At 64.5% G+C, this 106,459-nt stretch carries 100 protein-coding genes; 47 read left to right on the top strand and 53 right to left on the bottom strand.

The features are described from left to right. Positions 1–132: 132 nt before the first annotated feature. The 5 genes from Q0L30_RS09105 to phnC all read right to left on the bottom strand — a co-directional run bounded on the left by Q0L30_RS09105 (position 133) and on the right by phnC (position 3,979). Positions 133–900, bottom strand: a complete 768-nt coding sequence (locus Q0L30_RS09105) for a DUF3304 domain-containing protein (RefSeq protein WP_296654144.1) — start codon at positions 898–900, stop codon at positions 133–135. 41 nt (positions 901–941) lie between these two features. Continuing rightward, positions 942–1,154, bottom strand: coding sequence for a hypothetical protein (locus Q0L30_RS09100; protein WP_296654132.1), 213 nt, complete (start codon positions 1,152–1,154; stop codon positions 942–944). Positions 1,155–1,256: 102 nt separating this feature from the next. Further along, positions 1,257–2,108 (bottom strand): phosphonate ABC transporter, permease protein PhnE, encoded by an 852-nt coding sequence (gene phnE / locus Q0L30_RS09095; RefSeq protein WP_296654129.1) that lies wholly within the window; start codon positions 2,106–2,108, stop codon positions 1,257–1,259. Beyond that, positions 2,105–3,079: a phosphonate ABC transporter substrate-binding protein gene (gene phnD, locus Q0L30_RS09090; RefSeq protein WP_296654128.1), complete on the bottom strand. Its 975-nt coding sequence runs from the start codon at positions 3,077–3,079 to the stop codon at positions 2,105–2,107. Before phnD ends, phnE begins: the two co-directional genes overlap by 4 nt. A gap of 30 nt (positions 3,080–3,109) precedes the next feature. Continuing rightward, positions 3,110–3,979 carry a phosphonate ABC transporter ATP-binding protein gene (gene phnC / locus Q0L30_RS09085; RefSeq protein ID WP_296654127.1) on the bottom strand — a complete coding sequence of 290 codons (870 nt, stop codon included), beginning with the start codon at positions 3,977–3,979 and terminating at the stop codon, positions 3,110–3,112. A gap of 347 nt (positions 3,980–4,326) precedes the next feature. Here phnC and Q0L30_RS09080 point away from each other — a divergent pair, with 347 nt between their 5' ends. The 7 genes from Q0L30_RS09080 (at position 4,327) to Q0L30_RS09050 (ending at position 11,466) form a co-directional block, all read left to right on the top strand. After that, a complete protein-coding gene (locus Q0L30_RS09080) occupies positions 4,327–5,373 on the top strand; it encodes a M14 family zinc carboxypeptidase (RefSeq protein ID WP_296654126.1) in 1,047 nt (348 codons plus the stop codon). Then, a complete protein-coding gene (locus tag Q0L30_RS09075) occupies positions 5,370–6,146 on the top strand; it encodes an alpha/beta hydrolase (protein WP_296654125.1) in 777 nt (258 codons plus the stop codon). Before Q0L30_RS09080 ends, Q0L30_RS09075 begins: the two co-directional genes overlap by 4 nt. 669 nt (positions 6,147–6,815) lie before the next feature. Continuing rightward, the gene (locus Q0L30_RS09070) at positions 6,816–8,045 is read left to right on the top strand and encodes a hypothetical protein (protein WP_296654124.1); all 1,230 of its coding nucleotides are present in this window, start codon (positions 6,816–6,818) and stop codon (positions 8,043–8,045) included. Between the two features lie 15 nt (positions 8,046–8,060). Next, on the top strand, positions 8,061–9,296 hold the full coding sequence (locus tag Q0L30_RS09065; RefSeq protein ID WP_296654123.1) for a hypothetical protein: 1,236 nt from the start codon (positions 8,061–8,063) through the stop codon (positions 9,294–9,296). 187 nt (positions 9,297–9,483) lie between these two features. Then, positions 9,484–10,023, top strand: coding sequence for a hypothetical protein (locus tag Q0L30_RS09060; RefSeq protein ID WP_296654122.1), 540 nt, complete (start codon positions 9,484–9,486; stop codon positions 10,021–10,023). Between the two features lie 4 nt (positions 10,024–10,027). Beyond that, positions 10,028–10,726 carry a C39 family peptidase gene (locus Q0L30_RS09055; RefSeq protein ID WP_296654121.1) on the top strand — a complete coding sequence of 233 codons (699 nt, stop codon included), beginning with the start codon at positions 10,028–10,030 and terminating at the stop codon, positions 10,724–10,726. Positions 10,727–10,734: 8 nt separating this feature from the next. Then, complete coding sequence (locus tag Q0L30_RS09050; RefSeq protein WP_296654120.1) at positions 10,735–11,466, top strand: hypothetical protein; 732 nt, start codon at positions 10,735–10,737, stop codon at positions 11,464–11,466. Between the two features lie 57 nt (positions 11,467–11,523). Here the strand turns inward: Q0L30_RS09050 and Q0L30_RS09045 are convergent, their stop codons facing one another. Beyond that, on the bottom strand, positions 11,524–13,029 hold the full coding sequence (locus tag Q0L30_RS09045) for an acetate kinase (RefSeq protein WP_296654117.1): 1,506 nt from the start codon (positions 13,027–13,029) through the stop codon (positions 11,524–11,526). Positions 13,030–13,772: 743 nt separating this feature from the next. Between Q0L30_RS09045 and selD the strand changes: the two genes are divergently transcribed. Together selD and Q0L30_RS09035 are read left to right on the top strand one after the other, a co-directional pair. Next, positions 13,773–14,840, top strand: a complete 1,068-nt coding sequence (gene selD, locus Q0L30_RS09040; protein WP_293046401.1) for a selenide, water dikinase SelD — start codon at positions 13,773–13,775, stop codon at positions 14,838–14,840. Further along, positions 14,837–15,742, top strand: coding sequence for a cation diffusion facilitator family transporter (locus Q0L30_RS09035; protein ID WP_296654109.1), 906 nt, complete (start codon positions 14,837–14,839; stop codon positions 15,740–15,742). Before selD ends, Q0L30_RS09035 begins: the two co-directional genes overlap by 4 nt. A gap of 376 nt (positions 15,743–16,118) precedes the next feature. Here the strand turns inward: Q0L30_RS09035 and Q0L30_RS09030 are convergent, their stop codons facing one another. Further along, positions 16,119–17,123, bottom strand: a complete 1,005-nt coding sequence (locus tag Q0L30_RS09030; RefSeq protein ID WP_296654106.1) for a LysR family transcriptional regulator — start codon at positions 17,121–17,123, stop codon at positions 16,119–16,121. Between the two features lie 163 nt (positions 17,124–17,286). On the opposite strand from Q0L30_RS09030, the gene Q0L30_RS09025 reads away from it, so the two are divergent. The 4 genes from Q0L30_RS09025 to Q0L30_RS09010 all read left to right on the top strand — a co-directional run bounded on the left by Q0L30_RS09025 (position 17,287) and on the right by Q0L30_RS09010 (position 24,466). Next, positions 17,287–18,222 (top strand): alpha/beta hydrolase, encoded by a 936-nt coding sequence (locus Q0L30_RS09025; protein ID WP_296654102.1) that lies wholly within the window; start codon positions 17,287–17,289, stop codon positions 18,220–18,222. Between the two features lie 32 nt (positions 18,223–18,254). Then, a complete protein-coding gene (locus tag Q0L30_RS09020; RefSeq protein WP_296654099.1) occupies positions 18,255–19,625 on the top strand; it encodes an efflux RND transporter periplasmic adaptor subunit in 1,371 nt (456 codons plus the stop codon). Positions 19,626–19,701: 76 nt separating this feature from the next. Next, complete coding sequence (locus Q0L30_RS09015) at positions 19,702–22,887, top strand: efflux RND transporter permease subunit (protein WP_296654096.1); 3,186 nt, start codon at positions 19,702–19,704, stop codon at positions 22,885–22,887. Between the two features lie 13 nt (positions 22,888–22,900). Next, positions 22,901–24,466 carry an efflux transporter outer membrane subunit gene (locus Q0L30_RS09010; RefSeq protein WP_296654094.1) on the top strand — a complete coding sequence of 522 codons (1,566 nt, stop codon included), beginning with the start codon at positions 22,901–22,903 and terminating at the stop codon, positions 24,464–24,466. A gap of 143 nt (positions 24,467–24,609) precedes the next feature. Here the strand turns inward: Q0L30_RS09010 and flhC are convergent, their stop codons facing one another. Continuing rightward, complete coding sequence (gene flhC, locus Q0L30_RS09005) at positions 24,610–25,203, bottom strand: flagellar transcriptional regulator FlhC (protein WP_296654091.1); 594 nt, start codon at positions 25,201–25,203, stop codon at positions 24,610–24,612. Between the two features lie 11 nt (positions 25,204–25,214). Beyond that, positions 25,215–25,535, bottom strand: a complete 321-nt coding sequence (flhD, locus tag Q0L30_RS09000; RefSeq protein WP_293034844.1) for a flagellar transcriptional regulator FlhD — start codon at positions 25,533–25,535, stop codon at positions 25,215–25,217. A 786-nt stretch (positions 25,536–26,321) separates the two neighbouring features. Between flhD and Q0L30_RS08995 the strand changes: the two genes are divergently transcribed. The 3 genes from Q0L30_RS08995 to Q0L30_RS08985 all read left to right on the top strand — a co-directional run bounded on the left by Q0L30_RS08995 (position 26,322) and on the right by Q0L30_RS08985 (position 27,496). Continuing rightward, a complete protein-coding gene (locus tag Q0L30_RS08995; protein WP_296654083.1) occupies positions 26,322–26,483 on the top strand; it encodes a hypothetical protein in 162 nt (53 codons plus the stop codon). A gap of 277 nt (positions 26,484–26,760) precedes the next feature. Further along, entirely contained in the window at positions 26,761–27,192 is a 432-nt protein-coding gene (locus Q0L30_RS08990) for a DoxX family protein (RefSeq protein WP_296654080.1), read from the top strand. 34 nt (positions 27,193–27,226) lie between these two features. Next, on the top strand, positions 27,227–27,496 hold the full coding sequence (locus Q0L30_RS08985; protein WP_296654077.1) for a hypothetical protein: 270 nt from the start codon (positions 27,227–27,229) through the stop codon (positions 27,494–27,496). A 49-nt stretch (positions 27,497–27,545) separates the two neighbouring features. On the opposite strand, the gene Q0L30_RS08980 is transcribed toward Q0L30_RS08985, so the two are convergent. Then, on the bottom strand, positions 27,546–29,015 hold the full coding sequence (locus Q0L30_RS08980) for an MFS transporter (protein ID WP_296654074.1): 1,470 nt from the start codon (positions 29,013–29,015) through the stop codon (positions 27,546–27,548). Between the two features lie 257 nt (positions 29,016–29,272). Here Q0L30_RS08980 and Q0L30_RS08975 point away from each other — a divergent pair, with 257 nt between their 5' ends. Then, complete coding sequence (locus Q0L30_RS08975) at positions 29,273–30,004, top strand: response regulator transcription factor (protein WP_296654071.1); 732 nt, start codon at positions 29,273–29,275, stop codon at positions 30,002–30,004. A 104-nt stretch (positions 30,005–30,108) separates the two neighbouring features. Here the strand turns inward: Q0L30_RS08975 and Q0L30_RS08970 are convergent, their stop codons facing one another. Both Q0L30_RS08970 and Q0L30_RS08965 read right to left on the bottom strand, forming a co-directional pair. Further along, on the bottom strand, positions 30,109–30,375 hold the full coding sequence (locus tag Q0L30_RS08970; protein ID WP_296654143.1) for a hypothetical protein: 267 nt from the start codon (positions 30,373–30,375) through the stop codon (positions 30,109–30,111). Positions 30,376–30,554: 179 nt separating this feature from the next. Further along, complete coding sequence (locus Q0L30_RS08965; RefSeq protein WP_296654068.1) at positions 30,555–30,887, bottom strand: hypothetical protein; 333 nt, start codon at positions 30,885–30,887, stop codon at positions 30,555–30,557. Between the two features lie 259 nt (positions 30,888–31,146). On the opposite strand from Q0L30_RS08965, the gene Q0L30_RS08960 reads away from it, so the two are divergent. Continuing rightward, positions 31,147–34,314: a transglycosylase domain-containing protein gene (locus Q0L30_RS08960; RefSeq protein WP_296654066.1), complete on the top strand. Its 3,168-nt coding sequence runs from the start codon at positions 31,147–31,149 to the stop codon at positions 34,312–34,314. Positions 34,315–34,508: 194 nt separating this feature from the next. Here the strand turns inward: Q0L30_RS08960 and Q0L30_RS08955 are convergent, their stop codons facing one another. From Q0L30_RS08955 to Q0L30_RS08940, 4 genes are all read right to left on the bottom strand, one after another. Then, complete coding sequence (locus Q0L30_RS08955) at positions 34,509–35,018, bottom strand: YMGG-like glycine zipper-containing protein (RefSeq protein WP_296654063.1); 510 nt, start codon at positions 35,016–35,018, stop codon at positions 34,509–34,511. A 26-nt stretch (positions 35,019–35,044) separates the two neighbouring features. Next, a complete protein-coding gene (locus Q0L30_RS08950; RefSeq protein ID WP_296654061.1) occupies positions 35,045–35,434 on the bottom strand; it encodes a hypothetical protein in 390 nt (129 codons plus the stop codon). 294 nt (positions 35,435–35,728) lie between these two features. Further along, entirely contained in the window at positions 35,729–36,739 is a 1,011-nt protein-coding gene (locus tag Q0L30_RS08945; protein ID WP_296654059.1) for a DUF2891 domain-containing protein, read from the bottom strand. A 48-nt stretch (positions 36,740–36,787) separates the two neighbouring features. Beyond that, positions 36,788–37,537, bottom strand: coding sequence for a TetR/AcrR family transcriptional regulator (locus tag Q0L30_RS08940; RefSeq protein ID WP_296654056.1), 750 nt, complete (start codon positions 37,535–37,537; stop codon positions 36,788–36,790). Between the two features lie 193 nt (positions 37,538–37,730). On the opposite strand from Q0L30_RS08940, the gene Q0L30_RS08935 reads away from it, so the two are divergent. Genes Q0L30_RS08935 through Q0L30_RS08920 form a run of 4 tightly spaced genes read left to right on the top strand, consistent with a single transcriptional unit; the run spans position 37,731 to position 43,422 of the window. Next, positions 37,731–38,912, top strand: coding sequence for an isovaleryl-CoA dehydrogenase (locus tag Q0L30_RS08935; RefSeq protein ID WP_296654053.1), 1,182 nt, complete (start codon positions 37,731–37,733; stop codon positions 38,910–38,912). A 31-nt stretch (positions 38,913–38,943) separates the two neighbouring features. After that, complete coding sequence (locus tag Q0L30_RS08930) at positions 38,944–40,551, top strand: carboxyl transferase domain-containing protein (protein ID WP_296654052.1); 1,608 nt, start codon at positions 38,944–38,946, stop codon at positions 40,549–40,551. 27 nt (positions 40,552–40,578) lie between these two features. Then, positions 40,579–41,376, top strand: coding sequence for an enoyl-CoA hydratase/isomerase family protein (locus Q0L30_RS08925; protein ID WP_296654050.1), 798 nt, complete (start codon positions 40,579–40,581; stop codon positions 41,374–41,376). Between the two features lie 36 nt (positions 41,377–41,412). Continuing rightward, positions 41,413–43,422, top strand: a complete 2,010-nt coding sequence (locus Q0L30_RS08920) for an acetyl/propionyl/methylcrotonyl-CoA carboxylase subunit alpha (protein ID WP_296654049.1) — start codon at positions 41,413–41,415, stop codon at positions 43,420–43,422. A 105-nt stretch (positions 43,423–43,527) separates the two neighbouring features. Here the strand turns inward: Q0L30_RS08920 and Q0L30_RS08915 are convergent, their stop codons facing one another. Next, the gene (locus Q0L30_RS08915) at positions 43,528–44,454 is read right to left on the bottom strand and encodes a LysR family transcriptional regulator (protein ID WP_296654141.1); all 927 of its coding nucleotides are present in this window, start codon (positions 44,452–44,454) and stop codon (positions 43,528–43,530) included. 106 nt (positions 44,455–44,560) lie between these two features. Here Q0L30_RS08915 and Q0L30_RS08910 point away from each other — a divergent pair, with 106 nt between their 5' ends. From Q0L30_RS08910 to Q0L30_RS08900, 3 genes are all read left to right on the top strand, one after another. Further along, positions 44,561–45,058, top strand: a complete 498-nt coding sequence (locus tag Q0L30_RS08910; RefSeq protein ID WP_296654047.1) for a GNAT family N-acetyltransferase — start codon at positions 44,561–44,563, stop codon at positions 45,056–45,058. A 68-nt stretch (positions 45,059–45,126) separates the two neighbouring features. Next, entirely contained in the window at positions 45,127–46,347 is a 1,221-nt protein-coding gene (locus Q0L30_RS08905) for a MalY/PatB family protein (RefSeq protein ID WP_296654139.1), read from the top strand. Between the two features lie 152 nt (positions 46,348–46,499). After that, positions 46,500–47,567, top strand: a complete 1,068-nt coding sequence (locus tag Q0L30_RS08900) for an alpha/beta hydrolase (RefSeq protein WP_296654045.1) — start codon at positions 46,500–46,502, stop codon at positions 47,565–47,567. Positions 47,568–47,705: 138 nt separating this feature from the next. On the opposite strand, the gene Q0L30_RS08895 is transcribed toward Q0L30_RS08900, so the two are convergent. After that, on the bottom strand, positions 47,706–48,194 hold the full coding sequence (locus Q0L30_RS08895; protein WP_296654041.1) for a cache domain-containing protein: 489 nt from the start codon (positions 48,192–48,194) through the stop codon (positions 47,706–47,708). A gap of 316 nt (positions 48,195–48,510) precedes the next feature. Between Q0L30_RS08895 and Q0L30_RS08890 the strand changes: the two genes are divergently transcribed. The 5 genes from Q0L30_RS08890 (at position 48,511) to Q0L30_RS08870 (ending at position 53,393) form a co-directional block, all read left to right on the top strand. Further along, a complete protein-coding gene (locus Q0L30_RS08890) occupies positions 48,511–48,912 on the top strand; it encodes a hypothetical protein (protein ID WP_296654038.1) in 402 nt (133 codons plus the stop codon). Between the two features lie 587 nt (positions 48,913–49,499). Beyond that, entirely contained in the window at positions 49,500–51,482 is a 1,983-nt protein-coding gene (locus Q0L30_RS08885) for a multicopper oxidase domain-containing protein (protein ID WP_296654036.1), read from the top strand. 65 nt (positions 51,483–51,547) lie between these two features. After that, entirely contained in the window at positions 51,548–51,934 is a 387-nt protein-coding gene (locus Q0L30_RS08880) for an SgcJ/EcaC family oxidoreductase (protein ID WP_296654033.1), read from the top strand. A 116-nt stretch (positions 51,935–52,050) separates the two neighbouring features. Further along, entirely contained in the window at positions 52,051–52,773 is a 723-nt protein-coding gene (locus tag Q0L30_RS08875) for a haloacid dehalogenase type II (protein WP_296654030.1), read from the top strand. Between the two features lie 230 nt (positions 52,774–53,003). Further along, on the top strand, positions 53,004–53,393 hold the full coding sequence (locus Q0L30_RS08870) for a hypothetical protein (RefSeq protein ID WP_296654027.1): 390 nt from the start codon (positions 53,004–53,006) through the stop codon (positions 53,391–53,393). A 74-nt stretch (positions 53,394–53,467) separates the two neighbouring features. On the opposite strand, the gene Q0L30_RS08865 is transcribed toward Q0L30_RS08870, so the two are convergent. Further along, entirely contained in the window at positions 53,468–53,935 is a 468-nt protein-coding gene (locus Q0L30_RS08865) for a CBS domain-containing protein (protein ID WP_296654026.1), read from the bottom strand. 224 nt (positions 53,936–54,159) lie between these two features. On the opposite strand from Q0L30_RS08865, the gene Q0L30_RS08860 reads away from it, so the two are divergent. After that, positions 54,160–55,179: an alcohol dehydrogenase gene (locus tag Q0L30_RS08860; protein ID WP_296654138.1), complete on the top strand. Its 1,020-nt coding sequence runs from the start codon at positions 54,160–54,162 to the stop codon at positions 55,177–55,179. 180 nt (positions 55,180–55,359) lie between these two features. Here Q0L30_RS08860 and Q0L30_RS08855 read toward each other — a convergent pair whose 3' ends face one another. From Q0L30_RS08855 to Q0L30_RS08820, 8 genes are all read right to left on the bottom strand, one after another. After that, complete coding sequence (locus Q0L30_RS08855) at positions 55,360–56,124, bottom strand: CDP-diacylglycerol diphosphatase (RefSeq protein WP_296654024.1); 765 nt, start codon at positions 56,122–56,124, stop codon at positions 55,360–55,362. A 194-nt stretch (positions 56,125–56,318) separates the two neighbouring features. After that, complete coding sequence (locus tag Q0L30_RS08850; RefSeq protein ID WP_296654022.1) at positions 56,319–56,621, bottom strand: DUF6587 family protein; 303 nt, start codon at positions 56,619–56,621, stop codon at positions 56,319–56,321. Beyond that, positions 56,618–58,459, bottom strand: a complete 1,842-nt coding sequence (locus Q0L30_RS08845; protein WP_296654020.1) for a ferrous iron transporter B — start codon at positions 58,457–58,459, stop codon at positions 56,618–56,620. Before Q0L30_RS08845 ends, Q0L30_RS08850 begins: the two co-directional genes overlap by 4 nt. Continuing rightward, entirely contained in the window at positions 58,456–58,701 is a 246-nt protein-coding gene (locus tag Q0L30_RS08840) for a FeoA family protein (protein WP_296654017.1), read from the bottom strand. The genes Q0L30_RS08845 and Q0L30_RS08840 overlap by 4 nt, the downstream gene beginning before the upstream one ends. 264 nt (positions 58,702–58,965) lie before the next feature. After that, the gene (gene iaaH / locus Q0L30_RS08835; RefSeq protein WP_296654015.1) at positions 58,966–60,420 is read right to left on the bottom strand and encodes an indoleacetamide hydrolase; all 1,455 of its coding nucleotides are present in this window, start codon (positions 60,418–60,420) and stop codon (positions 58,966–58,968) included. A gap of 199 nt (positions 60,421–60,619) precedes the next feature. Next, complete coding sequence (locus tag Q0L30_RS08830) at positions 60,620–60,835, bottom strand: transcriptional regulator (RefSeq protein WP_296654012.1); 216 nt, start codon at positions 60,833–60,835, stop codon at positions 60,620–60,622. 320 nt (positions 60,836–61,155) lie between these two features. Further along, complete coding sequence (locus tag Q0L30_RS08825; protein ID WP_296654010.1) at positions 61,156–61,527, bottom strand: hypothetical protein; 372 nt, start codon at positions 61,525–61,527, stop codon at positions 61,156–61,158. A gap of 351 nt (positions 61,528–61,878) precedes the next feature. Beyond that, positions 61,879–63,120: an FAD-binding oxidoreductase gene (locus tag Q0L30_RS08820; protein WP_296654006.1), complete on the bottom strand. Its 1,242-nt coding sequence runs from the start codon at positions 63,118–63,120 to the stop codon at positions 61,879–61,881. 317 nt (positions 63,121–63,437) lie between these two features. On the opposite strand from Q0L30_RS08820, the gene Q0L30_RS08815 reads away from it, so the two are divergent. The 3 genes from Q0L30_RS08815 to Q0L30_RS08805 all read left to right on the top strand — a co-directional run bounded on the left by Q0L30_RS08815 (position 63,438) and on the right by Q0L30_RS08805 (position 64,208). After that, a complete protein-coding gene (locus tag Q0L30_RS08815) occupies positions 63,438–63,632 on the top strand; it encodes a DUF1653 domain-containing protein (protein WP_293041070.1) in 195 nt (64 codons plus the stop codon). Between the two features lie 34 nt (positions 63,633–63,666). Beyond that, entirely contained in the window at positions 63,667–63,864 is a 198-nt protein-coding gene (locus Q0L30_RS08810) for a YqaE/Pmp3 family membrane protein (RefSeq protein WP_293041067.1), read from the top strand. A gap of 101 nt (positions 63,865–63,965) precedes the next feature. After that, positions 63,966–64,208 carry a hypothetical protein gene (locus Q0L30_RS08805; protein WP_296654002.1) on the top strand — a complete coding sequence of 81 codons (243 nt, stop codon included), beginning with the start codon at positions 63,966–63,968 and terminating at the stop codon, positions 64,206–64,208. Positions 64,209–64,355: 147 nt separating this feature from the next. On the opposite strand, the gene Q0L30_RS08800 is transcribed toward Q0L30_RS08805, so the two are convergent. The 3 genes from Q0L30_RS08800 to Q0L30_RS08790 form a co-directional block, all read right to left on the bottom strand. Then, the gene (locus Q0L30_RS08800) at positions 64,356–64,613 is read right to left on the bottom strand and encodes a DUF4148 domain-containing protein (protein WP_296653996.1); all 258 of its coding nucleotides are present in this window, start codon (positions 64,611–64,613) and stop codon (positions 64,356–64,358) included. Between the two features lie 317 nt (positions 64,614–64,930). Then, entirely contained in the window at positions 64,931–65,236 is a 306-nt protein-coding gene (locus Q0L30_RS08795) for a 2Fe-2S iron-sulfur cluster-binding protein (RefSeq protein WP_296653994.1), read from the bottom strand. Next, a complete protein-coding gene (locus tag Q0L30_RS08790) occupies positions 65,233–66,363 on the bottom strand; it encodes a VIT1/CCC1 transporter family protein (RefSeq protein WP_296653991.1) in 1,131 nt (376 codons plus the stop codon). The genes Q0L30_RS08795 and Q0L30_RS08790 overlap by 4 nt, the downstream gene beginning before the upstream one ends. A gap of 348 nt (positions 66,364–66,711) precedes the next feature. Here Q0L30_RS08790 and Q0L30_RS08785 point away from each other — a divergent pair, with 348 nt between their 5' ends. Further along, positions 66,712–66,945 carry a DUF2964 family protein gene (locus Q0L30_RS08785; RefSeq protein WP_296653988.1) on the top strand — a complete coding sequence of 78 codons (234 nt, stop codon included), beginning with the start codon at positions 66,712–66,714 and terminating at the stop codon, positions 66,943–66,945. Positions 66,946–67,279: 334 nt separating this feature from the next. Further along, entirely contained in the window at positions 67,280–67,573 is a 294-nt protein-coding gene (locus Q0L30_RS08780) for a DUF1488 domain-containing protein (protein WP_293041078.1), read from the top strand. Positions 67,574–67,661: 88 nt separating this feature from the next. On the opposite strand, the gene Q0L30_RS08775 is transcribed toward Q0L30_RS08780, so the two are convergent. The 4 genes from Q0L30_RS08775 to Q0L30_RS08760 form a co-directional block, all read right to left on the bottom strand. Next, positions 67,662–67,787: a hypothetical protein gene (locus Q0L30_RS08775; protein WP_296653981.1), complete on the bottom strand. Its 126-nt coding sequence runs from the start codon at positions 67,785–67,787 to the stop codon at positions 67,662–67,664. 94 nt (positions 67,788–67,881) lie between these two features. Next, on the bottom strand, positions 67,882–69,180 hold the full coding sequence (locus Q0L30_RS08770; RefSeq protein ID WP_296653978.1) for an NCS2 family permease: 1,299 nt from the start codon (positions 69,178–69,180) through the stop codon (positions 67,882–67,884). Positions 69,181–69,483: 303 nt separating this feature from the next. Beyond that, positions 69,484–69,753: a DUF4148 domain-containing protein gene (locus Q0L30_RS08765; protein ID WP_296653976.1), complete on the bottom strand. Its 270-nt coding sequence runs from the start codon at positions 69,751–69,753 to the stop codon at positions 69,484–69,486. A 102-nt stretch (positions 69,754–69,855) separates the two neighbouring features. Then, a complete protein-coding gene (locus Q0L30_RS08760; RefSeq protein ID WP_296654136.1) occupies positions 69,856–70,869 on the bottom strand; it encodes an AraC family transcriptional regulator in 1,014 nt (337 codons plus the stop codon). A 282-nt stretch (positions 70,870–71,151) separates the two neighbouring features. On the opposite strand from Q0L30_RS08760, the gene Q0L30_RS08755 reads away from it, so the two are divergent. From Q0L30_RS08755 to Q0L30_RS08740, 4 genes are all read left to right on the top strand, one after another. Then, entirely contained in the window at positions 71,152–72,285 is a 1,134-nt protein-coding gene (locus tag Q0L30_RS08755; protein ID WP_296653974.1) for an acyl-CoA dehydrogenase, read from the top strand. Positions 72,286–72,385: 100 nt separating this feature from the next. Continuing rightward, on the top strand, positions 72,386–74,089 hold the full coding sequence (locus Q0L30_RS08750; protein ID WP_296653969.1) for an AMP-binding protein: 1,704 nt from the start codon (positions 72,386–72,388) through the stop codon (positions 74,087–74,089). Positions 74,090–74,109: 20 nt separating this feature from the next. Further along, positions 74,110–74,895 (top strand): enoyl-CoA hydratase, encoded by a 786-nt coding sequence (locus Q0L30_RS08745; protein ID WP_296653966.1) that lies wholly within the window; start codon positions 74,110–74,112, stop codon positions 74,893–74,895. A 3-nt stretch (positions 74,896–74,898) separates the two neighbouring features. Then, positions 74,899–76,053, top strand: a complete 1,155-nt coding sequence (locus Q0L30_RS08740) for an enoyl-CoA hydratase/isomerase family protein (RefSeq protein ID WP_296653964.1) — start codon at positions 74,899–74,901, stop codon at positions 76,051–76,053. A gap of 128 nt (positions 76,054–76,181) precedes the next feature. On the opposite strand, the gene Q0L30_RS08735 is transcribed toward Q0L30_RS08740, so the two are convergent. The 3 genes from Q0L30_RS08735 to Q0L30_RS08725 all read right to left on the bottom strand — a co-directional run bounded on the left by Q0L30_RS08735 (position 76,182) and on the right by Q0L30_RS08725 (position 78,568). Then, positions 76,182–76,502 carry a pyrimidine/purine nucleoside phosphorylase gene (locus Q0L30_RS08735; protein ID WP_296653961.1) on the bottom strand — a complete coding sequence of 107 codons (321 nt, stop codon included), beginning with the start codon at positions 76,500–76,502 and terminating at the stop codon, positions 76,182–76,184. Between the two features lie 199 nt (positions 76,503–76,701). After that, on the bottom strand, positions 76,702–77,502 hold the full coding sequence (locus Q0L30_RS08730) for a family 1 encapsulin nanocompartment shell protein (protein ID WP_296653959.1): 801 nt from the start codon (positions 77,500–77,502) through the stop codon (positions 76,702–76,704). Beyond that, on the bottom strand, positions 77,495–78,568 hold the full coding sequence (locus Q0L30_RS08725) for a Dyp-type peroxidase (RefSeq protein WP_296653956.1): 1,074 nt from the start codon (positions 78,566–78,568) through the stop codon (positions 77,495–77,497). Before Q0L30_RS08725 ends, Q0L30_RS08730 begins: the two co-directional genes overlap by 8 nt. Before the next feature lie 139 nt (positions 78,569–78,707). Here Q0L30_RS08725 and Q0L30_RS08720 point away from each other — a divergent pair, with 139 nt between their 5' ends. Beyond that, a complete protein-coding gene (locus Q0L30_RS08720) occupies positions 78,708–78,980 on the top strand; it encodes a hypothetical protein (RefSeq protein ID WP_296653952.1) in 273 nt (90 codons plus the stop codon). Between the two features lie 110 nt (positions 78,981–79,090). Here Q0L30_RS08720 and Q0L30_RS08715 read toward each other — a convergent pair whose 3' ends face one another. The 5 genes from Q0L30_RS08715 to Q0L30_RS08695 form a co-directional block, all read right to left on the bottom strand. Next, on the bottom strand, positions 79,091–81,139 hold the full coding sequence (locus tag Q0L30_RS08715) for a VTT domain-containing protein (RefSeq protein WP_296653949.1): 2,049 nt from the start codon (positions 81,137–81,139) through the stop codon (positions 79,091–79,093). Positions 81,140–81,320: 181 nt separating this feature from the next. Then, positions 81,321–82,535 (bottom strand): CaiB/BaiF CoA-transferase family protein, encoded by a 1,215-nt coding sequence (locus tag Q0L30_RS08710; protein ID WP_296653947.1) that lies wholly within the window; start codon positions 82,533–82,535, stop codon positions 81,321–81,323. Between the two features lie 64 nt (positions 82,536–82,599). Continuing rightward, entirely contained in the window at positions 82,600–83,763 is a 1,164-nt protein-coding gene (locus tag Q0L30_RS08705; protein WP_296653943.1) for an acyl-CoA dehydrogenase, read from the bottom strand. A gap of 11 nt (positions 83,764–83,774) precedes the next feature. After that, on the bottom strand, positions 83,775–84,971 hold the full coding sequence (locus tag Q0L30_RS08700) for an acyl-CoA dehydrogenase family protein (RefSeq protein ID WP_296653940.1): 1,197 nt from the start codon (positions 84,969–84,971) through the stop codon (positions 83,775–83,777). A 37-nt stretch (positions 84,972–85,008) separates the two neighbouring features. Beyond that, the gene (locus Q0L30_RS08695) at positions 85,009–87,132 is read right to left on the bottom strand and encodes a 3-hydroxyacyl-CoA dehydrogenase NAD-binding domain-containing protein (RefSeq protein ID WP_296653938.1); all 2,124 of its coding nucleotides are present in this window, start codon (positions 87,130–87,132) and stop codon (positions 85,009–85,011) included. A gap of 154 nt (positions 87,133–87,286) precedes the next feature. Between Q0L30_RS08695 and Q0L30_RS08690 the strand changes: the two genes are divergently transcribed. Further along, entirely contained in the window at positions 87,287–88,195 is a 909-nt protein-coding gene (locus tag Q0L30_RS08690; protein WP_296653935.1) for a LysR family transcriptional regulator, read from the top strand. Between the two features lie 127 nt (positions 88,196–88,322). Here Q0L30_RS08690 and ycaO read toward each other — a convergent pair whose 3' ends face one another. Then, positions 88,323–90,035, bottom strand: coding sequence for a 30S ribosomal protein S12 methylthiotransferase accessory factor YcaO (ycaO, locus tag Q0L30_RS08685; protein WP_296653934.1), 1,713 nt, complete (start codon positions 90,033–90,035; stop codon positions 88,323–88,325). Between the two features lie 487 nt (positions 90,036–90,522). Here ycaO and Q0L30_RS08680 point away from each other — a divergent pair, with 487 nt between their 5' ends. The 3 genes from Q0L30_RS08680 (at position 90,523) to rpsU (ending at position 91,953) form a co-directional block, all read left to right on the top strand. Then, positions 90,523–90,726: a cold-shock protein gene (locus tag Q0L30_RS08680; RefSeq protein WP_028225987.1), complete on the top strand. Its 204-nt coding sequence runs from the start codon at positions 90,523–90,525 to the stop codon at positions 90,724–90,726. Positions 90,727–91,004: 278 nt separating this feature from the next. Further along, positions 91,005–91,229 (top strand): hypothetical protein, encoded by a 225-nt coding sequence (locus tag Q0L30_RS08675; RefSeq protein WP_296654134.1) that lies wholly within the window; start codon positions 91,005–91,007, stop codon positions 91,227–91,229. A 511-nt stretch (positions 91,230–91,740) separates the two neighbouring features. After that, complete coding sequence (gene rpsU / locus Q0L30_RS08670; protein WP_296653912.1) at positions 91,741–91,953, top strand: 30S ribosomal protein S21; 213 nt, start codon at positions 91,741–91,743, stop codon at positions 91,951–91,953. A 324-nt stretch (positions 91,954–92,277) separates the two neighbouring features. Here the strand turns inward: rpsU and Q0L30_RS08665 are convergent, their stop codons facing one another. The 10 genes from Q0L30_RS08665 to Q0L30_RS08620 form a co-directional block, all read right to left on the bottom strand. Further along, entirely contained in the window at positions 92,278–92,688 is a 411-nt protein-coding gene (locus Q0L30_RS08665; protein WP_296653910.1) for a Na+/H+ antiporter subunit G, read from the bottom strand. Positions 92,689–92,711: 23 nt separating this feature from the next. After that, positions 92,712–92,987 carry a K+/H+ antiporter subunit F gene (locus Q0L30_RS08660; RefSeq protein ID WP_296653907.1) on the bottom strand — a complete coding sequence of 92 codons (276 nt, stop codon included), beginning with the start codon at positions 92,985–92,987 and terminating at the stop codon, positions 92,712–92,714. Then, a complete protein-coding gene (locus Q0L30_RS08655) occupies positions 92,981–93,475 on the bottom strand; it encodes a Na+/H+ antiporter subunit E (protein WP_296653904.1) in 495 nt (164 codons plus the stop codon). Before Q0L30_RS08655 ends, Q0L30_RS08660 begins: the two co-directional genes overlap by 7 nt. Positions 93,476–93,477: 2 nt before the next feature. After that, on the bottom strand, positions 93,478–95,175 hold the full coding sequence (locus Q0L30_RS08650) for a monovalent cation/H+ antiporter subunit D (protein ID WP_296653900.1): 1,698 nt from the start codon (positions 95,173–95,175) through the stop codon (positions 93,478–93,480). Beyond that, entirely contained in the window at positions 95,172–95,504 is a 333-nt protein-coding gene (locus tag Q0L30_RS08645; protein WP_296653898.1) for a Na+/H+ antiporter subunit C, read from the bottom strand. The genes Q0L30_RS08650 and Q0L30_RS08645 overlap by 4 nt, the downstream gene beginning before the upstream one ends. After that, positions 95,504–98,305 (bottom strand): monovalent cation/H+ antiporter subunit A, encoded by a 2,802-nt coding sequence (locus tag Q0L30_RS08640; protein WP_296653895.1) that lies wholly within the window; start codon positions 98,303–98,305, stop codon positions 95,504–95,506. The genes Q0L30_RS08645 and Q0L30_RS08640 overlap by 1 nt, the downstream gene beginning before the upstream one ends. A gap of 165 nt (positions 98,306–98,470) precedes the next feature. Then, the gene (locus Q0L30_RS08635; protein ID WP_296653892.1) at positions 98,471–99,598 is read right to left on the bottom strand and encodes an ABC transporter permease; all 1,128 of its coding nucleotides are present in this window, start codon (positions 99,596–99,598) and stop codon (positions 98,471–98,473) included. Position 99,599: 1 nt separating this feature from the next. Further along, positions 99,600–102,338 carry a ribosome-associated ATPase/putative transporter RbbA gene (gene rbbA / locus Q0L30_RS08630; RefSeq protein ID WP_296653890.1) on the bottom strand — a complete coding sequence of 913 codons (2,739 nt, stop codon included), beginning with the start codon at positions 102,336–102,338 and terminating at the stop codon, positions 99,600–99,602. Beyond that, a complete protein-coding gene (locus Q0L30_RS08625) occupies positions 102,338–103,405 on the bottom strand; it encodes an HlyD family efflux transporter periplasmic adaptor subunit (protein ID WP_296653887.1) in 1,068 nt (355 codons plus the stop codon). Before Q0L30_RS08625 ends, rbbA begins: the two co-directional genes overlap by 1 nt. A gap of 11 nt (positions 103,406–103,416) precedes the next feature. Continuing rightward, positions 103,417–104,910 carry an efflux transporter outer membrane subunit gene (locus tag Q0L30_RS08620; RefSeq protein WP_296653884.1) on the bottom strand — a complete coding sequence of 498 codons (1,494 nt, stop codon included), beginning with the start codon at positions 104,908–104,910 and terminating at the stop codon, positions 103,417–103,419. 353 nt (positions 104,911–105,263) lie between these two features. On the opposite strand from Q0L30_RS08620, the gene Q0L30_RS08615 reads away from it, so the two are divergent. Then, positions 105,264–105,524, top strand: a complete 261-nt coding sequence (locus Q0L30_RS08615) for a type II toxin-antitoxin system Phd/YefM family antitoxin (RefSeq protein ID WP_293043220.1) — start codon at positions 105,264–105,266, stop codon at positions 105,522–105,524. Further along, positions 105,521–105,787: a Txe/YoeB family addiction module toxin gene (locus tag Q0L30_RS08610; protein WP_296653877.1), complete on the top strand. Its 267-nt coding sequence runs from the start codon at positions 105,521–105,523 to the stop codon at positions 105,785–105,787. Before Q0L30_RS08615 ends, Q0L30_RS08610 begins: the two co-directional genes overlap by 4 nt. Positions 105,788–106,459 lie beyond the last annotated feature (672 nt).

The raw sequence follows: 106,459 nt of genomic DNA, 5'->3' as shown, positions 1-106,459 counted from the left end.
TCGAAAAAGAATCCCATGTGAACTACGGCGCCACAGGGAATACAGGCGTCGTTGGGAAGCGCGCTGCGGTTCTCGCCCATTGCAACGATTACCTCAAGCGGCGTCCGGTCGGCGGGGTCCAGCTGTGCGGCATCAGCCATGCTCTGCTCCTGTAGTCACATGCTCGAAACGGTTGCTTCTGATTTCCTGAACCACGGAATCGGGCAGCGCTTCCATGGCGGCGCCAAACGCACCCAGCTTCCCCTTCGTTTCCTCAACAATGCGCTGCACTGCGGGGTGTTTGTCGAAACCCGGACTGACGACCAGCGTGTAGTACACGTACTGCTGAAGATCGGTGGTGTCGGTCAGGCGATACTTCAGCCACCCCTGCGACGCGACGCGTGCAGTACGCCTGAATGCCCTGGCCTCAAACCACTCGGCCTCATCCGGATCTTTAATATTTGCCAGTTCCCCAGATTTCGTCTGAAACCAGTGATCCACTGCTGCGTAGTCGATCCGCGATCCACCCATGTCATTGCGAAACTCAAACTCGACGTGATCGTCGGGATAGAAATGCACGCCCAGTATCACCGCGCCGATGCCGCCCGATATCTTCGTCTTTGGAAAATGCACCTGCGTTGTCTTGTGAATCTTCCTGATCTTCTGATGTGCATCGATCGCCTTGATCGCTTCGTCGGCGTCATACACTTCCCAGTCAACCGTAAACTCCGTTCCCTTCAACTTGTAGCAACAGTTCACCGAGCCTGCACCACTGCCTGGCATCAGGTCTCCACCGCCGCCCGCCCTGTTCCCATACTTGTCCCGGATGATGAATCGGCTCAGATTGAAGGGCGTGTAATTCATCCCAGACACACTCATCCCGCCGTAAGTGGGCTCCGACGATAAAACGTCGCAGCCCATCAAAGCGACGGTCACGAAACACAGCACTATCAGTTGTTTGATCACGGTCCGGCTCCTGCTATCACCCGCCCGAAACGGTTGCTTTTGATTTCCTGAACCACGGAATCGGGCAGCGCCTCCATGGCCGCGCCGAACGCAGCGGGTCTTCCCTGCGTTTCCCCGACAATGCGCTGCCCTTCAGGGCGCTGATCGAAATCCGGGTTGACGAGCAGCGTGTAGTAGACGTACTGCTCACAATCGGTAGCGTCGGTCATGCTCCAAGCCGCCCGTTGTGAGCAGGAAAGAAACGCAAACGCGGGCATCGGAAAATGCCCGCGTGCGGCCGGAGAGGCTGACCTGACTGGCCGCGGCCGCGTTCAGATCACGCGTTCGCGCAGCCAGGCGGAGAAGAGGTCGATTACCGTGACGACGGCGATCACCATGATGAGCACCGTGCAGGTCTGTGCATAGTCGAACGAACGGATTTTCTCGTACAGCACGACGCCGATGCCGCCCGCGCCGACCATGCCCACCACCATCGCCGAGCGCACGTTCGATTCGAAGCGGTAGAGCGCGTACGAGATCCACAGCGGCGTCACCTGCGGCAGCACGCCGTAGATGATTTCGTCGAGCGGATTCGCGCCCGTCGCGCGCACGCCTTCGACCGGACGCGGGTCGCTGGCTTCGACGGCTTCCGCGAAGAGCTTGGCCAGCACGCCGGTCGTGTGGACCCACAGCGCCAGCACACCCGCGAACGGGCCGAGCCCCACCGCGACGATAAACAGCATCGCGAACACCATCTCATTGATCGCGCGGCTGGCGTCCATCACGCGGCGCACCGGATGGCGGATCCATGCGGGCGCAAGATTTCGCGCCGACATGAGCCCGAACGGCACCGCGCAGACGACTGCGAGCACCGTGCCCCACAGCGCGATCGCGAGCGTCACGCCCATCTCGTGGACATAGAAACGCCACTCGGAGAAGTTCGGCGGGAAGAAGTCGCGTGCGAACTCGCCCATGCTCGCGGTGTCGCTGAACAGGTCGAGCGGGCGCATGTCCGCGCCGCGCCAGGTCGCGCCGAGCAGCACGAACACGAGCGCCCAGCCGACGAGCGAGCGCCAGCTGCGCTTTTCGGACTGGGCGGCCAGGGCGTAGCGCGCACGCACGGCGGCGGGCACGGCGCCCGCCGTGGCCGCCGCGCTTGCACCGTCGGGGTGAGTCACGCTCATTGCTTCGATTCAGCGGCGAGCGCGCTGATCTTCGCGTCGATGGCGGCGATCTGGCTCTTGCGGTCGTCGTCGGCCAGGGTCGCGTTGGCCTCGATCTTCCGTTTCTCCTGGAACAGCGAGATCTGGCGGACCGGGATCAGCTGCGCGTCCGTCGACGGTGCGAAGCCCGCGAAGCCCGTGATGTCGGCCATGATCTTTTTCTCGTTCGGATCGGTCTTCGCATAGCCGTAGAAGAAGTCGCGCAGTTTCTGCTTCGTCGCTTCAGGCAGATCCTTGCGGTACACGAGCGGGTCGGACGGGATAACCGGCGAGGTCCACAGCACGCGCACCTTCTTGAAGCGATCCGGGTGCGTGTGCTCCAGCGTGTCCAGCGTGATCGTATTGTTGGTGGCGATATCGATCTTGTTGTTGACCACGGCGAGCATGTTCGACTCGTGGTTCGCCGGCAGCACGGCCTTGAAGGTCTTCGCGTTGACCGCCACGTTGCGCTGCGCGAACAGGTAGTAACCCGGGACCAGCGTGCCCGAGGTCGAGTTCGGATCGCCGTAGCCGAGCGTCACGTCCTTCGTATTCTTGAAGACATCGTCGAGCGTCTTGAACCGGCTGTTGACGTTGGTGATCAGCACCGACTTGTAGCCTGCTTCGCCGTTGGCGGAGCGCAACTTCGCGAAGATTTCGCCGTTCGAGCGGTCGACGGCCTGCATCGCCGATGCGTTGCCGAAGTAGCCGAGCTGGACTTTGTTGAAGCGCATCGCTTCGATGATGCCCGCGTAGTCGGTGGCGAAGAACGGCTTGACCTGCAGGCCGGTCTTGCGGTTGAGGTCGTCGACGAACGGTTGCCAGACCTTTTTGAGCACCGCCGACGAATCCGTCGAAATGATGCCGAAGTTCAGGTCTTCGGCGTGCGCTGCGGTGCCGGCAAAGGCGAGACACGCGGCGCTCGCCGCGAGCAGGGAGCGGAACAGTTTCATGGGTTGAAGTCCACGTTGAGGAAGATGGGTTCAGGCTGCTTCGGATTGTCTGGATCGTTCGGATTGTTCGGGCGGTTCGCCGAAGCGGTGCGCGCCCACGGGGGCTGCGGACGCGGCAGGATCGGCAGGGTCCAGCAGCTCGCGCGCGGCGCTGCCGTAAAGCTGTTGCAGCAGCGCGGGCGTGAGCGCCGCGCTCGGGCCGTCGTAGACGATGCGGCCGTCGCGCAGCGCGACCGTGCGCGTGCAGTACTGCATGGCGATATCGACCTGATGCAGCGAGACGACCACGGTCAGCCGGTGCTGGCGGTTGAGCATCGTGAGCAGGTCCATGACGCGGCGCGACGATTCGGGGTCGAGCGAGGCGATCGGTTCGTCGGCGAGGATGAGGCGCGCATGCTGCACGAGCACGCGCGCGATTGCTGCGCGCTGCTGCTGGCCGCCGGAGAGATCCGCGGCGCGTTCGCGCGCCTTGTCGCTGATGCCGACTTCCTCGAGCGCGGCGAACGCCAGTTCGCGCTCGCTGCGCGGAAAGCATCCGGTCAGGCGGCACCACAGCGGCAGCCGCGCGAGTGCGCCGACCAGCACGTTCGTTTCCACCGTGAGCCGGTGCACGAGATTGAACTGCTGGAACACGAAGCCGACGTCGCGGCGGATGTTGCGCACCTCGCGCACGATGCGGCCGTTTTTCTGAATGGGGCGGCCGAATATTTCGATATGCGAAGGTTGCTGATCGGAGGCGATGAAGCCGGAGACATGCCGCAGGAGCGTGGATTTGCCCGATCCCGAAGCGCCGATCAGGGCCACCATTTCGCCGGTGCCGATACGCAGGTCGATATCGTCGAGCGCTTTGCGGCCGTTCGCAAAGGTCTTTGAGAGTCGTTCGATTCGTATGGCGTCCATATTAATCAGGAGAGTCTGGCGTGAGTTGCTGAGTCGCTGGGTCATTGAGTCGGGCCATTCTAGAAAACGACTATGACGGCTGGGTGAAAGAAATGTAATGTCTAGACGACTTCATGAACCTGACAGAGGCTGCGCGCGCAGTGATCGCGCGTGTGCGTCATGCGCTTTCGGCGACCCTCGACCGGTCGCCGAAAACGCATGGCCGGCGACTCCGGACGCATGGTCGAATCCCGGTGCACCAGCCGGCATTTCCGATGCACGACAGTCATATGGAGGGGCTATATTGGCGGGAAGCGTGGCCCACTGTCACCGCAAACGCGGCCCTTCCTTTGACCGAGCAACGTTCCATGCAGGCTCTTGGTTTTCTGCCCGATAGCTTCGAGGAATACGAGGACCTGAAGACGCTACTTGACGAGGGGGCGAGGTGGTTCGACACGCGCAGCCTGGCTACGGTCGAGGTGCGCGGGCGCAGGTTCGAGATCCTCGTTGCATCGGTCGGCTCGACCGATCCGCAGGCCCCCGCGGTTGCGTTATTCGGCGGCATTCACGGACTGGAGCGTATCGGCTCGCAGCTTGTGCTCGACTACATGCGGGCGCTCATCGAGCGGCTCGCGTGGGACGAGGTTCTCGCCTACACCCTTGAATCAATCCGGATTTACTGCTGCCCGATCGTCAACCCCGGCGGCATGTGGCTTGCCACGCGGGCGAATCCGAACGGCATCGACCTGATGCGCAACGCGCCGCAGAACGCCGACGGACACGTGCCGTTTCTCGCGGGCGGTCAGCGCGTCGGCCCGTGGCTGCCGTGGTATCGCGGGCGGCGCGGCGCGCCGCTGGAGATCGAGGCGGCGGCGCTGCTGAAGATCGTCGAAGAGGAACTGGCGTGCCGCCCGCTCAGCTTCGCACTCGACTGCCATTCGGGCTACGGGTGGCGGGACAGCATCTGGTTCCCCTATGCGCGCACGCGCCAGCTCATGCGTAATTTGCCGGAGATGTATGTCCTCAAGCGGATGTTCGAGCACGCGCATCCGCACCACGGCTACACCTTCGAGCCGCAGAGCCATCAATATCTGCTGCACGGCGATCTGTGGGACTTCGCTTACGATCACGCGCCCGAGCAAAACGTGTTCTTGCCGCTCACGCTCGAACTCGGCTCGTGGCTGTGGATCAAGAAGAATCCGAGGCAGATTTTCTCGCGTCAGGGCATGTTCAATCCCGTGAAGGCGCACCGCACTGCGCGCGTGCTGCGGCGTCATGCAAACCTGATGGAGTTCCTCACGCGCGCCGCGTATTCGGCGCAGCGCTGGCTACCGCAGGGGCACGACCGTCAGCAGCTGCTGCACCGCGCAATCGAGCACTGGTATCACCGGGACAGGGGCCAGGCCCGCGTATGAGCACATGGATCCTGCTGCGCGGGCTGACGCGGGAAAGCCGGCACTGGGGGCGCTTGCCGGATTTGCTCGGCGACGCGGCGCCCGCCGGGCGGATACTGACGCTCGACCTGCCGGGCAACGGTGCTTATGCAACGTTGCCCGCGCCGCTTTCGGTGGAGGAGATGGTGGCGTTCGTGCGGACCGCGGCCCTGGAGCAGGGGGCGCCGCCGCCGTACCGCATCCTGGCCATGTCGCTCGGCGGCATGGTGGCGACGGCCTGGGCGCAGGCATATCCGCATGAGGTCGCGCAACTTGTGTTGATCAATACAAGCATGCGGCCTTTCAGTCACGCGTGGGAGCGGCTGCGCCCGCAGCGCTGGCCCGATCTGATCCGGCTGGCCGTGTGCTGGCGCGACGCGCCCGCCGCGGAAACCGTGATTCACCGCATCACCTGCAACCGCCGCGCGTCGCTCGATGCCGATCTCGCCGCCTGGACGGCAATCCGCGAAAGTGCGCCGGTCAGCCGTGGCAATGCGCTTCGCCAACTCGTTGCGGCGACACGATTTTGCGCCGCGCCGCGCGCGCCTGCGTGCCCGTTGCTGTTGCTGTCGTCGCAACAGGACCGGCTCGTGAACCCCGCATGCTCGGCGAGCCTGGCCGCCGCGTGGCAGGTGCGCCACCACCGGCATCCGTCGGCCGGACACGATCTGCCGCATGACGATCCGCACTGGACCAGCACCATGGTCGGCAACTGGCAGGCCGAACTGGCAGGCGAGCGCCAGCGCTACGTTTGATAACCGGTTTTCTCCGATAATAATATTAATCGCACAACTGGTTATTAAACATTCTTTCGTAATTATATTTGCAATTATTGTGTGAGGGCGCACGTAAGGAATTGATGTTAGCTGTCACATTTGTGTTAAATTTAATGGCATGAAGAATGAGCTGGAATTGAGGTTTGGTTACGTGCTATCTTCAGTTGAATTTTGAATTAAGGATGAATGGGTGAAATCGCAAAAGATACGTTTTGCGTTTACCCGGATGATCATCTGAATGGTCCTGTTTATGCGGTTCTTGGGCTGTGTTGCCTGTTGCAGAGGGGGTGCGCGGTTATATAACAATTATAATCAGACAAGACTGATAGTGGATTGCCTAATCGAATGATAAAAAAGCGAAACGTTTTTTATGAGGCCGTTTTCACTTCATATGAAAAAGATAATTAATTGAATTTAAAGAAATTTGTTAATGCATACCCACTGCGTGCCAGTGCGGCATTGATATATTTGTTTCAGTCCTGAAACATAAAGGCCTGTAAGGCATCCCACGCGCTTTCCGGAACCCGCCGGAAACGCCGCTTTCCTTTGTAAATTCAAGTACGTAAGTGCATGGCATGTCCTGTGCGTGAAGCGAGCCGGATTGGCGCAATCTGGCCAAGCCGCCCGTTCATCAACAAGGAGGATCCCATGCGAATGACAATACTGGCGACCGCTGCAGCCCTGGCCCTGGGGTTCAGTGGGTACGCAATGGCAAATCCATGCAGTGACAACTCCAAGGCTTGTGATCAGTCGTCTACGTCGGGGGCGAACTCCCTGACTAGCTCGGCAACCTCCACCCAAACGGCAGGCGGCAGCAACGCCAATGAAATCGCATCGGGTGCGAGCGTCTGGCAAGACTCCAACAACAGTACGAAGGTCGTGGCGTTGAGCAAGCTCGACGGCTACGTCGCCAACGTCGGTGTTTCCGGTATCGGCAATTACGCGACCAACTACGGTAGCGCGAGAGGCGGTAAGGGTGGCGCTGGCGGTGCGGGCTATGGCGGCGTCGGCATCGGCGGTAACGGCGGTAACGGCGGCGCAGGTGGTGCGGGCGGTTCGGGCGGCAACGCGACGAACGGCAGCGCGACGGCTGGCAACTCCACCAATGGCAGCGCGACGGCCGGTTCGGGCTACGCGGCCAACGGCGGACGCGGCGGCAACGCGCACGCAGGCGGCACGCAGGGCGGCACCGGCATCGGTCACGGCGGATGGGGCGCGGGTGTTGGCGTAGCGCTGGGCGGCCTCGCCGGTGCGGGTGGCGGCAACAACGGCGGCAACGGCGGCAGCGGCGGCGCAGGTGGAGCCGGTGGCGCAGGCGGCGGCGCGAGTGCCGGCAACAGCTCGATTGCAACGTCGACTTCGGCTGGCGGTGCGGGCGGCTCAGGCAATGCCGGCGCGGCCGGTGGCGGCGCCGGTGGCGCGGCCAGCGGTACGGGCGGCGCGGCAACGACCGGTTCGACTTCCGGCACGGGCGGCACGGGCACGGGCGGCGGCGGTGCAGGCGGCGCGGCGACGGCCCTGGCTGGCGCAGGCGGTGCTGGCGGCACGGGCACGGGCGGCAGCGCGACCAACGGCGGCGCTTCGAGCATGGCCTCGAACGGCAGCGCGACGGCAGGTGTCGGTGCTGGCGGTGCAGTGGGCGGTGCAGGCGGCGCGGGCGGCGTGGGCAACGGTGGCGTGGGCAACGGCGCGGTCGGTGGCGCTGGCGGCGCTGGCGGTACCAACTCGGTCAACGCGGGCACGTTCGACATGGCCAACGCCATGACGGGCGCTGCGCAGTCGGCAGCGGGCATCGTCGTCATGAGCCAGAACAGCGGCGCGGCTTCGCTCGTGCAACAGGCCGTTACGGTGCAGGCGAACCTGACTGTGGGTCACTAGTCATCAGGAGGTCTTATGCAACGAACTCTAATGGCGGCCGCCGCGGCGCTGGCATTAGGCTTCAGCAGCTTTGCGATGGCTAACCCCTGCAGCGACAACAAGGGTTCCTGCGACCAGAGTTCGACGAGCGGCGCCAATGCACTCACGGCCAGCGCGTCGAATACCCAGACCGCTTCCGGATCTGGCAGCAATGCCAACGAAGTGGCCTCCTGGGCGACTCTGCAACAGGACTCCTTCAATCACAGCAAGGCTGTCGCATTGAGCACGCTGAGCGGTTCGGTCAGTCATCTTGGCGTGACGAACATCGGCAACGTCGCTACGAACTTCGGTAGTGCTTCAGGCGGTTCGGCTGGCGCGGCTGGTGCGGGCTTCGGTGGCGCGGGTGTCGGTGGCAACGGCGGCAACGCGGGTGCCAGCGGCAACGGCGGCAACGCCGGTACGGCCTCGAACGGCAGCGCCACGGCTGGTAACGTCAAGAACGGCAGCGCCACGGCCGGCAACGGCTTTGGTGGTGCCGGTGCCAATGGCGGCACCGCATCTGCAGGCGGTACGCAGGGCGGTGACGGTCATGGCTCTGGCGGGCTGGCGGTGGCGGGCAACGGGGCGGCAGGCGGCCTCGCGATCGGCGTCGGCGGCAGCAACAGCGGCAACGGCGGCGTCGGCGGCAACGGCGGGCACGGCGGTAACGGTGGCAGCGCACTGGCCGGCAAAACGTCCACTGCGTCCGCAACCTCTGCTGGCGGCGCGGGCGGTGGCGGCGGAGCGGGCGGCTCGGGTGCCGGGGCAGGCGGTGCAGCCACGGCAGCGGGCGGCGCGGCGACGACCGGCACGACTACGGCCGCTGGCGGTAACGGCAGCGGCACGGGCGGTGCAGGCGGCGCAGCCGTGGCCTCGGGCGGCGCCGGCGGTGCTGGCGGAATGGGCATCGGCGGCAGCGGCAGCAACGGCAGCGCAACGACGACTGCGAGCAACGGAAGCGCAACCGGAGGTACGGGTGGCGCCGGGGCAGCAGGCGTAGCGGGCGCGGCAGGTGCAACCGGCAATGGCGGCATGGGCACGGGCGGAGTCGGTGGCGCTGGCGGAGCAGGCGGCACCAACACGGTGAACGCTGGCACGTTCGATATGAGCAACACGATGACGGCTGCGGCGCAGTCGGCAGCGGGCATCTCGATCATGAGCCAGAACAGCGGTGCAGCTTCGCTTGCGCAACAGGCCGTCACCGTTCAGGCCAACCTGACCGTAGGCCACTGAGTCGGATTTGTCATGCATGAATGCCGGGGGATCCACCGCGGGGCGTACGCCAGTGCGCCTCGCGGCTACCGCACCGAGGTCCGGCGGACAGTGACGTTTCAGCCATCCACTTCCGCGAGACCGAGGTCCTGAACGTGCCTTCTTGCGCCCCGACGACCCGTGGCGCACTCAGGCAAAGGAGAGGCCCATGCAAGCGCGAAGGAGAATTTCGCTGCTCCTGGTTTCAACCGCGTTGGCACTGCCCGGTGTCAGCGCGCATGCGGACGATGCGGTGCAGGCGCCGTCCGCGCAGGTTGGTGCGCAGGTTGGTGTGAAGGCTGCCGCACCCCTGTTTACGCTCCCGTCGGCCGTGCCTGCGAGTGTGCCTGCGAGTGTGCCTGCGAGTGTGCCTGCGGGTATGCCTGCTGGTATGCCGGAAACGAGCGCCGCGGCAACGCCACCCGCGAGCGGGACAACAGCCGCAGCGCCGCCGAAGCAAGACGCGTTCGGCGTGGCGATGACGACGGATCAACTCGACGAGCACCGCGGCGGCGACGTATTGGTCGGCCAGAATTATCTGACCGGCGCAGTCGCGAACAACTCCGCGACGCGAGTCGAGACCGGTTCCAACACGATCTCCGAAGGCTCGTTCGCGAGTTCGAGCGGCCTGCCGACCGTGATCCAGAATACCGGCGCCAATGTGCTGATCCAGAACGCGACTGTGCTCAACGTGCGCTTCGGGAACTGAAGCCATGAAGCGATTCGCCGTGGCTGCTTCACTCGCATGCGCACTTGCGTGCACGCTCGCCGCTTCGGCGGCGCGGGCCGATCCCATCGACGTGACCGATCCGGCCGGCGGGTACTACTCCCTGCACGTGACGAGCCTGAAAGAAGCCCGCTTCAAGTGGACCGTCAAACAGCAGTACGACTTCAGCTGCGGCTCGGCGGCGGTGGCGACGCTGCTCACTTATCAGTACGACTATCCAGTCACCGAGCAGCAGGCGTTCGTCACGATGTTCCAGAACGGCGATCAGGAAAAGATCCGCCGCGAAGGGTTTTCGCTGCTCGATATCCGCAACTTTCTTGCGTCGCGCGGCTTTCAGGCGGATGGCTACGAAGTGCCGCTCGACAAGCTGGAGCAGACCCATACTCCGGCGATCGTCCTGATCGTCGAGCATGGCTATCACCACTTCGTGGTCGTGAAGGGCGTGCGCGCCGGACGCGTGCTGATCGGCGACCCGGCGACGGGAACCCGGGCCATGTCGCGCGCGGACTTCGAGCAGAAGTGGCTGGACCGTGTGGTATTCGTCATTCATAACAAGCCCGCACAGGCCAGATTCAACGATGCGCGCGACTGGCACGTCGCGCCCGATGCGCCGCTTTACACCGGGATACCGCGCGAGGGGCTGTTTAGCGTCGTGGTGCCGAAGCTGGGACCCGGAGAATTCTGAGGATGACGATGAAACCTCAACCTCTAAGACTTGCCGGTATCGCTGCCGTGCTGTTCGGCCAGATGACGTCGTTCGGCGTGGGGGCGATCGAGCAGGATACGCCCACCGTGACCGAGGGGCGCGTGATGACGGCAGGCGACGCGCTGGCCGAAACCGACACGCCGGTTACAGCGGTTATGCCGGATTCCAGCGATGCCGCGCATCGGCTGGCCGCCGCGGATGAGCCACCTGGCCTCGCGCAGAACGCACCTGCCTCACGGCTGCAAGGCGATCCGATTACTGCGCCGCAAACGGATGCCGCGTATAGCGATCCCAACTGGGCGCCGCTCGCGGCGTCCGCGTTGACGCCCCGGCAACTCGACGACATGCGTGGCGGCTTCGATCTGCCCTCGGGGTTGCAGGTGTCGTTCGGCATCCAGCGTGTCGCGTTCGTCAACGGCAACATGGTGTCGACGACCAACTTCAACATCCCCGATATCGCCACCATGACGGCGCAGCAGGCGCAGGCGCTCGCGTCGGCCAGCACGAGCGGACTCGTGCAGGTCGGCAGCGGCAACGCGGTGCAACCGGGCGCATTGCCGGGATTGACGGGCGGCGTGATCCAGAACACGCTCAGCAACCAGCTGATCCAGGCGCTCACGACGATCAATACGTCGGTGAACTCGCTGGGTCCGTTCAAGGCGCAGAACGTGGGCGCGACGATCAACAGTGCCCTGATCAACGCGGTGCGCCCGCGCTAGAGCGGTGCGCCCGCGCCAGGTTCAAGACACGGGCGCGGGCGTGAGGTGCGCAGCCGCTCAGAACGAGATCGGCACGCGCAGTGTGACCGTGAGGTCCGGCGTATCGCGCGTGAGGCCCGCGCCGAGCGAGAAGTTGAGCGTCGTCGAGGGCGACAGCCGGTACGAATAGCCGATCAGCAGCGTGCCGAGTATCGCGCGCACGGATCCAGGCACCCTCTGTCCGTCCTGCGAAGTCGGCAAGACGATGCTCTGGTCATAGCCGATGCTGACCGAGGCCTTCTCATTCAGTGCAAGACCCATACCGATGTTGAAGCCCCAGATGTCGCCCGGCTGAACTTTGCCGAGGTTCTCGGTCGCGCCGTTGAGCAGCGTCAGGCTTTCATTCTTGCCGAAGCTGTGCAGATAGCTGAAGTTGCCGAAGAACACGACGGGGTCGGTCGGGAACAGCCAGGTGAGGCCCGGCTGGATCGCGTAAAAGCCGGATCCGGTCGGTTGCTGCAACGGCAGGCCGGTGCCGGTCGTGTTCGAGATGCAGGTCGTCACGCAATCGGTGACGACGTCGAACGGGCTCTTGCCCGTTGCGCTTTTGAAGCGCAGCCAGCCGACGTAGTAGAACTTTTCCGGCCCGCCCTGATTGAACTGATAGCGCAACGTCATTTCGACGTCGCCGATGCCATGGCCGTTGCTGCTGATCACGCTGTTGGCCGCCGCGCCGGTGAAGATCTGCCGCTCCACCGTATCGTTGGTCTGATAGACGTACGGCACGCGCACTTCGAGTTCCATCCGGTTCGTGATCCCGTAGCGCACTGCGACGCCGCCTGTGAGCGTGGTGGTTTTCACCTCGCTCACGTTGATGAGGCCGATCAGGAGCGCCGGGATGATCGTGTAGCCGACGAGCGAGAGCTGGTTCTCGGACGAGTAGGCGAACTGGAAATACGGTTCGATGACGAACTTGTGTCTTGGCGTGAGCACGCCGGGCTGCTCGAAGATCGGCGCGACTGCGGGAGGTCGCGTGTCGACGACGGGCGCCTGGCCCACCGGCGCATTCTGACCGTTTGCCGCTTGCCCGTTTTCCACCGGCGCCGACGTGACGCCGCCGGGCGACGTGCCTTGCACGGGCACGTTCTGATCGGTTGGCGCGGCCTGTGCGGTGGCGGCCGGAGCGTTCGTGGTGGATGCCGCGGCAGGCGTCGTGGCCTGCGCGCTGGCTGCCTGGTCGGTTGTCGCGGCCTGCGCCGCCGCAGCGGCGTCGCCGGTCGCGGCTGCGCCCGCCGTTGTTCCGACCGGCAAGCCGTTCATATCCGTGCCGCCCGTGCCGCGCTGCAGCTCGAGCTGCTTGCTGTCGAGCGCGTGGCTCAGCCGGCCGATATTCGTCTCCTCTTCGGCGAGCTTGTGCTTGAGTGCTTCGAGTTCCTTGATCCGGGTGTTGAGCTCCTGCCGCAGGGTGGTGATGTTGTCCTGGGCCGCCTGGTTCTCCAGCGACTGAGCCTCGGCGGCGGTGCTAAAGAGCAGGAGTGTCGCGTAACTGATCGCTTGAATCCGACGAAGTGGCACGCGCTTCACGGTGTCTCTCCATGATTGGGCTTGCTGGTTCTACCCCGAGAGGTGCTACGGCAACAAGCCAACGCGCACGGCAAAATTCGAAAGCCGGGCGACGCCGGTCTCCGACGATTTCCACCCCGCGCCGTCCTGCGGCGCGATGAAGGGTGGACGCGTCGGCTTAGGCGCAGACATCAGCGAGACGACGCATCAGCGAGACAAGACTGAGCGTTGATCGAAACTGCCGTGCTGCACTTTGGGAAGCTTTTTATCGAGCGTTCCGTTGTTTGCGAGACCAACAGCGGACTCCAGAAAGACTAGTGCATGTGCCGTTGCCTGCCAAGCTGATGAACCCTGGCTTGTGATCGTTACATAACAGAAAAGCACTGTTTTTCAGGCACATTTCACAGGCTTACGACAACGCGTCGTGCTTGCGCCGCTGCTTGTTTCGATACATGCCGGGATCGCGTTTTTCTTCCGGATGACGTATATCAAGACTAATCGATGGATGCGGCGTCAATCGTTGTGGAAGAAATCATGTAAGTGAAGAATGAAGACGCGGTTGTGCATTGACTGGACACGTCGGTCGAATCCGCGCAATGGAATTCGCATCGACTGAGCCGCGATGGTGCGGTCATGGCGCCGACATGGTGTCTACATACCCGCGTCATGTTGAATGGGTAGACGGCATGCGCGCGCGGCACGCGTGCAGGGGCTGCCGGAACTGGCCATAATATCGGCTCGAACTATTTCGCCTCGCGCCCATCATGACCGATCCAATCGTTGCTCCTTCTGCCGCTCCGCGTCTCACCAGCCTTTCGCACGGCGGCGGGTGCGGCTGCAAGATCGCCCCCGGCGTGCTCTCCGCGCTGCTCGCGCGCAGCACGCCGATTACTGCAGCCTTTCCGAATCTGCTGGTCGGCACCGAAACCGCCGACGATGCCGCCGTCTACAAGCTCAACGACGAACAGGCGATTGTCGCGACCACCGACTTCTTCATGCCGATCGTCGACGATCCTTACGACTTCGGCCGCATCGCCGCCACGAACGCGCTTTCGGACATCTACGCGATGGGCGGCAAGCCGCTCCTCGCGCTCGCGCTCGTCGGCATGCCGATCAACGTGCTGCCGCACGACGTGATCGCCGCGGTGCTGCGCGGCGGCGAGGATGTCTGCGCGGCGGCGGGCATTCCGGTCGCGGGCGGCCATTCGATCGACTCGGTCGAGCCGATTTACGGGCTCGCCGCCATCGGCGTCGTGCATCCGGACCGCGTGAAGCGCAACGCATCGGCGCGCGCGGGCGACGTGCTCGTGCTCGGCAAGCCGCTCGGCGTGGGCGTGCTCTCGGCTGCGCTCAAGAAGGAGCGCCTCGACGCCGCCGGATACCAGGCGATGATCGCCGCCGCCACGAAGCTCAACACGCCGGGCGCGAAGCTCGCCGCCTTCGACGGCGTGCACGCGATGACCGACGTGACCGGCTTCGGCCTGCTCGGCCACACGCTCGAAATCGCGCGCGGCGCGGGGTTGACCGCGCGCGTGCGCTATGCCGACCTGCCGTTCCTGCCCGGCGTCGAGGCGCTGGCTGCGGACGGCGTGTTGACGGGCGCATCGGGCCGCAACTGGGCCTCGTACGGCGACGGTGTGAAGCTTGGCGCCGACCTGCCGGTCGTCGCGCAGGCGCTGCTCACCGACCCGCAAACGTCGGGCGGCTTGTTGATCGCCTGCGCGCCCGACTGTGTCGCCGACGTGCTCGCGATCATGCATGCGGACGGCTTTGCCGATGCCCGCATCATCGGCGAACTGGACGCGGGCCCGGCGCGCGTCGAGGTCGCATGAGCGCGGAGTCGTCGAAAGCCATTGTTTACGCACTCGCGGCGAACGCCGGCATCGCGATCATCAAGTTCGCGGCGTCGGCGCTCACCGGCTCCGGCGCGATGTTTGCCGAGGCGATCCATTCGAGCGCCGACTGCGGCAATCAACTGTTGCTGCTGTTGGGCCTGCGCCAGTCGCGCAAGCCGCCTTCGCCGCTGCACCCGATGGGTTCGGGCCGTGCGATCAATTTCTATTCGCTGCTCGTGGCGCTGCTGCTGTTTTTCGTGGGCGGCGCATTTTCGGTGTACGAGGGCATTCACCGGCTGATCGCGCGCGAACCGCTGCAGCATGTCTACGTGGCGATCGCGGTGCTCGGCATTTCGGTGGTGCTGGAGACGCTCTCGCTCATCGGCGCGCTGCGGGCGATCCGTGCGGGCGCGCCGACGAAGTCGCTGTGGCGGTGGTTCCGCGAGACGCGCGAATCGGATCTGCTCGTCGTGGCCGGAGAGGACATCGCGGCGCTGGCCGGTCTTGCCATGGCGTTCGCAGCCGTGCTGCTGACCGTCGTTACCGGCAATCCGGTATGGGACGCGTTAGGCTCGATCGGCGTCGGGCTGCTGCTGATGACGATCGCGGGGCTGATTGCCCGCGAGGTGAAGTCGATGATCGTCGGCGAATCGGCGAGCCCCGAGATGCGCGGCGAAATAGAGGCGTTCTTGCGTGCGCGCAGCGAGATCCGCAGCATCATCAATCTGATCACGCTGCAATGGGGCAAGGAGATCGTCGTGGCCGTGCAGGCCGAGATGATCGATTACGCCGAAAGCCGCGCGATGGTTGCCGCGATCAACGTGATCGAAGCGGACCTTCAGGCGAAATTCCCGCAAGTGCGCTGGGTGTTTTTCGAGCCGGATTTCGTGGTTCGCTGAGGATGGCCGAGCGACAGTTTAAAGCCCGGTAATCGCATGATTGCCGGGCTTTTTGCGTCTTGCGATCAATGCCGGAACGGCGTCCAGACCGGAGTCGTCCTGTCCCATTGATCGAGTTCGGAAGGTTCTGCGAAATTCATTTTGAATCCTCGATGATTCGTTATCCGGAATAACTGCCGTGGCGGCACGTCATTGCCATGAATCGGCGGGACGCGAACGCCGCGTAACGACACGAGGACTATAGGCGCACGCGCGCCGGGGATCAACGCGCTGGCCGTGAATTGAATTGTTGAAATTCCGGAATAATCCGCTTTGTAATTGCGCTGTGCAGTTGCGCGCGCCGCGTATCAGCCCCGTTCGGCGCGCGTGCCGTGCATTATGCGACCCACTCCGTAACGACCGGCGTTTCGAAGGTCGTGCCCGATTCGCGCTCTTCGAGCGTGCGCTTCGTGCAGGTTTTGTCGAGCGACGCGCGTCCGCTCAAGAGCGGGCAGCGGTCGAATACCTCGGCGATCCAGTCGACGAACACGCGCACTTTAGGCGACAGATGCCGGCTGTGCGGATAGACCGCCGAAATCGGCATCGGCAGCGGCTTGAAGTCGGGCAGCACTTCGACGAGTTCGCCCGATTTCAGATACGGCAGCACCTGGTAGCGGGCGGGCTGGATCAGGCCGAAGCCTTCGACGCCGCAGGTGACATAGGCATCGGCGTCGTTCACCGAAACGATGCTGCTGAGCTTGATTTCCACTTCCTTGCCGCCGACGAGGAAAGCCCAGTCGATCACGCGCCCGGTGCGGTTCGAAAAGTAGTTCACGGCGCGGTGGTTTTCGAGGTCTTCGAGCGTCTGCGGCGTGCCGTGCCGCTCGAGATAGGCCGGCGACGCGCACGAGACGCCTTCGAATAGGCCGATGCGGCGCGCCACGAGTGACGAGTCCTGCAACGCGCCGACGCGCACGACGCAATCGACGCCTTCCTGCAAGAGATCCACCGGCCGGTCGGTGAGTCCGAGCTGCAAATCGATATCCGGGTAGCGCGAGTGAAATTCGCTCAGCGACGGGATCACGATAGCCCGGCCGATCGAGCCCGGCATGTCGATGCGCAGCTTGCCGTGCGGCTTGCGGTTACGGTCCTGGAACGTCATCTCGGTTTCTTCGACGTCCGCGAGGATGCGCACGCAGCGCTCGTAATACGCGGCGCCGTCGGGCGTGAGCGACAGGCGGCGCGTCGTGCGATGCATGAGGCGCACGCCGAGAAACGCTTCGAGATTCTGGATGATCGTCGTGACCGAAGCGCGCGGCATGTCGAGCGTTTCGGCTGCGCGCGTAAAGCTGTTGGTGTCGACGACACGCGTGAACACTTGCATGGCTTGCAGGCGGTCCATTGCCATTCTCCGTAAGAATTCGGCTGCCCTGCGCGTAAAAGGAGCGACAGATTGTTCGGGTGCGCCGAATTGTGTTGCCCGATTATAGGTATTTATTTGCAGGTCTGCCGAATTCACAATGCGCTCCATTCGAATCTAATCTCGCGCACTGCGCCGTTTCGACATGGATGCATTCAAGCCTTCGACTTCGCCGGCCTGCGCCGAGGACACGCTTCAGAAAGACCCGGTGTCCGGCGTGCCTCGCCCGGCTGCGCCCGCAGTTGCCGGTGCAGCCTCGGCGGGTGTGGCGGGTGCGGCAACGGCCGCGGCGGACGACCTGCTGGTGACGGACGTCGAGATCGACGGCTACGCACAAAAAATCGGCTTGCGCCTTTACCGGCCTGCCGGTGCGAGCGGGCTGCCGATCCTGCTTTATTTTCACGGCGGCGGTTTCGTGCGCGGCACGATCGACGACGGCAGCGAAGCGTCGCGCTATTTCGCGAAGCACCTGCCCGCGCTCGTCGTTTCGGTGGACTATTCGCTCGCGCCTCGGTTTCCGTTTCCGGCCGCGCCCGAAGACGCGCATCGCGCCGCGCAGTGGATCATCACGCGCGCCCGCGCGTTCGGCGGCAACCCGAAGCGCGTGATGGCAGCCGGTCACGACGCGGGCGGACAGATTGCGAATGTGCTCGCATTCATGGGACGCGATCGCGGCGACGTGCGGCTCGTCGCACAGGCGCTCTTTGCGCCGATGCTCGATCCGAGCCTCACGCGCCTCGGCGACGAACGGCGGCTCGGCTCGGACATTACCGCAGGCGAATGCGCCGCGTGCTATCGCGCCTATCTGCCCGAGGCGGCGCAGCGCATGCATCCGTACGCGGCGCCGCTCGAATCGTCGCGGCTGGCGGGTTTGCCGCCGACGCTGATCGTCACCGCACAAAACGACGTACTGCATATCGAGGCCGAAAAATACGCGAGCCGCCTGATCGAGGCGGGCGTGCGCACCCAGGTGGTGCGCTATCCGAGCATCTCGCACGCGCAGCTTGTCGCGTACGAAGCCGCGCTCAGTGAGGCCGTGGGCTTCTTCAAGTGCTGCTTCGAGGCCTGCGCAAAACGATAAAGAACATTCAATCAACACTCGTGGAGCCGGACATGTCACTCAAATCGTTTTCCCGTACGCGTATCGCAATGGCGGCGCTGGCCGTCGTTGCGGTTACCGGGTTCGGCGCGCTCGTTGCCATGCGCCTCGAAACCCATCCGGCCGCCGCCGCCGAAGCGCCGAGCGCACCCGAAGTGGACGTTGCCGCCGTGATCCAGCGCACGGTCACCGACTGGCAGAGCTACTCGGGGCGCCTCGAGGCCGTCGAGAAAGTCGATATCCGGCCGCAGGTTTCGGGCACGATCGTTTCCGTGAATTTCCGCGACGGCGCGCTCGTCAAGAAGGGCGATACGCTGTTCGTGATCGACCCGCGTCCGTATCAGGCCGCCGTCGATCAGGCCGCTGCGCAGCTCGCCGCCGCACAGGCGCGCACGGGCTACGCACAGAGCGACTGGGAACGCGCGCAGCGTCTGATCGCCGACAACGCCATCGCGAAGCGCGACTACGACGAGAAGCAGAACGCCGCCCGCGAAGCGAGCGCGAACCTGAAGGCCGCGCAGGCCGCGCTCGAAGCGGCGCAGATCAACCTGGGCTACACGCGCATCGTCGCGCCGGTGTCGGGGCGCGTGTCGCGCGCGGAGATTACCGTGGGCAACGTGGTGTCGGCGGGGGCGGGCGCGGCGCCCCTCACCACGCTGGTTTCGGTTTCGCCGATTTACGCCGGATTCGACGCCGACGAGCAGACCTACCTCGACTACATCAGCCGCATGAAGGACGGTTCGGCTATGCCGGTGGAGCTTGGGCTCGCGAATGAATCGGGCTATTCGCGCAAGGGCACGATCGAATCGGTGGACAACCGGCTCAACACGTCGTCGGGCACGATTCGCGTGCGCGCGCGCTTCGACAACGCAGACGGCACGCTCGTGCCGGGCCTCTACGCGCGCATCAAGGTGAGCGGCAGCGCCCCGCATCCGGCGCTGCTCGTGGACGACACCGCTATCGGCACCGACCAGGACAAGAAGTTCGTCTACGTGCTCGACAAGGGCGACCACGTCACGTATCGCCCCGTGCAGATCGGCGGACAACAGGGTAATTTGCGCGTGATCGCGGGCGGGCTGCAGCAGGGCGAGCGCGTCGTGGTGAACGGCGCGCAGCGTGTGCGCCCCGGTGAGGCCGTGCGTGCGCGCACGGTGCCGATGAATGGCGATCCCGAAGGCGACGCCGCCTCGTCGCTCGCCAGGACGCACGACGCCGATCCGCTCGCCGCCGCTTTGCAGGTTACTCCGCAGGTGGATTCGCAGGTTGTTCCGCAGGGCGCTTCCGCCGCGAAGCCCGCACAGCCTGTTGCCACCGCGGCGAAAGAAACACCCGCGCAGACACCCGCGCAAACACCGACCCGGACGAAGGACAGCAAGACCTCCTGAGGCATGCGTCCTGGCATCGAGTGTGCTTTCCTCCGCACCGATTAGTGGAACTAAGCGTTAACTTAACGAGCAACCCATGAACATATCGAAATTCTTCATCGACCGGCCGATCTTCGCGGGCGTGCTGTCCGTGGTGATCCTGCTGGCCGGTGTGATCGCACTGTTCCAGTTGCCGATCTCCGAATACCCCGAGGTCGTGCCGCCGTCGGTGGTCGTGCATGCGCAGTATCCGGGCGCGAACCCGAAGGTGATTGCCGAAACCGTGGCCGCGCCGCTCGAAGAGCAGATCAACGGCGTCGAGAACATGTTGTACATGCAATCGCAGGCGAACAGCGACGGCAATCTCACGCTCACCGTCACGTTCCGTCTGGGAACCGACCCGGACAAGGCCACGCAGCTCGTGCAGAACCGCGTCAACCAGGCGCTGCCGCGTTTGCCGGAGGACGTGCAGCGCCTCGGCATCACGACGATCAAAAGCTCGCCGACGCTCACGATGGTCGTGCACCTGATCTCGCCGAACAACGCGTACGACATGACCTATCTGCGCAACTATGCGCTGCTCAACGTGAAGGACCGCCTCGCGCGCATCCAGGGCGTGGGCGAAGTGCAGTTGTGGGGTTCGGGCGACTATGCCATGCGTATCTGGCTCGACCCGCAGAAGGTCGCGCAGCGCAATCTCACGGCCAGCGATGTCGTCAACGCCATCCGCGAGCAGAACGTGCAGGTGGCCGCGGGTGTGATCGGCGCGTCGCCGAGCGTGCCGGGCACGCCGCTGCAACTGAACGTGAATGCGCGCGGTCGCCTCCGTACCGAAGGCGAATTCGGCAACATCATCGTCAAGACGAATCCCGATGGCGGCGTGACGTATCTGCGCGATATCGCGCGCATCGAACTCGCGGCATCGGAATACGGCCTGCGGTCCTTGCTCGACAACAAGCCCGCCGTCGCGCTTGCAATCAACCAGGCGCCGGGCGCGAACTCGCTCGCGATTTCCGACCAGGTGCGCGCCACGATGAAGGAGCTCAAGCACGACTTTCCTGCCGGGGTGGACTACCGCATCGTCTATGACCCGACGCAGTTCGTGCGCTCGAGCATCGAAGCGGTCGTGCATACGCTGCTCGAAGCGATCGTGCTGGTCGTGATCGTGGTGATCGTGTTCCTGCAGACGTGGCGCGCGTCGATCATTCCGTTGATTGCCGTGCCGGTGTCGATTGTGGGGACGTTCTCGCTGCTGCTCGCCTTCGGCTTCTCGATCAACGCGCTATCGCTCTTCGGCATGGTGCTCGCGATCGGGATCGTCGTGGACGATGCGATCGTCGTGGTGGAGAACGTCGAGCGCAACATCGCGAGCGGCCTTTCCGCGCGCGACGCGACCTACAAGGCCATGCAGGAAGTGAGCGGGCCGATCATCGCCATCGCGCTCACGCTCGTCGCCGTGTTCGTGCCGCTTGCGTTCATGAGCGGTCTCACGGGTCAGTTCTACAAGCAGTTCGCCATGACCATCGCCATCTCGACGGTGATCTCGGCCTTCAATTCACTGACGCTATCGCCCGCGCTTTCCGCGCTGCTGCTGCGCGGTCACGACGCAAAGGAAGACTGGCTCACGCGTGCGATGAATCGCGTGCTCGGTGGGTTTTTCCGCTGGTTCAACAAGGTGTTTCATCGCGGCTCGGAGTCGTATGGGCGCGGCGTGCACGGCGTGCTGCACCACAAGGGCGCCATGCTGATGATCTACGTCGTGTTGATCGGCGCAACGGTTCTGATGGCGCGCGTCGTGCCTGGCGGTTTCGTGCCTGCGCAGGACAAGGAGTATCTGATCGCATTCGCGCAACTGCCTAACGGCGCGTCGCTCGACCGCACCGAAAACGTGATTCGCGACATGAGCGCAATCGCGTTGAAACAGCCTGGCGTCGAAAGCGCGGTGGCATTCCCGGGTCTTTCGGTCAACGGCTTCACGAACAGTTCGAGCGCGGGCGTGTTATTCGTCACGCTCAAGCCGTTTAAGGAGCGCGGCGGCAAGGCGCTTTCGGCGGGGGCGATTGCGGGTGCGCTGAACCAGCAGTACGCGCAGATCAAGGATTCGTTCGTCGCTGTCTTTCCGCCGCCGCCGGTGCTCGGTCTCGGCACGCTCGGCGGCTTCAAGATGCAGCTGGAAGACCACGGCGCCGTGGGTTACGCGGCGCTCGATCGCGCGACCCAGGACTTCATGAAGCGCGCGGCGACGACGCCCGAACTCGGGCCGACGTTTTCGAGCTACCAGATCAACGTGCCGCAATTGAACGTCGATCTCGACCGCACGAAGGCGAAGCAGCTTGGCGTACCCGTGACGGACGTATTCAACACGATGCAGATTTATCTGGGCTCGCTCTACGTGAACGACTTCAACCGCTTTGGCCGCGTGTATCAGGTGCGCGTGCAGGCGGATGCGCCGTTTCGCCAGCAGGCCGACGACATCCTGCAGCTGAAGACGCGCAACGCCGCGGGCGAAATGGTGCCGCTATCGTCGCTCGTGACGGTGACGCCCACCTACGGTCCTGAGATGGTGGTGCGCTACAACGGCTACACCGCCGCCGACATCAACGGCGGTCCTGCGCCGGGTTATTCGTCGGGCGAGGCGCAGGCAGCGGCGGAACGCATCGCGGCCGAGGTCTTGCCGCGCGGCGTGAAGTTCGAATGGACCGATCTCACCTACCAGCAGATTCTCGCGGGGAACGCGGGCATCTGGGTATTTCCGATCAGCGTGCTGCTCGTGTTTCTCGTGCTGGCCGCGCTCTACGAAAGCCTGACGCTGCCGCTCGCGGTGATCCTGATCGTGCCGATGAGCGTGCTGTGCGCGCTAACCGGCGTGTGGCTCACGCGGGGCGACAACAACATCTTCACGCAGATCGGCCTGATGGTGCTGGTGGGACTGGCTTCGAAGAACGCCATCCTGATTGTCGAATTCGCGCGTGAGCTCGAACACGACGGCCACACGCCGTTCTCCGCGGCCATCGAGGCGAGCCGGTTGCGTCTGCGGCCGATTCTGATGACGTCGATCGCATTCATCATGGGCGTCGTGCCGCTCGTGCTGTCGACAGGCGCCGGTTCGGAGATGCGTCATGCGATGGGTATTGCAGTGTTCTTCGGCATGCTCGGCGTGACCGCGTTTGGTCTGTTGCTGACGCCGGTGTTTTATGTCGTGTTGCGCACGATTGCGGGCGGCAAGATCCACGTTGCGCAGAAGGACAGTGCGCGCACGACGCGACCGACGGTCGATGCCTGAGGAGAAGAAAAACATGACTCACTATTCCGTTGAAGACCGCTTGCCGGGAAATAGCGTTGCGTGGGGGCGCATCACGCGGATCGCAGCGTCCGTCGCGCTCTTTGCGTGGCTCGCGGCATGCTCGGTCGAGCCGACGTATCGCGTGCCCGATGCAGCCGTTCCAGCCGCATTCAAGGAAGCCCAGCGGACGCCCGCGGGTCCGCACGATGTCGGCACCTGGACGCCCGCGCAACCTGCCGATGCCGCGCATCGCGGCCAGTGGTGGACGATCTTCGGCGATCCGACGCTGGACGCGCTCGAACAGCAGGCGCAGGCCGCGAACCAGGATCTGAAGGCGGCCGCCGCGCGCGTGCAGCAGGCGCGCGCGGTGACGCAGGCGGCGCGCGCGTCGTGGTTCCCTTCGTTCGACGCGGGATTCGGACCGACTTACGAGCGTCTTTCACCCGCTTCGCAGTCTCTGCCGCAGAACACCAACGTGCCGACGCAAACGCTCTGGCGCGCGCAAGGAACGGCGTCGTACGAGGCGGATCTGTTTGGCCGCGTGAGTTCGAACGTGAACGCTGCGCGTGCCGATGCGCAGCAGAGCGAGGCGCTGTTCCGCTCGGTGCAACTGACCTTGCAGGCCGACGTCGCGCAGAACTATTTCCAGTTGCGCCAGTTCGACTCGAATGTCGATCTGTACCGCCGCACCGTGGCGCTGCGTGAAGATGCGCTCAAGCTCGTCGAACGCCGGTTCAAGGAAGGCGATATCAGCGAACTCGACGTCGCTCAGGCGCGCAACGAACTCGCGAGCGCGCGTGCCGATGCAGTGGGCGTTGCGCGTCAGCGCGCGGCGTCGGAACACGGTCTTGCGATCCTGCTCGGCAAGGCGCCGGCGGACTTCACGTTCCCCGAGACGCCGCTTGCACCCGTTGCCGCGCAGGTGCCGCCGGGCCTGCCTTCGACGCTGCTCGAACGCCGTCCCGATATCGCGGCGGCGGAGCGTGCGATGGCTGCCGCGAACGCGCGCGTGGGCCTCGCGAAGTCGGCGTTCTTCCCGAAACTCGATATCACGGGCGCGTTCGGCTTCGAGTCGGCGTCGCTCGGCGATCTCTTCATGTGGTCGAGCCGTGCGTTCCTGCTCGGGCCGTTCGCGGGCACGGCGCTCACGATGCCGCTCTTCGACGGCGGCCGTCGTCGGGCGAATCTTGCGCAGTCGCGCGCGAAATACGACGAGGACGTCGCGCAGTATCGCCAGCAGGTGCTCGTGGCGTTCCGCGAAGTCGAGGACAACCTCTCCGATCTGCGCCTGCTCAGCGACCAGATTCGCGAGCAGGACAATGCCGTCGACGCGTCGCAGCGCTCGGCGCATCTGTCGCGCACGCAGTATGAAGAAGGCGAGGTGAGCTATCTGAACGTGATCGATAGCGAACGTTCGGTGCTGGTCGCGCAATTGCAGGCGAGCCAGCTACAGGGTTCGCAGGCTGTCGCGACAGTCAATCTGATTCGCGCGCTGGGCGGCGGCTGGGATGGAATGAAGGCTGACGATCAGCCGCGCGATGGCGGCGCTTCGGCGCCCGCACCGCTCGCTTCACGCTGAATTGTTCGCGCGCAGCCGGGAGGAATACGGGAAAAGAAAAAGAAAAAGCGCTTTACCGTCCGGTGCGCTGAACGCACCGGACGGCTTCGCGTCTTGGTCTTGTTTTGGTCCTGTCCGGGTGGGCCCGGATCTTGTTTCCTCGCTCAAGCAGCCTCGGCGATGCCGCCCGATGTAACCGGGTGGTCGCTTTCGGTCTGCGTGGCGCCCCGTCGCGCCGCAGCCGCCTTTTTCGTCTTGCCCGCGCGCGAAGGCGGCTGGCATGCGCCGCACACGACGTTATGCTGAAGGTCGTGACGGTGCGCGACGAATTTGCCGCCGCAACGGCAGCAAGGCGTCAACTGCAGAATATCGGCATCGAAAAACCGCACCAGGGTCCACGCACGCGTGAGATCGAGCACGGGCTCGGTCTCGCTGTGGCGGCAGTGTTCCAGATACAGACGGAACCCCTTGGTGAGCGCGTCGAGATGCGAGCAACGCGCTTCGTTCTTGAGGAAAAGGTACGTGTTGTAGAACAGCGAAGCGTGAATGTTCGCCAGCCACGTCATGTACCAGTCGGCCGAAAACGGCAGCATTCCTTTCGGCGGCGACACGCCGCGGATCTCGCGATAGAGGCGGATCATGCGGTCGCGCGAGAGGGTCAGCTCGCTTTCGAGCACTTGCATTCGCGCGCCCAGCTCGATCAGCGCGATCGCGCGAAATACCTCTTGAGCGTCTTCGGTGAGGCTGCGCCGCGTCATGGACGTGCTCCTCAGGCGAATTGCCCAGCCGGCTGTCCTGCAAGCAGGATAGCTGCGTGAGTGGTTGCCACGTCCGCATGCTTTGCCGTCTGCGTAAGCGCGGACAACATCGAGTGATCGTCGAAGCGGAACAGGCAAAGGAGCTGGTCGGAAGCAGCCAGCCTGACGATCTGAGCGAGCGACAGCCCGGCAAGCAGTTCGGCCAGTTCCGACGACAGACCCAGCCGGAACATACCGACTGGCCTATCCTCGCGCAGCATGCGCTGCGCAAGCATCAGGTACGACAAATTAATCTCGCGGATAGAATCCAGCGTCTCGCTGCTGCGGTCCATTTCTCAGTTTCCGAAGCCCCGAATCATTAACGCCACGGCTTTTGCCGTCGTTGTGCTTTCTGGTCCATTTGTGCCGACCGTCGCTCTTTTTTGTTTCCTGGCGGGGCCTGGCTAATTGATACAAGGTGTTACAACTCGTAACACCTTGGCCGGAATTGTATGAGGTGGTTTCTCGAAAATCAATCCCTGTCACAAAAAAATCATTGTTTGTGAACAATGATTTCGGTAAGTTTTTCTGATATTTACGTTTGCTTGTATGACAACGTTGCGACGATGCAGATCAAACGCTCGTATGGCGCACATGCCCGTCAAATATGGCTTACAGGTGGAGGCTTCGTTGCGAAAGCAACTATCGGCGTGGGGAGTGTTGGCGAGATAAGACAACCAGGCGTTTTCGAGTATTAACAGCGCGAGTAAAAAATGCGCAATGCAACATTAATACATCGGAAGATTTAAATGTAACAAATGGTCGCGCCTTTGATACAACTTCAGAGCGCACCGCATTCGCCGACTGGTGTCATGCAAGACTACACAATGCGTGTGACGTTCGTTGTTACGAACCGCTTTTCACGCTGTGACGCATCGTCGCAGGCGACGCGAGTAAGATGCACCGGATGCACCACAGATAGAAGAAGTGCGGCGCGTGTGGCCCGGCCTGCCTGATGTCGCGGCCTGCGGAATACACGCGCAAACGTTGACCGGAAGAGCAGGAGCGAGCTTTATCCGCCAACGTGCGATCGCCTAAAATGAAATGTCAAAGTTCGGCGGCGTGGCGAGGAGAGTGCCATGAGGGAAACCGTAGCTGCTTATCTTCTGGGTCCAGCCGTGATGCTGGCGGTGTGCGCCGCCATGTGGGCAGTGTCGCGTCGCAGCCGGGGCATTCTTGAGGCGCGCCTCGCGCGCTGGCTCGAAGCCCATCGCGGCCACGGCCTGCGTCACAAGCATTGAGCGTGCCAGCACTGGCCCGTTCAGTGAGAACCCGCATTGCGTGCCGCGCGCGTACAGGGCGCGGGCCGCGTGCGGCGTGCGGTGCTTCAAAGGTCGGGAAGCGGTCAAACGGCGCGAAGCTGCGCGCCATATACCAGGTAATCCGAATCAATTCTGATGGCAATGGCTTCAGAGCCTGCTGTGCTCCCGTCGCAATGCGACGGTGGCTGGCGTGTGTCGTCGCGGGAACTGTGCGCGGGCTGCGAGGTCATTCCGTCAATACATACCGGAGCACGCCATGACGCGAACCGCTGAATCCCTGGTCATCTTCATCGCCCGCATTGCGCTTGCTGTCCTGTTCCTGTGGGGCGGCGCGATGAAGCTGCTCGGTTACGCGGGCTTCATGGGCTACCTTCACACGAAGGGTGTTCCTTACGCGACGATCGCCGCGCCGGTTGCCGTGGCGGTCGAACTGCTCGGCGGCATCGCGCTCGTGATCGGCGTGCGCACGCGTGCAGTGGGTTTTCTGCTGGCCGTGTACACCATCGCCACGGCGGTTTTCGGCCACGATTTCTGGAACATCGCCGACGCCGCCCAGCAGCAGGACGCGGTCGTCCACTTCTGGAAGAACATTGCGATCGCAGGCGGTTTCCTGCTGCTGATGGTGACCGGCGCGGGGCGAGCCTCCATCGACGCAATGCGTGAGACGCACAGCGGGCGGCGCGGTTAAGGCCGCAATTCGCCGGGCGGCAAGGGAGCATGCCTTGATACAGAACTTCGATTTCACCGTGGGCGGCAAGACGGAGCAGCTCTGCGCGAGTCTTGCCGAGGACGGCACGCATCGTGTGCTGATCAGCTACGCGGACTCGGCGAAGACCCTGGTGATACTTGATGCGACCGGCCTGATCGGTGCGCTGAAGGTCGAGCTGGAAGAGCCGGACCGTTTGATTGCCCACGCCGTGCAGCGCGCACGCAGCGAAGGGCTCATCGAACGCGCGATCGCCACCGGGACGATTCAGGAAGCGTCGCTTTAACAGGCAGACAGTCAGGCGCCGTCCAGCGCGTGCAACGCATGCACGGCGTTCAGCGCGAGCCGTCGAGCCGCGTTGCGCCAGGTGCGCGTCCCGGCGCAGGAACGGCGTCCTGCCGCACGAACCACGCAAACCCCGCTGCGGCGAGCAAGAGTGCTGTCGAGATGGCGGTATCCGCGTGCAGGCCCGCCACCACCTGGGCCGCGGCGCCCGTGCCGCTCAGCGCGCCGAATGCAGCGACGCCCACAGCGCCGCCCGCCTGCCGCGCCGTGTTGAGCAACGCCGATGCCGTGCCTGCGCGAGCCGGTTCGACTGAGGCGAGCACGGCGGTGGTCATGGCAGGCACGGCGAGTCCCATTCCCAAAGGAATCAGCAGGCACGGCGCGAGCACGGCGGCGAGCGGTGTGGCCGCATCGATCACGCTCAACAGCGCATAGCCCGACGCCGCGACGAGCGCGCCCACCATCATCGGCAAGCGCGCTCCGTAGCGCGCAACAGCGTGACCGCTCGCGAGATTCGAAAGCAGAAAACCGCCGGTGAGCGGCATGAACGCGAGGCCCGCCTGCAACGGCGACTCGCCGCGCGCGTGCTGAAGATAGAGCGCGAGCACGAAGACCGTGCCGTAGTACGTGAGGTTCACGCAGACACCGAACAGCACGGCTGCGCTGAATGTCGGGTGGCGCAGCATGGCGAGCGGCAGCATGGGATCGGCGATGCGCGCTTCGAGCCGGATGAACATGCACAGCGCGACGAGCGCCAGCGCGAAGCCGCCGATCACGGCAGGGTGTGCGAAGCCGAGCGGGCGCCATTCGATCACGGCGCCCGTGAATGCCGTGAGCGCGACGATCGCGAGTAACTGGCCGCGTACGTCGAGGCTGCGCACAGCGGGCCGTTGTGGCGCGCCTGCATGATTGCCGGGGGGAGCGCGGTGCGACGCGGGAACCCAGGCGAGCGTCGCTGCGAGTCCTGCGACGCACAGCGGCAGATTGACAAGAAAAATACTGCGCCAGCCGAACGCGGCGATCAGCAGCCCGCCCGCGACGGGACCCGCGGCAATCGAGATCGCCCCCGCCGCAGTCCAGAAGCCCACGGCCCGTGCTCGCAGCGCGCGATCGTGGCGGCACGCTTCGTTGAGCAGCGCGAGCGAGTTCGGCAACATCAAAGCGGCGCCTGCGCCCTGGACGGCGCGCGCAGCGATCAATGCGGCGGGCGCATTCGCGAGACCGCAGGCAAGCGAAGCGAGCGCGAACACGACGAGGCCCGCCGCGTACATCCGGCGTGCGCCGTAACGGTCGCCGAGCACGCCGCTCGATAGCATCAGTACGGCGAAGGCGAGCGTGTAGGCGTCGACGATCCATTGCAGGCGCGCGACGCTCGCGTTCAGATCGGCGGCGAGCCGCGCGAGCGCGATGTTGACGATGGTGACGTCGAGTTGCGTGACGATGAAGCCCGCACTCACGGTTGCGACGATACGGATGAGGGCGGGCGTGAAGCGGGCCGGGGGCATGGATGCGTGTGTCATGCGTCCATGTTAGGGCGAGGCCTGGCCGCGATGTTTCAGTGCGACGTGAAGTATCGCCGCAGCGGCCGCGATGTGTACGACGCGTCGCACGCATGCACGCATGCGATGTATCGCGCATAGCGTTGCGGAGCGCTCGATCCGGCAGGCGCGAGAGCGTGGTAAACCCTCCTCACGAAATCGGATTGCTCTCATAGCCGAATGACTCGGTTATCCACAGAATGCCGTCGACTAATCACCTCATCGAACAGGCGGTTTATATGCGTATCGCGGTCCTTCATCGTAACGAGGCGCAACGTGGACAAATCGCGTGTGTGCTCGCGCAGAGCGGGCACACATGTGTGCCGTTCAGCGACTGGCCTGTTCTTTCCAAAGCGCTCGCCGCATCGACGCTCGACATGCTGGTGCTCGACTGGCAAGGCACGCGGCTCTCGGCCCCTGCTGTGCGCAAAGCTGTGCTCAAGACTGCACGTGTGCCGGGCGGCAGCCAGATACCCATACTGTTCGCGTCGGAGGACACTTCGGAGGACAGCATCGTGCGCGCGTTCGCCGTGGGCGCCGACGACTACGTGAGCCTGCCGGTGTGTCCGCTGGTGTTCGGCGCGCGCGTCAACGCACTGCTGCGGCGTGCGTTTCCGGAACGCTACGACGACATCACACTCCTTGCCGGACCATACCGGCTCGACACGCGTCGCCAGATCGTCTTCGTTCGCGGCAAGCCGGTGGCGCTTTCAGGCACGCAGTATCGGCTCGCGTTGCTCTTCTTCGCGAACGTCGGGCGGGTGCTGTCGCGTCGCCATATCTACACGATGGTGTGGGGACGCGACTTGTGCACGCCCACGCGCACGATCGACAGCCACGTATCGCGGCTGCGCGTGCTGCTGGATATCGACGAACCGAACGGCTTCCAGCTGGAGCCCGTCTATCGGACCGGCTATCGTCTGATGGACCTCGCGCACGATGCGGGAGTGGGCGAATCCGGCGCGCCGTGACGCGCGCCTCCATTTCAGGCGCGCAAAAAAACCGGCGGTGCGCTTAACGCGCACCGCCGGTTTTTTCTTGCGTTCGCGCAGGTTCGCGCGGGTTTGCGCTGGCGTCAGCGTGCGAGACCGAGCCCCTGGAGCACGGCGTTGCCCGCCGACGTGAGCCGGATTTTCGCGGCGCCCGAAGCGCTGCTCGGCACCTGCTCGACGAGGCCGGCTTCCTGGAGCATCGGAATTTCGGGTTTGGCGGACGCGTCGATGGGCGCGTGCAGCAGCAGCAACAGCGTTGCGAGTTCGTGATGGCTCAGCAGCCGTCGCAGGATCGTGCGCTTCGCCGGCTTCACGGCCGCCTGCTGCGGATTGAATCGTTCCTGGGTCATCGGATCAGAACTCTTCACGGGTTCCTCCTGCTGGGTGTTATTTGGTCCGGCCGATGATGCGGGCCAAGACTTAAACGATTCTTAAAACCGGCAGCCAAAATGTGTCGCGATGCTACACGACGTTACGTCCGTAAAAGTATGTAAATCGGATTCCGCCCAGGGTATCTGCCGATGGCGGATCAGGGGGCGCAGATCTTGCTCGCGCCCTCGATCCAGAGATTCGACGCGTGGCGTTTACCCGCGTAGAAGCGGTAGGTGGTGACGCCCTGGTCGGCGCGCACCTTGATGACGTTCGAATCACCGAATTCGAGCATTTCGCCCTGCGGCAGCGCACTCGTGCGAAAACTCGCGCCGTGCCGCCCCGCCTGGGCGGTCAGGCACTCGATCACGTCGTGGACCGACCGGTGGGTCGTCGTGTCGATCACCGGCTGGCCCGAATCCGGGTTGCTCTGGAACCAGGCGCACGCGCCGAGCGTGAGCGTGAAGACAAGCGGCAGAGCGGAATACTTCATGTTTCTCCTGTGGGAAGGCGCGCGGCGTGGCCCGCGCCGGGGCGTAGTCGACCATACGGCGGCGGCCATACAGCGGCCATACATTATGTCGGCATCGTGACGTGTCCGGGGGCCGCGCGGGTCGCGCGGGTATGACTGTTGCGGCGTTGCGACTGTCGGATTGGAGGCCAACATAAGGCCGTACGCGTTCCGACATAGCGAGATAGACTATAAATCAGGTGCCGTTCCGTGATCTGGCGAGACGTCAGGGAGACTACGTATGAACCGCCCGTCGATCCGCTTTCCATTTCGCACCTTCGGTGTGGGTGTGGCCTCACTTTGGCGGTGGGTCAAGTGGGGCTTCGTCGTCACGCTGCTCGCCGCGATCGTCATCATTGCGCGCATCGTCCAGATCGAAATCGACACCTCGCGCCTGCAGGCGCACTACCTTTCGGAACTCACGCGCGACATCGGCTTCGCCGTCGAAAGCGGCCCAAGCCACAACATCCGTTTTCCCACGACGAATGGGCCTTACGATGTGCGGCTCGGCTACGCGGAACTGCCTGCGTTCGAGCGGCGGCTCACGGCGCACGGCTTTGCCGTTGCCGCCCAGGCGCGCGATTCGGAGCGCATGATGGCGCTTGCGGACGAAGGGCTCTTCGTGCCGTATGAAGAAAAGGATCAGGCCGGCCTCATGCTGCGCGATGCCGACGGCACGATGCTGTTTCATACGCGCTATCCGCAGCGCGCCTACGAGAATTTCAATGCCGTGCCGCCGCTCGTGCGCGACTCGCTGCTCTTCATCGAAGACAAATACCTGCTCGCCGAAGATCAACCCAATCGCAATCCGGCCATCGACTGGGGCCGTTTTAGCCGCGCGCTCGTCGATCAGGGCAAGCGCGTCCTGAACCGGCATCAGCAGACGCCGGGCGGCAGCACGCTCGCCACGCAGATCGAGAAATTTCGCCATTCGGACGGCGGCCGCACCGCGACGCCGCCGGAAAAGCTGCGGCAGATCGCGTCGGCTTCGGTGCGCGCGTATCTCGATGGCCCGCAGACCATGGCTGCGCGTCAGCGCATCCTGGTCCGCTATCTGAATTCCGTGCCGCTTTCGGCGAAGGCGGGCATCGGCGAAGTGAACGGCATCGGCGATGGTCTCGCCGCGTGGTACGGCCGCGACTTCCACGAAGTGAACGCCATCCTGCGCGAACCGGTGTCGTCGGCGACGCTCGCCGAGCAGGCGCTCGCCTTCCGCCAGGTGCTCTCGCTGCTGATCGCGCAGCGCGCGCCGTCTTACTTCCTCGTACGCGACAATCCGGCGCTCGCGAAACTCACCGATAGTTATCTGCGCCTGCTCGCGAGCGGCGGCGTCATCACGCCCGCGCTGCGCGACGCGGCGCTCGGCACGACGCTCACGCTCGACCGCACGAAGCCGCAGCATGTCGCCGCGTCGTATCTGGAGCGCAAGGCGGTGCTGTCGCTGCGCACGCAACTGATGCAGACGCTCGGACTGAAGACGCTTTACGATCTCGACCGCCTCGACGTCAGCGCGACCGCGACGCTCGACGAGAGCGTGCAGCAGGCCGTGAACGCGCGCCTCGCCGACGCCATGACGAAGGACGGCGCGCGAGCGGCGGGACTGGTGGGCTTCGAGATGCTCAGACCCGCCGACGATCCGTCGAAGATCGCCTACAGCTTTACGCTCTTCGAGCGGCGCAACGGCGAAAATCTCGTGCGCGTGCAGACGGACAGCGTGAACCAGCCGTTCGACATCAATTCCGGCGCGCGCATGAATCTCGGCTCGACGGCCAAGCTGCGAACGCTCATTACGTACCTGCAGATCGTGAGCGACCTGCATGCGCGGTACGGCGCGCTCACCGCGAAGGAGCTGCGCGCGATCCAGCCCGATCCGTCCGATGCGTTGACGCGCTGGGCGCTCGACTATCTGTCGAAGACGGATGATCGCTCGCTGCATTCGATGCTCGAAGCGGCGGTCGAGCGCAAATACTCGGCGAATCCGGGCGAAACGTTCTATACCGGCGGCGGCGCGCAGAGCTTCAACAACTTCGATTCGAGCGATAACTCGCAGATTCTCACGGTGCAGCGCGCGTTCCAGCATTCGGTGAATCTCGTGTTCGTGCGTTTGATGCGCGATATCGTCCGCTACGAGATGATTCAGACCTCGGGACCGCCGCCGCAGTGGCTCGACAATCCGCTGGTGCGTACCGCGTACCTCACGCGCTTCGCCGACGGCGAAAGTCAGGTCTATATGAAGCGCTTCTACACGCGCTATCAAGGCAAGAGCGCCGACGATCAACTGGCGATCCTGTTGCAACATACGCGCAAAGGTCCGGCGCGCATCGCAACGGTGCTGCGCAGCGTAGTGCCGGACGGCTCGCAGACGTGGTTCGACGCCCAGATGCGCGCGCAACTGAAGGGCACGAAGTTCCAGTGGCTCGACGACGGGGATCTGGCGAAGGAATACGACAAATACGCAATCGATCGTTTCAATCTGAACGACCGCGGTTATATCGCGGGCGTGCATCCTCTTGAACTGTGGCTGCTGAATTATCTGCGTGCGCATCCCGATGCGACGCTCGACCAGATTCAGAAGGACAGCAAGGACGTGCGCCTCTATACGTATCGCTGGCTCTTTAAAACGAAATACCACTTGACGCAGGACCGGCGCATTCGCCACATGATCGAACTGCGCGCCTACGATGCGATTGGCCAGTCGTGGCGCGCGCTCGGCTACCCGTTCGAGAACATCACGCCTTCGTATGGCGCGGCGATTGGCGCTTCCGGCGACCGGCCCGCGGCGCTCGCGAACCTGATCGGCCTCATCGCGAGCGACGGCCAGAAGCTGCCGACGCACAGCTTCGAGTCGCTCGACTTCGCGCGCGGCACGCCTTACGAAACGCGCTTCGTGCACGGTGATTCGAAGCCTCAACCGCTCGTCTCGCCGGAGATCACGCAGGTGGTGCATGAGTTGCTGACGTCGGTGGTGGCAGGCGGGACGGCGCGGCGCCTTGCCGACGGCATGACCTTCAAGGACGGGCGCACGCTGGAGGTGTACGGCAAGACCGGCACGGGCGATCAGCGCTTCAACGTTTATGCGCCGGGTGCGCGGCTGATCGAATCGCGCAAGGTGAACCGCACGGCGACCTTCGTATTCGTGATCGACAACCGGTTCTACGGCACGCTCACGGCGTGGGTGCACGAACCGTATGCGGCGCGCTATACGTTCACGAGTGCGTTGTCGGTGCAACTACTCAAATCGCTCGCACCTGTGTTGCAGCCATTGCTCGAGGATCGCGGGTCGCCTGGCGGATTGAAGCCCGAAGTCAAGCGCGGCAAGTTGCAGGTGACGATGTACGATTTGCAGACGGGCGCGGCACGCGAAGTTTCATGGCAGCCGTCCGCGGATGCGCGGGACTCGATCCGGTAGTTTGATCATCGTTTGAGCACGCGCAGCGTTGGGAAAATGCATGATTGAAGGGGCACCCGTGGTGCCCCTTCTAGTTTGGTGCGTAAAAATCTGGATGACTGAACAAGCGCGCGGTGCTAAATCGCGAAGCAGCGAACGCACGCCGCTTCGCGATCGCGCATTTCAGCCGCGGTCGCGAAGCAGACGGTCTCTCATTACCACCCGCCCGGGGGCGGGACCGATCCCGGAGGCGGAGGCGGCATGAAGCGCTGCGCACCCTGCATCGGCGTCGTCATCATGCGGCCCTGAACCGGGATGCGGTTGCCGCTCGCGTACATGCATTGCAGGTACGCGTAGTCGAAGCGGCGCTGGATGTCGAAGGAGGACCCCTGGACGTTGCTCATGCCAACGGCGCTGCCCGTAAGCAGTCCCGCGCCCGCGCCGACCGCGGCACCGCGGCCGCCGCCGAACGCGGCGCCAGCCGCCGCGCCGAGTGCCGTGCCGACCGCCGCGCTGCCCACAGCGGTATTGGTCGCAGCCTGATTGGTCGTTTGGCCGCCCACCTGCTGGAAGGCGAACGCGCGGCACTGCGCGTCATCGGCGCGGAACTGGTCGAAGGTTTTGCCCGCACCCGGCAGCGCCATCACGCTCGGCCCGGTGGGGACGACGGAGCATGCGCTGACGAGACCTGCGGTGACGAGTAGCGCGAGGTAGGTCGTTTTCATTGGAACCTCGATCTGGTCTGGAAGGTTTAGTTCTCGGGAGCGGGTTGGGCGGGAACCGGGCGCCAGCCCGACGCACACTGCTTCACATACGGGTAGTACGTCCGCGATGCGTCGCAGTAATACCAGGTGTCGCTGTTATCGGCTTCGGGATCGTCTGCCGCACCCGCCGGACCTTGCGAATACGGCGAATACGCCTGATCGTCGGGGCCGGATGGCGGCTGACCTTGTTCGATCCAGGTAGGCGGTTCCGGAGGAGGTGCGACGATGACCGGCCCCGGTGCGTAGTAATAAGGCGCCGGGTAGTACCAGGGCGCGCCGACGCCCACCCCGACGGCCCAACGCGCCGCATGGGCTGCGCCGCTCGCGCACACGATGGCGGTCGCGATGGCCCCGAGGATCACTTTTGACCTGTTCACAACTTTCTCCAGAACGGATGCCTGGGACGCGGATGCGCCCACTCGTTAATTATCGAACGCTATGACATCGCGCGTGCCAATGCAATTACGTGGATTGCACTGATTTTTCGAGTTGTTACAAGTGCCTGGCGCGTGGGTGCCGCGAATGCTCGCTTTTGGGCCGGATTGGTTTGCGAGTTCGTATGAGCAAGGATAGCGCCAGTAACAATTCGATGGCGCCTGCGCGGCGAATAGCCGTACGCATGGGCTGAATGCGGCCCGCGCGGCGGTGTGCCGCGGAGAAACCTCAGACGCTTACGCTTCGAGCGCAAGCGTGGCAAAAGACGCGAGCCAGTGCTCGCCCATGTAATATTCCGCGACATGCCCGAGCGCGCTTTGCAGATGTGTCTGCGCCGCTTCGCGCAATACGGCCGCGCGCGCATCGTCAGGCGGCAACGTGCGCGCGAGCGTGCGCTGGCACCACGCGCGGCTCAGGTTGAGGCCGTCCAGGTGCGCGATTTTTCCATCGGTGCGATCCGTGACCGTGGCGGGCGTGAAGAGTGTGCGCGGCTGGCGTGCGGTCAGATCGGGCAGAAAGGCGTCGAACCAGCGGGCGAATTCGGCGGTGGGCAGCACGCGGCTCATCAGCACGGCTTCCATCAGGGCTGGCGAGAGAAACTCGTCGCCTGAAGGCTCCCAGGCCTGGCACCCGGCATCGTCCTGATACCAGCGCCGCGCGGTTTGCTCGATTAACCTCACTAGCCCGTCCTGCGCGGTTTGCCGCGCGAATGCTAGCGCGAGTGTCAACGCAAACGCGGTATTGAAGTGCGTGCCCACGCGGATGGGGTACGTCGCCTTCGGCAGAAATTCCTCGAAACGCTCGACAAACGCCTGCGTGAGCGGTGCGAGCGTGCGCGCCCAGCGTGTTGCTTGCGGCGTTTTCATCGCATCGAGCTGCGCCGCGAGCGCGAGCAGCCACGCCCAGCCGTATGGGCGCTCGAAGCCGCGGTTGTGCGGCAGGTCGAGATAGGCGCGCTCGCCGGCCATTTTCTCGTCCGTGAAGTGTTCGTCGATCACCGCGACGATGTCCGGCGCTTCGGGCAGATCCGGAAAGCGCGTGAGCAAACGCGCAATCAGCCAGTAGCCATGCACGCACGAATGCCAGTCGTAGCTGCCATAAAACACCGGATGTAACGCACGCGGCGACTGCACGTCCGCTGGACCGGCAAGCGCATGCGTGAGCTTGTTCGGATACTCGCGCGTGAGATGCGAGAGCGCGAGCGAGGCGAAGCGGGAGGCGATCGGGGCGGTGAGCGTGTCGGTCATGGCTGCGGTGCGCGGCGGCGGGAGGACAGCCGTCAGCGTACGGCAGATTTAGCCGGGCGTGGCGGTGTCGCCCGGCTTGCGCGCCGTGCGCTCGCTCTCGAGCCGGCGCATGGCTTCGCCCACGTCCTGGCTGAATTGCGCGAGTGCGGCCAGTTCGATATTGGGCGGCTGAAGGGCGGCCCACAGCACGTCGATGAGCCGCTGCGCAGTGGCTTCGATATCGGTGCGCCGGTTGCCGAGCGTCGCATCCCAGAGGACATGCTCCATCGGCCCGAAGACCAGCGAGCGCAGGAGGCGCAGCGGCATGTCGTTGCGGATCTGGCCGCTATCCTGGCCGCGCGCGAGCACGCGCATGAGCGGCGCGGTGTAACGGCGCTGCATTTCGGTAAGCGCTTCGCTCAGATCGTGATGGCGCGTGCGGCCTTCGGAGAGCACGAGTGAGCAGATGCCTGTGCCGCTTTCGAGCATCAGGCGCAGATGCATGCGCACGATGAAAGCGAACTGTTGCCGCACGGTGCCGTCGCGCGGCAGTCCCGCCTCGATTGCTTCGATCGATTCGTCATACCAGTCGCCGATGACGCGCGCGCAGAGTTCGCGCTTGCCGCGAAAGTAGCTGAACACGGTGGCTTCGGATACGCCGAGCCGCTGCGCGATCTCGGCCGTGGTCGCGCGCTCGTAGCCCTTTTCGGAGAACACGTCGCGGCCCGCTTGAAGGATCTCCTTCACGCGCTGCTGCGATTTGCGCCCGGCGGGCTGCCGGCGCGAAGCAGGTAGGGCGGTTCGGGTTGCGGCCAGCATGTTGAGTGACGGTCAGTTTATGGCGGGATTGTGGTGAATTATTGATGAATTTTTGTGGATCAGGCAAGCGTTTTGCCCGGATAGATAAATTTGAGCGTTACTCAATTATACCTATTGACGCATACGTAAATGTGGCGTGAAATGTGCATCCGTGGGGCGACGCTGGATGCCCGGATCGATACAGGAGACACTCATGAGCAATGTACCCGGACTGCAGTTCCCCCTCGGCGAAGAAGTCGAAATGCTGCGCGACAGCATCGCCACCTTCGCGGCAAAGGAAATCGCGCCGCGCGCGGCCGAAATCGATCGCACCGACCAGTTCCCCATGGACCTGTGGCGCAAGTTCGGCGATCTGGGCGTTCTCGGCATGACCGTCTCCGAGGAATACGGCGGCGCCGGCATGGGCTATACCGCCCACATGGTTGCGATGGAGGAGATTTCGCGTGCGTCCGCATCGGTCGGTCTTTCATATGGCGCGCACTCGAACCTGTGCGTGAACCAGATCCACCGCAACGGCACCGAAGCGCAAAAGCGCAAATACCTGCCAAAACTCGTCTCGGGCGAACACGTCGGCGCACTCGCCATGAGCGAGCCGAATGCGGGCTCGGACGTCGTCAGCATGAAGCTGCGCGCCGACAAAAAAGGCGACCGTTACGTGCTCAACGGCACCAAGATGTGGATCACCAACGGCCCCGACTGCGACACGCTCGTTGTGTACGCAAAGACCGATCCGCAAGCCGGTCCGCGCGGCATCACGGCCTTCATCGTCGAGAAAGGCATGAAGGGCTTTTCCGTGGCACAGAAGCTCGACAAGCTCGGCATGCGCGGCTCGCACACGGGCGAACTGGTGTTTCAGGACGTCGAAGTGCCCGAAGAGAACATCCTCGGTCAGCTCAACGGCGGCGTGAAGGTGCTGATGAGCGGCCTCGATTACGAGCGCGCCGTGCTCGCGGGCGGCCCGACCGGCATCATGGCCGCAGTCATGGATGCCGTCGTGCCGTACATTCACGACCGCAAGCAGTTCGGTCAGGCAATCGGCGAATTCCAGCTTATCCAGGGCAAGGTCGCCGATCTCTACACCACGTTCCAGGCGTGCCGCGCGTATCTCTACGCCGTGGGACGCCAGCTCGACACGCTCGGCACGGATCACGTGCGCCAGGTGCGCAAGGATTGCGCGGGCGTGATTCTCTATACCGCCGAAAAGGCAACGTGGATGGCAGGCGAAGCGATCCAGATTCTCGGCGGCAACGGCTATATCAACGAGTATCCGGTCGGCCGCCTGTGGCGCGACGCGAAGCTCTATGAAATCGGTGCGGGCACAAGCGAGATCCGCCGCATGCTGATTGGCCGCGAGCTTTTTGCTGAAACGATGTAACCCTGCTGCACGTCACGAAAGGAAGCACGCGATGCCGATCATCGAATCGAAGCTCAATCCGCGCTCGGACGATTTCAAGGCGAATGCCGCCGCGCTCGAAGCAGTCGTCGCGGACCTGCGCGAGAAGATCCACAAGCTGTCGCTCGGCGGCGGCGAGGCGGCGCGCGACAAGCACCTCTCGCGCGGCAAGCTGCTGCCGCGCGACCGCATTGCGCAACTGCTCGATCCGGGCACGCCGTTCCTCGAGTTCTCGCAACTCGCCGCGTACGGCATGTACCACGATGCAGCGCCCGGCGCGGGCATCATCACCGGCATCGGCCGCATCGCGGGCCAGGAGTGCGTGATCGTCTGCAACGATGCCACGGTGAAGGGCGGAACGTACTATCCCGTGACTGTGAAGAAGCACGTCCGGGCACAGGAAATCGCGCAGGAAAACCGCTTGCCGTGCGTGTATCTCGTCGATTCGGGCGGCGCGAACCTGCCGAACCAGGACGACGTGTTTCCCGATCGCGATCACTTCGGCCGCATCTTTTATAACCAGGCGAATCTCTCCGCGCAGGGCATCGAGCAGATCGCGGTCGTGATGGGCTCGTGCACGGCGGGCGGCGCATATGTGCCTGCCATGAGCGACGAGTCGATCATCGTGAAGAACCAGGGCACGATTTTCCTGGGCGGCCCGCCGCTCGTGAAGGCGGCGACCGGCGAAGAAGTCAGCGCCGAAGATCTTGGCGGCGGCGACGTGCACACGCGCCTTTCCGGCGTGGCCGATCATCTCGCACAGAACGATGCGCATGCGCTCGCGATTGCGCGCAGCATCGTCGGCAATCTGAATCGCACGAAGACGCCGCCTCTCGCGCTGCGCGATCCGCTGCCGCCGCGCTACGACGCGAAGAGCCTGTACGGCGTGATTCCTGTCGATACGCGCAAGCCGTTCGACGTGCGCGAAGCGATTGCGCGCATCGTCGACGATTCGGCATTCGACGAATTCAAGGCGCGCTACGGCACGACGCTCGTGACCGGTTTCGCGCACATCTGGGGCCATCCGGTGGGGATCGTCGCGAACAACGGCATCCTGTTTTCGGAGTCGGCGCTCAAGGGCACGCACTTCATCGAACTGTGCTGCCAGCGCAAGATCCCGCTCGTGTTTCTGCAGAACATCACGGGCTTCATGGTGGGCCGCAAGTACGAGAACGAAGGCATCGCACGCAACGGGGCGAAGATGGTGACGGCCGTGGCGACCGCGAAGGTGCCGAAGTTCACGGTGATCATCGGCGGGTCGTTCGGCGCAGGCAATTACGGCATGTGCGGCCGTGCGTATTCGCCGCGCTTTCTCTGGATGTGGCCGAATGCGCGCATCTCCGTGATGGGCGGCGAGCAGGCTGCGTCGGTGCTCGCGACGGTGCGCCGTGACGGTATCGAAGCGAAGGGCGGCAGCTGGAGCGCGGAAGAGGAAGAGGCGTTCAAGCAGCCGATCCGCGACCAGTACGAACGCCAGGGGCATCCGTACTATGCGAGCGCGCGGCTGTGGGACGACGGCGTGATCGATCCGGCGCAGACGCGCGACGTGCTCGGTCTGGGGCTTTCCGCGACGATGAACGCGCCTATCGAGGACACGCGCTTTGGCGTGTTCCGCATGTAAGCGTCGCTCGGGAAGGAGAGCTTGACGATGCAATACGAAACGCTGCTGGTCGACGTCGCCGGTCATGTCGCGACGGTCACGCTGAACCGGCCCGACGTGCGCAACGCTTTCAACGAAACGATGATCGCCGATGTTACCGCCGCATTCACGGCGCTCGGCGCGCGCGACGACGTGCGCGCGATCGTGCTGGCGGGCAGCGGCCGTGCGTTCTGCGCGGGCGCTGATCTGAACTGGATGCGCAAGATGGCCGGTTACTCCGACGAGGAAAACCGCGCCGATGCCATGCGTCTCGCGCAGATGCTCTCGGTGCTGTATCGCTGTCCGAAGCCGGTGGTCGCGCGCGTGCACGGCGACGTGTACGCGGGCGGCATGGGGCTCGTCTGCGCGGCCGATATCGTGGTTGCCGTCGAGACCGCCCATTTCTGCCTCTCCGAAGCGCGTCTCGGCCTGATGCCGGCGACTATCGCGCCGTATGTGATTCGCGCGCTGGGCGAGCAGGCATCGCGCCGCTATTTCGTCACGGCCGAGGCATTCGACTGCGCAACGGCCCAGCGCCTCGGCCTCGTGAGCGAGGCGGTGAGCGCCGACACGCTCGACGCCACCGTGCAGCGCATCGTCGAGGCGCTCGCGGCAAACAGTCCGAACGCGGTGCGCGAGTGCAAGCAACTGGTGCAGGATGTCGCGGGACGGCCGCTCGACGACGCGTTGATCGAGGACACGGCCATCCGTATCGCGCGCATCCGCGCGAGCGACGAAGGGCGCGAAGGCGTCTCGTCGTTCCTTGAAAAGCGCACGCCGCGCTGGCGCGGCCAGCCCACCGGCTGAGAGTCAGGGCTCATACGAACGACAGCGAGATCACATATGTTCAACAAGATCCTGATCGCCAACCGGGGCGAAATTGCGTGCCGCGTGGCGGCGACCTGCCGGAAACTCGGCATCAAGAGCGTGGCCGTTTACTCCGATGCCGACGCCAACGCGAAGCACGTCACCGCGTGCGACGAAGCCGTGCATATCGGCGAGGCGGCGGCTGCGCAAAGCTATCTGCGCATCGAGCGCATCATCGCCGCAGCGCGCGCAACGGGCGCGCAGGCGATTCATCCGGGCTATGGATTTCTTTCCGAAAACGAAGCCTTTGCGCGCGCATGCGACGAAGCGGGCCTCGTTTTCATCGGACCGCCGGTCGGGGCGATTGCCGCGATGGGCTCGAAGGCGGCCGCCAAAGCGCTGATGCAGGCGGCTTCGGTGCCGCTCGTGCCGGGCTATCACGGCGACGATCAGGACGCGGCGCTACTCCAGCGCGAAGCCGACGCAATGGGCTACCCGGTGCTGCTCAAGGCGAGTGCGGGCGGCGGCGGCAAGGGCATGCGCGTGGTCGAGCGCAGCGAGGACTTCGCCGCGGCGCTCGCGTCATGCAAGCGCGAGGCCGCGAGCAGCTTCGGCAACGACCGCGTGCTGATCGAGAAATATCTGCTGCGTCCGCGTCACGTCGAAGTGCAGGTGTTCGCCGACAAGCGTGGCGGCGCGGTGTATCTGTTCGATCGCGACTGCTCGGTGCAGCGGCGCCATCAGAAAGTGCTCGAGGAAGCGCCTGCGCCGGGGCTCGATGCGAGCGTGCGGCGCGCCATGGGCGAAGCCGCCGTCGCGGCGGCGCGCGCGGTGCATTACGTGGGCGCGGGCACGGTCGAATTCATCATGACCGGCGCCGAATTCTATTTCATGGAGATGAATACGCGCCTGCAGGTCGAGCATCCGGTGACCGAAATGATCACGGGGCTCGATCTCGTCGAATGGCAATTGCGCGTGGCCGCGGGCGAGCCGTTGCCGCTCGCACAGTCGCAGCTTGCGGTCCAGGGGCATGCGCTCGAAGCACGTATTTACGCTGAAAATCCCGCACGCGGTTTCTTGCCTTCCACGGGCACGCTCAAGCATCTGCGCATGCCTGAAGGCGTGGAGTTTGCGATTGGGGCGGCCGGACAGCGCGCGGCAGTGCGCATCGACAGCGGCGTGCGCGAAGGCGACACGATCACGCCGTTCTACGATCCGATGATCGCGAAGCTGATCGTGCACGGCACGACGCGCGAAGATGCGCTCGCGCGCATGCAGCGCGCGCTCGAAGCCTGCGAGGTGGTGGGGCCGCATACGAACGTCGAGTTCCTGCACCGGCTCGTGACGTGCGCGCCATTCGCCGCTGCCGATCTCGACACCGGCCTCATCGAACGCCATCACGATGCGCTTTTCGCGGCGCATCAGAAGCCGGTACGCGAAGCGCTCGCGCTGGCCAGCGCCGCGTTGCTCAGCCGCGAAGACGCATCCACACGGGACGCGTCGCCGTGGGCATCGCTCGTGCACTGGCGGCTGAACGGCGGCTATCAGCAGACAATCGGTTGGCGCGAGCTCGAAACCGACACGACGTTCCCGGCGACGTTTGCGCAGGATGGCGGCGCGCAAACGCTAGGCTGCGCAGGCAGCGTCGACGCGTATACGTGGTCGCGCGGGCGCGGTGCTGACGAATACGCGACGACTATCGGCGATACGCGTGTGACGGGCCGCGTGTTTATCGACGGCGACGTTTTTCACGTGTTCTGCCTCGGCACAGCCATGTCGTTCGAATGGCAGAACCTGCTCGCGCATGCCGCCGATTCGGACCACGGAGAAGGGCGCCTCACGGCGCCCATGCCGGGCAAGGTGATTGCGGTGCTCGTGGAGCCGGGCGCGGTGGTGGAGAAGGGCACGCCGCTCGTCGTCATGGAAGCGATGAAGATGGAGCACACGATTGGCGCGCCGTTCGGCGGCACGGTGACCGAGGTGTTGTACGCAGTGGGCGATCAGGTTACGGACGGCGCGCAATTGCTGGTGCTCGAAGTGAGCTGACCGCAGCAACAGGCTGTTCTCCCCTGGGCGTCTCGCAATGCGGGGCGCTTTTTTTTGCTTTTTCGCGGATTTCCGGGCACTTCCGTGAACGTTCGCCTCACGCGCTTAATGAGCGGTTTGCTCACGAAGCGCCAGGAGTATTTGCTCTCGCATCCATGCGTGTCCTGGCGCGTCCGCGTGTCGTCTGTGATAAGTGACCTTCAAGGTATATCCGGGAGCTTCGAACGGTGCGGGATAAATGCGCAATTTCAGAAGGGGCGCATATTCTTCCGCGATGCGTCTCGGCATCGTGATGATCAGATCCGAACCGGCAACGACGAACGGAGCCGCCATCAAACTCGGAAGATGAACGGCCGTGTCGCGTCGGTGGCCTGCTCTGAGGAGCGCGGCGTCGATGACGCTTCCCTCGTTGCTCCATGGCGTAACGACAACATGGCGCTCCGCCAGATATTGTTCGAGCGTAAGCGTATGACCGAGCCGGGGATGATGCTCGCGGGCAACGACAACATATTCGTCCGTGAAGCTTTCCAGCGATTCGAGCCCGCGATCGCTATTTCCGGGTTCGGAAAAACCAACCGCGAAATGGATGCGTCCCGTAGCCAGATCATCCGCGGAATCCCGGTGCGTGGAATAGACAACCTTGATTCGCAGACGCGGCGCCGACTGCTCCAGGATTGCCGCAAGTCTCGGAAGCAACGCGAAGGCCGTGAAGTCCGTGGCCGCGAATACGAAGGTCATCGTGCTCGTCAATGGCTCGAACGGCCCCGTGGCGGCTAGCGTGGCCGCAAGCGATCGCAATGCGTCTCGTACGCCATCTGCAATCTGGTCTGCCTTGGCAGTGGGTTGCATTCCGGCCCCGTACCGGACGAACAATTCATCGGACAGCGCATTGCGCAGACGATTGAGGGCGTGACTAAACGCGGACGGGCTCAATGCCAATTCGTCGGATGCGGCTACGACCGTCCGGTGGCGATAAAGCGCGTCGAACACCACGAGCAGATTGAGGTCGACACGTCTGAGCTGATCGTGCATGGCATACATTTTAAAGTGCTGAAAATGCAGTATATGCAACTCACTAACGCCCTACAATCCGGTTCTCAGAAAGTCATTGCGAATGGCTGATACGAGCAGATACCTGATGAACACGCCAACACCGACGTTCCGCAACGCAGTTCCCTCGGACATCACGCGCTGCTATGAAATCGAATCCTCGGCCTACGAGGGCGACGAAGCAGCGACCGAAGAAAAGATCGCTACCCGCATCCGGCAATACCCGCAGGGGTTCCTTGTGATGGAGCTGGAAGGGCGGGTGACCGGATTCATCAACTGCGGTTGTGCGTACAACGTCGTGATGTCCGATGAGCAGTTCAAGGAGCTGGTCGGTCACGATCCCGATGCGCCGAACGTCGTAATCATGTCGGTCGTGATCGACCCGGCTTATCAGGGGAGAGGCCTCGCGTCCTTGCTGATGCGTAAGTTCGTCAGCCGTATGCGTGAGCAGGGCAAGAAAACCATCCACTTGATGTGTAAAGAGCGCCACGTCGAGCTTTATCGACGGCTTGGTTACGACTACGTCAAGCCGTCCGACTCGGATCACGGCGGGATGTCGTGGCACGAAATGGTGATGATTTTGTAGCTGACTCGCGACGCCGCCAGCGTGCCGTTCTACTGCGACAAGGATCGAGTGTGAAAGCTTATTCCGCAATGGGGAGACAGGACGCTTCTTTCGATGACAGCGCCAGCGTTTTCGATGAAGTGATCGATCGCAAACACTCCAATTCGATGAAATGGGCGATCGCAGGCAAACTGCTCGCCGCCGACGAATCTGCGGCGCAACCGCTGCCGATGTGGGTTGCGGATATGGACTTCAAGTCTCCGCGCCCCGTAATCGATGCGCTGCACGAGGCCGTCGAGCACGGTGTGTTCGGCTATCCCGGCGGAGCGCCGGACAGCTATGTCGATGCCGTTGTCGGCTGGCAGGCGAGGCGCTTCGGATGGGAAGTCCCCAAGGAATGGGTGGTTCAGACCTCCGGCATCATCACGACGCTGAAGACTGCCGTACAGGCGTTTTCCGCGCCTGGCGACACGGTCCTGATCCAGCCGCCCGTCTACGCCCATTTTCATAACGATGTCCTCATGAACGGCCGCCATCTGGCCTTCGCACCGCTTGAGCGCAGCGAGACGGGTTACCGCTTCAATGCACGGACTTTCGAGGCGGCGATCCGGGACAACACAAAATTATTTATTCTCAGTAATCCACATAATCCGACCGGAAATGTGTGGACCGAGGACGAGCTTCGCACCATCGGCGAGATCTGCCTGCGGCGCGGCGTTCTCGTGGTCTCCGATGAGATCCATCAGGACCTGATCATCAACCCCGCCAGGCAGCACATCCCGTTCGCCTCGCTGGGCGAGAAGTTTGCGCAGAACAGCATCACGTGTACGGCCCCGAGCAAGACGTTCAACCTGCCCGGACTGCAGAGTGCGAATGTGTTCGTGCCCAACCGGCGTCTGCGCGAAGAATTGCTGCGACAGTACGATAGAAACATGTTCCCGCTGGTGAACATGCTCGGGATGGTTGCGGCAGAGGCTGCCTATACGCATGGCGAGCCGTGGCTCGAAGCGATGCTGGTCTATCTCCGCGAGAACCACGCCCATTTCGCGCGCGCGATCAATAGCGCCACTTCGAAGATCGAAGTACTGCCCGCCGATTCGCTCTACCTTGCCTGGATGGATTGCCGCGGACTTGGCATGGATGCGGAAACACTGGATAAATTCATGCTGACCACGGCCCGGCTGTGGCTCGACAAGGGGCAGAAGTTTGGCATCGAGGGGCACGGCTATATGCGGATCAATCTCGGGTGCCCCCGCTCCACCGTCGATGAAGCGATTCGCCGGCTGACCGCTGCGCTGGCCGGGCGCTGATCGGGTGATTCATGCAACAAACATAAACCGGGGTGAAGCGACCGTTCGGGTGCCTGAGCGATTCGATGTGTATGGCATTTTGTCCTGCTTAATGGAAGAAAAGGGTCGGTTGGCGATTACAATCCTCGACAAACAATGATCGGGGGCACCACATGTCGAGAACCGTATTCCACGGGCGTTTTTCGCATAGGGCACGCAGTCTCGCCTCACTACTCGCGATTTCGGTCAAGGTGCTGTTTCGGCGCATGATTGGAAAACCGCTGGTTCGTGAGTGGTCAATTTCTTTCGAAATCGGAACATTATTCTGGAGAGCCCAATTTAATCGGGCTTTCGCGCTGAAAGACATTGCGGACGGCAGAGCGTATCTGGATAGTTTGATTACCCGTACCGCCATGCGCCCGGCTGTCGAAATCCGTCCGGCCGGTGAAGGCGAGCCCCGAGGGGACTGGTTTATTCCGCGCGAGCGAACCAGCGATATCACGATGCTTTACTTTCACGGTGGCGGCTATACGTTCTACGCGACCGTGACACGCGAATTCATCGCCTTGCTTGCTCACTGGCTTGGCGTGCGCATCTTCGCGCCGGACTATCGACTCACGCCCGAGCATCCCCACCCCGCACAACTCGAGGACGGTTTGGAGGCGTATCGGTTTTTGCTTCGGCAAGGCGTCGATCCTTCGCGCCTGGTGGTATGCGGAGACTCGGCCGGCGGGCATTTGACCTTGATGACACTGTCGAAGCTGCGCGATGCCGCGCTTCCCCAGCCCGCGCTGGCGATTGGCATCAGTCCGTGGACGGATACGGGCCTGCGCGGCGCAAGCCAGTTCGGCAACGATCATTACGATCTGGTACAGGGATACATGACGCTTCAATTTTCTGCCTGGCTCAAAGGCGAAGGCCAATACGAGAACGCAGACCTTTCCCCGATCAACCAGTCATTTTCCGGTGTCGCGCCGATCTATATCCAGGCGGGCGGGAAAGAGATTCTCGTCGACATGATCAGAGACTTCGCACAATCCGTTCAGCATCAGGGAGGAAGGATCCGGCTGGATGTCTGGGAACACATGATTCACGAGTTTCATGGATACGGGCAGGAGGTTGCCGAGAGTAGCAACGCGCTGGAACGTATTCGTGAAGCGATTGCGTGGGCAACGGAACCGGATACGCGCGAGCCTTTCCCGGCAGCGGTGCAAACTGAAGTCGACCAACTGGTTGTGTAACGCGGCCAGCGGCGGCCCAACTGCACCGAGCCGCTGCTGGAATTGCCCATTCTCCCTGCGAAGACCGTCGCACGTCGCGAGCTACGTTATGTTGGAATGACCTCGCGCATCCTCCAGATACGTGTTACTCGCCAGAACCTACTCCGAATAAAAGCCCGATCCCACCAGACCTGGAATGCCGTCAATCGTGACTGCCTTCACATAGGTCCATTTGTGCGATGGCTGACTCTGCCCCGGTCGCAGGAACATGTAGTCGACCCAGCCCGATCCGGTTGATTCAGCCGCCTGGATCATCGCGTCATGAAATAGCTTGCCGTTGGCATCTTTCTGGCCGTGGACATTCGTTCCCTCCCGGGATGGGAAGGCCGGGTTCAGCAAGACATTTGCGTTCCGGTCGTATACGAACAGATAAGTATCGTCATGGAACCACTCGCTTCCTTTTTTTCTGAACTCTGAAAACGCAGCCTTGCCTTCGCTGTCGATCAACCCGGCGGCCTTGTCGACCAGCGCTTTCGTTTGTTTTGCTGCTTCAGACATTGGGGGCGATGACTGAGAAAACGCCGGTGATGCGGAGCAAAACAATCCGGCCAGTAACAGGATGCCCGTAAAGAGGGTTTTGCCGATCATCGCACGATCTCCAGTCATTGAGTTCAGCGCTGTTTCGTCCATCTCTTGAAGCGATCAGAAGCGCGGTTCGTGGGCGAGAAGCCCCGGCCTGCATGCAAAAGGCTAGTCGATGAAACACCGCTCGCCGAGAATCGTTTTCCCGCATGTTTACTGCAACAATGTTTTGCCGCTGCAGTGCATCACCTGCCTGCGACAATCTGCCATACTGCATCTCACGAAAGCGGCTTACGGTGATCGCTTTCGACGGCCCGCCTGTTTCGGCGGGCCTTTTTAATCTGGCCATTCGCGTCAGAAGCAAAACGTAAGGTATGAGTAGATGAACATTTCGATCGACACCCTGTTTTCGGAAGATGAACTTGCCGAAGACGCCGTTGTTACGGCACTCAATCATCAGGACATCGTGGTCGCGCTGTCCGCCGCGCTCGCGAAAGAGCGCGTCGCCGTGCTGCATATGCTCTATCCGCGCACCGACGCGCGCACGCACCGCAGCCTCGACGAGCTTATCGCCGCGCTGCATGGTCACGGCCTGCATCAAGTCGCACGCCTCGTTTCCGAGGAAGCGCATTACCTCGTGTTCAAGGACCCCGTGAAGGCGTGGAAGACCTTCCATGAAATCCGCAACGATTCGCTCGCCGTCGGCGTGCATCTGTACTACGCGGGCCTCGTGGGCGAAGCTGCCGAACGCAGCCTCGATGCGCATGCACACGGCCGCGATTAACGCCGCTCACCTTCGCTCTTTTTAGAATGTCGCGCGCCGTCTTCGGTCGCGCATTCTCCGCACGCAGGCGGACCCGCTCCATCTGTTCTTCAGTTAACGGCTTCGTACCCGCGCCAACAGCGCGCCTTTGCGGTCCGCCTGCATTCGGTTCGAAACTGCCTGACGCGTCACGCCCAAAATGGCCGACGCCGCCGCCGGATGCTGGCCTGACTTCACAGCCGTACCTCCTCCAGCCTGAATTCCCGCGTGTCTCGCGCACGCTTCAATTCGCTCATCTTCGTTTATCCTCGTTGTAGTTCAAGCCGCGGCAACGGACACGCTTTTTGCGTGCAAACTCATGGCCCGTGTCGCTGCTACAGCACGTTGCTGTGCGCATTTGCGCGGCATCCCGGTTCGTTTTGCGGTTGAATTCATGCTCGCCGTCGCGTGGAATTCACGTTCGATCCGGCGTGGAATATTCACGCAGGCGTGGCTAAACTATCTGACGCCTGCCGCGTTCACGCAGTATTTCCATTTAAATGCGAGCGCATATCAAGCCGTTGGCTTCCATCGATTCCGACTGAATTAACCCTCTGGGAGGAAGTGGCATGACCGACTCGAATCGTCGCGGGTCCCGGCACGAAGCCTGGCCGGTACTGACCGGCGCCGCGTTGCGGGTAGCCTTCGGCATCGTCTGGATCGTGGGCGCGGCGCTCACCTGGGCGCCGGGATTCGCAAGCCACTATGTGGGCTACCTGCACAACGCGGCCAATGGGCAGCCCCGCTGGTCGGCCTGGTGGTTCGGGATGTGGCTTGCGCTGGTCACGCCGCATGCCGGGCTGTTCGTGTGGCTGACGCGCCTTGCAGTGACGGCGCTGGCCTTCGCCCTGCTGCTGGGGTTCGCGCGCAAGTACACCTACGTGCTCGGCGCCCTGTTCAGCCTGCTGATCTGGTCCACCGCCGAAGGCTTCGGCGGCCCGTACACGGTGGGCGCCACCAACATGGGCACGGCGATCAGCTACGTGCTGGTCTTCATCGCGCTGATCCTCATCGACCACCGGGCCAGCCCCAATCCGTATAGCGTCGACTACCTGATCGAACGGCGTTGGCCGGGTTGGCGGCGGGTTGCCGAGTGGGGTCCCGCTGTCGATGCACCTCCCGTGGCGCCGCTGCCATGGCAGGTGCAGGCGCCGGTGCTGGCGGGCATCGCACTGCTCGTGGCATTGCTGTTGGCGGGCCTGCACAGCGCGCTGCATGTCCAGTCACCTTCGCAGACAGCAGCGGCCGCCGCGGTGGCGCCGTTGTCGCTGGCGTCGAGCCAGCCCGTCGCGCAGGCGCGTGACGCGCGCCTGCCGCCGCTCACGCCTGGCGACAGCGTGGCTGTGTCCATCGACGTCTCCGACCAGACCGTGGAAATTGCCAGCGGCGTGCAGTACCAGGCGTGGACCTTCGGCAAGAGCGTGCCCGGACCGGTCATCCATGTGCGCCAGGGACAGACTGTGAACGTGGTGCTCACCAATCACGGCACCATGCAGCACTCGATCGATTTTCATGCCGCAATCACGCCACCCAGCCTGCACTACGTGGACATCATGCCGGGCGAGTCGATCAAGTTCTCGTTCGTGGCCAAGGTGCCGGGCGCGTTCCTCTATCACTGCGGCACGCCGCCTGTGCTGCTGCACATCGCCAACGGCATGTACGGCGCGATCATCGTCGACCCGTCAACGCCGCTGCCGCCAGCCGCAGAGAGCTACGTGCTGGTGCAGGGCGAGTGGTACACCCAGCAGGTGAGCGGCAAGCTGATGGCCGGCGACTACGGGAAGATGCAGGAGATGCGCCCCGATGAGGTCGTGTTCAACGGCACCGCGTTCCAGTACCGCGACCATCCGCTCACAGCCAGGCCGGGCGACCGCGTGCGCATCTACATGGTGAACGCCGGCCCCAGTCTGTGGAGCGCATTCCATGTGATCGGCGCGATCTTCGAAAAGGTCTATCCCGGCGGTAATCCGGCCCAGGCCATCGACGGCGTCTCCACCTACAGCGTGGGACCGGGCGAGGGCGCGATCTTCGACCTGACCGTCGATGAACCGGGCAAGTATCCGTTCGTGGATCACGCGATGGCGCACATGGTGATGGGCGCGCAGGGCGTGCTGAAAGTGTCGGCGCCGGGCGGGGCGCCCGTGGCCGCGCCGCCGATCACCAAGGCGCCCGTGGCGGCAACGGCCCCCACGACTCCCGCCTCGCCCGCAGGCCCGTACAAGTTCGACCCGGCGCGCGGTGCTTCCCTGTACGCAGCCAGCTGTACGGCCTGCCACCAGGCCACCGGCATGGGTCTGCCCGGTGCATTCCCGCCGCTCAAGGACAACCCCGCGGTGCTAAACGACGATCCCGCCAAGCAGATCAGCGTGATCCTCAACGGCCTGCATGGCGAGGCCATCAACGGCATCAGCTACCCCAGCGTGATGCCGCCGTTTACCGCAACATTGAACGATGCGGACATCGCCGACATCGCGAATCACGAGCGCAGTTCGTGGGGCAACCAGGCCAGGCTGATCACTGCCGACCAGGTGAAGGCGGCCAGGGGCAAGTGAGTCATACCTGAGCGCGAGCTTTAGCACACCAAGCATTATTGAGCCGGATTACGACGGAGAGCAGCATGACGAATGACGAACGCGCGATTCGCGAACTCGTGCAGACCTGGATGGACGCCAGCCGCACAGGCGATACGGCGAAGGTGCTGAGCCTGATGACCGACGACGTGGTGTTCACGGTGCCCGGTCAGGAGCCGTTTGGCAAAGCCGAATATGCGGCGCTCTCGAAGGGGCAGCAAGGCATGCGCGTGGACGGCACGGCCGAAATCGTCGAGCTTCAGGTGCTGGGCGACTGGGCTTTTCTGCGCAGTCGTATCGAGATCTCCATCACGTCTCCCGATGCGACGCAGGCGATGCGTCGCGGGGGCTACACGCTCACGCTGCTGCGCAAGGATGCGAACGGGCGCTGGCTGCTGGCACGCGACGCCAATCTGGTCGCGCCCAAGGCGTAAAGCCGGTGCTTGCGGCGATCGAAGCGGTACTTTTCGTCGCTGCGTTCCTGCGTTCCTGCGTTGCTGCCGCAGTTGTTGCGATCCGCTAATACATCACCTGGCCCCGGCTCGATCACATGAAGAACCGCGCGGAAATCAAGGCGCTCGTGTTCGATGTCTTCGGAACGATCGTCGACTGGAGAAGCGGTGTCGCGAGAGAAGCGCAATCGTTTCTGAATCGCTACGCAGCGGGGCTGAACGCATTCGATTTCGCCGATGCGTGGCGACGCGAGTATTCGCCCTCCATGGAGGAAGTGCGCAGCGGACGCAGGCCGTACGTCCGGCTCGACGTCCTGCATCGCGAGAATCTCGTGAGCGTTCTGACCCAGTACGGCATTGCCGATGTTCCCGACCCGGAGATCGACGAACTCAACCTGGCCTGGCATCGCCTCGATCCCTGGCCGGATGCCGTCGCGGCGCTGTGCAGCCTGAAGCGCAAATTCATCATCGCGCCGCTGTCGAACGGGAATATTCGTCTGATGGTGGACATTGCCAAACGTGTTGGCTTGCCGTGGGATGCGATCCTCGGCGCCGAAGTTGCGCGCGCTTATAAACCCTCGCCGCAGGTCTACAGCGAGACTGTGGAAATCCTCGGTCTCGCACCGGCTGAACTGTGTCTTGTTGCGGCTCATAACAGCGATCTCGCTGCGGCTCGCCAGCTCGGTTTGAAAACGGCCTTCGTCGCGCGGCCGACCGAACACGGCCCTCATCAGAGAACGGACCTGAAAGCGGAAGCGGCGTGGGACTTCGTTGTCGACGATTTGAACGAACTCGCGAAACAGCTCGGCTGTGCGGATTGATTTCAGATCGGCCGCAACCGGTTCGGCCAGCGTGTGCATCGGGTGATTTCAAACCTCGATGTTATTTATCGGAGTAAAGCGGTTTGGCGGCACCTTTGCCTGGATTATGTGCGGTTCCGCGCACGCATCAGAAGATCACCGAATCTTGCGCTGGACTACACTTCAAATTGCTTTCGCACACAGGCATTCGCAAACAGACGAGACGTGACTGGATCAGAAGGAGGGCGAAAATGCACCGGACGATCAAGCAAGTGACAGTTGGGATACTCGCAATCTGGGTGGCTACGGTTTCCAACGCCGAGCCGCAATTCGCATCGCTTGGACACATCGTCGACGGAAACACGTATCGCGGCTTTTCATCCGCGGCGAAAGTGACCTACGTGGCGGGAGTTTTCGACGGCGTACTGGCCGCAGGTGCTTTGGGTGGCGCCGACGACACCCTCCTGGCGCTCAAACAATGCACGATGCACATGACGCTGGGCCAACTGGATACGATCGTCGACACGTACATCGAGAAAAACCCGTCGCAATGGGGAAACTCGATGAGCAAAATTGTGCTGCACGCGATTGACGACACCTGCAAGGGCCGTGGCATAACGATCTGGCCGGAAGACGGCTAGTTTTAACACCGATGACGCGCTCGATCGATCCCGGCTTCAGCGTGCCTGTTTCGTCCGTTCTTGTTTCGTCAGTTCTAATAGGCGCCGCCGGTATCGATCGTCAGATACAGCATGTCGCGTTCCAGCAGCTGGATGAAATGCTCGTCCTCCTGAAAGAGTTCTTCGAGAAGATCGCTGTTGGAAAGCACGCCGATGACGCGCCCGGATTCGATAACGGGTAGATGCCGGATCCGCTTTGCATGCATCAACCTCAGGCACGCGTCGCAGGTATGTCCGGGCGTTACATAGAACACCTGCGTCGTCATGATCTCGCCCACCCTGGTATGGGCGGCGTCGCGGCCGAGCACCTCGACTTTGCGCGCGTAATCGCGCTGAGACAAAACACCCACAAGATTGCTGCCCTGCAGCACCAACACGGTCGTGACGTCCTTGTCGGCCATCAGGTGCAGTGCGGCAAGCACGGTGTCATCGGGGCCGACCGAAATAACCTCCCTGGCGTTTACGGACAAAATCTGCCGTGCAGTCTTCCTTTCCTTTTTCATGACCGCCTCCATACAGAAAGGGCAGTACGTACGGGCTCAGCCTGAGCAAAGCTGGATCGGAATAGAATCACCAGGTCCGCGAAAGCCGGCCGATTTTTTTGTCTTCGTTGTTTTGCAGTGTAGATCGCCTGGCTTTGGCCGAACCAACAATTTCCCTTCATTCCTTCTTCGAACAGTGCCCCTGGTGCGGCACCGTATTTCCGCCCTTTTCCAAGGAGCAGATGATGCGAAAGATGCAGGTAGTGCAAGTGGCAAAACCCGGTGGACCGCTTGAGCTGGTCGAGCGCGACGTGCCCGAGCCGCCAGAGGGGCATGTCCTCGTCAAGGTGCAGGCCTGCGGGATCTGCCACAGCGATTCGCTCACGAAGGAAGGCCATTGGCCGGGCCTGCAATTTCCGCGCGTGCCGGGACACGAGATTGCAGGCGTGATCGAAAAGCTGGGCTCGCGTGTCGATGAATGGCAGGTCGGGCAGCGTATCGGCGTGGGCTGGCATGGCGGGCACTGCGGACATTGCGAACACTGCCGGCGTGGCGACTTCGTGCTGTGCAAGAGCGGGCGTATTCCGGGCATCAGCTACGACGGCGGTTACGCCGACTACATGATCGCGCCGCAGGAAGCACTTGCGCGCATGCCCAACGATCTCGCGGATGTCGATGCCGCGCCGCTTCTGTGCGCGGGCATCACCACCTTCAACGCGCTGCGCCATAGCGGCGCGCGCGCGGGCGACGTCGTGGCGATCCTCGGCATTGGCGGCCTGGGGCATCTCGGCGTGCAGTACGCGCGAAAGATGGGCTTCCTCACCGTGGCCATCGCGCGCGGGCAAGACAAAGCGCCGCTCGCGACGCAGCTCGGCGCGCATCACTACATCGACAGCGCCTCGCAGAACGTGGCCGAAGCGTTGCAGGCGCTTGGCGGCGCGCGCGTGATCCTCGCCACGGCCACGAGCGGCAAGGCGATGACCGCGGCGTTGGGCGGCCTGGGTCTGAACGGCAAGATGATCATGGTCGGCGTGTCGGAAGAGCCCGTGGAAGTGTCGATCACGCAGTTCATCATGGGCCGCCATTCGGTGCAGGGCTGGCCCTCGGGCACCGCCGCCGATTCACAGGACACGCTGGCGTTCAGTGCTCTTTCGGGCGTGAAGCCGATGATCGAGGAATATCCGCTTTCCCGCGCGGCCGAAGCCTATGACCGGATGATGAGCGGGAAAGCGCGTTTTCGCGTGGTGCTCAAGCCGGGAGGTTGAGTCGCATACCTGGCGAGCACCGCGCGCTCTGGTCACCGCTCACCGCTCCGGTCGCCGTTTCGTTGAGTCCGCAACGTAGGCGAACGGAGCAAGCCTGGGTCCGCGCATCCTGTTCATGCTGACCGCAGTCCTGCCGCGCGCGATCTCCAGCATGTCCGCACGCCGCGCGACAACCGCGCATCAGTGCGTACGCGCGACGCTGCATGCGTGATCGAGCAGACCCTCTGCCGTGCCGGTTCCGCCTTCCACGTCGCGCCCGCTGTTGACGATCAGCCAGCCGTCGCGGGCGGCGTCGGAACCGGCGCCGGTCACGAGGATCGTCTGCGCGCCCATCGTCTGCTGCGCGCCAAGGTCTCGCGCCACGACGCGGAACGGATTGTTGCGGTCGTCGAGGCTCGTGACGCGCGTGACGCGATAGCGTGTGCCGTCGAGCGTGATCCAGGTCCATGTGCCGGGTGCGTCGGCGCGATGCGGTGCGAGCGCTTCGGCGATATCGGTTCGCATGCAATCGACGTGAATGTGCAGCTGGTTTTGCGAGCGCCGTGTCGACGAATTAATTTCGAGTCCGAGCTGGTAGGCGGCGAGCTGCATATCGAGCTTCGTATCGACATGGTGTCCGGCGTTCCATGCGGCCACCCAATATTCAGGCGAGCCCGCGTAAAGAATTTCGGGGCTTTCGATGCCCGATACGCGGTCGGTCGGAATCAGCAGATATTGCGCGCGGCCCGCTATGTCCTTGAGCACCGCATAGCGCTTGTCGAGACTGACGCTCGTGCAGGGCGCGGGCTGGCCGGTGTCGCGTGCGTTCGGGATGCACTGGCCGCCGACGATTTGCCAGAGTGCGTTCGAGTCGACCCTGGACACTCGCGCGCAGCCGCTGGCGGCCACGAGCGCAGCGGCGCTGGCCGCGAGAAAGACGGACTTCAGAAGGGCGGTGTATCGCATGGGCGCGGCGCGGTCGTGACGGGAGAACAGGTCAGGCCGCGCTTCGCTGTGTCGCGATGGCGAGCGGCCCGGTGCAGCCGCGAGTGTAGCGGAATGCCTGTGTCAGGCCGGTTTCAGGCCGCCGCTTTAAGGCCGCCGCATTTGCGCCGGACTAGCGCTGGACTAGCGCCGGATTTAAGCCGGGTTTGGATCGCTTATTTGCGCGGCGGATGAAACGTGAGCGGATGCTCGTCGTCTTCGTTGTCGTCGGAGGGCTTCGGGCCACACGAGCCGCACGTCCCGCAACCGTCGGCGCAATTGCCGGTCGCGCCGCGCGGCTGCAGTGCGCGGCCGATGCGTTGCGCGAATGCGCCGCGTCCCGCCTTGAGCAGGCTGGCGGCGAGGGCGGCCTGGCGGCGCGCCACCAGCGTCGGCGCGAGCTTGCGCAGCGTGTAGAGCGCGCTCATGCCGACGAGCGCGACGATTACCGCATATTGAGCGATCAGTCCGGCGCTCATAAGAAGCGGCTCGCGATCTGATACGTGAGCAGCGATGCCAGATACGCCATCACGAACATGTAGCCAAACGAGGCCGACACCGCGCGCCACGAGCGCGTCTCGCGCCGGATCACGGCGAGCGTCGACATGCATTGCGGCGCGAACGCGAACCACACCATCAGCGAGAGCGCGCTCGCGAGCGAGAAGTTATGCGAGAGCGTGTGTCCGAGCCCGACGATGTCGGCGTCGCCGCCTGCCACGGAGTAGACCGTCGCGAGCGCGGCCACGGCGGTTTCGCGTGCGGCGAACGCAGGAATCAGCGAAAGGCTGATCTGCCAGTTAAAGCCGAGCGGTGCGAACGGATACTGCAGGAAGCGGCCCAGATAGCCGGCGAACGTGTAGTCGATGGCGGGACCGGTCGCGCCCGCGGGCGGCGAGGGGAACGTCGAGATGAACCACATCAGCACGCTCAGCGCGAGGATGATGCCGGTGAGACGCTTCAGGAAGATCATGCCGCGCTCCCACAGGCCGATGCCGATATCGCGCGCGCGCGGCATACGGTAGGACGGCAGCTCCATCAGCAGTGCGTGCTCGCGGCGGTCGCGGCGCAGATGCTTCATCACCCATCCCACCACCATCGCGCCGACGATGCCCGCGACATAGAGCACGAACAGCACGAGCCCCTGCAGGTTGAACACGCCGAAGATCAGGCGGTGCGGAATGAACGCGCCGATCAGGAGCGCATAGACGGGCAGCCGCGCGGAGCAGGTCATGAGCGGCGCGACGAGTATCGTCGCGAGACGGTCGCGCGGATCGGTGATGCTGCGCGTGCCCATGATGCCGGGAATCGCGCACGCGAAGCTCGACAGCAGCGGAATGAACGAGCGCCCCGTGAGCCCGACCGACACCATTACGCGGTCGAGCAGGAACGCCGCGCGCGGCAGATAGCCCGATTCCTCGAGGACGAGGATGAAGAAGAACAACACGAGAATCTCGGGCAGGAAGCCGAGCACCGTGCCGACACCGCTGAAGATCGCATCGGTCAAGAGGCTGCGCAGCGGCCCCTCCGGCAGCACCGCGCCCGTCGTGGCGCCGAGCCACGTGAAGGCGTCGCCGATCGCATCGGTGAGCGGCTTGCCGAGCGAGTAGACCGCCTGGAACACGAGGAACATCACGACCGCGAGGATCAGCGGACCGAAGACCGGATGCAGCGTCCAGCGGTCGAGGGCGTCGTCGCGCGCGTCGGTGGCGCGCGGCATCGTCACGGCTGCCGCGAGGATGCTGCGCACGGTGGCGTGCAGATCGTCCGCGTCTTCGGGGCGCGCGCTGTTGTTCGCGGCTTGCGCATCGGTGCGGTCGAGCAGATCGATCAGCGCCTCGGCGCCGCCGCGCTGCACCGCCACGGTTTCGACCACCGGCATGCCGAGCAGACGCGAGAGTTCCGCCACGTCGACGGTCACGCCGCGCCGCTTCGCGGCGTCCATCATGTTCAGCGCGAGCACGGCCGGGCGGCCGAGGCGTTTGACTTCGAGCACGAAGCGCAGATGCAGGCGCAGGTTCGTTGCGTCCGCAACGCAGACCACGAGGTCCGGCACGGCTTCGCCCGGATAGCGGCCGAGCAGCACGTCGCGAGTGACGCGTTCGTCGGGGCTCGTCGAATCGAAGCTGTATGCGCCCGGCAGATCGAGTAGCTGGACCTTGCGGCCCGAGGGCGTCGCGAAGCGGCCTTCCTTGCGCTCGACGGTGACGCCCGCGTAGTTGGCCACCTTCTGGCGTGCGCCGGTGAGCAGATTGAAGAGAGCGGTCTTGCCGCAGTTGGGATTGCCGACGAGGGCGATGCGCAGTGAGGCCTGACTCACGATGCGCTCGCCTCATGAACGCTCACGCGTTGTGCTTCGGCGCGGCGCAGCGCGAAGCGCGTCGAGCCGATCTGCACGAGCAGCGGATCGGCGCTCCAGGGCGCATGGGCGACGACGCGTACCGGTTCGCCCGGCACGAAACCGAGATCGCGCAGACGCTGGGCAATGGGATCGCGTTCATGCGCGTCGTCAACGCGCTCGACGTAGGCTGTGGTGCCTCTGGAGAGGTCTGTCAGACGCATGATGAAGGAGTGCAATTAATTCGAATGCGAACGATTCGCATTGTACCCCTCCGGGCGCGTAGGGGGCGGCGGCCTGACGCCGGTAGGGTCAATGTGTCGCGGCGATGCAATGGGAGCGCGGTTGAGCGGGCGCAAGGCGCGCCGCGGCGGGGCATGACGGGCGCGAAGGGTGTGACGGGGATGTGATGCGGGTGAAGGGGACGTGATGCGGACGTGAAGCGCGGCGCTTCGCGATGGCGATGCCGGTGCGCATGCCGCCGCGCGTCAAATCCTGGGCGCGGGCAGCGTGCCGAGAATCTGCTCGAATGCAAGCCCGATTGCGAGCAGGCGCCGGTCGCTGCCGAGCGGCCCGTCGAGTTCGAGGCCGACGGGCAGCCGCCCGTAGGCGAGCCCGGCAGGCAGCGCGAGCCCCGGAATTCCGGCGTTGCTGGCCGGATCGGTATTGCGCAGGTAGGCGTTCATCTCGTTGATGGGCGCGGCCCCGTCGATGGAAACGCGCGACGAACCGTTCAGGTCGTCGATGGGCACCGCGGCGAGGCGCGTGGTCGGGAACAGCAGCGCATCGAGTCCGCCGGCTGCAAATGTCTGCGCGTAAAGCAGTTGCAGTTGCGGGCGCCAGACCGAGATCGCGGTTTGATAGTCGCCGCCGCGCCGGTCGGCGAGCACGGCATCGTAGGCCGCGCGCACGTCCGGGCTGGCGATGCGCGCCGCCACCCCGGCGACGCTCTGGACCGGCGCCTGGTTCGCCACCAGCCACGCGTGCAGGTCCTCGATCGGTTCGTGCAGCGCGAGCGCGCTGCTCACGCGTTCGTTGAGCGCGAGCAGCTCGCTCATTTCGACGGGCACGAGCGTCACGCCGGCCGCTTCGAGTTTGCCGAGCGCTTCGCGCACCACGTCTTCCAGCGCGCGCTCGAGCCCTGCCCAGAGCGGTGCGGGCAATCCGATGCGCAGGTTCGCGACCGTTGCGTGCGCAAGCGGACCGTGACCGGTGATGACGCCGTCGAGCAGCGTCACGTCGGCGACGGTGCGCGCCATCGGCCCGACTGTGTCGCGCGTGTGGCTGATGGGCACGACGGCTTGCGGATCGTGATAGCGCCGCTGCGTGCCGCCGTCGCCGACGGACGGCCGCAGCCCGACGATGCCGCACAGTGCGGCGGGAATGCGTGTCGAGCCGCCTGTGTCGGTGCCGAGTCCGGCGGGCGCGATGCGTGCGGCGATGGCGGCGGCGGTGCCGCCCGACGATCCGCCGGGGATCCGCTTCCAATCGTAGGGATTGCGCACGGGCCCCGCGGCCGGGCTCAGATTCGTGCTCGTGATGCCGAACGCCAGTTCGTGCATGTTGGCCTTGCCGAGCAGGACGGCGCCCGCATCGACGAGCCGCTGCACCGAGGGCGCATGTCGCGCGGGCATGAAGCCTTCGAGTGCGGGCGTGGCCGCCGACGTTTGCAGGCCGCGCGTGTTGATGTTGTCCTTCACGACGATGGGCAGCCCGGCCAGCGGCAGGCGCGCACGCTCGCTTGCGCCGAGTGCGTCGATGCGGCGCGCGGCGGCCAGTGCGCCTTCGACGTCGAGCACGGTGAACGCATTGAGATTCGCGAGCGCCTCCGCGCGTGCGAGGAGCGTGGCGGCGTATTCGGCGGCCTTCAACTGGCCTGACTGGATCGCCTCGACGGCTTGCGTCGCGGTGAGCGCGATCTGCTTGTCGACAGTCCACGTCATGCGGTCGTTCTCCTCGACGTTCTGTTTGTGCCGCTCGTACTGTTCATACCGTTCGTACCGTTCATCGACGCAGTGCCGCGCGCGGGGCGGCGATGAACGATGCGCCGCCGTTCGGCTGGGTCAGGGTGTCGGACATGAAGCGTGGCCGTTCTCACTATGTGAGCGCCATTCTGTCACAACGGTCACGAAGCGTATTGCGTCAGGCGCAGTGTCGTTGCTCGTCGATCCACATGCACGCCCAGTGGTACGCGTAGGCCAGTGCGTTCGCTTCGTCGAAGAAGTAGTCGAGCGCATCGAACGAGCGGGCGTCGTCCGGCTGTGTGCCGATGGTCAGGTTGGCCGCGTACAGGCCGTTTGGCAGACGCTGCGCTGCCGGGGCAATGTCGTAGCCCTTGTAGCGGAAAACTGTGTTCATGGCGATCGATCTCTGCGTGCGGTCCGGGCGGCGCGCAAACCGGGCGGCGCAGGCACGTACGCATCGGGCCGCGCGCGTGCGGGCGGAACCAGGCGTTCGTCGCAGGCAAATCACGGGCGGACTGGAGCGGTCGGCGAAATGATCCGGATGAGGCGAGTTGCGTGTCCGGATTCAATGTCGTTCACAGGCTGTCCGGCGTCTGTGGGGTGGCGTACGAGCGGCCCCGGCGGATGTGCACCATGCGTGCGGTGGCGGACGTTGCGCGGCCAGGGATTGCGGCACCGTGCTGCACAGCACGGTGCCGGGCCGCGCCGCGACAGCTAGCGGTGCACGTCCGCCTGGCGGTGCGCGCTCGCGCCGTAACTGACCTGCACCACGTTACCGTCCGGGCCGATCTGCGGCTCGATGAACGGCGTGAGGTGATGCCCGGGTGCTGCGCTGCGAGGCGTCGCCCGGGGGCGCGGCGCCGGTGCGCGCGACGCGGGCTCGACAACCCTGCGCGTGACCGGGTGATCCACGGAGGCGAGCTTGCGTTTCGGGCCGTGGTGCGCGTGGCACGTTTTGGCGGGTGAGAGGGAATGCACCCCCGGCATGCGCGCCTCCGGGGGATTCCAGATCTCGATGTAGCGCTCCCCGGCGATCGCGGTGGACGCGAGGACGCACAGCACGGTCCCGGTCATGATGAATCGCACGTCGTCTTCTCCCTGTCGATGTATGTCGCCGCGCGGCATGCGGCGGCGGAAAATACCCGCTCCTGTCCGGCGGGCTATGCCGGACGCATTTGCCGGCAGCACGCACTGTACATACACACAATTTCTAACGCAAACGTTTGCCGTGGGGCGCGCTGCGAGATGTTGCGCGAGCGCAGGAGTGGTCGAAATCGCGGCTGGCCGGCAACGCGGTGTTCGCTGCGGCGCTGCCGCCGGAGACGGGCAGTCGGGCCGTGTTCGTTCCGGTCGCTGCATATCGTCAGAAATGCAGATGATCGAATGCGATTGGCCGCTGCATGGACGTTACGCCACACCGCAAAAATCGGGGAAATCTCAGTCGAAGCGTTCCGCTCGCCAGGGCCGTGGATCCGTGAAGGTGGGCGTGTGCGTCATCATCTCCGCGAGCAGGCGGCCCGTCACGGGACCGAGCGTGAGTCCGTGATGATTGTGGCCGAACGCGAACCAGAGGCCGGGATGGCGCGGCGCAGGGCCGATCACGGGGCGCATGTCGGGCGTGCAGGGCCGCATGCCGAGCCACGGTTGCGGGTCGAGGCGTTCCCCAAGGCCGAACAGCGGCTTGGCGATCGCCTCGGCGCGCGCGAGCTGAACGCCGGTCGGGGCCGTGCCGCGCCGGGCGAGTTCGACGCCGGTGGTGAGCCGCACGCCTTGCTGCATGGGCGCGATGGCGTAGCCGAATTCGCTGTCGACGACCGGCGCGGAAAGCGCCCCGCGTTCGGGACGGTAGTGCATGTGATAGCCGCGCTTCGCGCGCAGCGGAATGCGATAGCCGAGCGGCTCGAACACGGTATCCGACCATGGGCCGAGCGCCACGACCGCCTCGCGCGCGGCCAGTTCGCCCTGCTCCGTCTGCACGGTCCACGCGTCGCCTGCGCGGCGCAACGTCGTGGCGTCGCCGATGGCGAGCGTGCCGCCTTCGGCAGCAAAGAGGCGCGCATAACGCGCGACGAGTTCGCCGGGATTGATGACCGTCTTAGGATCGAGCCAGTGCAGCGCGCCCGCGAGGCCCGGCGCGAGACTCGGCTCGTGCGCGCGCAAGGCCGCCGCGTCGAGCACGCTCACTTGCAGGCCATGATCGCGTGCCCGGCGTTCCGCCAGTGCCGCTTCGAGTTCGAAGCGCCGACCCGTGTGATACGCCTGCAGCCAGCCGCTTGCGCGCACGAGCGATGCGGCGTCGGCGCGCGCGACCAGTGCATCGTGCTCGGCGACGCTGCGCTCGATGAGCGGCAGCATGTCCCGCGACGCAGCCGCGTGGCGCTGCGGCGACGATTCCCACCAGAAGCGCGCGAGCCACGTCGCGTACGACGGCAGGGCGCGATAGTCCCAGTAGAGATCGATTGAGCGGTTGCGCGCATGGCGTAGCAGCGTGCCGATGTCGCGCGGAAAACCGTACGGCACCACCGACGAGCGCTCGATGAGCCCCGCGTTGCCGAAGCTCGTTTCTTCGCCCGGACCGCGCCGGTCCACGAGCGCCACGCGGCGGCCGCGGTCCTGCAGATGCAGCGCCACACTTACACCAACAATGCCGGCACCCAGAACGATGACATCGAATTCCATAAGCTCGCGCGATTCGTCATGCAGTGTGAAGTCGGGTGGCCGCTGCGCGGCCGACGCACGCCGCCAGCAGTGCCGGGCAGCCGGCTCAAACTGTAACTACGGCGCGCCGGGATCGCAAGCGTTCGGAAAGCACGCCGCAATGCGCAGAAATGCGCCGAATTGCGCCGCAGTGAGCGTCGGCGGCGTGCACTTGCTGCGGCGCCCGGTCGCGTTGCCGCAGCGCCCAATCGCGACGATGTCCCGATTCGCCGCGTGATCCGTTGCTAAACTAGTGAAGTCGCGCAAACACGCCTTGCGCAATCCACGAGGGGAACACAATGGTGCGGTACCGGCACTACAAGGGTGGCGTCTACGAACTGGTCTGCGAGGCGACGCTCGAATCCGACCCGTCTGTCACGATGATCGTGTACCGCGCGGCGAACGGCACGATCTGGACGCGGCCAGCTTCGGTGTTCTTCGAACTCGTCGAACACGAAGGTGCGCTGGTGCCGCGCTTTGCGCCCGTCAACTGAAACCTGAACTTCGCCCTGCGCGGCGCTCACGACCATGCGTCTTCTGATCGCGATCTTCTTGCCCTGGTTGCTGTTTTTCACGATTGGCCGTCCACTGGCGGGCGTGATCTGTCTGATTCTCCAGATCACGCTGATCGGCTGGATTCCGGCTGCTATCTGGGCCGTCTATTCACTCAGCCAGTTCCACACCGACCGAAAGATCGACGCGGCATTCGGCAAGCGCCGGTCATGAGTGTGTGTAAAAGCCGCCATGACACGTGTAATGGCAGCTAACAATTCGGTCAGAACTTAATAACGCCTCTGTTTTCTTACACATAGAAAGGGGGGTGAGCAATGATCAAGGTCGTCTTTATCGCAGGCGCGATTGCGCTGCTGGGCGGGTGCGTGGTCGCGCCCGGTTATGACTATGGCTACGGCTATGGCTACGGACAGCCATATCCCGGTTACTACGGCTACGCGCCTGCTTACGGAACCGTGGACGTCGGCATTTGGGGCGGTGGCGGCTGGCGTGGCGGTGGAGACCACGATTGGTGGGGCGGCGGACGCGGTGGACGCGGCGGCCGTGGCAGGCGCTAACCCGCTAACCTTTAACCGTTACCCGCGTAAAAAACTGTCTGCGCAAATGCGCAGGCTGAAAACCATCAGGCCCGCCTCTCTCGCGAGGGCGGGCCTGATGGTTTGCGTGCCTCAGGTTTATGCCGAGGCCCGTTCAATTCAAGTCGGTTACTGGCCCGATTGCGACGTACCGTTCGTCGACGGACCAAAAGCGGTCGCAGCGCGCTGGGCGTCGACCTTCGCTTCGGCGGCCTGGATATTGTCGGGATAGTGCATCCAGTCGTTCGGGTTGTAACCGGCGGCGCGAAGTTGCGTGAGTTCGGCGCGTACCTGTGCGCGGGTCACGGGTTGTTGTTGCTGGGCGAACGAAAGAGCCGGAACGGTGAGCACTGCGGCAACCACGGCGGCCTTGAGAATCGATTTCATGACGCTACCTCCAAATATATTTTGTGAGTGGCCTCGGCGTGTTGCAGTGGTATTGCGCTGGCCATGGCGTCAATGTAGGGGTTCGCGTGATCAGGGTAAATACCTGGGAAACGAATTCAGTATTCGTGCGGCGACAACAGTCGCCTCAGGTATTGATCGTATGAATCGAATGTTTAAGCGCGTAATGCGCGTGCGGGATGGACGAGCGTTGCGGGGACGTTTGCGTCCTGGGGCTGTCGTTTAGCGATAATCCGCGGCTTGCACTGCGGATTTCGATTTTTGTTTTCGACGGCTTGAACCGTTATTGCAACGCATCGTCACGATAAGGTTGCGTCCGGCACGTCGAGCACCAGGTCGGTCTGCGCGACCGCCACGCAGGTCAGCACGTAGCCTTCGGCCTTCTCCTCGCGGCTCAGCCCCGGCCATTCGATCGTAAAGCGGACTTTGCCGCTCACGACGCGGCACATGCACGTCCGGCACGTGCCGTTGCGGCACATGCGCGGCAGACGGATGCCGGCGAGGCGCGCCGCCTCCAGCAACGTGAGTTCCGGCGGCGCCTCGAACGTGACGCCGAGCGGCTCGATGCGCACGCGCGGCGTGCGCTTGCAATCGTCCGCGCTCACGAGATCGATACGCCCAACAACCGGCCCGCGCCCGCCGTAAAAGCCGCCGCGACGAGCCCGATCACAATTTGCCGCAACGCGGAAAACGTCGCGCTGCGCCCGTTGAAAAGCGACGTGAACACGCCGACTGCCGCGAGACCGATCGCGCTCAGCACGACCGACTGCACGATGGCCGATGTGCCGCGCGCCCATAGAAATGCGGCGGTGGGGAACGCCGCGCCGAGCGAAAAGAGACAAAACGACACCGCCGCCGCCGACCACGGATTGCCGCCCAGTTCCTTCGGATCGATGCCCAGTTCCTCGCGCGCGAGCGTGTCGAGCGCCTGATCGCGGTTGCGCATGATCTGCGCGGCGACGCGTCGCGATTCGTCGGCGTCGATGCCCTTCGCCTGGTAAATCAGCGCGAGTTCGTGGCGTTCGGCGTCGGGCGTGTTCTCGAGTTCGTCGGCTTCCCGCGCGAGCTGCGTGCGCGCGAGCTCACGCGCGTTGGTGACCGACAGCCATTCGCCGAGCGCCATCGAACACGCGCCCGCCACGAGCCCGGCGAGCCCCGTGAGCAGGATCGTGTGGTTGGCGCTGCCCGCGCCCGCGACGCCCATGATGAGGCAGAAGTTCGAGACGAGTCCGTCGTTGGCGCCGAGCACGGCGGCGCGCAGATCGTTGCCCGAGGTCGCGCCCTTGTGCCACGACTCGGCGGCGGCGATCTGCTCGCCTTTCGGGCGCTTGCGCGCGGTCCTGGCCGCGACGAACGACTGCACGATCGCCGCGTGCTGCTGTTCCTGCGCGGAGAGCTTTTCGGCGCCCGGTTCGTGCGCGTAGCGGTCGCGGTCGGCGTATTCGGCGGCGGCGACGGTCGGCAGCACGATCGACGGGCCGAATACGCGCGTGAGCGCCTGAAGCAGCCGCGTTTTCGCGCTGCGCCGATGCGTGCGCGGATGCACGCCGTTGGCCGCGAGCTTGTCGTGCCACACGCGCGCATGCTCGCGCTCGGACGCGGCGAGTTCGGCGAAGATCTTGCGGCGCCCTGTGTCCTGCTCGACGGCGGACAGCGTGTCGTAGACGGCGGCGCTATCGAGTTCGTCGGCGAGATTGCGCCTGAAGCGCTTGAGTTCCTGGGCAGAGGCCATGGCATGCGTGGGCGAGAGGATTCGGCAAGCTTAACCTGGTCGGCAGTTGACACACAGCTGACCCGCAGCTGACCCGCAGCCCGCCCGCCCGGCGGCAAGCAAACCGGATTGCACGCAAATTGAATGCATGTGCTGCGTTGCAATGCAGCACGTCGTGGAACGTCGCGCCGCGCGGTTTTGCGCTGCGTCATGATTCAGGATTGCTGACCGGCGTCGATCCCTCCGCGCGCCCGCAGATTCCGCTTGCGTTCATGCGCGCGAGTGCCAGGATGAAGAGAAGCGCGTAGCGGTCTCGCGCCCCGGCGGCGGCCGATGGACCGCGGCGGGCTCCGTTTGACGGAGTACATCATGGTGCATGGTGAATTGAGGATTGTGGGGGCGACGCTCGCCACGTTCGCCGCGCTGTTCGGCGTGGCACTGGTGCTTCACGGGCTGTTCTTCGACTTGAGCAACGTCGTGCTGTACGGAGCGGCAACCATTGGCGCGAGCGTCGTCGCGTTCGTCGTGATGCTGACCCTGTACCCGACGGATATCGAGGATCAGCAGCATCAGCAGCATCAGCAGCGGCATCGCGAAACGTAACGTGCGGTCGCGCGCGACGGTACTTCGCTGCGATGCGGCAAAAGCGCAGGTGCACGGGGTGCATCTGTGCGCGCACCGGACAGGGTAATGAGTAGGCAGGAAGCGGGCAGAAAGCGCGCAGGAAGCGTGTGGGAAGCGGGGTCGGGCGCGTGATTTCCCGACTGCGACAACGTCGGCCTTGCGACCCGTGTGAAGTCGTCTAAAGTAAATCCAATCAACCGGCGCAAACGTGTCGTCCGAGACGCGAACTGATGGCGGCTGATGAGATTCCGTGCGCGCCAGGGGAGGGGCAACAGCCGCGCGGCCCGCTCAACCTCAACCGAAGGCCTCGCCCATGCAGATCATTTTTCCGAAGGTAGTCCCCGAGTATTCGGGGCCCGACTTGACGCTGGCGTTTCCGGCGATGATCGATGGGCAGAGAGTGGAGTGCACGATCACGTCGGCGGCGCTGGAAGATCATTTCGGCGCAGCATCGCCCCGAGCCGAAGACATGCTCCACGCGTTCGACAACCATCGCGACCGGATCGAAGCCGTCGCGCGCCGGCTGTTGTCGGAAACCGATGCACGGTGCCGCGTGTTGCGTAGCGGGTATGTCCGTTTCGTACAGGCCAATATCGCCGCTTCCTGAGCTGTGTTTTGCGCCGCTTCTTCAGCCGCCTTGTGAGCCGCTTTTGGACCATGGCGAGCGCGTTGCGGCGCGCATCCCCTCGCGATCTTCATACGTACCGGGCGGCACGCCCGGTTTTGCTTTTGTGCGTCCGGACGTGCGCCTGGACGTGCACGAGCCGCGAGAGGAACGCGAGCAGGCGCTTCACATCGGTATCGGCGGGATGGAAGGCCACGGCGGATTCCAGTAAGCGCTTTTCAGGCCTTTATTCAGGCCTTTATTCAGGCCTTTAATCAGGCCGTCAATCAGGCCGTCAATCAGGCCGTCAATCAGGCCTTCAGATAGAAGAAGCGGAACAGGAACACCGCCGCGATGATCCACACGATCGGCTTGACCCCGCGCACGCGGCCGGTCAGCAGCTTCAGCGCGCCGTACGAGATGAAGCCGAACGCCACGCCATCGGCGATCGAATACGTGAACGGCATCGTGAGCGCGGTGAGCGCGGCGGGCACGGCCTCGGTGGCGTCTTCCCAGTCGAGCGCGGCGATCTCGCGCATCATCAGGCACGACACATAGAGCAGCGCGGGCGCGGTCGCGTAGCCGGGCACGACGCCCGCGAGCGGCGCGACGAACAGGCACGCGAGGAACAGCACGGCCACGGTCAGCGCGGTCACGCCGGTGCGGCCGCCCGCCTGCACACCCGAGGCGCTTTCGATGTACGCCGTCGTCGACGACGTGCCGAGCATCGAGCCCGCGAGAATCGCCGTGCTGTCGGCGAGCAGCGCGCGGTTCAGGCGGTGCATCTTGCCGTGCACGAGCAGCCCCGCGCGGTTGGCGACGCCCATCAGCGTGCCGGTGGCGTCGAACAGTTCGACGAGGAAGAACACGAGAATCACGTTGAGCACGCCCGTCGAGAGCGCGCCGCGAATGTCGAGTTGCAGGAAGGTCGGCGCAATCGAGGGCGGCGCGGAGAAGACGCCGTGGAACGCGTTGCCGCCGAAGAAGAACGAAAGAATGGTGACGCCCACGATGCCGATCAGGATCGCGCCGCGCACGCGCAGCACGTCGAGCGTGACGATTGCGAAGAAGCCGATGATCGCGAGGATCGTGTGCGGATCGTGCAGATTGCCGAGCGTGACGAGCGTGGCCGGGTTGCCCGTGACGACGCCCGCGCTCTTGAGCGAAATGAGCGCGAGAAAGAGACCAATACCGGCTGTGATCGAGACGCGGATCGAATGCGGAATGCCGTTGATGATGGCTTCGCGCACGCGCAGCAGCGTCACGATGAAGAACAGACACCCCGAGATGAACACGGCGCCGAGCGCCGCTTGCCACGTGAAGCCCATGCCCTTGACGACGGTGTAGGCGAAATAGGCGTTCAGGCCCATGCCGGGTGCGAGCGCGATCGGGTAGTTCGCGTAGAGGCCCATGATGATCGATGCGATTGCCGCGACCAGGCAGGTGGCGACGAACACCGATTCCTTCGGCATGCCCGCATCGCCGAGGATGGCCGGATTGACGAAGATGATGTAAGCCATCGTAAGGAAGGTGGTGATCCCGGCGAGGATTTCGGTACGCAGGTCGGTTCCTGCTTCTTCGAAGCCGAAATAGCGCTTGATGGCGTCCATGAGGATTGAGCCTTTGAGAGTCGAGCGGATGGTCTTGTTGTGGAGATCGGCGCCCGCGCGGATGGTGCGGCGACGGCGTCGCGGAGCCTGGAAACAGTCGGTTCCGGGCGGGATTGTAAACAAGCTTGACGGTCGCGGTGCCGAAATCCGGCCGTGGGCGTGGCGCAGGTGCGTCAGCGCGGGCGGCGGGTGGAGCTGGCCACGGCGCTGCCCGGCGATGTTGTGCGGGGCTTTCAGGATGCGCTGGCGCGAGGTGCGAGCCACGCGCCGGCGTTAGGAGATGTGCTGTCGAGGGGGAGGGTGTTATTGCTGCGGTTGCATCTGCGCCTGGCCCCCGGCGGCGCGTTCGGCGCGACGTTGCGCCACGATGGCGCCTGCGCGTTGTGCATTGGCCGGGTAGTGGATCCAGTCGAACGGGTCATAGCCTGCCTGAAGCCAGTCGACCAGATCGGCCTGCACCTGAGCGCGTGTCAGGGGAGCCTGGGAGCCGGCGGGCTGCGCCAGCGCAGCCGTCGAAGCTGCCGCGCCGGCTGCCACCAGCACGGCGAGCGTGATGCGAGAGAGGGGGGTCATGGTTATGCCTTTTGTATTAGGGATTACCCCTAAAAGTATAGGCGTTGTTGCGTTAAATCAAAGAAATCAAAGCGGAGTGACATGGCCGCGCGGGCGCGTGCGTCACGCGTCGTCTGGGCGTTGCGCGACCGTCCGCTGGCGCGCCAGCCGATAGTCGGCCGGGCGCATGCCGGTCCACTTGCGAAAGGCGCGGTGGAATGCGCTCGGCTCGGCGAAACCCACGGCTGCGGCGACGTCCGCGACCGAGCGGCGCGAATCCTGCAGCGCCGCGATCGCCAGGTCGCGCCGCAACGCGTCCTTGATCGACTGGCAACTGTGGCCCTCCTGTTTGAGCCGCCGCCGCAGCGTGGCGGGCGCGACGTTCAGGCGCCGCGCGATCGTATCGGCGTCCGGCCACGCCGTGGCCGGGAGCGCGCGCAGCGTCCGGCGCACGCGTGCCGCGAACGAACCCGGATTGCGGTACTTCACGACGAAGTTGCCGGGCGCGTTGCGCAGGAACGCCCGCACCGAACCGGGCGTCTGGATCACAGGCAGGTCGAGAAACGCCGGTGACAGGTCGACATACGAGGCGTCCTCGCCGAACGTCATGTCGTCGCAGAACATGAGCCGGTACTCGTCCACCGCATCCGGCGCCGCGCAGCGAAAACGCGCGGCGATGAGCGGAATGCGCCGCCCCACCAGCCAGCACACGAGCCCGTAGACGAGGATGAACCACGTCGCGTACGCGAAGATCGTCGGCGTGGCCGTGCCTTCGCGATGGACGAACGCGATGCGCACGCGTGCCGCGTCGATATCGACGTGACCGGCCAGGTCGTCGAGCATGAGCCGCATGAAGCTCACCGCGCGCTGCAGCGCCTGGCGGCCGGTGCGCGCGGTGAGCGCCGCGTGGGTCATCGCGACGAAGCTTCCGCTCTTCATCGCATGCGAATCCTGGCCGAAGAATTCGTCATCGAGCGCGTGCGCGATCCCGAGCCACAACGCGCCGTATTGCGCGGCGCTCACGCGCGCCCGAGGCGCTGCGAGCGCGGCCCGCGCAATGCCCGCGGCCTCGAGTATGGGCGCGACGTCGAGCTTGCGCTCGCGCGCCAGTGCGAGCGTCTCGTTGACGAGACTCATCGAGATGGTGCCTTTTTCGCTCAGCTTGACCGGTTTCGCGTTCGGCACGAAATGCATCTCCTGAAGGGTTGACGGAAGTGCTATGGTAAATCCGATCAACGACTTTGATCGTGGCGGACATGGAACGCCGTCGCGCGGATGCCTACACTTTTCTCAAGCGTTGCAATCGTGCGCGTGCGGCGCGACAGTGAGCGCAGCCCGCACGACGGGCCGCGTGTTTCGCCGCAATGCAGCACGCGCGCTTTGTGCAGAGATGTGTGCAGAGACAGGGAGGAGACAGACATGGACGAGTTCTATACCGAGGATCAACGGATGATCCGCGACGCCGCGCGCGACTTCGCGACGGAGCGTCTTGCGCCGAACGCAGCGCAATGGGATCGCGACGGCAAGCTGCCCGACGAGATCGTGAAGCAGTTGGGCGAGCTGGGCTTTCTCGGCATGATCGTGCCGCAGGAACTGGGCGGCTCGTACACCGACTACGTGGCTTATGCGCTCGCGATGGAGGAGATCGCCGCGGGTTGCGCATCATGCGCGACGCTCGTGAGCGTGCACAACTCGGTGGGCTGCGGGCCGATCCTGCAGTACGGCACCGAAGCGCAGAAGGACCGCTATCTGCGCAAGCTCGCCGCGGGCGAGATGATTGGCGCGTTCTGCCTGACCGAGCCGCAGGCCGGCTCCGAGGCCAACAATCTGCGCACGCGCGCGCGGCTGGTCGACGGCCAGTGGGTGCTCGACGGCAACAAGCAGTTCGTCACGAACGGCTCGCGTGCGCAGGTCGCGATCGTGTTTGCCGTCACCGATGCCGACGCGGGCAAGCGCGGCATTTCCGCCTTCATCGTCCCGACCGATACGCCGGGCTTCAACGTCGGCCCGACCGAGAAGAAGATGGGCATTCGCGCGTCTGACACCTGCCCGATCGCGCTCGATCACTGCACGATTCCCGAAGCCAATCTGCTCGGCCAGCGCGGCGAGGGCTTGAAGATCGCGCTGTCGAATCTCGAAGGCGGACGCATCGGCATCGCGGCGCAGGCGCTCGGCATCGCGCGTGCGGCGTTCGACGCGGCGCGCAACTACGCGCACGAGCGCGTGCAATTCGGCGAACCGCTCGTGCGGCACCAGAGCGTGGCGAACATGCTCGCCGACATGCACACGCGGATCAACGCCGCTCGCCTTCTCGTGCATCATGCGGCGCGGCTGCGCACGCTCGGCAAGCCGTGTCTTTCGGAGGCGTCGCAGGCGAAGCTCTACGCGTCCGAAATGGCCGAGGAAGTGTGCTCGCATGCGATCCAGATTCACGGCGGCTATGGGTTCCTCAACGATTACCCGGTGGAGCGTCACTACCGCGATGCGCGTATCACGCAGATTTATGAAGGCACCAGTGAGGTGCAGCGCATGGTGATTGCGCGGCAGCTTTAAGTGGGAAGGATTGCGAAGTAGCAGGTGAAGTACGGTTGATAGATTTGAATGGAATCAGAGAAAGCGCTGAAGCGCTTACTCTGATCGACAGGAGACGACGATGACCGGTTTTACCCCATCCGCGCAAGCCTTTCTCGACGCACGCGACCTGCTGCTGCGCCACCGCACCGACTACGCGCGCGCATACAGCGAATTCGCATGGCCGAAGCTCGATACGTTCAACTGGGCGCTCGATTACTTCGACGTCATGGCGCGCGGCAACGATAACCCGGCCCTCTGGATCGTCGACGATCCCGCAGGCGGCGGCACGCGTCTTTCATTCGCGCAGATGTCCGAGCGCTCTTCGCGCATGGCGAACTTCCTGCGCGAACATGGCGTCGCGCGCGGCGACCGCCTGCTGCTCATGCTGCCGAACCGCGCCGAACTCTGGGACGTCATGCTCGCGGCGATGAAGCTTGGCGCCGTGGTCCTGCCCGCCACCACGCAGCTTTCGCCCGACGACGTGCGCGAGCGCGTAGAGACGGGCGGCGCGCGTTACGTCATCGTCGATGCGGCGGAACTCGGCAAATTCGATGCGCTCGCATCCAGCGTGAAGCGCATTTCAGTCGGCGCGCAGCGCGACGGCTGGATCGACCTCTCGCGCGCCAGCGAAGCGAGCGCCACGTTCGTACCGGACGGCCCGACGCGCGCGAGCGATCCGATGCTGCTTTACTTCACCTCGGGCACGACGTCGAAGCCGAAGCTCGTCGAACACACGCACGAGAGCTACCCGGTCGGTCATCTTTCGACGATGTACTGGGTCGGCCTCATGCCCGGCGACGTGCACTGGAACATCAGCTCGCCGGGCTGGGCCAAGCACGCGTGGAGCTGCTTTTTCGCGCCCTGGAACGCACAGGCCTGCGTGTTCGTCTACAACTACGCGCGCTTCGTGCCGAAAGACACGCTGAACGCGCTCGTGCAATGCGGCGTGACCACGCTGTGCGCGCCGCCCACGGTGTGGCGCATGCTCGTGCAGGAGCCGCTCGCCACGTATCCGGTGAAGCTGCGCGAGATCATCGGCGCGGGCGAGCCGCTCAATCCCGAGGTTATCGAGCGCGTGCGCCACGCGTGGAATATCACGATCCGCGACGGCTATGGCCAGACCGAAACCACCTGCCAGATCGGCAATTCGCCGGGCCAGCACGTCGTGCCCGGTTCGATGGGCCGCCCGCTGCCGGGCTATCGCATCGAACTCGTCGATCCCGACGACCAGCTCGCGACCGAAGGCGAGATCGCGCTGCCGCTCGCGCACCGCCCGCTCGGGCTCATGACGGGCTATGCGAACAACGCGAACGCCACCGAATACGCGATGCGCAACGGCTACTACCACACGTCCGATGTCGCCATGCGCCGCGAAGACGGCTACTACGTCTACGTTGGCCGCGCCGACGACGTGTTCAAGTCATCCGATTACCGGCTGAGCCCGTTCGAACTGGAAAGCGTGCTGATCGAGCACGAGGCGATTGCCGAGGCAGCCGTCGTGCCGAGCCCCGATGCGCTGCGTCTTTCGGTGCCGAAGGCCTTTGTGATCGTGCGCAACGGCTATGAGGCCGGTCCCGATCTCGCACGCGAAGTGTTTCGCTTCTCGCGCGAAAAGCTCGCGCCTTACAAGCGGATTCGCCGCCTGCAGTTCAGCGATCTGCCCAAGACGATCTCTGGCAAGATTCGTCGCGTGGAACTGCGTCGCCGCGAAATGGACCGTCCTGCCGACACCGCGCGTTTGCCCGACGAGTACTGGGAAGAGGATTTCCCCGAACTGCGCTAATTCCGACCGGAGTATCACGCATGATCGAATTCGAATACGCGCATGATGGCGCCGTCGCCATCATTACGCTTACGCGTCCGCCCGCGAACGCGTTCACCGTCGACGGTCTGTTGCAGCTGCAACAGGTTGTCGAAGCGTTCAACGTGCAGCACAAGGTGCGCGCCGTGGTCATCACGGGCAGCGGGCCGAAGTTCTTCAGCGCGGGCGCCGACCTCAACCAGTTCGCCGACGGCAAGCGCGACGTGGCACGCGAAGCGGCCCGCGCGTTCGGCACGGCGTTCGAAACGCTGCAGAATGCGCGGCCCGTCGTGATCGCCGCCATCAACGGCTACGCGATGGGCGGCGGCCTCGAATGCGCGCTGGCCTGCGATATCCGCATCGCCGAATCTCATGCGCAGATGGCGCTGCCCGAGGCCAGCGTGGGCCTGCTGCCGTGCGGCTGCGGCACGCAAACGCTGCCCTGGCTCGTCGGCGAGGGCTGGGCCAAGCGCATCATCCTCACGGGCGAGCGCGTGGATGCGGCGACCGCATTGCGCATCGGCCTCGTCGAAGAGGTCGTCGCGACCGGCGGCGCGCGCGAAGCCGCGGTCGCGATGGCCGCGCGCGTGGCCTTGCAGAGTCCGCATTCGGTCACATTCAGCAAGACGCTGATTCATCAGGCGCGCCACGGCGTGCCGCGCGGCGCGGCGTTGGCGCTCGAGCGCGAGCGCTTTGTCGATCTGTTCGATTCCCCGGATCAGCGCGAAGGCGTCAATGCATTCCTCGAAAAGCGCAAACCGCGCTGGCATATTGAAACGGAGAGCTAAGTAATGAGTGCAACACCCGCTTCCTTGCAGACCACTCAGGAAGCTGAAGTGCTGTATCGCGTCGTCAACCGCGTCGCGATCGTGACGCTCAATCGTCCCGCGGCGCTCAATGCGCTTTCGCACGCGATGGTGCGGGAGCTGGCTTCAGTGATCGAGCGCGTGCGCGCCGACGACGAAATCGTCGCGATGGTCCTCAACGGCGCCGGTTCAAAAGGCTTTTGCGCGGGCGGCGACGTGCGGGCGCTATACCAGCTGGCGCGGCAAGGCGAGGTGCTCGGCGAGACGGGCTGGAGGCAGTTCTTCGTCGACGAATACCGGCTCGATTACGCGCTGCACACGTTTTCCAAGCCTATCGTCGCGCTGCTCGACGGTGTGACGATGGGCGGCGGAATGGGCCTCGGCCAGGCCGCGACGCTGCGGATCGCAACCTCGCGTACGAAGATCGCGATGCCGGAGACGCGCATCGGCTTGCTGCCCGATGTCGGCGCAACGCATTTCCTGGCGTCGATGCCGGTGGAGATGGAACTCTACGTGGGCCTGACCGGCGTGATGCTGTCCGGTGCGGACGCGCTCCACTGCAGTCTTGCCGATATCTGCGTGCCGGGCGAATGGATCGACGGATTCGAAGCGCGGCTTGCCGAGGCGTCGATGGAAGGCGGCGCGAATGCGATGCTGCGCCGCGTGTTCGACGCGCCGTGCCACGATGCACAGCCCGCTGCGCTCGCCACCCTTTCAGCGCACGCGCCGCTGATCGAGCAGTACTTCACGCGGCGCGGGACGGTGGAGCAGATCGTCCACGCGTTGCAGACGGATCTCGCCGACGAAACCGCGCCGGCGGACGCGCAGGCGTGGCGGAAGGCGACGCTCGACGCGCTCACGCACTACTCGCCGACGATGCTCGAAGTCACGCGCGAAGCGCTGCTGCGCGGCCGCCAGTTGACGCTCGCGGAGAGCTTCCGCATGGAACTCGGGATTGTGTCGCGCGCGATCGAAGAGGGGGATTTCTGCGAGGGCGTGCGCGCGCATCTCGTGGACAAGGACCGCACGCCGCGCTGGGCTCCGGCCACGCTGCCCGAAGTGCGTCCCGAGAGCGTGCAGCATTTTCTCGCGTCGCCCTGGCGCAGCGAAGTTCATCCGCTCGCGGATCTGGGCGCTTAAGAAGGTTGTGCGCGCAGGTTGCATGCGCAGGTTGCATGATCAGCCTGCACGAGCAGACTGCAATGCGCGGCGCGCGCGACGGCCCTCAGGGCTGCGGCGCGCTGCTTTCCGTCGCGCCGCCCGGAAGCTCACAGATAGCTGCAGACGTAGTCGAGCGTTTCGATCACGTCGATATCGAAGCGGCTCTTGCCCGGCACCTCGAACGTGTCGCCCGCGCCATAGGTTTTCCATTCGCTGCTGCCGTCGAGTCGGATGCGGCATTGGCCCGCCTGCACTTCCATCAATTCGGGCGCATCGGTGCCGAAATTGAGCGTGCCGGGCAGGATCACGCCGAGCGTCTTGCGGCTGCCGTCGGCGAACAGCACCGTGTGCGAGACGCACTTGCCGTCGAAATAGACGTTGGCGCGTTTGAGAACGGAAACCTGATCGAATTGCGTGGTGGTTGTCATGGCGGTCTTCCTCTGAGTCGTCTTGATTGGATTCGGGGTTCGCTGGCAACCGCGCGGCAACCGCGCGATGCGTTGCACGCTGTGGTGCATGCTGCTGCTGCTGCCGCGCGCTCGCGCGAAACGAGCCCGATATCATACCGGCCACGCCCGCCATAAGCGATTTTCCGGCTGCGCGGGCGAGAAGCCCGCGCCCGCGCGCTTATTCCGGCCTGGCCGACACGGAAGCCTCGGCGGTCAGCAGCAAGAACGTGAAGCTCTCTTGCAGATAGAGGCGCACGCTCTGGTCGTCGTGGCTCAGATAGCCGATCGACACATCCTGGCCCAAATGGAACGCGAAGTCGCCGCCGCGCGTGCTGAGGATGCTGGCTCCGGCGATGGCGGGCACGAGGATGATTTCGCCGCTCACGAGGTGGCGCAGGTGTTCGAGGACCGGATAGCCGCGGTCGCTCGCTTCGCTCACGGCCGTATAGGCCTCCGGGCCGAGCAGCACCGTGTACGGGCCGTCCACGCCTTGCAGGCGCAGCTCTTCGAGGGCATTCGCGATGAGCGCGGGGTAGTCGGTGGCGTTCGTGGGCAGCGCCAACACCGGGTTCGACGAGCCTTCGCGGAGGCCCGTGATCTGCGCCGCGCGGTAGCCGTCGAAGATCGCGCGGTCTTCCGCGAAGGCGAGCCGCATGGCCGCGTCCTTGGCGGGTTGCCAGTCGGAGTCTTCGGCGCCGCGCTCGACGTCGTCGATCGCCTCGCGCGACAGCACGAACGGCACGCGCAGTTCGACCAGCGGCCGCATCTCGCGCTGGCGCGCACGCATGCCTTCGAGCGGCGCTTCGATGCCGATCTGGCGGCCCGTGCCGACCCCCGCGAGATCGGAGCCGCCCGGACCCGTCACATCGACAACCCGGCGGCCCGCGACGAGGCGCTTGAATGTGCGCGCAACTTCTTCTTCGATCTGCGACCAGGCCGCCGTGGAAATGGGCGCCAGTTCTCGATGGAGGTTATTCATACCGTGGTGCTCCTTTGAGGGATCCGATGGCAAGCGAGCCGTCGGCGGACGTTGCAGCGGCGGGGGCAACAGTGGGGGCAACAGCGGGTGTCGCGATGGACTGCGCGGCGGGCGGCTCGCGCCCGGCGAGCGCTTTGAGCAGCGGTTCGGACGGCACGAAGAAGAGCCCGCCCGTCACGGCGCGGCTGAAGTCGAGCAGGCGGTCGTAATTGCCGGGCGGCAAGCCGACGAACATGTTTTCGAGCATCTGTTCGATGGGCTGCGGCGAGCGCGCGTAGCCGATGAAGTAGGTGCCGAATTCGCCCTTGCCGGGCTGGCCGAACGGCATGTTGTCGCGCAGGATCTTGATCTCGTCGCCATCGGCGTCTTCGAGCGTCGTGAGCGAACTGTGCGACCAGCCCGGCTTCACGGCGTCGCCGAGTTCGATGTCCTGCAGCTTCGTGCGGCCGATGATGTGCTCCTGCGCCTCCACCGGCAGTGCGTTCCAGCTTTTCATGTCGTGCAGGTACTTCTGCACCAGCACGTAGCTGCCGCCCGCGAAGCCTGGGTCGGCGTCGCCGATCACCGTGAAATGCGCGGCCTCGTCGCCGACCGGATTTTCCGTGCCGTCGACAAAACCGATGATCGCGCGCATGTCGAAGTTGCGAAAGCCGTGGACTTCGTCCACGGTCGTCACCGCGCCTTCCAGGCGGGTCATCAACTGCGTCGCCAGTTCGAAACACAGGTCGGTCTGATCGGCGCGGATATGCACGAGCAGATCGCCCGGCGTCGCCACGGCGACGCGCTCGCCCGAGCCGAATTCGCGAAACGGATGCAGTTCGGCAGGACGCGGCGCGCCGAAGAGACGATTCCATGCCTCGGAGGCGAAGCCCACGACGCAGCTGAGATTGCCCGCAGGCACGCGTTTGCCTACCGCACGCGTGAGATTCGCGACATCCGCGCACCAGGCGCGCACGGTAGCGTGGCTGGCGTCGTCGTCGTTGACGGTCGCGACGATGAAGAACGCGCTGCGCGTAACGGAAGTGGAAACGGACTGGGGTTGGGGCGGGGCGCTGGATGGCGTCATGGTCAGATGGATTCCCTGGCGTAGGTCGAAAAGGAAAAACCCCGTGAGCGCATAGTGTAGTCAACTGGCGAAAAGGGCGTTTGCAGGCGGGGCGTGCCGCATGCGACGATAGTCGTCATCCTGGCACTGGAGATGGATCATGTGGGATCACACCGAGCACGAAGGCTTCGAAATCTGGGTGCTGCCGATTCCGGCTTTCGGGCCGCGCTCGCCGGAACCGCTGTTTCACTACAGCGGCTATATCTGCCGCCACGGCGCCGACGCGCATCTGGAAGGGCAAAGCATTCGCTTTCACGACATGATGCGCAACTTCACCGGGGCCGACTCGGCGCTCGATGCCGCCTACGCCGACGCGCGCAAGCGCATCGACCGCTTCCGTGCGAACGGAAGCTGGGCGGAACGCGTGGATTGACGGGAACGCCGCGGTTTTTGCCGCATCCGGAGGGCCGCGCACGGTATGCCGAAGAAGGGCGAAGGGTGCCGCAGCAATGCGGCGCTTCGTTCGGCCAGTGCGGCTAGTGGCTACCGCTTTTCCGAAGCGATCAGCGTGACCGGCCGGCCTTCGCAGCGAGCCCCGCCCGGCACCGTGAGCACGCGCCATGCCATGGGTTCGCCCGCCGCCGCGAGGTCGAGCGCGCTGCCGTCCTCCTCGGGCGAGGCCGTGAGCACGTTGAACGGCCACGACCCGCGCCGCAGCCGCTCGTGGATCAGCGAGCCGGTCCAGATCGGCACCGCGCCGCTGCTGCCATTGCTGCCGCCGTCGTTGGGCATCAATGCGTAGCCCGTCGGCCAGAAGCGCAGCACGTCACGCCGGCTGCCCAGGTGCGCGGGGTCGGCGGGAACCGGGGCGCGCTCGAACACGAGCGGTGACGGCAGGCCGTTGTGCAGCTTGGGCAGCAGCGGCAGCGACAGCACGTCCACCTGCGGCGCCACGAGCGAGAGCAGATTGCGCATCGAGAAATGCGCGCCCTCGCGCCAGCCCGCGTCGCGCAGCGATGCGCGCAGGCCGTCGGCGTCGGCGGCCCACTGGAGCGTCATCGGTTCGCGGCGCTCGCCCTTCATGTCGAGCCGGTAGCACGCGAAAGTCTTCCACATCGAATCGGTCCAGGCCATCTGCGTGATGACGAGCGGCGGCGTTTCGACGGGCGGCACCTTGCGCAGTTCCGTGCCGCGCTGCAGGCCGAACGCCGCGGCCAGCACGACGAGCACCACGGCGGGCATGAACAGGCGCTGCGTCGGACGGTGCGGATAGCGCCACAGCGACATCAGCACGACGGCCGCGACCCAGATCGACGCGAGCGCCGCGCCGCCGATCGCGTCGGAGAACAGGAAACGCTCGAAATACAGCCCCGCGAACGTCACGGCCACGATGATCACGTTGCCGAACGAGGCCACCATGGCGGCCTGCACCCGGTTGGCGCGGCGCACCAGCAGGAACATCAGGAAGCCGTAGACGATCACCATCGACGTCACGCGGTCGCTCGGGAACACGAAGGCCGCGACGCTCTCGCTGCTCGGCAGCGCGTGATGGACCGCAAGGCGGATCGCGAGAATCACCAGCTGCGAGACCGCCGCCGCCGTGACCCAGTACGCCACCGAGCGCAGGCGCCGCTCGAGCGCCATCCAGACGGTGACGGTCAGGATGAGCGCCGCGAGCGTCACATTGCTGCCGAGCGTTTCGATGCGCGCGAGCGCGGCGTCGGCCCAGACACTGTGGATCGAGCGCAGGAACTGACGCACGGACTGGTCGATCTGCATGAGCGGATCGCCGCGCAGCACATTGCTCAGCACATACGAAAAGATCGCCGCGAAAACCGGCACGAGGCCCGTGATCATGACGATGGCGCCCAGCGCGGGCTGCTGCGGGTCGAGCAGGCGCTGGAGCCGCCGTGCCGCCGCGCCGTGGTGCCGCAGCGCCCAGCGTGCGGCGGCGCGGCGCGAGGCGCTCGCCCATGCGTCGATATGCTGGAGCAGGATGCGCGTGATGCGCCAGATGAGCCAGCCCGCGAGCGCGAGGATCAGCGCGATCACGACGAGCCGGAACGACACCACGCCCGCGATCTGCAGCGAGGCGCCGAACACCACGCCCGGCAGGATGTGCGCGGGCGCCCAGATGAGCGCGGACAGCACATTCATCGTGAGAAAGCGCATCGGCGTCATGCCGGCCATGCCGGCGACAACCGGCACGACCGCGCGCAGCGGCGCGACGAAGCGCGCAAGGATCACGCTGCGTGCGCCCTGGCTCGCGAAATAGGCTTTCGCCTTGGCGAGGATCTCGGGGTAGCGCGAGAACGGCCAGATCTCGGTGAGCGAGTCGCGATAGCGATGGCCGATCCAGTAGCTCAGGGCGTCGCCCGCCACGGCGCCCGCGATGGCCGCGACGAACAGCCAGCCGAGATTGACCGTGCCCGTCCCGACGAACGCGCCCGCAATGAACATGGCCGTGCTGCCCGGAATGAACGTGCCGATGATCGCCATCGATTCGAGGAAGGCCGCCGCGAACACGAAAATGAGCAGCCACTCGGCATGGTCGGCGAGCAGGTGCAGCAGGTGGGCGTAGGCGTGCTCCATCGACGGGCCGGGCTGGGTGGCGATTGGGGGAACGTGCGGGTGACATCGGCAATATACCCGTGTGCACGCCCGGGCGTACGGCGGGGGGCGGATCGCATCGTGGCGCGCCCAACGAAACATGCCGTCAAGCGCGTGCGGCGTGCGCACGCCTCACGAAGCGTCCGGCAGGGCACCCGCCGGATCAGATCACGCCTTTGTCCTTCAACGCGTCGATGGCGTCTTCGGACATCCCGAGCACCGACTGCAGTACGTCGCGCGTGCCTTCGCCCAGTTGCGGCGGCGCGCGCCGCACGGGCATGCGCTCGCCGTCGAAGCGCCACGGCGGCGCGAGCACCGGCACCGTGCCGCTCTCCGTGTGCGGGTGCGTCTGTGTAGTGACAAGGCCCGCTGCGCTCGCGCGCTCCGAGAGCAGCGCTTCGCGCAGCCCGGCCACTTCGCCGCACGGAATGCCCGCGCGCGAGAGCCGTTCGAGCAGCAGTGCGCGTGGCCGTCTACGCAGTTCGTGCGTGAGCTCGGGCAGCAGTTCGGCGCGATTGTGCGCGCGTTGAATGTTGGTCTTGAAGCGCTCGTCGTCGGCAAGATCGGGCCGCTCGATCACGTCGCGGCAAAAGCGCTCGTACTGGCTGTTGTTGCCGACCGTGATCACGAGCGGACCGTCCGCCGCATCGAACACGCCGTAAGGCACGATCGACGGATGCGCATTGCCGTAGCGCGGCGGATCTTCACCTTGCAAGAGCGCTTCGAGGCCGTAGTAGGCCGTGATCATGAGCCCGCAGTCGAACAGCGCCATTTCGATGTGACGTCCGCGCCCGGTGCGCTCGCGCTCGAAGAGCGCGGCGAGCATCGCCTGCGCCGAGTACATGCCGGTGAACAGATCCACCGCCGCGACGCCGAACTTCAGCGGCGGCTGGCCGGCTTCGCCGTTCATCGCCATGAGACCGGCTTCGCCCTGCACGACAAGGTCGTAACCGGGGCGCGACGCTTCGGGGCCGGTGCGGTCGTAGCCCGAGATCGAGCAATAGATGAGACGCGGATTCTCGCGGCTCAGCGTTTCGTAGCCGAGCCCGAGTTTTTCCGCACCGCCGAAGCGGAAATTCTGGATCACGACGTCACAGGTCTTCGCGAGATCCTGTGCGATGCGCTGGCCTTCGGGCGTTTGCAGATCGAGCGTCACCGAACGCTTGTTGCGGTTCACGCTGTTGAAATACGCGGTCTCGGTCACGCCGACGCGCACGCCCCAGTCGCGCGTATCGTCGCCGCGGCCCGGATGCTCGACCTTGATGACTTCCGCGCCGAGGTCGCCGAGCACCATCCCGCTCCACGGTCCCGCCAGAATGCGGGAAAGGTCGAGTACGCGCACGCCAGCGAGCGGCAAGGTTCGGGTGTCGGTCTGCATCAGCAAGTGATCCTTGTTCGTTGGCGGGGCGCGTCCCGCCGGGTTTGGTGCTACGTCACGTTCATCACGTTCGGGCCTCCGCGCGGCCCGGTGCGCCCAGTGCGATGTAGCGCGCAAGATGATGATCCTCGTCGCCGAGCTGATGATCGATCATGACGAGACGCTTCGCGTAGTGCGAGAGCCGCAGCTCCCACGTCATGCCGATGCCGCCGTGCAACTGGATCGACTCCTCGGCGACGCGCGCGCCGATGCGTCCAATCGAATATTTCGCCGCCGACAACGCGCGTTCGCGTTCGCCGCGCGGCGCGTCGATGGCCGCCGCCGCGTTGATGACTGCCGAGCGCGCCTGCTCGATTTCGAGCAGCAGGTCGGCCATGCGATGCTGCAACGCCTGGAAGCTGCCGATCGGCACGCCGAACTGCTTGCGCGTGCGCAGGTATTCGAGCGTGTCGTCGCGCGCGACGTCCATCGCGCCGACCGCTTCGGCGGCGAGCGCGAGCAGGCCGTAACCGGTTGCGTGCTCAAGCGTCGCGAAGCCGCTGCCCTCGGCGCCGACCAGCGCGTCCATTCCAAGCGTCACTTCATCGAGCGCGACTTCGGCGGCACGCCCGCCGTCGATCTTCCGATAGCCGCGCACCTTCACGCCATCTGCACCACGCGGCACGAGAAAGAGCGAGATGCCTGCTTCGTCGCTTTCGTTGCCTGGCTGATCGAGCGCCGTGCGCGCGGAAACGAGCAGCACGTCCGCCTGTTCGCCGTGCTGCACGACGCCCTTCGCGCCCTGCAGCACCCAGCCGTCGCCGCGTTTGACCGCGCGTGTCGCGACGCGCGCGGCCTCGTAGTGCGAACCGGGCTCGTCGTGCGCGAGCGCGGCGATCAGCGAACCGTCGATCAGCGCGGCAAGCTGCGCCTGCTGCGCGTCGCTGCCCGCATGCGCGAGCGCGCGCCCGACGATCAGCGTATCGAGAAACGGCTCGACCACGAGCCCGCGCCCGAGCGCTTCGAACACGACGGCCACATCGAAACCCTCGCCGCCGAATCCGCCGTGCGCTTCGGGAAAGAGCGCGCCGATCGTGCCGAGTTCGGCGAAACGGCGCCACATGTCGGCGCTGAAACCTTCATCGGAGCGCGCGATTTTATCGCGTGTGTCGAAGCCGTACTGATCGGCGATGAAGCGGTTGAGCGAATCCGCGAGCATCCGGCGCTCTTCAGTGTGCTGAAAATTCATGGCGGCGCCCTTTACAGACCGAGCATCATCTTCGCGATGATGTTCTTCTGGATTTCGTTGGAGCCGCCGAAAATCGACAGCTTCCGGTTGTTGAAGTAGAGCGCTGCGGCGCTCGCGGCTTCGTCGGGCCCGATGGGCTCGCCCGCGTAGCCCTCGCCGAGCGCGGCTTCGACGAACGGCACCGCGTACGGTCCCATCGCGCGGCGCAGCAGCGACGAAATCTCCTGGCGGATCTCGGTGCCGCGAATCTTGAGCATCGAGCTTTCGGCGCCCGGCACGCCGCCGCCCGCCACGGCTGCGATCACGCGCAGGTTCGTGGTCTTCATGTTCTCGAGATCGATCTCGACCTTCGCGAGACGCGCCGCAAATGACGAATCTTCGGCAAGCGGCCTGCCGTTGCGCATGACCTTTTGCGCCGCGCGCTTCAGGCGCGCGAGCGCCGCCACCGAAAAGCCGACGCCCGCGATATTCGTGCGCTCGTAGGTGAGCAGATATTTCGCGTAGGTCCAGCCCTTGTTCTCTTCGCCCACGAGGTTCACCACCGGCACGCGCACATCGGTGAAGAACACTTCGTTTACTTCATGCTCGCCGTCGAGCGTGATGATGGGCCGCACTTCGATGCCCGGCGTGCTCATGTCGATCAGCAGGAAGCTGATGCCTTCCTGCTTGCGCACGTCGGTTGCGGTGCGAACCAGACAGAAGATCATGTTCGCGTAGTGGCCCAACGTGGTCCACGTCTTCTGGCCGTTCACGACATAGTGGTCACCATCGCGTACAGCGGTCGTGCGCACCGACGCAAGATCGGAACCCGCGCCGGGCTCCGAATAACCCTGGCACCACCAGTCGGAGCCGTCGAGAATGCGCGGCAGCCAGTAGCGCTTTTGCGCCTCGCTGCCGTACTTGATGAGCACGGGCCCGAGCATGTTGACGCCGAACGGCACGATGCGGGGCGCGCCCGCAATCGCGCATTCGTTCTCGAAGATGAACTTCTGCACGGCGCTCCAGCCGGGGCCGCCATATTCCTGCGGCCAGTGGTTCGCGAGCCAGCCCTTCTCGTTGAGCGTCGCGTGCCACGCGGCCATGTCGTCGCGCGTGAGGCGGCGGCCGTTGCGCACCTTGTCGGCGACGCGCTGCGGTAGCCGTTCGCGCAGGAAATCGAGCACTTCGGTGCGGAAGGCTTCTTCTTCCGCCGTGAATTTCAGGTCCATGCTTGTTTGACTCCGTCCGGGCGGCGAGACGACACGCTCACGCCGATTGATTCAGGCTCGCGAAATTCGCGCCGCGTTCCACCAGTTCGACGAGCAGCGGCGACGGGCGCCAGAACAGCGGATCGGCCTTCGCGAACTCGCGAATGTCGGCGAGGATCGCTGCGAGGCCAACCGTATCCGCGTATTTCATCGGGCCGCCGCGATAGCGCGGAAAGCCGTAGCCATAGACGAACGTGACATCGACGTCGAGCGGGCGCAGCGCAATCCTGTCGTGCACGACGTTCGCGCCTTCGTTGATCATCGCGGCCATGTAGCGGCGCATGATGTCCTCATCGGTGAAGCTGCGCGGCGTGATCCCGGCGCGTGCGCGCTCGGCGTCGATGATGGCCTCGACTTCGGGATCGGGCGTGCCGGTGCGCGCGCCTTGCGGATAGAGATAGTAGCCACGGCCCGTCTTCTGGCCGAACCAGCCGCGCTCGCACAGGCGGTCGGCGATCTGCACGTAGCGTGCTTTCGGATCGCGCGTCGCGGCGCGGCGCTTGCGCGTGGCCCAGCCGATGTCGCCGCCCGCGAGATCGGCCACCTGGTACGGACCCATCGCGAAGCCGAAGTCGCGCACGGCCTTGTCGATCTGATACGGCGACGCGCCGTCTTCCATCAGATGATCGGCGGCCGCGCGATACACCGCGAGGACGCGATTGCCGATGAAACCGTCACATACGCCCGCGCGCACGGGCACCTTGCGCAGCTTCTTCGCGAGTTCGAAAGCGGTGGCGACGACGTCCGCCGCAACCTGCTTCGGCACCACGATTTCAAGCAGCTTCATGATGTTCGCGGGCGAGAAGAAGTGCAGCCCCACCACATCCTGCGGGCGCGAGATGCTCGCCGCGATGGCGTCGATGTCGAGATACGACGTGTTGGTCGCCAGTACGGCGCCCGGCTTGCAGACGCGGTCGAGCTCGGCGAATACGGCCTGTTTGACGGCGATCTCTTCGAACACGGCTTCGATCACGAGATCCACCTGCGCGAGCGCATCGTACGAGGTGCTGCCGGTGAAGCGCGCGAGAATTTTGGCCTTCGCCTCGGGCGTCATGCGGCCCTTCGCGATCAGGCCGTCGTAGACCTTCTCGACGTGCGCGCGACCGCGCGCGAGCGAGGCGTCGTCGCGCTCGATCATCGTCACGGGCAGGCCCGCGTCGAGCGCGGCGACCGCGATGCCCGCGCCCATCGTGCCGCCGCCGACCACGCCGAGCGTGTCGATGGCGCGCGGCGAGGCGTTGCGCGTTTCGGGCGCCTTCTGCACTTCGCGCTCGGCGAAGAACGCGTGGATGAGGCCCGCGCGCTGCGGGCTGTCGAGGCATTCGAGGAACTGCTTGCGCTCGAAGCGCAGGCCGTCTTCGAACGATTCGCGCAGTGCGGCTTCGACGCAATCGACGATCTTCAGCGGCGAAAAGAGGCCGCGCGATTTCTTCGCCGTCTCGGCGCGCGCCGCGTCGATGGCGGCCTGGGCGGCTTCGCGGCTCGTGAGCCCTTGCGCGTCGCGCGTACGGCGTACCGGCGCATGCGCGGCGAGCAGTTCCTGTGCGTAGGCGAGTCCTTCGGCGAGGACGTCGTCGCTTGCGCCCACGCGGTCCACGAGGCCGAGCTTCAGCGCTTCCTGCGCGCTCGCATGACGGCCGCTCAGCATCAGCGAGAGCGCGGCTTCGGCGCCGATCAGGCGCGGCGTGCGCTGCGTGCCGCCCGCGCCGGGCAGCAGGCCGAGCTGCACTTCGGGCAGGCCGAGTTTCGCGCCTTCTACGGCGAGACGGTAGTGCGCGGCGAGCGCGACTTCGAGTCCGCCGCCGAGCGCCGCGCCATGAATCGCGGCCACGACCGGCTTGCGGCTCGCCTCGATGCGGTTGCAGACGTCGGGCAGCGCGGGCGGCTGCGGCGGCAAGCCGAACTCGCGGATATCGGCGCCCGCGATGAAGTTGCGCCCCGCGCCGACGATCAGCACGGCTTCTACGGCGTCGTTCGATTCGGCGTGCTCGATCGCGGCGGCGAGGCCGCGCCGTACGTCGACGCTTAGTGCGTTGACGGGCGGATTGTCGACCGTCACGAGCAGGACTTTGCCGTGCAACTCATGCAGAACGGGGGAGGGTTGGATGCTGTCGGCTGCCATGTTGCGTATCTCCAGTGGCGGATCGGGCGGCGTGGCGCAAGCGCCCGATTATTGGATGTCTTGGATGTCGGCCGATTTTGGACTGGTCAGGCTTCGTTGACAATCGTATTCCTTGTTGACAGACTGTCAAATTACCCTTGACAGTGAGCTGATCGTGGACGTCAATGCGTTGACCCTGCTGGTGGAGATCCTCGATGCGGGCAATCTGAGCGAGGCGGCGCGGCGGCTGAAGATGAGCCGTGCGAACGTCAGCTACCACCTCAACCACCTCGAAAAGTCGATTGGGCTGCAACTCGTACGGCGCACCACGCGCCGCGTCGAGCCGACCGAAATCGGCCTGAAGCTTTACGAACACGGCCGGGCGATCCAGAACGCGCTCGTTGCCGCGCGCGAGTCGGTCACGACGCTCGGTCAGACGCTGCAAGGCCGCGTGCGGCTCTCGGTGCCGAGCGGCTATGGCCAGCTCGTCATGTCCGACTGGCTCATCCAGTTCAAGCGGCTTTACCCCGGCATCGTGCTCGACGTGATGTTCGAAAATCGCGTGGAGGATCTGCTGCGCGACGAAGTCGATATCGCGGTGCGCGTGATGTCGGAGCCGCCGCAGAATCTCGTTGCGCGCGACATGGGGCCGGTGCGCTATGTTGCGTGCGCATCGAAGGCGTGGGCCAGCGCGCACGACATGCCGCAGCGGCTCGAAGAACTGCGCACCGTGCCCGTCATCACGGCCGCCGTGGTGGGCAGGCAATTACGCCTCGCGGGTTATCTCGGCGACGCACGCCACGAAGTCCTGCTGGAGCCGTCGATTATTTCGGAGAATTTTCTTTTTCTGCGCCAGGCGATTCTGGCGGGGCTCGGCGTGGGCATCGTGCCCGATTACGTGGTGCACGACGACATGCGCAGCGGCGAAGCCGTCACGTCGCTCGACGCGTGGCGGCTCAGCATCTTCGGCACGCACATGTACATGCTTTATATGCCGAATCGCCACCACACGCGCGCGGCGGCTACGTTCATCGAATTCGTGCTCGCCGAAGCGGGGAAGACCGGGCGCGGTGCTTCAACCTGAGGGGAAACGGGTATTCGGATTCCGGGGTTGGTTTTCGTCTGTGCGGCCAATTCGAATTCCTGCTGTTTTCCTCCTCCCGTGGCCCCGGGACGGTGTCTGCGAACGGCCAGACACAGCTTCAGGTCACTCAGGCAAACAGCTTGTCGTATGCCGCCAGCAACGTCTGGTGCATCGCGCTGCCTTGCATGTCCGCGCCCAATTCGTCCAATCCGAAGAAGCGCTCACTGCGATCGAGTAGTGCCTCGGCCTGGCGGACGGTTTCGGCGCCAAACAACAGCACCAGCGAGCGACGATAGGTCTCCACGTCCTCGAGATTAAGCATGCTTTCGATGCAGCGATACACCATGCGGCGCGACGGGGGCAGGTCCTTGAAGTGGTGAATCCAGTGGCAACCTTCAAGGATCGCATCCTTATCGCCGACGGCCAGCGCCAGCAGCGTTTTCAGCTCACCGATCCGAAGTTGCTTCCACGGCGTACCGACTGGAATGGCGAGACCGAGGATTTCCCACACCGGGCGTTCATCGTGCAGGTTCATTGTCTGCAGGTCGGCCAGCAAGGTCGCGCACGCTTCCTGGTTCAACTCCGACAGGCGCACCAGTTTAGGACGCAATTCATTGCCGATGCTGTTGTTCTCCCACTCCAGGTCGTCCACCGGGTAGATCTCGGATATGCCAGGCACGAGGATGCGGCAGGTATAGGCGCCGTGTTCGGTGAAGTCAGATACGTAAATATCCTTGCCTTCGCGATGGACGCAATCGACTAGCCAGCGGTAGTCTTCCTCAGTGGTGCTGCTGAAGTTCCAGTCCGTGAATGGGAAATCCGGAATATCGCCCATGAAGTCCCAGCTGACCACACCGCTGGAATCGACAAAATGGATTTCCAGGTTACCGACCGCGTTGACTTCACTCATATCGAAGCTTGGTTCCGCAAAGCCTTCCAGTGAGTCGAGTGCACGCCCCTGCAGCAATTCGGTCATCGCCCGTTCCAGCGCAATCTCGAAACGCGGATGTGCGCCAAAACTCGCGAATACGCCCTGGTCTTCAGGATGTACGAGGGTCACATTCATGACGGGATAGCGTCCGCCGAGCGACGCGTCTTTCACCAGGATGCCGAAGCCCGCCTTGCGCAGCCCGGCGATGCCGTTGCGGATGTTCGGGTAGCGCGCGATCACTTCATCCGGCACTTCGGGCAGACAAAGTCCTTCACTGATCACGCGATACTTGATGTGCCGCTCGAAGATTTCGGACAAGGCCTGGGTGCGTGCTTCCATCATCGTATTGCCGGCCGCCATGCCGTTGCTGACGTAAAGGTTGCCGATGATATTGACCGGGATGAAGGTCTGTGCGCCGTCGCGCAGACGGGTATAGGGCAAAGTGCAGATTCCGCGCTCTACATTGCCCGAATTGAGGTCAACCAGCACGGTGCCGTCGATTTCGCCTTCGGGGTTATAAAAGGCGTGCAGTTCCGGGTTAAGGATTTCAGCCGGCCAACTGCCGTCTGCCGTCGGCGCAAACCAGCGCTCTTGCTGATAGTGCACGAACGGACGTTTGGCGCGAGTCTCTCCCAGATAAAAGTGCGTCCAAAAATAATGTGTGCTCAAGCGTTCGAAAAACTCACCATAGGCGCTGGCCCGTGCCGCAAGTTCGGTTGTGCCCTTTCCATTGGAAAACAGCATCGGGCAATCGTTGTCCTTCATATGGATCGACCAGATCCCTTCGACTTCATTCTGCAAAGAGGATTCGTTGAGCCGGAAACCGCGTGCCGCCAGCATCTTCTGCATGGTTTCAATGGTCGATTCAAGAGAGGCATCTTTGCCGGGGATGAAGTTTTCGGCTTTCATTTTGATTTCTTGGCGGGCGGTTAAGAGGATGGTGCTGCGACGAGTTGCCGCTGCTGGATGCGAGGAATGGGCAGGCGGAACGAGGGGAGAAGTATATCGGGATTGCGGTCACACAACGTTTAGCCATTCGGGTGGAACGGCCGCAAAAGACCGCTGCTCGAATCTGGCTGGCGAACCCCACTCATCTTCGCAAAGAACGGCAGCGGCAAGACACCAGGCGTTCGATCTCCGGCTTCGAACCATTCAACGCCGCCGGCTTCGAGCCGTCGGCAGGCGACGAGGCCCGGTGAGCCTGGTGAAACAGTTACAAGATAAATATTGACGCTGGTCCATCCGGACGGTACTGTGCCGTTCGAAGTTCAAGAAGTTCGATTGCTGTTCATCAATTGCTCGCTCCTCAGCGGTATTCGTTGTCCTCTCCCTGCTTGAAGCTTCACACACTCTTTTAATAGAGCAAACCTTCGTATTTTTTTCTCAAGAGTTCTTCATGGATACCGGCACCGTTAAGTGGTTCAACGACAGCAAAGGCTTTGGCTTCATCACCCCGGACAAGGGCGGCGACGACCTGTTCGCTCACTTCTCCGAAATCAGGAGCGACGGCTTCAAGACGCTGGCTGAAAATCAGAAGGTGAGCTTCGAAACGAAGCAAGGCCCGAAGGGGCTGCAAGCGGCTAACATTAAGCCGCTGTAAAGTTGAAGGGCCCGGCCTCCCACTACGGATGCCGGGTTGCAGCGACACCCTCGCGGAGCTTTGTCTCCCTCAGTTGACGCGATCGCTCCTGATCGGCATCTGTTTATTGAGCAGCTTGCCAAGCGTCATACGCCTCGTTGCACCTCATTCTTCCCTCAGGCTTCAACGCCATTTTTCGCTTTTCGACCGCTTCAGAATTGGGCTCGAATGGCTGTCAATCCGCTCGCCCGTGTACGCTTCGTACGGCACGTGCGCGCTTGAATATCATTAAAATTAAAATGCAGAGCAAACAATCTCAACAATACAACGGCTATGCCGTCCAACCCTCGGCGCATCGTTTGCCCGACGGTACCTTTTCATCCAATCTGCTGCTCGAACGCATCGATAGCGCGCGAGCCGAAGGCCGCTACTGGTTCTATTCGCTCGACTACTTCAAGAATGAAGAGCAGGCGTTGCAGCACTCGGCCCACTGGGCACGGAACTGGGTCGACACGCGCGGTTAAGGACGGCGCCGCGGTTCGAAACGCCCAAAAAATCTGAGGCACCAGGGCGGGTGAAACAAAGCGTACCCAAACATCACGCGGGATACCGAATTACGCCTCTTCGGGACGCACGGCTGACCCCCTCTTCTTTCTGACCACGCCGATAGTGGCGAGGCAGATGGCACCCTTCGGTTACAATGCACGGCTAGTTCTCTTCGCACAGAGTCCAGTGAGGCCGGCAATAACAGTGCTCGCTGGACTGCGCGCCCCGGCTCGCATCGGACCGGCAGTGCGATGCCGCCACGTCTGACGAATCCCTCGCGTACCCAATTCGCCGCCCGGACAGGGCGGTGCCCATGACTTACAGGACGCGAGGGTTGCCCAGCAAATTTCATGCTTCCGACTACCGTGCGAGCGCGTGCCGATCAACGCTCGCGGCATTCTTCCTCAATGCGGCGTCCGAGCCGATGTCCCGCGAATTGATCAGGGACCTTTGAATGGCCAAAGAAGGCATCTCAACCAAGGAAATAAATTGACTACCGTAATTCTGAAACCCGACGAGCCCGTGGAAGTTGCATTACGCCGGTTCCGTCGCGCGATCGAGCGCACCGGATTGATTCAGGAGCTTCGTTCGCGGACTGCCTATGAAAAACCTACCGCAGAACGCAAACGCAAAAAGGCCGCCGCAGTGGCGCGCGTGCGCAAGCAGATCAAACGGTCGATGCCGCCGAAAAAGCGGTACTGACCGGGAATTGCCGGGTAACCATGCTGAAGCGGCACGTATAGTGCTCGGACGGTGTCTCGCGTAACCTCCGCATGGGGAATCGGTTCTGATCTGGGCCCAGTGGCCAGTTGAGTTCGCGTACCGGCCACTCGATTTTCTGCGATCGATTTTCTCCGATCGATAGACCGCTTCGGGCCGGCATGGGCCAGATGTCCCATTTATACCTGGGGTGCTCGTTTTTCGCACTACAGCATACAAGGCGAACATCAACCGCCGAATCCGAATACGGGGGAAAACGCGGCGGCTTCGCGGTGAGCCGTCCGTGGTGGCACGCTCGGCGCGCGCTTAGGGCTCGCGCGTACCGCCTTTGTCGCCGCTTTTCTCGCCTGCTGATTGCGCCGGCGCTCTGCCCGTGCGGGAAACACCCGTCTCAGGCGGACGCCCGCGCGTAGCGGGCGAAAGCGGCACGCGCTGCTGTATCCCTGCCTTGGCGAGCATATGCGCGCTGATAGGCGCAGTGAGAAAGAGAAAAGCCGGAATGAGCAGCTCATGCAGGCTCGCAAAATCGTTGTGCGTGCTGAAGTAAATCACCGAAGCGAACACGACGCCGCCCACGCCGAGCGTCGTGGATTTAGTCGGGCCGTGCAGGCGCATGAAAAAGTCCGGCAGGCGCACGAGCCCGATCGCTCCGACCAGCGTAAACAGGCTGCCGAGCAGCAGCAGCACGCAGACAAGTGCTTCGATAACGGTTTGCATCCGTTGGCCTCGCGTGAATATCGTCAGTTCAGTTCGATGATGTCGCCGCGCTGCAGGTACTTCGTGAGCGCGACCGTGCCGATGAAACCCATGACTGCGATCAGCAGCGCGACCTCGAAGAAGACGGTCGAGCGCAGGCTGATGCCGTAGACCACAATCAGCGCAATAGCGTTGACGTTGAGCGTGTCGAGCGCAACGATGCGGTCGGGCAGCGACGGGCCGCGCACGAGGCGCACGAGCGTGAGCAGGAACGCGATGCCGAGGATCGCGAGCGACACCGGAATGGCGATGGCTAACATTTGAAAATCTCCAGCAGCGGGGCTTCATAGCGGGACTTGATCTGCGCGATGAGCGCGGCTTCGTCGTCGAGATCGAGCACGTGCACGATGAGGCACGTGCGGTCGTCGGAGAGTTCCGCGCACAGCGTGCCGGGGCTTAGCGAAACGATGGCGATGAGCGACGTGAGCGCGATTTCGTGCGTGCTGTCGAGCGGCACTTCGATGAACGCGGGCCGCATGCGCTGCGTCGGCCCGAGCACGAGCAGCGCGACTTCGACGTTCGCGACGACGATGTCGATGAGCACGTGCAGCCAGAGCCGCACGAGGAGCCACGGGCGGCCGAAGTAAACCGGCTGCAGCCACAGGCCTTCGCCGATCACGAAAGAAATCACCCAGCCGAGCACGGCGCCGAGCACCAGGTTGCCGGGCGACATGTCGTTCATCAGCAGCAGCCAGCACAGCAGCAACAGCGTCGCGAGCCAGGGGTGGGGGAAGAGCCGTTTCAGCATGATCAGCTCCCGTTGTGCGGCGCGGGCAGGATCGCGCGGACGTAGGCGTCGCGGTCGAGCAGTTGTACGGCGGTCGCGTCGAGATAGCGCTTGAGCGGCCCCGCGCCGATCGTTGCGGCCACCGCGCAGGCGAGCAGCAGTGCACACGCGGCGAGCTTCGCGCGCGCGCCGTGCGGCGCTGCGGGTGGCGTGGCGATAGCGGTTTGCGAAGCGGGGATTGCCCAGAGCAGCCGCGTGCCGGTGCGGCTGAGCGCGACGATCAGCAAGAGGCTCGACAGCAGCACGGCGGGCCACAGCACGACGGCCTGCGCGATGGGCGTGGCCGCGAGCACCATGGCCTTGCCGAGGAAGCCCGAGAGCGGCGGCAAGCCCGCCGCGCCCACGGCGCCCGCAAGAAAGAGCAGCGACGCGCTTTTCCACGGCCACGGCGCGGTGGCGCGCTTCGGGCGAATAACAGGTTTCACGACAGGGTTCACAACAGGGCGAATGACTTCAATGACGGTGCGCTCGGCCACAGCCACGGCCACGTCCGCAGCCACGGCTGGCTCGCCGTCCGCATCGGGCGAGATGGCCGGGGCCGTGGTGTCGTCGAGCGCCGCGTGAGAAGCCGGTTCGAGGTCGGCGGCGCGCTCCGGCGCTTCCGGTTCTAGCGTGTCGGCGAGCAGGAACAGCGCCGCCGAGCACAGCGTCGTGCTGATCAGGTAGTAGAGCAGCGCGGCCCACGCAGCCGCGCTTTGTAACGTGGCCGTCGCGATCAGCAGGCCCACGGAGGTCAGCACGAGATAACCGGTCGTCGTCTTCAGACTCGACACCGCGAGTGCGCCGAGCGCGCCGAAAACGAGGGTCGCGATGGCGAGCCACCACGCCCAGTTGTGCATGAAGCTATCGAGCAGGCCGCCCGCCGCGCCGAACACGAGCGCATCGCAACGCAGCATCGCGTAGACGCCCACCTTCGTCATGATCGCGAAGAGCGCGGCGACCGGACCGATCGCGCTGCGGTACGCCTGCGGCAGCCAGAACGAGAGCGGAAAGACCGCGGCCTTCAGCCCGAACACGAGCATCAGCATCGCGCCCGCGAATTGCGCGAGCGGCACCGAGGCGGGGTCGAGATGCGCGAGACGCTCGCCCATGTCGGCCATGTTCAGCGTGCCGCACAGCCCGTACAGCACGCCCACGGCAATCAGGAAGAACGACGAGCCCACCAGGTTGAGCAGCAGGTAATGCAGGCCGCTGCGCACCCGGTCGCGTCCGCCGCCATGCAGCAACAGCGCATACGAGGCAATCAGCAGGAGTTCGAAGTACACGAACAGGTTGAAGAGATCGCCCGCGAGAAATGCGCCGTTCACGCCCATCAGTTCGAACTGGAACAGTGCACGGAAGTGACGGCCGCGCCGCGCGTCGGCGCTCGATGTGCCGAGCAGGCAGCAGCAGGCGAGCACGGCGAGGAGCAACAGCATGAGCGCGCTGAGGCGGTCGAGCTGCAGCACGATGCCGAATGGCGCGGGCCACGCGCCGAGCGCATACGTGAAAATTTCGCCTGACGACGCGCGCACGGCGAGCCACACGGCCACGGGCAGCAGCGCGAGCGTCGCCGCGACGTTGATCATGCGCTGCACGCGCCGCGCGCGCAGCGGCAGCGCGACGATGGCGCCCGCTGCGACGAGCGGAATCGCGATGGGAAGGAGCAGGCTGTGGTTCATTCGCCGCGCGTCTCCTTGCCGTCGACGTGATCGCTGCCGTTGAGCGCGAGCGAGCGCAGCGCGAGCACCACGGTGAAGGCGGTCATGGCGAAGCCGATCACGATGGCGGTCAGCACGAGCGCCTGCGGCACGGGGTCGGCGTATTGCGCGAGCGTGGAGATCACGGGCGGCTTGCCGGTCGAAAGCCTGCCCATGCCGAGCAGGAACAGGTTGATGGCATACGAGAACAGCGTGATGCCGAGGATCACGGGCAGCACGCGCGCGCACATCAGCAGATACAGACCACACGCGCAAAGGACGCCGAGTGTCACGGCGTAAGCGGCTTCCATCAGCTTTTCTCCACGGATTGCAGATCTTTGTCGCGCACGCCGAGGTGCGAGACGATCGTGAGCGTCGTGCCGATCACCGCGCAAAACGCGCCGAGGTCGAACAGCATCGCGGTGCTCAATTCGATTTCGCCCACGAGCGGCAGGTGAAAATGCCCGAATGCGCTCGTGAGGAACGGCCTTCCGAACGCGAGGCTGCCGAGGCCGGTGCCCGCGGCCACGAGAATGCCGAGCCCGGCCAGCGCGCGGTAGTTGATGCGCATGCGCGACTCGGCCCACAGCACGCCGCTCGCCATGTACTGCAGCAGCAGTGCGACCGAAGCGATGATCGATGCGATGAAGCCGCCGCCCGGCAGGTTATGGCCGCGCAGGAAGATGAAGATCGCGACGAGCGTCGTAAGCGGCAGCATGAGCCGCGCAAGGATGGCCAGCAGCAGCGGATGCGACTGCGACGACCACGGCAGGCCGCCCGACCCCGTGGCGGGCGCGGTCAGGCGCAGGCCGCGCAGCAGTGCCTTCACGGCGAGCCCGGCGACCACGAGCACACTGATTTCGACCATCGTGTCGAAGCCGCGGAAATCCACCAGAATCACGTTCACGACGTTGTGACCGCCGCTGGCGGGCAGCGCGTTCGCGAGAAAGAACGGCGCGATGCCAACGCCTGGCGCGCGGGTCATCACCGCGTAGGCGACGCCGCCGATCATCGTCCCGCCCGCAATCGCCAGTACGCCGTTACGCACGCGCGCGCTCACGGATTCGACGGCGCGCTGCTGCACGGGCAGGAAGTAGATGGCGAGCACGAGCAGCATGACCGTCACGATTTCGACGGACATCTGCGTGAGCGCGAGATCGGGCGCGGAAAAACGCGCGAATGCGAGTGTCACGAGCAGGCCGCAGGTGCCGAGCAGGATCAGTGCGTGGAGCGTGTTCGCACGCACCCGGACCACGGCCACGGCGAGCAGCGCGGCGAGCGCGAGGCCGGTCAGCGTGACTGGATCGGCGGGCAAGCCGGTGCGCGACCCGGCGATGTGCGTGAGGGCGAGGAGCGCCGAGCCGGGCACGACGATCATCGCGCCCACCATCCACGCGAGATAGGACGGGAGCGAGCCGTTTTCGAACACGCGCACGATGCGCGCGGCGACCTGTTCGAGGCGCTGCACGAAGCGGTCGAAGCCTTCGCTCGCGTTCATTTCGGAGAGCAGGGAGCGATGGTGGCGGAACGCGTCGCGACGGAAGAAGAACAGCATCGCGCCCGCGGCGAACGACACGGCGCTCATCGCGAGCGGCAGATTCAGTCCGTGCCAGATGCTCAGGCTATAGACGGGCACGCTGCCGTTCAGGGTGATCCACGCCGCCGATTCGAGCATGCGCCCGATGGTCTGCTGCGGCACGAGGCCGACGAGCAGGCACAGCACCACGAGGATTTCGACCGGCAGCCGCATGAACCGCGGCGGCTCGTGAGGCGGGAAGTGCGGCAGATCGCGCGGTGCCGCGCCGTCCCAGAACACGCCGTAGACGAAGCGCAGCGAGTACGCGACGGACAGCCCCGCCGCGATGACGGCGAGCGCCGGAATCACCCAGTTGAAGTCGCCGAGCAGTCCTTGTGCGAGCGTTTCGCCGAAGAACATCTCCTTCGACAGAAAGCCGTTGAGCAGCGGCACGCCAGCCATGGCGAGCGAGGCGACGCCCGCGAGCGCGGCCGTGTAGGGCATGTAGCGGCGCAGCCCGCGCAGCGTGCCGAGGTCGCGCGTGCCGGTCTCGTGATCGATGATGCCCGCCGCCATGAACAGCGACGCCTTGAACACCGCGTGGTTGAAGGTATGGAACAGGGCGGCGACGGTGGAGAGATCCGTGTCGAGGCCGAACAGAAGCACGATGAGGCCGAGGTGGCTGATCGTCGAATAGGCGAGCAGACCCTTCAGATCGCGTTGCACGAGCGCCATCGCCGCGCCGCCGGTCAGCGTCACGAGGCCCGCGATGCTCACGGTGTAGACCCACCAGTCCGTGCCCTCCAGCACCGGATAGAGCCGCGCGAGCAGAAACACCCCGGCCTTCACCATCGTCGCCGAATGCAGATAGGCTGAGACGGGCGTGGGCGCGGACATCGCGTGCGGCAGCCAGAAGTGGAACGGGAACTGGGCGGATTTGGTGAACGCGGCGAACAGGAACAGCAGCAGGATGGCCGGATAAAGCGGATCGCGCTGGACCTTGCCGCTTTGCGCGAGGATCTGCGTGAGATCGTAGCTGCCGCAGACATGCCCGAGCAGCAGCACGGCGCCGAGCAGCCCGAGGCCGCCCGCGGCGGTGATTGTCAGCGCCATGCGTGCGCCGCGCCGAGCGTCGGGGCGCGACGGCCAGAAGCCGATCAGCAGGAATGAAACGAGGCTCGTCAGCTCCCAGAAAATCACCATCAATAGCAAGTTGTCCGAAAGCACGAGGCCGAGCATTGCGCCCATGAACAGCAGGAGGAGCAGATAGAGGCGCGGCAGCGATTCGCTGCCGGCAAGGTAATAGTTCGCGTAGACGAAGATCAGGAGACCGATCGCAAGCACGAGCAGCGCGAACATGAACGAGAGCCCGTCGAGCCGCAGCGCGAACGCGAGGCCCAGTTCGGGCAGCCACTCGCGGCGCCACAGCAGCACGCCGTGGGTGGCCATGCCGACGCGTTCGCTCGCGAGCAGGCCAAGGCCGAAGAGCGCCGCCGCGAATGCGATCCACGTCGCGAGCGGCCGCACGAACCGTGCAGCCAGCGCGACGAACGCCGCAGCAAGAAACGGTAAGACAACTAACCACCCTAATGCCATTCGGACGTCTCCGGAAATCTCCTGCACGATGAGCGGGACGCCGGGCATGCCGTGCGTCGCAGACCACGATCATAGCCGCAAATGGGGCCGTAGCTCGCCAGGGTGAGCGTGCGTGCCGCGAAACAGGTCGTCGCGGGCCGTCGCGGGCCGTCGTGGAACGCGGGATCAGGCCATCTGGCTGAGCGTCTTGCGAAAGCGCATGAGCGAAAAGGCGAACAGCACGCTGCCGATGACCGCGAGCCACAGGAACGGTTGCCAGACCACGCTGATGCCCGCGCCGCGAAAGAGGATCGCCTGGCCGAGTTCGACGAAGTGCGTGGTGGGCGCGGCGAGCATGATGTTCTGGACGAACGGGGGCATGCTTTCGCGCGGCGTGTTGCCGCCCGAGAGCATCTGCAGCGGCAGCATCACGAGGACGAGCAGCATGCCGAACTGCGGCATGCTGCGCGCGAGCGTCGCCATGAAGATGCCCATCGAGGTCGTGGCGAACAGGTGCAGCGCCGCGCCCGCGAGAAAGAGCGCCACCGAGCCTTCCACCGGTACGCGCAGCGCGCCGCGCACGATGAACGTAAGCGAGAGTGCGGCCGCGACCAGTACGACGAGCCCCATCGACCAGATCTTGGCCACCATGATTTCGGTGGGCGTGACCGGCATGACGAGCAGGTGTTCGATGGTGCCGTGCTCGCGCTCGCGGATCAGCGCGGCGCCCGTGAGGATGATCGAGAGCATCGTCACGTTGTTGATGATCTCCATGAGCGAGCCGAACCACCCCTGCGTGAGATTCGGATTGAAGCGCATGCGCACCGCGAGCGACACGGGCGCTTCGACCGGCGCGCGATAGCGGTTCACGAAGAGGTTCACTTCGTCGCCGATCATCTGCTGGATATAGCTGCTGCCCGTGAACGCCTGGCTCATGCGCGTGGCGTCGACGTTGAGCTGCACTTCCGCCGCGCGGCCCGCGAGCACGTCGCGCTGCAGGTTCGGCGGAATGTTGAGCACGAACGTGTAGCGGCCTGCGTCCATGCCCGCGTCGGCTTCGGCGGGCGTCACCATGCTCGGCGCGAGGAAGTGCGGCGGAAAGAACGCCCCGATGATGCGCTGCGAGAGCGGCGAAACGTCGTGGTCGATCACGGCGATGGGCGCCTTGTGCAGCGATTCCGGCCGCGAATTCGCCGACGAATAGATCATCGCCGTAAACGAAAACACGATGAAGAGCAGCAGCATCGGGTCGCGCGCGAGACTCCAGAGTTCCTTCACGCCGAGCCGGTAGATGTTGGCGAGATGGCGGGCCACGTCAGGTCTCCTGCTTCTTGAGCAGCGCGGCGGTCATGCCGATCAGGACCGGAATCGCGACCGCGAGCGGCCAGAACGACGCGTAGAGATCCTGGAAATGCAGCGCCTTGTTGAACACGCCGCGGCTGATCGTGAGCATGTGGGTGGCCGGATAGATCTGGCCAATGAAGCGGCCAGCGCCCTCCAGCGAGGAGACCGGCGTGAGCATGCCCGCGAACTGCACGGAGGGCACCATCGTGCCGATCATCGTGAAGAACAGCGCCGCGATCTGGCTCTTCGTGAACGTCGAGGCGAGCAGGCCGATGGCGGTCGCGCACATGCAGTAGAGGACGGCGGCGCCGAACAGCGTCAGGAAACTGCCCTTGATCGGCACGCCGAACACCGTGACGGCGAGCAGCGTCATCAGCAGGAAGTTGAGCAGCGCGAGCAGCACGTAGGGCGCCTGCTTGCCGAGCAGGAATTCGAGGCGCGTGACGGGCGTCACGTAGAGGTTGATGATCGAACCCAGCTCCTTTTCGCGCACCACGGCGAGCGCGGTCAGCATGGCGGGCATCATCATCAGCAGCATCGGGATCACGGCGGGTACCATCGCGGGCAGGCTGCGCACGTCGGGGTTGTAGCGAAACCGCGTTTCGATGGAGACGGGCGCGCGAACGCGCACGCCGAGGCGCTGCGTCGCCTGGTCGAGGAGCCACCCCTGGTGCAGACCGAGCACATAGCCGCGCACCGTTTCCGCGCGCTGCGGCATCGCGCCGTCGATCCACACGCCGATCTCGACCGGCGTGCCGCGGCCCACGTCGCGCGCAAAGCCGGGCGGAATCTCGATGGCGAGCGCCAGTTCGCCGTCGCGCATGCGCCGGTCCATCTCCGCGTAACTCGACAGCGGCGGTTGCGCGATGAAGTAGCGCGAGCCCGAGAGGTTCAGCTCGTAGTTGCGCGAGAGCGTTGTCTGGTCGAGGTCGAGCACGGCGAAGCGCAGGTCCTCCACGTCCATGCTGATGCCGAAGCCCATGACGAAGAGCAGCAGCAGCGAGCCCGCGAGCGCGAGTGTCGCCCGCACCGGGTCGCGGCGCAACTCCAGCGCTTCGCGCCACATGTAGCTGTACGCGCGCTGGAAGCTGAAGCCGCGTTGCTGCGCGTGCGCTTCATGCGATGCGTCCGGGTCCGCGCCGAGTGCGGCGAGTTCGCCGGTCTCGCTCTCCTGGGTGCCCGCGCCCGCGTCGACGAGATAGGCGATGAACGCCTCTTCGAGCGTCGCCGCGCCGCGCATCTGCGTGATCTCGTCGGGTGTCGCACTCACCAGCACGCGGCCCGCGTGCATGAGCGAGATGCGGTCGCAACGTTGCGCTTCGTTCATGAAGTGCGTCGAGATGAAGATCGTGACCTGGTCGTCGCGCGCGAGCGCAATGAGCAGCCGCCAGAAGTTGTCGCGCGCAACGGGATCGACGCCGGAGGTCGGCTCGTCGAGAATCAGCAGCTCGGGCTTGTGCACCATCGCCACCGCGAGCGAGAGCCGCTGGCGCACGCCGAGCGGGAGATTCTCGGGCAGCGTGTCGAGCACGTCGGCCAGGTCGAAGCGCTCGACCATCTCGGCCACGCGCGCGTCGATATCCGCTTCGGGCACGTGAAAGAGCCGCGCGTGCAGCACGAGGTTCTGGCGCACGGTCAGCTCGCCGTAGAGCGAGAACGCCTGCGACATGTAGCCCACGCGCCGCCGCGTGTCGAGGTCGCGCGGATCGACGGCGTGGCCGAAGAGCCAGGCTTCGCCGTCGCTCGCGGGCAGGAGCCCGGTGAGCATCTTCATCGTCGTCGACTTGCCGCAGCCGTTCGAGCCGAGAAAGCCGAAGATCTCGCCGCGCCGGATGCGAAAGCTCACGTGATCGACCGCGACGAAGTCGCCGAAGCGCATCGTGAGGTCCTTTGCTTCGATGGCGATTTCGGCGTTCTCGTCGGCGTGGAGCGGCACGATTTCGACCGGCTGATGGCCGCGTTTTTTCGCTTCGGGCAGCAGCGCGATGAACGCTTCTTCGAGCGAGCCCGTGTGCGTGCGCTCGAGCAGTTCTCCCGGCGTGCCGGTGGCGAGGATCGCGCCGTCGTCCATCGCCATCAGCCAGTCGAAGCCTTGCGCTTCGTCCATGTATGCCGTCGCCACGATCACGCTCATCGAGGGGCGCTCGCGGCGGATGCCGTTGATGAGATCCCAGAACTGCGCGCGCGCGAGCGGATCGACGCCCGTGGTGGGTTCGTCGAGGATCAGGAGGTCGGGGTCGTGAATCAGCGCGCAGCACAGGCCGAGTTTTTGCTTCATGCCGCCCGAGAGCTTGCCCGCGGGCCGCGCGAGAAACGGATCGAGGCCCGTCGCGCGCGTGAGCGCGTCGATGCGGCGGCGGCGTTCGAGATTGTCGTGGCCGAAGAGCCGCCCGAAGAATTGCAGGTTTTCTTCGACCGAGAGCGTGGGATAGAGATTCTTGCCGAGGCCCTGCGGCATGTAGGCGATGCGCGGGCATACCTCGTCGCGATGCCGTTTGCTCGACATGTCGCCGCCGAGCGCCCAGACCTTGCCCTCCTGCACCGCGCGCGAACCCGCGACGAGCGCCAGCAGGCTCGATTTGCCGACGCCGTCCGGGCCGATCAGCCCGACCATGCGTCCGGCGGGTACGTCCTGCGTCACGTCGCGCAAGGCGACGGTCTTGCCGTAGCGCAGCGAGACGTGTTCGATGCGAACCGCGGGTTCGCTCATCAGGGCACCTTCACCTGAAGATTCGCGGGCCATTGCGCGTCCGAATCGAGCTTCACCCAGGCCACGCCCGGCAGGCCCGTCTTCACGTAGTTGAGGTGCCGTTGCAAAAGCTCGGGATCGATCTGCGCCCGCACGCGAAACATGAGCTTTTCGCGCTCGCTCTGGGTTTCGACGGTCTTCGGCGTGAACTGCGCCGTCGAGGAGACGAACGTGATCTTTGCGGGGATCACCCATTGCGGCGCGGCGTCGAGCACGATGTGCACGTCCTGGCCGAGCGCGAGGCGACCGGCGGCCTGGGTGGGCAGGAAGAAGGTCATGTAGACATCCGAAAGATCGATCATGTTGAGCACCTTGCCGCCCACGCCGAGCACTTCGCCCGGCTGGGCGATGCGGAACTGCACGCGGCCCGCGCGCGGCGCCTTGAGATCGCTGTCGGTGATGTCGGCCTGGACGCGCTCGATGGTGGCCTGCGCCGCCGCGATCGCCGACTCGGCGCCGGTCTGCTGCGCGCGCGCGGCCGTGACGGCGGCGGCTGCGGCGGTCACCTGCGCCGATGCGGCCGTAACGGCGGCCTGCGCGCTCTTCACGCGCGCGCGGTCGTCGTCGAGTTCCTGCATCGACGAAGCGCCTTCCTTCGACAGCTTTTCCGAGCGTGCGAGACGCCTGCGTGCGGCGTCGAGTTCGCTGTTGCGCTGCGTGACGAACGCTTCGGCTGCGCGCTGGTCGCTCTCGCGCAGCGCGATCTGCGCTTTCGCGCTCGCGTCGGCATTGATGGCCTGGCGGTGCTGCGCCTGGGCTTCGCTACGTTGCGCCTGCAACGTGTCGATCTGCATGTGCGCGAGCGTCTGCCCCGCCTGCACGAAGTCGCCCTCGCGCACGACCACGTCTTGCACGCGCCCGGCGAGCCGCGTGGCGATGTCGATTTCGGTCGCCTCGATCCGACCGTTGCCGTTCACGAAACCGGCGCCCGGACCGCGATTCGAGATCAGGCGCCAGCCGAAAAAGCCGCCCGCCGCGACGGCAATCACGATGAGGGCGGGAATCAACCTGCGGGCTGTGATCTGCATGACGGGGAACCTTAGGGGTTGGCGCGGCCGGCGTCGGCGCTCGATGCGAAGCTGCCGCCGCCCAGCGCCGTGTAAAGGGTGACGCGGCTCGACAGCAGCGCGCGCCGCGTTTCGACGAATTGTTGCTGCACGGCGAGCAGATCGCGCTGCGCGTCGAGCACTTCGAGGAACGGCGACGCGCCGTGGTCGTAGCGCAGTTGCGCGAGGCGCGCGCGCTCGGCCTGGGCATCGACGGTCGCGCGCAGCACGTCCACCTGTTCGGCGAGCCACTCGCGCGCGGCGAGCGCGTCGGCGACATCGCGAAACGCCGACTGGATCGCCCGCTCGTACGACGTCACGGCCTGGTCGCGCTGTGACTTCGCGACGTCGAGATTCGCTTCGCGGCGGCCCATGTCGAAGATCGGCAGCGACACGCTCGGGCCGAAATTCCATGCGAAGCTCGGGCCCGTGAAGAGATTGCTCAACTGGGTGCTCGCCGTGCCCGCCGAGCCGGTCAGCGTGATCCTGGGAAAGAATTCGGCGCGTGCCGCGCCGATGTTCGCATTGGCCGCGCGCAACTGATACTCGGCGCCGATGATGTCGGGGCGGTTGACGAGCAGATCCGAGGGCAGGCCTGCGGGCAGGTCGCTCATCACGGCTTTGTCGTTGAGCGCGATGTTCTTGTGAGGCAGATCGACCGGCTTGCCGACCAGCAGTTGCAGTGCGTTGACGCGCGTGGCGCGTTCCAGTTGAAGCTGCGCGCCGAGTGCGACGGCCTGGCGCCAGAGCGTTTCGACCTGCTTCAGATCGAGCTTCGAAATCGCGCCGACTTCGTGACGGCGCTTGAAGATGCGATAGGACTTTTCGCGCGTGGCGATGGTTTTCTGTGTGAGCGTGATGCGCTCGTCGAGTTCGCGCAGGCTCAGATAGCTGTTGGCCACCTGCTCGATGAGCGTGAGGGTGACGGCCTGGCGCGCGGCATCGGTCGCGAGATAGTTCTGCAGCGCCGCTTCCTTCAGGTTCGCGACACGGCCCCAGAAGTCGAGTTCCCACGACGCGAGGCCGATGCCGACCTGGAACTGGTTGGCGGTCACCGCGCGGCCTACTCCCGAGAAATCGGCCGGTACGCGGGCGCGCGCGAGATCGGCCTCGACGCCGATGGTCGGGAACTGGTCCGCGCGGCGGATGCCGTATATCGCGCGCGCTTCCTCCACGCGCTGGATCGCGAGCCGCAGGTCGCGGTTGTGGTCGAGCGCGTCGGCGATCAGGCCGTGCAGCGTGGGGTCGGTGAAGTAATCTTTCCAGCCGGTCTCGGCGGCGCTCGGGCCGTTCTGGGGCTGCGCGGCGCTGTTCGGGAAGGTCTCCGGCACCGGTAGCGGCGGCTGCTGAAAGGGCGGAGCGAGCGACATACAGCCCGCCAGCGCCGCGGCGAGTGTCGCGAGTGTTGCACGCGTCGCCCGCGTCGCCAGTGGCGAGCGCCGCACGGCGAGGGCCGCGAACACCCTGGGGTCCGGACGGCGATTCATCACGGTACTCTCCTGTCGCGCTTCTTTTATGGGTTATCGGCGCTGTACCTTCGCGCGCCCTTGCGATGAGCGTTCTGGCGTGGCGAAAGCGCTACCTGTGCGTGGCCCAGTTTGCGAACAAGCCGCAAACAATTCGCGAACAATGCTAGCGCAACGGTAAAACGCGTGACGGCCAGATGCGCGGCGGCGTGCAGCGGTGTCGATTCCGAGGAGTGACGAGCGTGGCTGCGGACGTTCTGCCGGTTTTCCTGTCCAATTTGCGATCGGGCAGCCATACGGTTGCATGTAGACGCTTCTCCTGGTGCGATGGAGTTGTACCTTTATAGGTATAGGTAAGCCGTGAAGGAGGATATATGCGCACCATCGCGTTCACCGACGCTCGCGCCAATCTGAAGCGTGTGATCGACCAGGTCGTTGACGACAGGGACGTGACACTCATTACCCGCCGCGACGCACCCAATGCCGTTGTCATGTCCCAGGAGCATTACGACAGCTTGATGGAAACAGTCCACCTTCTGCGCTCCCCGGCAAACGTAGCGCATCTGGAGCGCTCCATTGCGCAGGCGCGCGCAGGCAAGGTAAAGCCGCGCAAGCTGGTTGACGACGCCGAATGAGCGTCGCGTTGAACATCATGTGGACTGCCGAAGCCTGGGACGATTACGTCTACTGGCAGGGGCCGGACAAAAGGACGTTGAAGCGCATCAATCAACTCATTAAGGACGCGCAGCGCTCGCCGTTCGAGGGTATTGGCAAGCCGGAGCCGTTGAAGGAAAACCTGAATGGCTTTTGGTCGCGTCGCATTGATGAAACGAATCGCCTGGTCTATGAGGTTGTGAACACACAGATCAATATCGTTTCGTGCCGCTACCACTACTGACGGCTTGCGGATTCCGCTGCAGCCTTGAGACGGGGCAGCCGTGATCATGCTTTAGATGAGCGGGGCGTCTGCTATGTCTGGCATAGCCGTATTTTTTGGCTCTTTCGCCATCGAAATTCCAATGACGGAATAAACATCGAAAATTATTAAATTCCGGGAAGCCGCTGCTTGGTCGCGGCTTGATTATGGCTGGTTTGTGAGGCCTAAATACGGCTTTGTACTGGCTGAAGGATTGAGATCTGGAAAATCCCCGGTAAGACAATAGTAATTACACGAATATTATGATATTTATTTTTCGTGACATTGCCCATCCTATTTGAGATGTCGGCACCATTTAATCCGGGGTGTCGATAGATTAATCCGGAAAGCCAGCCTCCGCATCGACGTGCGTTTGCCGTACGCCTTCCTGTTCTCTCGCATCACGCACTCTTCCGCGCCGATCCGCACATTCCTTGTGTTCACTGCCGGAGCCATAGCGGTTCCGGCGGTGCCGTTTAAATCCACCGCCCGCGCACCGGAGTTTTCGCATGTCGTTGATCCTGCCCGTACAGGCCTACGAGTTGAAGCTGGCGCCACATCCGGCGCCGTTCTCGGTTCTCAAGTTCACAGGCCGGGATGCCGTGAGTGAGCTGTATTACTACGACATCGAATTTACAAGCCCGGTTTCCGGCA

It is taken from the genome of Paraburkholderia sp. (assembly GCF_024281035.1).
Classification (GTDB): Bacteria; Pseudomonadota; Gammaproteobacteria; order Burkholderiales; family Burkholderiaceae; genus Paraburkholderia.
The sequence above is the reverse complement of the archived record's forward strand: the minus strand, read 5'-3'. Positions and strand labels throughout refer to the sequence as shown.

Excerpts from the sequence above, each read along its gene's own strand:
- Q0L30_RS08810 (WP_293041067.1), top strand. The coding sequence starts at position 63,667 with ATGCGTCTTCTGATCGCGATCTTCTTGCCCTGGTTGCTGTTTTTCACG.
- Q0L30_RS08880 (WP_296654033.1), top strand. The coding sequence starts at position 51,548 with ATGACGAATGACGAACGCGCGATTCGCGAACTCGTGCAGACCTGGATG.
- Q0L30_RS08960 (WP_296654066.1), top strand. The coding sequence starts at position 31,147 with ATGAACCGCCCGTCGATCCGCTTTCCATTTCGCACCTTCGGTGTGGGT.
- Q0L30_RS08770 (WP_296653978.1), bottom strand. The coding sequence starts at position 69,180 with ATGGACGCCATCAAGCGCTATTTCGGCTTCGAAGAAGCAGGAACCGAC.
- Q0L30_RS08705 (WP_296653943.1), bottom strand. The coding sequence starts at position 83,763 with ATGAATTTTCAGCACACTGAAGAGCGCCGGATGCTCGCGGATTCGCTC.
- Q0L30_RS08980 (WP_296654074.1), bottom strand. The coding sequence starts at position 29,015 with ATGACACACGCATCCATGCCCCCGGCCCGCTTCACGCCCGCCCTCATC.
- Q0L30_RS08735 (WP_296653961.1), bottom strand. The coding sequence starts at position 76,502 with ATGACAACCACCACGCAATTCGATCAGGTTTCCGTTCTCAAACGCGCC.
- Q0L30_RS08645 (WP_296653898.1), bottom strand. The coding sequence starts at position 95,504 with ATGGAAGCCGCTTACGCCGTGACACTCGGCGTCCTTTGCGCGTGTGGT.
- Q0L30_RS08890 (WP_296654038.1), top strand. The coding sequence starts at position 48,511 with ATGAACATTTCGATCGACACCCTGTTTTCGGAAGATGAACTTGCCGAA.
- Q0L30_RS08905 (WP_296654139.1), top strand. The coding sequence starts at position 45,127 with ATGGGGAGACAGGACGCTTCTTTCGATGACAGCGCCAGCGTTTTCGAT.
- Q0L30_RS08655 (WP_296653904.1), bottom strand. The coding sequence starts at position 93,475 with ATGCTGAAACGGCTCTTCCCCCACCCCTGGCTCGCGACGCTGTTGCTG.
- Q0L30_RS08715 (WP_296653949.1), bottom strand. The coding sequence starts at position 81,139 with ATGGAGCACGCCTACGCCCACCTGCTGCACCTGCTCGCCGACCATGCC.
- phnD (WP_296654128.1), bottom strand. The coding sequence starts at position 3,079 with ATGAAACTGTTCCGCTCCCTGCTCGCGGCGAGCGCCGCGTGTCTCGCC.
- Q0L30_RS08725 (WP_296653956.1), bottom strand. The coding sequence starts at position 78,568 with ATGACGCCATCCAGCGCCCCGCCCCAACCCCAGTCCGTTTCCACTTCC.
- Q0L30_RS08625 (WP_296653887.1), bottom strand. The coding sequence starts at position 103,405 with ATGCAGATCACAGCCCGCAGGTTGATTCCCGCCCTCATCGTGATTGCC.
- Q0L30_RS09050 (WP_296654120.1), top strand. The coding sequence starts at position 10,735 with ATGAAACCTCAACCTCTAAGACTTGCCGGTATCGCTGCCGTGCTGTTC.
- Q0L30_RS08965 (WP_296654068.1), bottom strand. The coding sequence starts at position 30,887 with ATGAAGTATTCCGCTCTGCCGCTTGTCTTCACGCTCACGCTCGGCGCG.
- Q0L30_RS08975 (WP_296654071.1), top strand. The coding sequence starts at position 29,273 with ATGCGTATCGCGGTCCTTCATCGTAACGAGGCGCAACGTGGACAAATC.
- Q0L30_RS08620 (WP_296653884.1), bottom strand. The coding sequence starts at position 104,910 with ATGAATCGCCGTCCGGACCCCAGGGTGTTCGCGGCCCTCGCCGTGCGG.
- Q0L30_RS08850 (WP_296654022.1), bottom strand. The coding sequence starts at position 56,621 with ATGAGCGCCGGACTGATCGCTCAATATGCGGTAATCGTCGCGCTCGTC.
- Q0L30_RS08820 (WP_296654006.1), bottom strand. The coding sequence starts at position 63,120 with ATGGAATTCGATGTCATCGTTCTGGGTGCCGGCATTGTTGGTGTAAGT.
- Q0L30_RS08755 (WP_296653974.1), top strand. The coding sequence starts at position 71,152 with ATGGACGAGTTCTATACCGAGGATCAACGGATGATCCGCGACGCCGCG.
- Q0L30_RS09065 (WP_296654123.1), top strand. The coding sequence starts at position 8,061 with ATGCAACGAACTCTAATGGCGGCCGCCGCGGCGCTGGCATTAGGCTTC.
- Q0L30_RS08865 (WP_296654026.1), bottom strand. The coding sequence starts at position 53,935 with ATGAAAAAGGAAAGGAAGACTGCACGGCAGATTTTGTCCGTAAACGCC.
- Q0L30_RS09010 (WP_296654094.1), top strand. The coding sequence starts at position 22,901 with ATGACTCACTATTCCGTTGAAGACCGCTTGCCGGGAAATAGCGTTGCG.
- Q0L30_RS08740 (WP_296653964.1), top strand. The coding sequence starts at position 74,899 with ATGAGTGCAACACCCGCTTCCTTGCAGACCACTCAGGAAGCTGAAGTG.
- Q0L30_RS08720 (WP_296653952.1), top strand. The coding sequence starts at position 78,708 with ATGTGGGATCACACCGAGCACGAAGGCTTCGAAATCTGGGTGCTGCCG.
- Q0L30_RS08940 (WP_296654056.1), bottom strand. The coding sequence starts at position 37,537 with ATGCTGGCCGCAACCCGAACCGCCCTACCTGCTTCGCGCCGGCAGCCC.
- Q0L30_RS08805 (WP_296654002.1), top strand. The coding sequence starts at position 63,966 with ATGATCAAGGTCGTCTTTATCGCAGGCGCGATTGCGCTGCTGGGCGGG.
- Q0L30_RS09075 (WP_296654125.1), top strand. The coding sequence starts at position 5,370 with ATGAGCACATGGATCCTGCTGCGCGGGCTGACGCGGGAAAGCCGGCAC.
- Q0L30_RS08680 (WP_028225987.1), top strand. The coding sequence starts at position 90,523 with ATGGATACCGGCACCGTTAAGTGGTTCAACGACAGCAAAGGCTTTGGC.
- Q0L30_RS08615 (WP_293043220.1), top strand. The coding sequence starts at position 105,264 with ATGCGCACCATCGCGTTCACCGACGCTCGCGCCAATCTGAAGCGTGTG.
- Q0L30_RS08945 (WP_296654059.1), bottom strand. The coding sequence starts at position 36,739 with ATGACCGACACGCTCACCGCCCCGATCGCCTCCCGCTTCGCCTCGCTC.
- Q0L30_RS08675 (WP_296654134.1), top strand. The coding sequence starts at position 91,005 with ATGCAGAGCAAACAATCTCAACAATACAACGGCTATGCCGTCCAACCC.
- Q0L30_RS08875 (WP_296654030.1), top strand. The coding sequence starts at position 52,051 with ATGAAGAACCGCGCGGAAATCAAGGCGCTCGTGTTCGATGTCTTCGGA.
- Q0L30_RS09035 (WP_296654109.1), top strand. The coding sequence starts at position 14,837 with ATGAGCGCGGAGTCGTCGAAAGCCATTGTTTACGCACTCGCGGCGAAC.
- Q0L30_RS08695 (WP_296653938.1), bottom strand. The coding sequence starts at position 87,132 with ATGGCAGCCGACAGCATCCAACCCTCCCCCGTTCTGCATGAGTTGCAC.
- Q0L30_RS09060 (WP_296654122.1), top strand. The coding sequence starts at position 9,484 with ATGCAAGCGCGAAGGAGAATTTCGCTGCTCCTGGTTTCAACCGCGTTG.
- Q0L30_RS08665 (WP_296653910.1), bottom strand. The coding sequence starts at position 92,688 with ATGCAAACCGTTATCGAAGCACTTGTCTGCGTGCTGCTGCTGCTCGGC.
- Q0L30_RS09105 (WP_296654144.1), bottom strand. The coding sequence starts at position 900 with ATGGGCTGCGACGTTTTATCGTCGGAGCCCACTTACGGCGGGATGAGT.
- Q0L30_RS08900 (WP_296654045.1), top strand. The coding sequence starts at position 46,500 with ATGTCGAGAACCGTATTCCACGGGCGTTTTTCGCATAGGGCACGCAGT.
- Q0L30_RS08915 (WP_296654141.1), bottom strand. The coding sequence starts at position 44,454 with ATGCACGATCAGCTCAGACGTGTCGACCTCAATCTGCTCGTGGTGTTC.
- Q0L30_RS08840 (WP_296654017.1), bottom strand. The coding sequence starts at position 58,701 with ATGCGTCTGACAGACCTCTCCAGAGGCACCACAGCCTACGTCGAGCGC.
- Q0L30_RS08760 (WP_296654136.1), bottom strand. The coding sequence starts at position 70,869 with ATGAGTCTCGTCAACGAGACGCTCGCACTGGCGCGCGAGCGCAAGCTC.
- Q0L30_RS08855 (WP_296654024.1), bottom strand. The coding sequence starts at position 56,124 with ATGCGATACACCGCCCTTCTGAAGTCCGTCTTTCTCGCGGCCAGCGCC.
- rbbA (WP_296653890.1), bottom strand. The coding sequence starts at position 102,338 with ATGAGCGAACCCGCGGTTCGCATCGAACACGTCTCGCTGCGCTACGGC.
- Q0L30_RS08765 (WP_296653976.1), bottom strand. The coding sequence starts at position 69,753 with ATGACCCCCCTCTCTCGCATCACGCTCGCCGTGCTGGTGGCAGCCGGC.
- iaaH (WP_296654015.1), bottom strand. The coding sequence starts at position 60,420 with ATGACGTGGACTGTCGACAAGCAGATCGCGCTCACCGCGACGCAAGCC.
- Q0L30_RS08930 (WP_296654052.1), top strand. The coding sequence starts at position 38,944 with ATGCCGATCATCGAATCGAAGCTCAATCCGCGCTCGGACGATTTCAAG.
- Q0L30_RS08710 (WP_296653947.1), bottom strand. The coding sequence starts at position 82,535 with ATGCAGACCGACACCCGAACCTTGCCGCTCGCTGGCGTGCGCGTACTC.
- Q0L30_RS08785 (WP_296653988.1), top strand. The coding sequence starts at position 66,712 with ATGGTGCATGGTGAATTGAGGATTGTGGGGGCGACGCTCGCCACGTTC.
- Q0L30_RS08610 (WP_296653877.1), top strand. The coding sequence starts at position 105,521 with ATGAGCGTCGCGTTGAACATCATGTGGACTGCCGAAGCCTGGGACGAT.
- Q0L30_RS08920 (WP_296654049.1), top strand. The coding sequence starts at position 41,413 with ATGTTCAACAAGATCCTGATCGCCAACCGGGGCGAAATTGCGTGCCGC.
- phnE (WP_296654129.1), bottom strand. The coding sequence starts at position 2,108 with ATGAGCGTGACTCACCCCGACGGTGCAAGCGCGGCGGCCACGGCGGGC.
- Q0L30_RS08860 (WP_296654138.1), top strand. The coding sequence starts at position 54,160 with ATGCGAAAGATGCAGGTAGTGCAAGTGGCAAAACCCGGTGGACCGCTT.
- selD (WP_293046401.1), top strand. The coding sequence starts at position 13,773 with ATGACCGATCCAATCGTTGCTCCTTCTGCCGCTCCGCGTCTCACCAGC.
- Q0L30_RS08750 (WP_296653969.1), top strand. The coding sequence starts at position 72,386 with ATGACCGGTTTTACCCCATCCGCGCAAGCCTTTCTCGACGCACGCGAC.
- Q0L30_RS08935 (WP_296654053.1), top strand. The coding sequence starts at position 37,731 with ATGAGCAATGTACCCGGACTGCAGTTCCCCCTCGGCGAAGAAGTCGAA.
- Q0L30_RS09015 (WP_296654096.1), top strand. The coding sequence starts at position 19,702 with ATGAACATATCGAAATTCTTCATCGACCGGCCGATCTTCGCGGGCGTG.
- Q0L30_RS08660 (WP_296653907.1), bottom strand. The coding sequence starts at position 92,987 with ATGTTAGCCATCGCCATTCCGGTGTCGCTCGCGATCCTCGGCATCGCG.
- Q0L30_RS09030 (WP_296654106.1), bottom strand. The coding sequence starts at position 17,123 with ATGGACCGCCTGCAAGCCATGCAAGTGTTCACGCGTGTCGTCGACACC.
- Q0L30_RS09070 (WP_296654124.1), top strand. The coding sequence starts at position 6,816 with ATGCGAATGACAATACTGGCGACCGCTGCAGCCCTGGCCCTGGGGTTC.
- Q0L30_RS08925 (WP_296654050.1), top strand. The coding sequence starts at position 40,579 with ATGCAATACGAAACGCTGCTGGTCGACGTCGCCGGTCATGTCGCGACG.
- Q0L30_RS09080 (WP_296654126.1), top strand. The coding sequence starts at position 4,327 with ATGCAGGCTCTTGGTTTTCTGCCCGATAGCTTCGAGGAATACGAGGAC.
- Q0L30_RS08815 (WP_293041070.1), top strand. The coding sequence starts at position 63,438 with ATGGTGCGGTACCGGCACTACAAGGGTGGCGTCTACGAACTGGTCTGC.
- Q0L30_RS08990 (WP_296654080.1), top strand. The coding sequence starts at position 26,761 with ATGACGCGAACCGCTGAATCCCTGGTCATCTTCATCGCCCGCATTGCG.
- flhC (WP_296654091.1), bottom strand. The coding sequence starts at position 25,203 with ATGACGCGGCGCAGCCTCACCGAAGACGCTCAAGAGGTATTTCGCGCG.
- Q0L30_RS08895 (WP_296654041.1), bottom strand. The coding sequence starts at position 48,194 with ATGATCGGCAAAACCCTCTTTACGGGCATCCTGTTACTGGCCGGATTG.
- Q0L30_RS08745 (WP_296653966.1), top strand. The coding sequence starts at position 74,110 with ATGATCGAATTCGAATACGCGCATGATGGCGCCGTCGCCATCATTACG.
- Q0L30_RS08650 (WP_296653900.1), bottom strand. The coding sequence starts at position 95,175 with ATGAACCACAGCCTGCTCCTTCCCATCGCGATTCCGCTCGTCGCAGCG.
- Q0L30_RS08800 (WP_296653996.1), bottom strand. The coding sequence starts at position 64,613 with ATGAAATCGATTCTCAAGGCCGCCGTGGTTGCCGCAGTGCTCACCGTT.
- Q0L30_RS08830 (WP_296654012.1), bottom strand. The coding sequence starts at position 60,835 with ATGAACACAGTTTTCCGCTACAAGGGCTACGACATTGCCCCGGCAGCG.
- Q0L30_RS08910 (WP_296654047.1), top strand. The coding sequence starts at position 44,561 with ATGAACACGCCAACACCGACGTTCCGCAACGCAGTTCCCTCGGACATC.
- Q0L30_RS09020 (WP_296654099.1), top strand. The coding sequence starts at position 18,255 with ATGTCACTCAAATCGTTTTCCCGTACGCGTATCGCAATGGCGGCGCTG.
- phnC (WP_296654127.1), bottom strand. The coding sequence starts at position 3,979 with ATGGACGCCATACGAATCGAACGACTCTCAAAGACCTTTGCGAACGGC.
- Q0L30_RS09100 (WP_296654132.1), bottom strand. The coding sequence starts at position 1,154 with ATGACCGACGCTACCGATTGTGAGCAGTACGTCTACTACACGCTGCTC.
- Q0L30_RS08700 (WP_296653940.1), bottom strand. The coding sequence starts at position 84,971 with ATGGACCTGAAATTCACGGCGGAAGAAGAAGCCTTCCGCACCGAAGTG.
- Q0L30_RS08790 (WP_296653991.1), bottom strand. The coding sequence starts at position 66,363 with ATGGCCTCTGCCCAGGAACTCAAGCGCTTCAGGCGCAATCTCGCCGAC.
- Q0L30_RS08730 (WP_296653959.1), bottom strand. The coding sequence starts at position 77,502 with ATGAATAACCTCCATCGAGAACTGGCGCCCATTTCCACGGCGGCCTGG.
- Q0L30_RS09055 (WP_296654121.1), top strand. The coding sequence starts at position 10,028 with ATGAAGCGATTCGCCGTGGCTGCTTCACTCGCATGCGCACTTGCGTGC.
- Q0L30_RS08640 (WP_296653895.1), bottom strand. The coding sequence starts at position 98,305 with ATGGCATTAGGGTGGTTAGTTGTCTTACCGTTTCTTGCTGCGGCGTTC.
- Q0L30_RS08885 (WP_296654036.1), top strand. The coding sequence starts at position 49,500 with ATGACCGACTCGAATCGTCGCGGGTCCCGGCACGAAGCCTGGCCGGTA.
- Q0L30_RS08780 (WP_293041078.1), top strand. The coding sequence starts at position 67,280 with ATGCAGATCATTTTTCCGAAGGTAGTCCCCGAGTATTCGGGGCCCGAC.
- Q0L30_RS08970 (WP_296654143.1), bottom strand. The coding sequence starts at position 30,375 with ATGACCCAGGAACGATTCAATCCGCAGCAGGCGGCCGTGAAGCCGGCG.
- Q0L30_RS08955 (WP_296654063.1), bottom strand. The coding sequence starts at position 35,018 with ATGAAAACGACCTACCTCGCGCTACTCGTCACCGCAGGTCTCGTCAGC.
- Q0L30_RS09025 (WP_296654102.1), top strand. The coding sequence starts at position 17,287 with ATGGATGCATTCAAGCCTTCGACTTCGCCGGCCTGCGCCGAGGACACG.
- Q0L30_RS08870 (WP_296654027.1), top strand. The coding sequence starts at position 53,004 with ATGCACCGGACGATCAAGCAAGTGACAGTTGGGATACTCGCAATCTGG.
- flhD (WP_293034844.1), bottom strand. The coding sequence starts at position 25,535 with ATGGACCGCAGCAGCGAGACGCTGGATTCTATCCGCGAGATTAATTTG.
- ycaO (WP_296653934.1), bottom strand. The coding sequence starts at position 90,035 with ATGAAAGCCGAAAACTTCATCCCCGGCAAAGATGCCTCTCTTGAATCG.
- Q0L30_RS08995 (WP_296654083.1), top strand. The coding sequence starts at position 26,322 with ATGAGGGAAACCGTAGCTGCTTATCTTCTGGGTCCAGCCGTGATGCTG.